The sequence below is a fragment of the Streptomyces sp. NPDC088766 genome, assembly GCF_044750845.1.
Classification (GTDB): Bacteria; Actinomycetota; Actinomycetes; order Streptomycetales; family Streptomycetaceae; genus Streptomyces.
Map to the genome: position 1 here is coordinate 201991 of NZ_JBIVKQ010000005.1, position 92907 is coordinate 294897.

At 71.8% G+C, this 92907-nt stretch carries 75 protein-coding genes, 2 tRNA genes and 1 pseudogene; 16 read left to right on the plus strand and 62 right to left on the minus strand.

Annotated features, from left to right (window positions below; genetic code table 11):
• The first annotated feature begins 207 nt into the window (after positions 1-207).
• Positions 208-1098 carry a class A beta-lactamase gene (gene bla, locus ACIP5W_RS09940; RefSeq protein ID WP_401469763.1) on the plus strand — a complete coding sequence of 297 codons (891 nt, stop codon included), beginning with the start codon at positions 208-210 and terminating at the stop codon, positions 1096-1098.
• Between the two features lie 32 nt (positions 1099-1130).
• On the opposite strand, the gene ACIP5W_RS09945 is transcribed toward bla, so the two are convergent.
• The 6 genes from ACIP5W_RS09945 to ACIP5W_RS09970 all read right to left on the minus strand — a co-directional run bounded on the left by ACIP5W_RS09945 (position 1131) and on the right by ACIP5W_RS09970 (position 7823).
• A complete protein-coding gene (locus tag ACIP5W_RS09945) occupies positions 1131-2114 on the minus strand; it encodes a DUF6879 family protein (RefSeq protein ID WP_401469474.1) in 984 nt (327 codons plus the stop codon).
• Between the two features lie 99 nt (positions 2115-2213).
• Positions 2214-3185 (minus strand): SCO2521 family protein, encoded by a 972-nt coding sequence (locus ACIP5W_RS09950; RefSeq protein ID WP_401469477.1) that lies wholly within the window; start codon positions 3183-3185, stop codon positions 2214-2216.
• 1 nt (position 3186) lies between these two features.
• Positions 3187-4173, minus strand: coding sequence for an SCO2522 family protein (locus ACIP5W_RS09955; RefSeq protein WP_401469480.1), 987 nt, complete (start codon positions 4171-4173; stop codon positions 3187-3189).
• Positions 4170-5090 (minus strand): SCO2523 family variant P-loop protein, encoded by a 921-nt coding sequence (locus ACIP5W_RS09960; RefSeq protein ID WP_382784915.1) that lies wholly within the window; start codon positions 5088-5090, stop codon positions 4170-4172. Before ACIP5W_RS09960 ends, ACIP5W_RS09955 begins: the two co-directional genes overlap by 4 nt.
• A gap of 2 nt (positions 5091-5092) precedes the next feature.
• Positions 5093-6955, minus strand: a complete 1863-nt coding sequence (locus ACIP5W_RS09965; protein ID WP_401469483.1) for an SCO2524 family protein — start codon at positions 6953-6955, stop codon at positions 5093-5095.
• 70 nt (positions 6956-7025) lie between these two features.
• Positions 7026-7823 (minus strand): SCO2525 family SAM-dependent methyltransferase, encoded by a 798-nt coding sequence (locus tag ACIP5W_RS09970; protein ID WP_401469486.1) that lies wholly within the window; start codon positions 7821-7823, stop codon positions 7026-7028.
• A gap of 254 nt (positions 7824-8077) precedes the next feature.
• On the opposite strand from ACIP5W_RS09970, the gene ACIP5W_RS09975 reads away from it, so the two are divergent.
• Entirely contained in the window at positions 8078-8548 is a 471-nt protein-coding gene (locus tag ACIP5W_RS09975) for a GNAT family N-acetyltransferase (RefSeq protein WP_401469489.1), read from the plus strand.
• On the opposite strand, the gene ACIP5W_RS09980 is transcribed toward ACIP5W_RS09975, so the two are convergent.
• The 3 genes from ACIP5W_RS09980 to leuA form a co-directional block, all read right to left on the minus strand.
• Positions 8529-8999: a protein phosphatase gene (locus ACIP5W_RS09980; protein ID WP_401469492.1), complete on the minus strand. Its 471-nt coding sequence runs from the start codon at positions 8997-8999 to the stop codon at positions 8529-8531. The two genes, ACIP5W_RS09975 and ACIP5W_RS09980, sit on opposite strands and share 20 nt — an antisense overlap.
• 185 nt (positions 9000-9184) lie before the next feature.
• Positions 9185-9880 carry a TerB family tellurite resistance protein gene (locus ACIP5W_RS09985; protein WP_401469495.1) on the minus strand — a complete coding sequence of 232 codons (696 nt, stop codon included), beginning with the start codon at positions 9878-9880 and terminating at the stop codon, positions 9185-9187.
• 186 nt (positions 9881-10066) lie between these two features.
• On the minus strand, positions 10067-11788 hold the full coding sequence (leuA, locus tag ACIP5W_RS09990; RefSeq protein WP_401469498.1) for a 2-isopropylmalate synthase: 1722 nt from the start codon (positions 11786-11788) through the stop codon (positions 10067-10069).
• A 319-nt stretch (positions 11789-12107) separates the two neighbouring features.
• Here leuA and ACIP5W_RS09995 point away from each other — a divergent pair, with 319 nt between their 5' ends.
• The 3 genes from ACIP5W_RS09995 to ACIP5W_RS10005 are packed head-to-tail and all read left to right on the plus strand — an operon-like array spanning position 12108 to position 14856.
• Positions 12108-13178: a M4 family metallopeptidase gene (locus tag ACIP5W_RS09995; protein WP_401469501.1), complete on the plus strand. Its 1071-nt coding sequence runs from the start codon at positions 12108-12110 to the stop codon at positions 13176-13178.
• Between the two features lie 21 nt (positions 13179-13199).
• A complete protein-coding gene (locus ACIP5W_RS10000; protein WP_363088175.1) occupies positions 13200-13466 on the plus strand; it encodes a protealysin inhibitor emfourin in 267 nt (88 codons plus the stop codon).
• Between the two features lie 58 nt (positions 13467-13524).
• Entirely contained in the window at positions 13525-14856 is a 1332-nt protein-coding gene (locus tag ACIP5W_RS10005; RefSeq protein ID WP_401469505.1) for a GH1 family beta-glucosidase, read from the plus strand.
• A gap of 114 nt (positions 14857-14970) precedes the next feature.
• Here ACIP5W_RS10005 and era read toward each other — a convergent pair whose 3' ends face one another.
• Complete coding sequence (gene era, locus ACIP5W_RS10010) at positions 14971-15924, minus strand: GTPase Era (RefSeq protein ID WP_401469508.1); 954 nt, start codon at positions 15922-15924, stop codon at positions 14971-14973.
• Positions 15925-16098: 174 nt separating this feature from the next.
• On the opposite strand from era, the gene ACIP5W_RS10015 reads away from it, so the two are divergent.
• Entirely contained in the window at positions 16099-17409 is a 1311-nt protein-coding gene (locus ACIP5W_RS10015) for an ammonium transporter (protein ID WP_401469511.1), read from the plus strand.
• The gene (locus ACIP5W_RS10020) at positions 17406-17744 is read left to right on the plus strand and encodes a P-II family nitrogen regulator (RefSeq protein ID WP_133911739.1); all 339 of its coding nucleotides are present in this window, start codon (positions 17406-17408) and stop codon (positions 17742-17744) included. The genes ACIP5W_RS10015 and ACIP5W_RS10020 overlap by 4 nt, the downstream gene beginning before the upstream one ends.
• Positions 17745-17828: 84 nt before the next feature.
• Here the strand turns inward: ACIP5W_RS10020 and ACIP5W_RS10025 are convergent, their stop codons facing one another.
• The 7 genes from ACIP5W_RS10025 to ACIP5W_RS10055 form a co-directional block, all read right to left on the minus strand.
• Positions 17829-18182 carry a cytidine deaminase gene (locus tag ACIP5W_RS10025; RefSeq protein WP_401469515.1) on the minus strand — a complete coding sequence of 118 codons (354 nt, stop codon included), beginning with the start codon at positions 18180-18182 and terminating at the stop codon, positions 17829-17831.
• Positions 18183-18234: 52 nt separating this feature from the next.
• Positions 18235-18594: an MmcQ/YjbR family DNA-binding protein gene (locus tag ACIP5W_RS10030; protein WP_401469518.1), complete on the minus strand. Its 360-nt coding sequence runs from the start codon at positions 18592-18594 to the stop codon at positions 18235-18237.
• Positions 18591-19886: a hemolysin family protein gene (locus ACIP5W_RS10035; protein ID WP_401469521.1), complete on the minus strand. Its 1296-nt coding sequence runs from the start codon at positions 19884-19886 to the stop codon at positions 18591-18593. The genes ACIP5W_RS10030 and ACIP5W_RS10035 overlap by 4 nt, the downstream gene beginning before the upstream one ends.
• Positions 19883-20380 (minus strand): rRNA maturation RNase YbeY, encoded by a 498-nt coding sequence (gene ybeY / locus ACIP5W_RS10040; protein ID WP_401469524.1) that lies wholly within the window; start codon positions 20378-20380, stop codon positions 19883-19885. Before ybeY ends, ACIP5W_RS10035 begins: the two co-directional genes overlap by 4 nt.
• A gap of 13 nt (positions 20381-20393) precedes the next feature.
• The gene (locus ACIP5W_RS10045; protein WP_401469527.1) at positions 20394-21464 is read right to left on the minus strand and encodes a PhoH family protein; all 1071 of its coding nucleotides are present in this window, start codon (positions 21462-21464) and stop codon (positions 20394-20396) included.
• Positions 21465-21622: 158 nt separating this feature from the next.
• Positions 21623-22744 carry a carbohydrate kinase family protein gene (locus tag ACIP5W_RS10050; protein WP_401469530.1) on the minus strand — a complete coding sequence of 374 codons (1122 nt, stop codon included), beginning with the start codon at positions 22742-22744 and terminating at the stop codon, positions 21623-21625.
• A gap of 102 nt (positions 22745-22846) precedes the next feature.
• The gene (locus ACIP5W_RS10055) at positions 22847-24136 is read right to left on the minus strand and encodes a glucarate dehydratase family protein (protein ID WP_401469533.1); all 1290 of its coding nucleotides are present in this window, start codon (positions 24134-24136) and stop codon (positions 22847-22849) included.
• A 314-nt stretch (positions 24137-24450) separates the two neighbouring features.
• Between ACIP5W_RS10055 and ACIP5W_RS10060 the strand changes: the two genes are divergently transcribed.
• A complete protein-coding gene (locus ACIP5W_RS10060) occupies positions 24451-25797 on the plus strand; it encodes an MFS transporter (RefSeq protein WP_401469766.1) in 1347 nt (448 codons plus the stop codon).
• 43 nt (positions 25798-25840) lie between these two features.
• Here the strand turns inward: ACIP5W_RS10060 and ACIP5W_RS10065 are convergent, their stop codons facing one another.
• The 9 genes from ACIP5W_RS10065 to hrcA all read right to left on the minus strand — a co-directional run bounded on the left by ACIP5W_RS10065 (position 25841) and on the right by hrcA (position 37003).
• Positions 25841-26830, minus strand: coding sequence for an adenosine deaminase (locus ACIP5W_RS10065; RefSeq protein ID WP_401469536.1), 990 nt, complete (start codon positions 26828-26830; stop codon positions 25841-25843).
• Positions 26831-26850: 20 nt separating this feature from the next.
• Positions 26851-27756, minus strand: a complete 906-nt coding sequence (locus ACIP5W_RS10070; protein ID WP_401469539.1) for a ribonuclease Z — start codon at positions 27754-27756, stop codon at positions 26851-26853.
• Positions 27757-27759: 3 nt separating this feature from the next.
• Positions 27760-28113, minus strand: coding sequence for a histidine triad nucleotide-binding protein (locus ACIP5W_RS10075; protein ID WP_401469542.1), 354 nt, complete (start codon positions 28111-28113; stop codon positions 27760-27762).
• Between the two features lie 175 nt (positions 28114-28288).
• Complete coding sequence (locus ACIP5W_RS10080; RefSeq protein WP_401469545.1) at positions 28289-31492, minus strand: S41 family peptidase; 3204 nt, start codon at positions 31490-31492, stop codon at positions 28289-28291.
• A 62-nt stretch (positions 31493-31554) separates the two neighbouring features.
• On the minus strand, positions 31555-32082 hold the full coding sequence (locus ACIP5W_RS10085) for a hypothetical protein (RefSeq protein WP_401469548.1): 528 nt from the start codon (positions 32080-32082) through the stop codon (positions 31555-31557).
• A 704-nt stretch (positions 32083-32786) separates the two neighbouring features.
• Entirely contained in the window at positions 32787-33533 is a 747-nt protein-coding gene (locus ACIP5W_RS10090) for a 16S rRNA (uracil(1498)-N(3))-methyltransferase (RefSeq protein WP_401469551.1), read from the minus strand.
• Complete coding sequence (locus ACIP5W_RS10095; RefSeq protein WP_401469554.1) at positions 33530-34621, minus strand: nitronate monooxygenase; 1092 nt, start codon at positions 34619-34621, stop codon at positions 33530-33532. The genes ACIP5W_RS10090 and ACIP5W_RS10095 overlap by 4 nt, the downstream gene beginning before the upstream one ends.
• A gap of 231 nt (positions 34622-34852) precedes the next feature.
• On the minus strand, positions 34853-35986 hold the full coding sequence (dnaJ, locus tag ACIP5W_RS10100) for a molecular chaperone DnaJ (RefSeq protein WP_401469557.1): 1134 nt from the start codon (positions 35984-35986) through the stop codon (positions 34853-34855).
• Positions 35987-37003, minus strand: coding sequence for a heat-inducible transcriptional repressor HrcA (gene hrcA / locus ACIP5W_RS10105; protein ID WP_401469560.1), 1017 nt, complete (start codon positions 37001-37003; stop codon positions 35987-35989).
• Between the two features lie 158 nt (positions 37004-37161).
• Between hrcA and ACIP5W_RS10110 the strand changes: the two genes are divergently transcribed.
• Positions 37162-37887 (plus strand): MBL fold metallo-hydrolase, encoded by a 726-nt coding sequence (locus ACIP5W_RS10110; RefSeq protein ID WP_401469563.1) that lies wholly within the window; start codon positions 37162-37164, stop codon positions 37885-37887.
• 31 nt (positions 37888-37918) lie between these two features.
• Positions 37919-38791, plus strand: a complete 873-nt coding sequence (locus ACIP5W_RS10115; RefSeq protein WP_401469566.1) for a DUF3097 domain-containing protein — start codon at positions 37919-37921, stop codon at positions 38789-38791.
• A 45-nt stretch (positions 38792-38836) separates the two neighbouring features.
• Here ACIP5W_RS10115 and hemW read toward each other — a convergent pair whose 3' ends face one another.
• From hemW to lepA, 4 genes are all read right to left on the minus strand, one after another.
• Positions 38837-40069: a radical SAM family heme chaperone HemW gene (hemW, locus tag ACIP5W_RS10120; protein WP_401469569.1), complete on the minus strand. Its 1233-nt coding sequence runs from the start codon at positions 40067-40069 to the stop codon at positions 38837-38839.
• A 103-nt stretch (positions 40070-40172) separates the two neighbouring features.
• Positions 40173-42074 (minus strand): SpoIIE family protein phosphatase, encoded by a 1902-nt coding sequence (locus tag ACIP5W_RS10125; protein WP_401469572.1) that lies wholly within the window; start codon positions 42072-42074, stop codon positions 40173-40175.
• A 302-nt stretch (positions 42075-42376) separates the two neighbouring features.
• Positions 42377-44251 carry an AMP-dependent synthetase/ligase gene (locus ACIP5W_RS10130; RefSeq protein WP_401469575.1) on the minus strand — a complete coding sequence of 625 codons (1875 nt, stop codon included), beginning with the start codon at positions 44249-44251 and terminating at the stop codon, positions 42377-42379.
• A 240-nt stretch (positions 44252-44491) separates the two neighbouring features.
• Positions 44492-46360, minus strand: coding sequence for a translation elongation factor 4 (gene lepA / locus ACIP5W_RS10135; protein ID WP_401469578.1), 1869 nt, complete (start codon positions 46358-46360; stop codon positions 44492-44494).
• A 220-nt stretch (positions 46361-46580) separates the two neighbouring features.
• Here lepA and rpsT point away from each other — a divergent pair, with 220 nt between their 5' ends.
• On the plus strand, positions 46581-46847 hold the full coding sequence (rpsT, locus tag ACIP5W_RS10140; RefSeq protein WP_015660447.1) for a 30S ribosomal protein S20: 267 nt from the start codon (positions 46581-46583) through the stop codon (positions 46845-46847).
• Between the two features lie 238 nt (positions 46848-47085).
• Here rpsT and ACIP5W_RS10145 read toward each other — a convergent pair whose 3' ends face one another.
• The 9 genes from ACIP5W_RS10145 to leuS form a co-directional block, all read right to left on the minus strand.
• The gene (locus ACIP5W_RS10145) at positions 47086-47313 is read right to left on the minus strand and encodes a nuclear transport factor 2 family protein (protein ID WP_401469582.1); all 228 of its coding nucleotides are present in this window, start codon (positions 47311-47313) and stop codon (positions 47086-47088) included.
• 308 nt (positions 47314-47621) lie between these two features.
• On the minus strand, positions 47622-48611 hold the full coding sequence (gene holA / locus ACIP5W_RS10150) for a DNA polymerase III subunit delta (RefSeq protein WP_401469585.1): 990 nt from the start codon (positions 48609-48611) through the stop codon (positions 47622-47624).
• Between the two features lie 106 nt (positions 48612-48717).
• Entirely contained in the window at positions 48718-48963 is a 246-nt protein-coding gene (locus ACIP5W_RS10155; protein ID WP_401469588.1) for a hypothetical protein, read from the minus strand.
• A gap of 142 nt (positions 48964-49105) precedes the next feature.
• On the minus strand, positions 49106-50002 hold the full coding sequence (locus ACIP5W_RS10160; protein ID WP_401469591.1) for an arylamine N-acetyltransferase: 897 nt from the start codon (positions 50000-50002) through the stop codon (positions 49106-49108).
• A gap of 4 nt (positions 50003-50006) precedes the next feature.
• Positions 50007-52793: a ComEC/Rec2 family competence protein gene (locus ACIP5W_RS10165; RefSeq protein WP_401469594.1), complete on the minus strand. Its 2787-nt coding sequence runs from the start codon at positions 52791-52793 to the stop codon at positions 50007-50009.
• A gap of 188 nt (positions 52794-52981) precedes the next feature.
• The gene (locus tag ACIP5W_RS10170) at positions 52982-54007 is read right to left on the minus strand and encodes a helix-hairpin-helix domain-containing protein (protein WP_401469597.1); all 1026 of its coding nucleotides are present in this window, start codon (positions 54005-54007) and stop codon (positions 52982-52984) included.
• Between the two features lie 170 nt (positions 54008-54177).
• Positions 54178-55023: a DegV family protein gene (locus ACIP5W_RS10175; RefSeq protein ID WP_401469600.1), complete on the minus strand. Its 846-nt coding sequence runs from the start codon at positions 55021-55023 to the stop codon at positions 54178-54180.
• A gap of 93 nt (positions 55024-55116) precedes the next feature.
• Positions 55117-55860: a hypothetical protein gene (locus ACIP5W_RS10180; RefSeq protein ID WP_401469603.1), complete on the minus strand. Its 744-nt coding sequence runs from the start codon at positions 55858-55860 to the stop codon at positions 55117-55119.
• Positions 55861-56088: 228 nt separating this feature from the next.
• Complete coding sequence (leuS, locus tag ACIP5W_RS10185) at positions 56089-58965, minus strand: leucine--tRNA ligase (RefSeq protein ID WP_401469606.1); 2877 nt, start codon at positions 58963-58965, stop codon at positions 56089-56091.
• Between the two features lie 412 nt (positions 58966-59377).
• Between leuS and ACIP5W_RS10190 the strand changes: the two genes are divergently transcribed.
• Entirely contained in the window at positions 59378-60670 is a 1293-nt protein-coding gene (locus ACIP5W_RS10190) for a cytochrome b/b6 domain-containing protein (protein WP_401469609.1), read from the plus strand.
• Entirely contained in the window at positions 60667-62277 is a 1611-nt protein-coding gene (locus ACIP5W_RS10195; protein WP_401469612.1) for an NADH-ubiquinone oxidoreductase-F iron-sulfur binding region domain-containing protein, read from the plus strand. The genes ACIP5W_RS10190 and ACIP5W_RS10195 overlap by 4 nt, the downstream gene beginning before the upstream one ends.
• A 142-nt stretch (positions 62278-62419) precedes the next feature.
• Here the strand turns inward: ACIP5W_RS10195 and ACIP5W_RS10200 are convergent.
• The 4 genes and pseudogenes from ACIP5W_RS10200 to ACIP5W_RS10215 form a co-directional block, all read right to left on the minus strand.
• Positions 62420-62492 (minus strand) — tRNA-Ala (locus tag ACIP5W_RS10200).
• A 106-nt stretch (positions 62493-62598) separates the two neighbouring features.
• Positions 62599-62832 (minus strand): hypothetical protein, encoded by a 234-nt coding sequence (locus tag ACIP5W_RS10205; RefSeq protein ID WP_003976229.1) that lies wholly within the window; start codon positions 62830-62832, stop codon positions 62599-62601.
• A 3-nt stretch (positions 62833-62835) separates the two neighbouring features.
• Positions 62836-63009: a hypothetical protein gene (locus ACIP5W_RS10210; protein WP_366057480.1), complete on the minus strand. Its 174-nt coding sequence runs from the start codon at positions 63007-63009 to the stop codon at positions 62836-62838.
• A gap of 69 nt (positions 63010-63078) precedes the next feature.
• Positions 63079-64411: pseudogene (locus ACIP5W_RS10215) on the minus strand (MFS transporter); the annotation flags it as partial.
• 18 nt (positions 64412-64429) lie between these two features.
• Between ACIP5W_RS10215 and ACIP5W_RS10220 the strand changes: the two are divergent.
• Positions 64430-64642, plus strand: coding sequence for a hypothetical protein (locus tag ACIP5W_RS10220; protein ID WP_401469615.1), 213 nt, complete (start codon positions 64430-64432; stop codon positions 64640-64642).
• 71 nt (positions 64643-64713) lie between these two features.
• Here ACIP5W_RS10220 and ACIP5W_RS10225 read toward each other — a convergent pair.
• The 7 genes from ACIP5W_RS10225 to ACIP5W_RS10255 all read right to left on the minus strand — a co-directional run bounded on the left by ACIP5W_RS10225 (position 64714) and on the right by ACIP5W_RS10255 (position 69109).
• A tRNA-Ala gene (locus ACIP5W_RS10225) sits at positions 64714-64786 on the minus strand.
• A 93-nt stretch (positions 64787-64879) separates the two neighbouring features.
• Positions 64880-65560 (minus strand): histidine phosphatase family protein, encoded by a 681-nt coding sequence (locus tag ACIP5W_RS10230; protein ID WP_401469618.1) that lies wholly within the window; start codon positions 65558-65560, stop codon positions 64880-64882.
• Positions 65557-66000, minus strand: coding sequence for a ribosome silencing factor (gene rsfS / locus ACIP5W_RS10235; protein ID WP_401469621.1), 444 nt, complete (start codon positions 65998-66000; stop codon positions 65557-65559). The genes ACIP5W_RS10230 and rsfS overlap by 4 nt, the downstream gene beginning before the upstream one ends.
• Before the next feature lie 127 nt (positions 66001-66127).
• The gene (locus ACIP5W_RS10240) at positions 66128-67855 is read right to left on the minus strand and encodes a LytR C-terminal domain-containing protein (protein ID WP_401469624.1); all 1728 of its coding nucleotides are present in this window, start codon (positions 67853-67855) and stop codon (positions 66128-66130) included.
• A gap of 16 nt (positions 67856-67871) precedes the next feature.
• A complete protein-coding gene (nadD, locus tag ACIP5W_RS10245; protein ID WP_401469627.1) occupies positions 67872-68510 on the minus strand; it encodes a nicotinate-nucleotide adenylyltransferase in 639 nt (212 codons plus the stop codon).
• A gap of 78 nt (positions 68511-68588) precedes the next feature.
• The gene (locus ACIP5W_RS10250) at positions 68589-68753 is read right to left on the minus strand and encodes a hypothetical protein (protein WP_401469630.1); all 165 of its coding nucleotides are present in this window, start codon (positions 68751-68753) and stop codon (positions 68589-68591) included.
• A 194-nt stretch (positions 68754-68947) separates the two neighbouring features.
• The gene (locus ACIP5W_RS10255; protein WP_401469633.1) at positions 68948-69109 is read right to left on the minus strand and encodes a hypothetical protein; all 162 of its coding nucleotides are present in this window, start codon (positions 69107-69109) and stop codon (positions 68948-68950) included.
• Positions 69110-69249: 140 nt separating this feature from the next.
• Between ACIP5W_RS10255 and ACIP5W_RS10260 the strand changes: the two genes are divergently transcribed.
• Positions 69250-70344 carry a M48 family metallopeptidase gene (locus ACIP5W_RS10260; protein WP_401469636.1) on the plus strand — a complete coding sequence of 365 codons (1095 nt, stop codon included), beginning with the start codon at positions 69250-69252 and terminating at the stop codon, positions 70342-70344.
• Positions 70345-70486: 142 nt separating this feature from the next.
• On the opposite strand, the gene ACIP5W_RS10265 is transcribed toward ACIP5W_RS10260, so the two are convergent.
• The 5 genes from ACIP5W_RS10265 to proB all read right to left on the minus strand — a co-directional run bounded on the left by ACIP5W_RS10265 (position 70487) and on the right by proB (position 75565).
• The gene (locus tag ACIP5W_RS10265; RefSeq protein WP_401469639.1) at positions 70487-71560 is read right to left on the minus strand and encodes a hypothetical protein; all 1074 of its coding nucleotides are present in this window, start codon (positions 71558-71560) and stop codon (positions 70487-70489) included.
• A gap of 88 nt (positions 71561-71648) precedes the next feature.
• Positions 71649-72266, minus strand: a complete 618-nt coding sequence (locus ACIP5W_RS10270; RefSeq protein ID WP_401469642.1) for a hypothetical protein — start codon at positions 72264-72266, stop codon at positions 71649-71651.
• A gap of 78 nt (positions 72267-72344) precedes the next feature.
• Positions 72345-73631, minus strand: a complete 1287-nt coding sequence (locus ACIP5W_RS10275) for a glutamate-5-semialdehyde dehydrogenase (RefSeq protein WP_401469645.1) — start codon at positions 73629-73631, stop codon at positions 72345-72347.
• Between the two features lie 139 nt (positions 73632-73770).
• On the minus strand, positions 73771-74283 hold the full coding sequence (locus tag ACIP5W_RS10280) for a hypothetical protein (protein WP_401469648.1): 513 nt from the start codon (positions 74281-74283) through the stop codon (positions 73771-73773).
• A gap of 175 nt (positions 74284-74458) precedes the next feature.
• The gene (proB, locus tag ACIP5W_RS10285; protein WP_401469769.1) at positions 74459-75565 is read right to left on the minus strand and encodes a glutamate 5-kinase; all 1107 of its coding nucleotides are present in this window, start codon (positions 75563-75565) and stop codon (positions 74459-74461) included.
• 239 nt (positions 75566-75804) lie between these two features.
• On the opposite strand from proB, the gene ACIP5W_RS10290 reads away from it, so the two are divergent.
• The gene (locus tag ACIP5W_RS10290) at positions 75805-77199 is read left to right on the plus strand and encodes a polysaccharide pyruvyl transferase family protein (protein WP_401469651.1); all 1395 of its coding nucleotides are present in this window, start codon (positions 75805-75807) and stop codon (positions 77197-77199) included.
• An 80-nt stretch (positions 77200-77279) separates the two neighbouring features.
• On the opposite strand, the gene ACIP5W_RS10295 is transcribed toward ACIP5W_RS10290, so the two are convergent.
• The 7 genes from ACIP5W_RS10295 to ACIP5W_RS10325 all read right to left on the minus strand — a co-directional run bounded on the left by ACIP5W_RS10295 (position 77280) and on the right by ACIP5W_RS10325 (position 92694).
• Positions 77280-78494, minus strand: a complete 1215-nt coding sequence (locus ACIP5W_RS10295) for a glycosyltransferase family 2 protein (RefSeq protein ID WP_401469654.1) — start codon at positions 78492-78494, stop codon at positions 77280-77282.
• Positions 78495-78738: 244 nt separating this feature from the next.
• Complete coding sequence (locus tag ACIP5W_RS10300; RefSeq protein WP_401469657.1) at positions 78739-80808, minus strand: hypothetical protein; 2070 nt, start codon at positions 80806-80808, stop codon at positions 78739-78741.
• A 156-nt stretch (positions 80809-80964) separates the two neighbouring features.
• The gene (locus ACIP5W_RS10305; protein WP_401469660.1) at positions 80965-82464 is read right to left on the minus strand and encodes an SDR family NAD(P)-dependent oxidoreductase; all 1500 of its coding nucleotides are present in this window, start codon (positions 82462-82464) and stop codon (positions 80965-80967) included.
• A 687-nt stretch (positions 82465-83151) separates the two neighbouring features.
• Positions 83152-84597, minus strand: coding sequence for a GTPase ObgE (obgE, locus tag ACIP5W_RS10310; protein ID WP_401469663.1), 1446 nt, complete (start codon positions 84595-84597; stop codon positions 83152-83154).
• 125 nt (positions 84598-84722) lie between these two features.
• A complete protein-coding gene (gene rpmA / locus ACIP5W_RS10315) occupies positions 84723-84977 on the minus strand; it encodes a 50S ribosomal protein L27 (RefSeq protein ID WP_040253648.1) in 255 nt (84 codons plus the stop codon).
• A gap of 14 nt (positions 84978-84991) precedes the next feature.
• A complete protein-coding gene (rplU, locus tag ACIP5W_RS10320; protein WP_007381993.1) occupies positions 84992-85312 on the minus strand; it encodes a 50S ribosomal protein L21 in 321 nt (106 codons plus the stop codon).
• 455 nt (positions 85313-85767) lie between these two features.
• The gene (locus tag ACIP5W_RS10325; protein WP_401469668.1) at positions 85768-92694 is read right to left on the minus strand and encodes a polymorphic toxin-type HINT domain-containing protein; all 6927 of its coding nucleotides are present in this window, start codon (positions 92692-92694) and stop codon (positions 85768-85770) included.
• Between the last annotated feature and the right edge of the window lie 213 nt (positions 92695-92907).

The window sequence follows — 92907 nt, forward strand, 5'->3', positions numbered from 1 at the left end:
CGCCTCACCCAGCCTCTGGGTGCGCAGCACGATGCCGTCGTCGCGGAACAGACTCATGCCGCCATTCTCGCCCATGCCGCGGGAGCGGTGTGCCGCCGGCGGCCCATCGCTCCCGCAACCTTGTGGCGGGAGGAGGCGTCTGATGTGAAGGGGGCTCCAAAGACCACCGGGGTCACCCAGACCAGTCACCGACGGACGGAGAGAACGATCTCAGGCTCGACGAACCGCCGTACTCTGCTCACCACCGCGGGCGCCCTCACCGCGGCCTCCCTGCTGGGCGCCGGTCCGGCGCAGGCCGCCGACGGCGCCGGACCCGTCACCGCCCGCCTGCGCGCCCTGGAGGAGGCGCACGGCGCCCGCCTCGGCGTCTTCGCGTACAACGTGCGCACCCGGCGTTCCGTGCGCCACCGCGCCGGCGAACGCTTCCCCGTCTGTTCCCTGTTCAAGGTCCTCGCGGTGGCCGCCGTGCTCCGCGACCTGGACCGGGACGGCGAGGTACTGGCCCGCCGCATCCACTTCACCGACGACGACGTGGTGGACAACTCGCCCGTCACCGAGGGCCACGTGGCCGACGGCATGACCGTGGCCGAGCTGTGCGACGCGGCGATCCGCCGCAGCGACAACACGGCCGCCAACCTGCTGCTGCGCGAGCTGGGCGGTCCGGCCGCCGTCACCCGCTTCGCCCGGTCGATCGGGGACCGGGCGACCCGGCTCGACCGGTGGGAGCCGGAGCTGAACTCGGCCGAGCCGTGGCGGGTGACGGACACCACGACCCCGTACGCGATCGGCTGCTCCTACGCCCGGCTGGTGCTGGGCGACGCGCTGGCGACCGGCGACCGGCAGCGGCTGACGGACTGGATGCTCGCCAACCGCACCAGCGACAACCGCTTCCGCGCCGGCCTGCCGCCCACCTGGACGCTCGCGGACAAGACCGGCGGCGGCTGGTACGGCGCCAACAACGACGCCGGGATCGCCTGGACGCCCGACGGCGTACCCGTGGTGCTGGTCGTGCAGGTCACCATGGCGGACCGGGAGGCCGCCTACGACCACGACCTGATCGTCGAGACGGCGAGGCTGCTGGCGGCGACGCTCGGCTGAGGCACCGCCCCGGGGCGGGCCCGGACGGCACGTCAGTCACCGTCCGGGTCGGCCCCCGGGGTCAGCACGGGCACGGTGTCGGGGGTGCCGTTCGGGGAGATCTCCGCGGAGGCGTCCCACAGCTGGTCGAAGCGCCGGATCAGCGGCTGCACCTCGTCCGCGCGGGCGTTCACCGTGGTCGAGGAGTTCACGCTGAGCTGGTCGGCGTGGATCTCGTACGACAGCGCCCCGTCGAAGACGATCCAGTCGATCATCTTGCCGCGCCGCAGATGGGCCGGGAGCTGGTCCAGGACCACGACCCGGACCTGGATGCCGATCTGGCGCTGTTCCTCGCAGATGGGGGCCAGCGCGGAGCGCTCCTGGGGTTCCTTGACGATGAACAGCCGCCGCACGGTGACGCCCCGCTCGGTGATCGCCTCGCGCTGGGCGGTGAGATAGCGGTTCGCGGGTTCGCTGGACCAGAAGCCGTCGTCGACGACGCTGGTGCTGATGGCGTCGATACTGCTTCTGGTGCACTTGGTCAGCGTCATCAGCCAGTCGTGGTTCTCGCCCGGTGTCTCGGCGGTGAGGTTGGTGAGGTCCTCCATCTGCGCGGCGAGGCGGTTGATCTCCTCGTGTGCGAACTCGTGCAGGATGTCGGGCCCCATGGAGACGACCTTGGTGGCGTGTTCGGCGAGCCGGGGCACCCCGTCGCCGCGCAGTTTCTCCACCTCGTTGAAGAGTTTGGTGGCCTCGCCTATGTCGGCGAAGCGCTTCTCCACGACGTCCTTCAGCTCGGTGAGCTGGTTCACGAAGGACGCCATGAACTGCACGATCAGGACCGTGCCGCCGCACAGCACGGACAGGACGAGCTGCCAGGGACCCTCGTCCTGCGGCAGCAGGACGTTGGTGAGTACATAGACCACTCCGCCCACCACTACGGTGACCAGGAGTTTCAGCGTGAGCTGACGTGCGCTGTCGTTGTCGGACCGCCGCTGCTGGCCGCTTCGGACGTGCGAGTTCGTCGGTGCGCTCATCTCTCTTTCTCCCCCCGTTGGGATCATGCGTCGAGTCGTGCTTCGGATGCTGCTCGGACAGTCGTCGGGTCTTCGAGGCGGTGCCGTGCGGTGGCGCCGTCAGGACGGGGTCAGCGCGTCGCTCCGGGTGAGGAGACGTACGGCGAGCTGGTCCCGGATGCGCTGGGTCAGGCTCGTCCACTGCCTGCTGAACCCCGGTGTCTCCTCCAGTTCCCGCCACAGGGTGTGCAGGCTGCGGTCGACGCGGGCCTGCGGCATCCACAGGTGCAGCAGGTGGTCGACGAGCGGACGCAGCACCTTCAGCGCGGCCCGGCCGTCGTCGGAGCCGAGCCGCAGGCCGTCGAGCTTGTCGGCGACCGTGGTGAGCAGCCAGTCGTGCAGGGCGAGGTCCTCGCAGAGCGCGGCCGCCGCCGCGGGTGCGGTCCCGCGGGGCAGCCGCAGTTCGACGACGCGTCGGCCGTCGTCGGCGACGGTGAAGTGCGCAACGGCCGCCTCACCGTCGACGGCCGGTAACGCCGCCCAGCGCAGGCTGGTGTCGGTGGTGTTGAGCGGGGTGTCGTAGTCGAGCAGCCGGTGCTGGCGGGAGATCCGGGCGAGGAGGCTCTCGGCGACCGACCCGACGTCCAGCTCGTCCTGCTGGTGTCCGGTCAGGAAGCCCTTGACCACGGCCGGCGCGGAGAACTTGCCGACGGGTACGAGGACGCCGGGGCGGACCAGGTAGTAGCCCCAGGGCTGCCGCCGGTCGGGGCCGGCGGCGGGGACGGAGAAGTGGGCGGTGGCCTGGAGGACGCGGCCCTCGACGAGGGCGGCGCGGGCGGTCACCGTGCCGACGGCCCGGATCCTGGCGCCGCCGGCGGTGGGCAGCCGGCAGTCGACGCCGGTGAGGACGTCCGGGGAGACGGCGTGCCGGTTGGGGCGGCGGGAGAGCCGGACGCGTTCGTCGGCGCGCAGCCGCAGCAGCCGTTCGGCGACCTGCTCGTCGACCGCGTCCCGGGTGGGCAGCAGACAGGTGCGGACCTCCCCGCAGGCGAGGACCGGCTCCGTTTCCGTGGGCTCCTGCGGGCCGCTCATGTCACAGCCCCGGCGGGAAGACGTAGGAGGTGCGCTCCACGACGCCCGCGGGGACGGGCCGGCCCTCCGCGGCGGACCGCTCGGCGACCTGCCGTAACGCCTCGGACTCGACGTGGACCTGGTCGAGGACGACGCGGACGGCGTGTTCGACGGGCAGGAAGCGGGCCGGGAGGATGCTGCAGGTGGCGTACGCGGTGAAGGGCGCGGCCAGGGGGTTGAGGCGTACCACCGGCGGCAGGGCGTCCCAGTCGGCGGGGAACTCCTTGTCGTCCCAGGGCGTGGGGGTCAGCACGGCCCGGCCGTCGTGGCGCAGCAGGCCGAGCCGGACGAGTTGCCAGACGGAGGCGAGGAAGGCGCAGGACCAGAGTCGTTCGTCCTCGGGTCCGCTCCACAGTTCGACGTCGACGAAGACGGAGTGGCCGCGGGCTCCTGTCTCGCTGGGCGGCTCCCAGACGGTGCCGGTGGCGTCCAGGGCGGCGGAGGTGCGGTGCGAGGGGGTGCGCCGGCCGTTGGTGAGCCAGCCGGAGCGGCTGACGGGCGGGCGGAAGCCGTTGCTGCCGGGCGGCGGGGACTCCACCAGCCGGTGCAGGACGGACTCGGCGAGTCCGGCGCGGTCGCGGTGGCCGGGTTCGGCGACGGCGCAGCCGGACTCGCGGGCCAGGTAGTCGATGCTCAGGCCGGCCTCTGCGGCCGCCGCCAGCAGGGGCGGTACGAGTTCGGCGGGGGTGGACAGCCGGCTGAAGTAGTCGTCGATGAGGAAGCAGGTGCTGATCCGCGGCCGCGCGCCGGCCGGCAGGGGGCCGACGCAGGCGCGGGCGGCGTCCACCCAGGGCCGTACGGCGGCGAAGTGGCGGCGCAGCCGGGCGGGGCCCTCGGCGAAGTCCTCCATGTACAGGTGGCCGAGTTCGAGGGAGAGGTGGGAGAACGGCACGGATTCGGTGCGCGGCTGTGCGCTGGTCTCCCGGAAGACGGTTCCCGGTCCGGTCACAGTTGCCCCCAGTGCTTGTCCTCGGTCAGGCGCTGGGCGAGCTCGCCCATCTTCTGCCAGGTCTCCACGTTGGCGATGCGCCGGTCGTGCACGTCCTCGTCGGTGATGAGCCGCTCCTGCCACTGGAGGACGGGTTCCAGCGGAATGGACGACAGGACGCGGGTCCTGCCGATACCGAGGCCGGCCGCGGTTTCCTCCAGTCGGGTGTCGCACTGCCGCATCCACGCGTACTGCGCGGGCGAGGCCTGCGACCACATCGGCGAGTCGAGATCGGGTACGGCGGCGCGAACGAAGCGGATCGAGGCGGAAAGCGCGTCGGTGTCGTGGCCCATGGCGACGCCGGCCTTCACAATGCCCTGTTTTCCGTACACGAGTTCGGCGGCGGCCATGACGTGCTGGCGGGTCCAGCGGTGATAGACGAGCCAGCGCGTTTTCAGGCGGCCGAGTCCGCCGCGGGGCGAGGTGGCGGCGAGGGCGAGGTCCATCGCATAACTGCGTCCGGCGCTCAAGTCCACGATGATGACGTCGAATTCGCGTTTCAGCCGCAGGACGAGATCGACGCAGCGGTGCAGGTTCTCCTCGTCGGTGACGAATTCGCCGCCGGTGCGGTCGCCGGGCAGCAGGACGAGCCGTCCCGAGCCGCCGGGCCGGCTGCGCAGCACGGGGTGCTCGGTGCGCGACCAGACGTCGACGCGCAGGGGTTCGGCGGTCCTGCCCTTGAGGTAGGAGTGCAGGCCGCGGTCCTCGGCCTCGGAGAGGACGTCGGGCAGGTCGAACACGGCGGCCGCGGTGGGCGAGCCGAAGTCGAAGTCCAGGTAGCAGACGTCGTCCCCGTCCAGCGCGCGGTGGTAGGCGAGGTTGGCGCTGGTCACGGACCGGCCGGTGCCCCCCTTGTCGGAGGCGGCGAACACGAGCACGCTCACACCCCCTGGTGGCCGGAGCCGCCGCGGGCCCGGGAGAGGGTGTCCAGCCGGCCGAGGACGCCGAGGGCCAGCGCGTAGGCGGTGCCGGGCTGTTCGTCGACGAGCAGGCGGGCCCGGCGCAGGTCGGCCTCGATGCCCTTGATCTCCTCGCCCTGGGGGCTCTTGGGGGCGGGCGCGGGCTGTTCCATCTGCTCCTTGCCGAGGAGATGCGCCGACTCACTGATCAACGCCCTTGCCAGCAGGGAGAGTTCGGCGCTGCGGATGGGCGGCTGGTCGTAGAGGCCGTGCGCGGCGACCATGCACTCGGTGACCCGCTCGGTCATGCTCCAGGAGACCGGGCCCTGGCGTTCGGGGGATTCGGGGTAGACGGCGTGCACGTTGTCCCAGAGGCCGACGCCCCGTCCCTCGCTGATGCGGCGCTGCCAGAGGTGGTCGAGGATGTCCTCGGCGAGCCGCAGCAGGCGGTCCTGGGAGGCGATGTTCCGCGACAGCGAGCAGAGTTGGACGGTCCGTTTGAGCAGCTGGGCGGAGAAGTCGGTCATCGTCCACTTCATGGGCGGGCCGACGGCCGCGCTGCCCAGCAGGGGCAGGGTGACACCGGGGTTGTGCAGGCCGACCGCGGGGTCGTCGCGGGTCATGCCGCTGGTGATCCGGCCGCGTTCGGCGAGGCGTTCCATGACGGCGACGGTGCGGGTGAGGTCGTCGTCGGTGGCGCGGCGGCGTACCAGGTCGTGGACGAGGATGGAGGCGACGGAGAGGGAGAAGTACTCCGACTCCAGTTGCTGGAGCGTGGTGCGCCAGGGGATCTGCTCCAGCGGCCAGGTGCCGTCGCCGAAGCGGGCGACGGCGGACCAGTACTGCTGGGTGATCTCCCAGCGCAGTCGCAGCGCGTCGGCGAGCTTCTGCTGTTCGGCGGTGAGCAGACCGAGGACGAGGGTGCGCTCGGAGAACAGGTCGGGGATGCCGTCGAGGGCGACGACGGTGAAGTACAGGTAGGGCGTGGGGTGGGCGACACCGGCGGGCTGTTTGCCGATCGCCTCGGCGGTCGCCGGTTCCACCTCGACGTCGGGCGCGCCCTTCACCAGGCTCCATGCCCAGCCGCACTCGAAGAAACGGTTCTCGTTGCGCAGCGAGTCGGTGACGTCGGTGTCGAGACCGAGGGTGACGCTCTCGCTGATGACGGCGCGCAGGGCCTTGAAGCGCTCCTGGAAGCGCTGGAGGACCTGCCGTTCGGAGAGCCGGCCCTGGCCGAGGAGGCGGGTGAGGGACTGCCCCTGGTCGGAGGCGACGTCGACGACGTTGACGGTGAAGGAGCGCAGCAGGCTCACCATGGCGGCGGTGAGCCGGGCGCTGGTGGCGTCCCAGAGCCGGTCGATCTGCTTCAGGGTGCTCGCCCGCTGGGTCTTGCCCCGGTAGACCTTGAGGAAGCCGAGGGTGGCGAGACAGAGGGTGACGGACATGGAGTAGCTGTCGACCACCCCCAGGGCCCGCTGCTCCTTGGTGAGTTCCTGCTGCGGGTCCTCGGCGGCGAAGTAGTGGCCGCCGGAGAAGGTGGGGCTCTCCTCGCCGCGGTGCTTGTCCATGAAGTCGGCGAGGACCTTGACCAGGTTCCCGGGGATCTCGCTGGAGTCGCCCGCGGTCCTCAGCGACCGCTCCACGTCACGCTGGGTGGTGTCGGGGTCGTCGAGGCGGAAGGCGGTGATCTCGGTGGCCGGGTACAGCAGGCAGAGCAGCCGCTCGGCGTCGGCGACGCTGCTCAGGCCGCCCGACTCCCCCCACTCCCACTCACCGTCGTCGAAGGAGTGGCGGGCGACGGCCTGCCACACCTCGAGCAGGTTCTGCCTCGGCTTGATCTGCATGCCCATTCCCCTCGCACAGGCCCGTCACCGCACGATCCACATATCCACCCCGTCGTGGAACCGCGGGACGTCACTTTTTCCTTCGCCGGCCGCAGGCCAGAATCATTCCGGTGTATCCGTGGCGCACCAGTTGTTTCGGGTTGTCCAGGCAGAAGATATTCATGTCCGCTTCGGCGAACGGGGCGAGAACGGTGCGCACTTCCATCTCGTCGATATCGCGGGCGGGAAACTCCTGCACGCCCACGCGATACCCCTCGGAATGTTCCATGAAAGCGGCGGCGAAAGGCGCGCCGGGTTTCAGGGACTTCATGAAACAGCCCACACCCCGCCGGAATTCTTCGAGCGAGGTGGTGATGGATTCCGCGACGAAGAACATGGTGCCGATGTCCCAGGCGGGCTTTTCGCCGCAGAGGTCGAAGAGACTGCCGGGCCTGGGGGCGCGGACGGCTTCGGCGAAGCGCGCCCTGGGGTCGGCGCCGAGGCCCGCGTAGGCCGCGCCCTCGCCGTGCGCGCCGCTCGTGAGGACCTCCCAGAACTGGTCCCAGTTGGCGTCGTAGCCGGAGAGTTGGCCGCGGAGGTATTCGAGGTTCCGCTCGGACCGCTCGAGGAGCGTGATCCGGCCGCACCAGGGGAGCATCGCCAGGGCCGGGTAGAGATTGGGCCCCGCGCCCACGTCGATACCGGCGCCGCCGCGACCGCCGTGCTTCTGGAAGTGACCGGTGAAGTGATCTCGGACCCGGGTGAGGATCGCCCTGTCCACGGGCTGGATCTCCAGGTAATTGCGCTTGATGTACTCGTCGGGATCGAAGGCGTCCCAGGGCACATCGGCATTCAGTTTTTCGGTGGCGGTGGGCGGTCCCGAGGTCATTGGTCCAGCCTAGCAGGACGACGCGCTCTTGAAGGAGTGCATGCATCAGGCAATGATGGACGGTCGGGTATGCATATCGGACAAGAGCGAGCACGTGCGCCATTCATTTTGTCGATCCTTCACAAGGGGACTGCATGACTCCTCTTCCCCGAGTTCCCCGACTTCCCCAAGATCCCGGAGATCCCGGCGGTCCCGGAGATCCCGGCGGTCCCGAAGAGCCCCGAGATCGCTCTCTGCCGGTCGCCGGTTCGACGGTGAGCCGGGCGTCCCAGGAAAGGCGCCTGCGGATCAGAGCGGCCACGGAGGAGGATCTCCCCCGTGTCGTCCGGCTCGACGAGGAGGCCTTCCCGACCGCCCCGTACCCCTACTTCGTGCTGCGCCAGCTGCTGGCCTCGTTCCCGGACTTCGTGTTCGTCGTGGACATGGGCGAGGAGCTGGGCGGATACGTGCTGTCGACGCCGCCGGACGCGGCGCGGAGCTGGATCCTCAGCCTCGGCATCTCCCCGCCGCTGCAACGCCAGGGGCTCGGGAGGCAGTTGATGACGCGGATCCTCGGCCATCTCCGCACCCGGGGTGTGCACCGCGTCACGCTCTCGGTGGAGCCGCGCAACGACACGGCGATCGCGCTGTACCGGTCCCTGGGCTTCGCCCCGGACCCCGGCGGACCCCGGCCGGACTACTTCGGCCCCGGCGAGGACCGCCTCCTCATGACGCTCGCCCTCTGAGCGCCGTGAGCCCGGCGAACCGCCGCACGTAGCGACGCTGCCAGGGCGTCTCCACGGCGTGCCGGTCGTAGTGCCGGCGCACGAACTCCACCGCCCCGGCGGCCGGTACGCCGTCCAGCACCGCCAGACAGGCCAGTGCCGTCCCCGTACGGCCGCGCCCGCCGCCGCAGGCGACCTCCAGCCTCCCGTCGGCCGCCCGCCGCCACGCCTCGGCGAGCGCCGTACGGGCGTCGGCGCGGTCTGCGGGCAGCCGGAAGTCGGGCCAGCGGATCCAGCGCGCCTCCCACGGCACCGCCGGCGGCGCGCCGCCGAGCAGATAGAGGCCGTACGTCGGGACCGGCACCGTCGGGTCGAGGGGGCGGCGCAGTCCGCGGCCGCGCACCAGCCGGCCGGACGGCAGCCGGAGCACCCCGGGCAGCTCCGCTGGCCAGGGCTCCTGTCTCGTCTCCATGGCCCCATTCGACCCCGGTCCCCGCCGGCCGGGCAACCGGTTCGGTTGCCGTTCGCCCCGCGGCACCGGCGCCGCCCCGTACGCCCCGGTGCCCAGTGGTGCCGGATCACCCGGCACGGCGCGTCCGGGCCCGCCCTTCGAACCGGGCGGGCCGACGGCGGGGCCGCGCCGTTCCCGCGGGAGCGTCAGGACGGCGTCCGGGCCGCGGCCAGCAGCCGGGTGACGTCGTCCGCGCGGAGGGCGAGGGCCGTGCCGACGGTGGCGAGGACCTCGCGTTCGGCGGGGGTGTAGGGGCCGTCGGCGAGGGCGATGCGGGCGCCCTGGAGCAGGATGGACTCACGGCCGACGGGGGCGAGGTGCGGGGCGAGCGGGTCGAGGGCCTCGTGCAGCTCTATGGCCAGACCGGGCGTGCAGGGTTCGCCGTGGACGCGGCCGGTGTCGGCGGCGAGGGCGTCGACGAGGGCGGCGAGCTGCTCGCGGGTGCAGTCCGGGAAGCCGGCCGCGCGCACCGCGACCGCCGCCGTCTCCAGGGACGTACGGGCGCAGGGGCCGCTCGCCGAGAGGACCGCGAGGGCGACGGTGTGGACAGCGTCGCGGAGCATCGCGGAGAAGCGGGTGGTGGTGGGGTGGTCGAGGGCCTCGGTGCCGAAGTGGCGGCGGCAGGCGGCGCATTCCACGACGGGGCCGGTCTCGCCGCGCGGCAGCACGGGTACGCCCAGCAGGGTGAAGCGGCGCCGGCCGGTGAGCCGCTGGTAGTTGCGGTCGCCGCCGCAGCCGGGGCAGAAGAACTCGCCGTCCCCGACGGGGGTCCAGGCGGTGCGATGGCCCAGCACGCGGGCAAACCCGGTGGCACGGCCGTCTCGTCCCCGTTCTGGCAGCACGTCGCACCTCCGTAACCGCGTGGCAACATCGCCACGCGCTTTCGTGATGTTAGCCACATCGTCGAGGCGGAGTCAGCACCCGGGACGAGACCTTTCCGTGACCTCCACGGACGGATGGCCGATATACGACGGAGCCCCGGCCGCCGTTTCCGGCGGCCGGGGCTGTGAAACTCCCCGTCCGAATGATCAGCGCGTGGCGCGGTTGACGGCGGAGACGACCGCCTTCAGCGAGGCACGCGTGGTGTTGGCGTCGATGCCGATGCCCCACAGGACCTTGTCGCCGATCGCGCACTCGATGTACGAGGCGGCCTGCGCGGAGGCGCCCTCGCTCATCGTGTGCTCCTGGTAGTCCAGCAGGCGTACGTCGATGCCGATGGATTCCAGGGCGTCGAAGAAGGCCGAGATCGGACCGTTGCCCGAGCCGGACAGGACGGTCTCCGCGCCGTCGACGACCGCGTCCACGGTGAGGGTGTCCACGCCGTCGGTGTCGGTGGTCGACTGGCCGTTGCGCACCTGGATGCGGCCCCACGGGTTCTCGGGGTTGGGCAGGTACTCGTCCTGGAAGGTGGCCCAGATGTCGCCGCCGGTGACCTCGCCGCCCTCGGCGTCCGTCTTGGCCTGGATGATCTTCGAGAACTCGATCTGCATCCGGCGCGGCAGGTCCAGCTTGTGGTCGTTCTTCAGGACGTAGGCGATGCCGCCCTTGCCGGACTGCGAGTTGACGCGGATGACGGCCTCGTAGGAGCGGCCGACGTCCTTCGGGTCGATCGGCAGGTAGGGGACCGCCCACTCGATGTCGTCCACGGTGACGCCCCTGGCGGCCGCGTCGGCCTCCATGGCGTCGAAGCCCTTCTTGATGGCGTCCTGGTGGGAGCCGGAGAAGGACGTGTAGACCAGGTCGCCCACGTACGGGTGGCGCGGGTGGACCTCCATCTGGTTGCAGTACTCCCACGTACGGCGGATCTCGTCGATGTCGGAGAAGTCGATCTGCGGGTCGACGCCCTGCGAGAACAGGTTCATGCCCAGGGTGACCAGGTCGACGTTGCCGGTGCGCTCGCCCTGGCCGAACAGGCAGCCCTCGACGCGGTCGGCGCCGGCCATCAGCGCCAGCTCGGCGGCGGCGACGGCGGTGCCGCGGTCGTTGTGCGGGTGGACCGAGATGCAGACGTGCTCGCGGCGGGAGAGGTTGCGGCTCATCCACTCGAAGCGGTCGGCGTGCGTGGAGGGGGTCGAACGCTCCACGGTGGCGGGCAGGTTGAGGATGATCTCGCGGCCGGGGCCGGGCTGGTAGACGTCCATCACCGCCTCGCAGACCTCCAGCGCGAAGTCCAGCTCGGTGTCGGTGAAGATCTCGGGGCTGTACTGGTATCCGAACTCGGTCTCGGGGCCCAGCAGTTTCTCCGCGTACTCCATCACCAGGCGGGTGCCGTCGACGGCGATCTGCTTGATGTCGTCCCTGGAGCCGCGGAACACGACGCGGCGGAAGACCGGCGCGGTCGCGTTGTACAGGTGGACGGTGGCGCGCCGGGCGCCCTTCAGGGACTCCACGGTCCGCTCGATCAGGTCCTCGCGGGCCTGGGTCAGTACGGAGATCGTGACGTCGTCCGGGATCGCGCCCTCTTCCTCGATGATCGAGCGCACGAAGTCGAAGTCGGTCTGGCCGGAGGCGGGGAAGCCGACCTCGATCTCCTTGTAGCCCATCTTGACCAGCTGGTCGAACATCCGGCGCTTGCGCTCGGGCGACATCGGGTCGATCAGGGCCTGGTTGCCGTCGCGCAGGTCCGTGGAGAGCCAGCGGGGGGCGACGGTGATCCGCTTGTCGGGCCAGGTGCGGTCGGGGATGTCGACCTGCTCGTACTGCCCGTACTTGTGGATCGGCATGGTGCTGGGCTGCTGGCGGTTCGCCATCTCTGCGGGGCTCCTCAGGATGTCCGGAAGGACGGCCGACGACGCAACGCGAAGCTCCGCGGGGAGGGAGTCGGCCTCGACTACAGGCCCTCGCCGCGGCAGCTAAGGAGAAGCAGCCCGAAACGCATAGTGCTCCGCACTTTAGCCGAGCCCCACGGGACGCGCGGGGCCGTTCCAGTATGCGGGACCGGGCGGACCAATCCGACAAAAAGTGCCGTATACCACTCGCGGGAGTGGATCGAGGTCGTTTGTCACCGTATTTCACCAATCATGGTTGCAGGTGGTGACAGCCCGGTCACACGGTGCGAAGGTGCCGGACATGACGACTCACGGGGGCTTCGAGCCCGTCTTCTGCACCGTCGTACCGCCCCACGTCCTCGACCGCCTGGCGCGCAGCGACGACCCCGCACGGTCCGGACCCGCGCGGCGCACCCTGCTGCGCGACAGCGAACTGCGCTCGCGGCGCCGCGTGACCAGCGAGTTCCGCCTCGCGGCCGCCCCGGCCGCCAAGGCGCCCTCCGACCAGCCGCTGCGCACGGTATACGACGCCGGGCACGGCACCGCGCTGCCCGGCACCAAGGTCCGCGGCGAGGGCGAGGAACCGGGCCGGGACGCCACGGTGAACCGCGCCTACGCCGGTCTCGGCGCCACCTTCGAGCACTTCCTCACGGTCTACGGCCGCCACTCGATCGACGGCGACGGCCTGCCCCTGGACGCCACCGTCCACTACGACGAGGACTACAACAACGCCTTCTGGAACGGCGAGCAGATGGTGTTCGGCGACGGCGACGGCGAGATCTTCGTCGACTTCACCAGCTCCCTCGACGTGATCGGCCACGAACTCACCCACGGCGTCACCCAGTACACGGCGAACCTCACCTACTACGGCCAGCCGGGCGCCCTCAACGAGTCGATGTCCGACGTCTTCGGCGTGCTCGTCAAGCAGTACGCGCTGGGCCAGACCGCCGCCGAGGCCGACTGGCTGATCGGCGCCGAGCTGCTCGCCCCGGGCGTGAGCGGTCAGGCCCTGCGCTCCATGAAGGCGCCCGGCACCGCGTACGACGACGACGTGCTCGGCAAGGACCCGCAGCCCGCGACCATGGACGACTACGTCCGCACCGGCCGGGACAACGGCGGCGTCCACATCAACTCGGGCATCCCCAACCACGCGTTCTACCTGGCCGCCACCACCCTCGGCGGCTTCGCCTGGGAGAAGGCCGGCCAGATCTGGTACGACGTGCTGACCGGCGGCGAGCTGACGGAGCGGGCGTTCTTCACCGACTTCGCGAAGCTCACCGTGAAGGCCGCGCGCGAGCGCTTCGGCGACGGCGGCGAGGAGTTCCAGGCCGTGGAGAAGGCCTGGGAGCGGGTGGGGGTGCGGATCCCGTAGATCCGTACTAGACACGCTCCCATGCGCATTCACGTACGACGCACGGGCGGCTTCGCGGGCATCGAGCGCGCCGCCGGGGTGGACACCTCGGGGCGGCCCGATGCCCGCGCCTGGGAGGCCCTGGCAGGGCAGGCACTGGCGGACGGCCACCGGTCCCGCCCGGCCGGGGTCCCCGACGGGTTCGGCTACGAGATCACGGTGGACGGCGTGACGGTGTACGCGGCCGACCCCCGGCTCACCCCGGAGCAGCGCGAGCTGATCTCGCGCGTACTGAAAGAAGGTGCGTGACACCCCTTTCACGCACGGGCGTTGACTTCCCTTACCGGCGGTACGGATGATCGCGCCCATGGCGACTGACGCGCGCGGGGCGACGAACCCGATCCCCCGGTTCCCGGCCGGCTTCCTGTGGGGTGTCTCGACCTCCGCCCACCAGATCGAGGGCGCGGCGGACACCCGCGAGGCGTCCGTCTGGGACGTCTTCACGGCCGAACCCGGGCGGGTCGCGGACGGCTCCACCGCCGCGGTGGCCTGCGACCACTACCACCGCCACGCCGAGGACGTGGAGCTCCTGTCCGGCCTCGGCGTGGACTCGTACCGCTTCTCGATCTCCTGGCCGCGGGTGAACTCACCCGGCGGCCTCGACTTCTACGACCGGCTGGTGGACGAACTGCTGGCGGCCGGCGTGCGCCCGGTGCCGACCCTCTTCCACTGGGACCTGCCGGCCCGGCTGGACTGGCTGGAGCGGGACACCGCGCACCGCTTCGCCGCCCACGTGTCCGTGGTCGCGGACCGCCTCGGCGACCGCGTCCACCGGTGGATCACCCTCAACGAACCCGCCGAACACACCCTGCTGGGACACGCCCTGGGCACCCACGCCCCCGGCCGCCGGCTGATGTTCGACGCGCTGCCGGTCGCCCACCACCAGCTCCTCGCCCACGGTCTGGCCGTCCGGGCACTGCGGGCGGCGGGCGCCCGGGACATCGGCATCGCCAACTCCCACGGCCCCACCTGGCCCGCCTCCCCGGAACCCGCCGACCTGGAGGCCGCCGCCTTCTACGACGTCCTGCTCAACCGGCTCTTCGCGGACCCCCTCCTGCTCGGCGAATACCCCGAGGGCCTGGGCGAGTTGATGCCCGGTGACGTGGCGGCCGACCTGAAGGCCATCGCCGAACCCCTCGACTTCTACGGCGTCAACTACTACGCCCCCACCCGCGTCGGCGCCCCGCAGGGCACCGAGATCGAGTTCGGCGGCGTCCGCATCCCGGCCGAACTCCCCTTCACCGTGCGGCAGATCGAGGGCGTGCCGGTCACCGACTTCGGCTGGCCCGTGGTGCCCGAGGGCCTGACCGAACTCCTGACCGGCTTCGCCGAACGCTACGGCGACCGCCTCCCGCCGGTCGTCATCACCGAGAACGGGTGCAGCTGTCCCGGCATCGACGACCAGGACCGCATCGCCTACCTCGACGGGCACCTGCGCGCCCTGCACCGGGCGATGGAGGCGGGCGTGGACGTGCGCGGCTACTTCGTGTGGTCGCTGCTGGACAACTTCGAGTGGGCGCAGGGCTACGAACGCCGCTTCGGCCTGGTCCACGTGGACTTCTCCGACCCCGGCACGCTGAAGCGCACCCCCAAGGCCTCCTACACCTGGCTGCGGGACGTCCTGCGGGCCCAGAGATGACGACGGTCCGCCCGTCGGGCCGCCCCCGCCGACGGGCGCGGCCCGACGGGCGGGGTGCGACGGGCGCGGCCCGACGGGCGGGGTGCGCCCGAACGCCGACGCCCCCGGTGACCCCTAGAAGCCCAGCTTCCGCAGCTGCTTCGGATCCCGCTGCCAGTCCTTGGCGACCTTGACGTGCAGGTCCAGGAAGACGGCCGTCCCGAGGAGCGCCTCGATCTGCTTGCGGGACTTGATGCCGACGTCCTTCAGGCGCTTGCCCTTCGGGCCGATGATGATGCCCTTCTGGCTGGGGCGCTCGATGTAGATGTTCGCGTGGATGTCGAGGAGCGGCTTGTCCGCGGGGCGGTCCTCGCGCGGGAGCATCTCCTCCACGACCACCGCGATGGAGTGCGGCAGCTCGTCGCGGACGCCCTCCAGGGCCGCCTCACGGATCAGCTCGGCGACCATCACCTGCTCGGGCTCGTCCGTCAGGTCGCCCTCGGGGTAGAGCGGCGGGCTCTCGGGCAGCATCGGGATCAACAGGTCGGCGAGCAGCTCGACCTGCTGGTCGCCGACGGCGGAGACGGGCACGATCTCGGCCCACTCGATGCCCAGCTCCTTGCCGAGCTGGTCGATCGCGATCAGCTGCTCGGCGAGCGCCTTGGAGTCGACGAGGTCGGTCTTCGTGACGACCGCGACCTTCGGCGTCCGCTTGATCCCGGCCAGCTCCTTGGCGATGAACCGGTCTCCGGGGCCCAGCTTCTCGTTGGCAGGCAGGCAGAAACCGATGACGTCGACCTCGGCCCAGGTGGTGCGCACGACGTCGTTGAGCCGCTCGCCCAGCAGGGTGCGCGGCTTGTGGAGCCCCGGGGTGTCCACGAGGATCAGCTGCGCGTCCGGCCGGTGCACGATGCCCCGCACCGTGTGCCGGGTGGTCTGCGGACGGTTGGAGGTGATCGCCACCTTCTTCCCGACCAGAGCGTTCGTGAGGGTGGACTTGCCCGCGTTGGGGCGGCCGACGAAACAGGCGAAACCGGCCCGGTGGGCGGCCTCGGCCGGCTGTTCGGATGACTGGGTACGAACGCTCATGCCGCCCATTCTCCCTGATCCACGAAGCCCTGCCGTACAACCGCCCGAGAGCGCCCTCGGACGTGAGCGTCAGGAAACCCGCAGGCAATGAAACCTCGCGGAAACACACCCGTACGCGCCCGGAAACGCGTGCCCGTGACCCTCTGACGAGCCCCCGCACCGTTGGAGACGACCGTGACCCTAGCCACCGCTCGGATCGACACCGGCGACACCGCCTGGCTGCTCGCCGCCACCGCCCTCGTCCTGCTGATGACACCGGGCCTCGCCCTGTTCTACGGCGGCATGGTCCGCACGAAGAGCGTCCTCAACATGCTGATGATGAGCTTCGTGTCGATCGCGCTGGTCACCGTGGTGTGGCTGGCCGCCGGATACTCCCTCGCCTTCGGACCCGACGCCGGCGGCGGCCTCATCGGCACGCTGGAGCACGCCGGGATGGCCGGTCTCGGCCCGGACAGCGTGCAGGGCACCGTGCCGACCCTGCTGTTCGCCACCTTCCAGCTCACGTTCGCGGTCATCACGGCGGCCCTGATCAGCGGCGCGATCGCGGACCGCGCCAAGTTCGGGGCCTGGCTGGTCTTCGTGCCCGTCTGGGCACTCCTCGTATACGTTCCCGTCGCGCACTGGGTGTGGGGTCCGGACGGCTGGATCCTGAGCCGCCTCGGGGCGCTCGACTTCGCCGGCGGACTCCCCGTGGAGATCACCTCGGGGGCCTCCGGGCTGGCCCTGTGCCTGGTCCTCGGCCCGCGCCTCGGCTTCAAGAAGGACGCCATGCGTCCGCACAACCTGCCCATGGTCGTGCTGGGCGCGGGCCTGCTCTGGTTCGGCTGGTTCGGCTTCAACGCGGGCTCGGCCCTCGGCGCGAACGGCCTCGCGGCCGCCGCCTTCCTCAACACCCTCGCCGCCGGCTGCACCGGCCTGCTGGGCTGGCTCTTCGTCGAGCAGAAGCGCGACGGGCACCCCACGACCCTGGGCGCGGCCTCCGGCGCCGTCGCCGGCCTGGTCGCCATCACCCCGTCCTGCGGCTCGGTCTCCCTGCTCGGCGCCCTGGCCGTCGGCCTCGCCGCCGGCGTCGTCTGCTCCTACGCCGTGAGCTGGAAGTTCCGGTTCGGCTACGACGACTCCCTCGACGTGGTCGGCGTCCACCTGGTCGGCGGGATCATCGGCACCCTCCTCATCGGCGTCTTCGCCGTCGAGTCGATGACCGGCGGCACGCAGGGCCTGCTCCACGGCGGCGGCCTCGCCCAGCTCGGCAAGCAGCTCGTGGCCGTCCTCGCCGTCGGCGGGTACGCCTTCCTCATGACGTACGGCATCGCCCGGGTGCTCCACCGGACGCTGGGGCTGCGGGCCGACGAGGAGCACGAGCACACCGGCCTGGACCTTACGGTGCACGCCGAGACCGCATACGATCACGGCGTCCTCGGCCACGGCGCCCCGGTCGGCGCGTCCTCCGTCCCCTCCGCTCAGAAGGTCAAGCCCCAGGCATGAAGCTCATCACCGCGATCGTGAAGCCGTACCGCCTCGACGAGGTCAAGACCGCCCTCCAGGAACTGGGCGTGCACGGCCTGACCGTCACCGAGGCCAGCGGCTACGGCCGACAGCGCGGCCACACCGAGGTGTACCGCGGGGCCGAGTACCAGGTCGACCTCGTCCCGAAGGTCCGGATCGAGGTCGTCGTCGAGGACGCGGACTCCGAGGCCGTCATCGACGCGGTCGTCAGGGCCGCGCAGACGGGGAAGATCGGCGACGGAAAGGTGTGGGCCGTGCCGGTCGAGACGGTCGTGCGGGTCCGGACCGGCGAGCGCGGCCCCGACGCGCTCTGACCGGCGCGGCCCCGCCCGCGGGCCGGGGCCGCGCGGGGAACGGCTCGCCCGCCGGCTCGCGCGTGCCCGCAGCGGCAGCGTGCCTCAGCCGGCCGAGACGCTGAGCCGCACCGTCCCGTCGGGCGCGGCCACCAGCAGCGGCGTCCCCGGCCCGCCCAGGTCCCCCACCGCGGCCAGATCCGCCTCGGCGGCGCCCTCCGCGGACGTCACCACCGCCGCCGCCTCCAGCGACTGCGCCCCCGACGCCACCGCCATCGCCACCGCCGTCTGCACCGCGCTCAGCTTCAGCGACGGCAGGTCCACCGTCCCGGCGACATAGGTGCGTCCCGTCTCGTCCCGTACGGCAGCCCCCTCGGGCACACCGTTGCGGGCCCGCGCCGAACGGGCCAGGGTGACGATCTTGCGGTCCTCGGGACCAAGCGCGTTGATGTCGGTCATGCCCCGAGCATACGAAGGGGCCGGCGCGGCGGACGCCCAGGGGCGGGGTGTCTCAGGGCCGGTCGAGGCGGAGCCGCTGCGCGCGCGGCAGACCGGCCACCACCAGGTCGTAGGAGTCCTCGACCAGCTCCCGGACCAGCCGGTCCGGGAGGCCGCCGTCGACGGTCACCGTGTTCCAGTGCCGCTTGTTCATGTGGTAGCCCGGAGCGACCAGGCCGGGGTACTCCCCGCGCAGCCGGGCCGCGTCCTCCGGGTCGCACTTGAGGTTCACCGTCAGGGGCTTCGCGTCCAGGCTCGTCAGCGCGAAGAGCCTGCCCCCGACCTTGAAGACCGAGATCTCCGGACGGAACGGGAAGTCCTCCACCACCGCGTCGAACGACAGGCAGAGGCCGCGCAGCTCCTGCGGGGTCACTGCGCCTCCTCGTCCTCCGGCGGTTCCACCGGCTCCACCAGCACCGTCACGATCTTGTTCCGGCGGCCGGCGGCGGCCTCCGCGGTCAGCCGCAGGGCACGGCCGTCGGGCAGGTCGACGGTCGAGGAGGCACCGGCGATCGGCACCCGGCCCAGCGCCTTGGCGAGCAGTCCGCCGACGGTCTCCACGTCCTCGTCGTCGTACTCCTCCAGGCCGTACAGCTCGCCGAGGTCGGTGATGTCGAGGCGTGCGGTGACCCGGTAGCGGTCCTCGCCCAGTTCTTCGACGGGCGGGAGTTCCCGGTCGTACTCGTCGGTGATCTCCCCGACGATCTCCTCGAGGATGTCCTCGATGGTGACGATGCCCGCGGTACCGCCGTACTCGTCGATGACCACGGCGACGTGGTTGCGCTCCTGCTGCATCTCGCGCAGCAGGTCGCCGGCGTTCTTGGTGTCGGGGACGAACGCGGCGGGCCGCATCGCCGTCGACACCAGGTCGCTCTCCGAGTCCCGGCTGATGTGCGTCCTGCGGACCAGGTCCTTGAGATACACGATCCCGACGATGTCGTCCTCGCTCTCCCCGGTGACGGGTATCCGCGAGAAACCGGAGCGCAGCGCCAGGGTGAGGGCCTGGCGGATCGTCTTGTACCGCTCGATGACGACCAGGTCGGTCCTGGGCACCATGACCTCGCGCACGAGCGTGTCGCCCAGCTCGAAGACCGAGTGCACCATCCGGCGCTCCTCGTCCTCGATCAGCGACTCCTTCTCCGCGAGGTCGACCAGCGCGCGCAGCTCCGCCTCGGAGGCGAACGGGCCGCGCCTGAAGCCCTTGCCCGGCGTGAGCGCGTTGCCGATGAGGATCAGCAGCGACGGGATCGGGCCCATGATCCGCGCCAGCGGCAGCAGCACGTACGCCGCCGCCGTCGCCGTGTTCAGCGGGTGCTGGCGGCCGATGGTGCGCGGGGAGACGCCCACCGCGACGTACGACACGAGGACCATCACGCCGATCGCGGCCAGCAGCGCGGGCGTCGTGCCGTCGATCGCCTTCAGACAGGCGTAGGTGACCAGCGCGGCCGCCGCCATCTCGCAGACCACGCGGACCAGCAGCGCCACGTTGAGGTAGCGGGTCGGGTCGGCCGCGACCTGCGCGAGTTTCGCGCTGCCGCGCCGGCCGGAGCGGACGGCCTCCTCGGCGCGGAAACTGGAGACGCGCGCGAGGCCCGCCTCCGCGCAGGCGGCGAGCCACGCCACGACGACCAGGGCGACGGCACCGAGAACGAGGGGAAGGCTCATGACACGGTCGGGGCCGGGGACGGGCCGGTGTGGCCCTTCTCCGCACGCCAGCCGTCCACGATGGCCGCCTGGAGGCCGAACATCTCGGCCTTCTCGTCGGGCTCCTCGTGGTCGTAGCCCAGCAGGTGCAGCACGCCGTGGACGGTGAGCAGCTGGAGCTCCTCGTCCATGGAGTGCCGCGTCGGGGCTTCCTCCCCCTGCTTCTTCGCGACCTCGGGACACAGCACGATGTCGCCGAGCAGTCCCTGCGGGGGCTCGCCGTCGTCCTTCGACGGCGGACGCAGCTCGTCCATCGGGAAGGACATGACGTCCGTCGGCCCCGGCAGGTCCATCCACTGGATGTGCAGCTGCTCCATGGCGTCGGCGTCCACGACGATCACCGACAGCTCGGAGAGCGGGTGGATGCGCATCCGCGCGAGCGCGTAGCGGGCGATGTCGAGGATCGCCTGCTCGTCGACCTCGGTTCCGGACTCGTTGTTGACGTCGATCGACATGGTGGTGCTCGGTCTACTTCCCCTTGTGCCCGGACTTGCCCCGGCCGCCCTTGTGCGTGCCGTTCTCCGTGCCGTGCGTGTCGTCGTACTTCTCGTACGCGTCGACGATACGGCCCACCAGCTTGTGCCGTACGACGTCCTGGGACGACAGCCGGGAGAAGTGGACGTCGTCCACGCCCTCCAGGATCTCCTGGACCTGACGCAGCCCGGACTTGGTGCCGCTCGGCAGGTCGACCTGCGTCACGTCACCGGTGATCACGATCTTCGAGTCGAAGCCGAGCCGGGTGAGGAACATCTTCATCTGCTCGGGGCTCGTGTTCTGGGCCTCGTCCAGGATGATGAAAGCATCATTGAGGGTCCGGCCCCTCATGTACGCCAGCGGCGCCACCTCGATCGTCCCCGCGGCCATCAGCTTCGGGATCGAGTCCGGGTCGAGCATGTCGTGGAGGGCGTCGTACAGCGGACGCAGGTAGGGGTCGATCTTCTCGTAGAGGGTGCCGGGGAGGAAACCGAGGCGTTCGCCGGCCTCGACCGCCGGGCGGGTCAGGATGATGCGGTTGACCTGCTTGGACTGGAGCGCCTGGACCGCCTTGGCCATCGCCAGGTACGTCTTGCCGGTGCCGGCGGGGCCGATGCCGAAGACGACCGTGTGCTTGTCGATCGCGTCGACGTACCGCTTCTGGTTGAGGGTCTTGGGTCTGATCGTGCGACCGCGCGAGGACAGGATGTTCTGCGTCAGAACCTCGGCCGGGGTCTCCTGGCCGTCGTTCGTCCCGTTCTCACTCGCCCGCAGCATGGCGATCGAGCGTTCCACTGCGTCCTCCGTCATCGGCTGCCCGGTGCGGAGCACCAGCATCATCTCGTCGAACAGGCGCTGGACCATGGCGACTTCCCGCGGGTCGCCGACCGCGCTGATCTCATTGCCCCGGACATGGATGTCGGCCGCCGGGAAGGCCGTCTCGATCACGCGCAGAAGGGAATCTCCGGACCCCAGCACCGTCACCATGGGGTGCTGGGCGGGAACGGTGAACTGTGCTCTCGCCTCGCCCTGCGCGGGCGTGTGAGCTGTCGGTGTCTGAGTCATAGGCCGGCCCGAAGGCCTCTACGTCCTCCCGGATACGACTCGCCTGCCACGAGGGCGGCCTGGCGATTTCCAGGGTACGCCAGGGGGCTGACAACGCCGTAAGGCTTTTCGAACAGGAGGCGGCCCCGGGCCGGGCCTGGGGCGGGCGGTGTCCCGGCTCAGGCCGAGCGGCCGAACCCGATGGTGGGGACCGCCCGGCGGCGGGGCCACGGGGTGGCCTGACGGGTGGGCAGCAGGTCCTCCAGGAAGGCGTACCGCCGCAGTGCCTCCGGGCTCTGGGTCTCCACCGACTGCACGCGGCGCCACCAGGCGGCGACCTCGGACCAGCCGGGCGCGGACAGCGAGCCGCCGAACTCCTGGACGGACAGGGCGGCGGTCAGGCCGGCGAAGGCCAGGCGGTCCGCGAGCGGCCATTCGGCGAGCGTGCCCGTGACGAAACCGGCCACGAAGACGTCCCCCGCACCGGTGGGGTCGAGGGCCTCGACGGCGATCGCGGGGACCTCCGCGGTCTCGCCCGTGCGGCCGTCGACGGCGTAGGCGCCCTCGGCGCCGAGGGTGACGACCGCGAGCGGTACGTGCTCGGTGAGGGCGTGGGCCGCGGCGCGCGGGCAGGTGGCGCCCGTGTAGCGCATGGCTTCCTGGGCGTTGGGCAGGAAGGCCTCGCAGTGCTCCAGGTCGGCCAGGCCGGCCAGGTCCCAGGCGCCCGTGTCGTCCCAGCCGACGTCCGCGAAGACGCGGGTGCCGCGGCTCGCCGCCTGCGCGATCCAGGGGTCGCGCCTGCCGGGGACGAGGGAGGCCACGGCAGCTCTGGCGTGCGGCGGGGAAGCCGGGGCGGGCTCCTCCGGGGGCGGTTCGTGGCCGTGGGAGACCATCGTGCGTTCGCCCTCGTACGCCATCGAGACGGTGACCGGGGAGTGCCAGCCGGGGACCGTGCGGGACGTGGCCAGGTCGATGCCCTCGCCCTGCTCGAGGGTGTCCCAGCAGTACTCGCCGTAGTGGTCGTCGCCGAAGGCGGCGGCGAGGGCGGTCCGCAGGCCCAGGCGGGCCAGGGCGGTGGCCATGTTGGCCACGCCGCCGGGGCTGGAGCCCATGCCGCGGGCCCAGGACTCGGTGCCGCGGACGGGGGCGGAGTCCAGGCCGGTGAAGATGATGTCGAGGAAGACGGTGCCGGTGAGGTAGACGTCCCAGGGCGGGTCCGTGGGGGCGCGCCGGCCGGCCAGGGGGTCCACCTGGGCCTGGCGGGGGTGTCGGTGGTGTCCCTCTCCGGTGGACGCGGTCACGGTGCGCTCCCTGACGTGGTGCCGATCCGGCCAGTGTGCACCACGTCGGGGCGGACGCGTCTGCGTCGGGGGCGGGGTGTCGCCGGGGCGGCCGGCGGGCCGTCACCAGCGGGGGACGGTGGGCGTCGTCCAGGCCGGGGTCGCCGCGCGCATCGCCGCCTCGTCGTCCCGGTCGCGGTAGGTGCCCTTGTCGTCGAGCCAGCGCCGGTGGAGGTGGTGGAGGCGGTCGCGGTCGAGTTCGACGCCCAGGCCCGGGGCGTCGGGGACGGTGACCTTGCCGTCGGTGAAGGTGAGGCGGTCGGTGAGGACGTCCTCGGACTGCCAGGGGTAGTGGGAGTCGCAGGCGTGGTGGAGGCCGGGGACGGTGGCGGCGACGTGGGTCATGGCGGCGAGGCTGATGCCGAGGTGGGTGTTGGAGTGCATGGACACGCCGACGCCGAAGGTGCGGCAGATCGCGGCCAGGTGCTGGGTGTTGCGCAGGCCGCCCCAGTAGTGGTGGTCGGAGAGGACGACCTGGACGGCGTCGCGGGCGAAGGCCTCCCGGATCTCGGCGAACGTCGTCACGCACATGTTGGTGGCGAGCGGCACGCGGGTTCCGGCCGCCACTTCGGCCATGGCGGGGGTGCCGAGCGCGGGGTCCTCCAGGTATTCGAGGACGTCCTCGAGTTCCCGGGCCACGCGCAGCGAGGTCGCGACGCTCCAGGCGCCGTTGGGGTCCAGGCGCAGGGGGTGGCCGGGGAAGGCCTCGGCGAGGGCGCGTACGGCGGCGATCTCCTCGTCGGGCGGGAAGACGCCGCCCTTGAGCTTGAAGGAGGTGAAGCCGTACCGCTCCTTGAACGTGCGGGCCTGCTCGACGATGCCGGCCGGGTCGACCGCCGCGCCCCAGTCGTCCTTCTCGTGGGGCACCGCCTCGGGGTGGTCGGCCCACTTGTAGAAGAGGTAGGCGCTGTACTCGACGGCGTCGCGCACCTTGCCGCCGAGCAGGCGGTGCACCGGCAGGCCGAGGGTCTTGCCGAGGGCGTCCAGGCAGGCGACCTCGAAGGCGGAGATCACCGACAGGCGCAGTTTGTCGGCCGTCTGGACGCCCCGCAGGCCGCCGACGTCCACCTGGTCGGAGATGCGGGAGCGGTCCACGTCCACCTCGTCCCCGAGGGTGAACAGGGCGTTCAGGTCACTGACCGGCCGGCCGACGAGTTTCTTCGCGTAGGGGCGGGCCAGGTCGAGGTACCTGGTGTCGCCGTAGGTCTCGCCCAGGCCCGTGACGCCGTCCGCCGTGACGATCTCCACGATGAGGCGCGGGGTGTACGGCTGGTGCACGCCCTGGGTGTTGAGGAGGGGCGGGTCGGCGATCAGGATCGGCGTCAGCCGTACGTCCGTGACGGTGAGGTCCACCCGGCCATCTCCCTATGTGAAAGTCGTCCACGTATGAAGATGGAGGCTAGATACATGGACCGCCGGGCGTCAACGGAGCCGTCGGCGTGCAGGGTCGGCCGGGGCAATGGGGAAGCGGTGAGGGGCAGTCGCTTTTACCCGGTGAACCACCGGCCAAACAGATGGTGACCCACATCACTCACGTCCCGCTTCTGCTCACAACTACGTGCTTGATACAAATTGGCCGCGCGTTCCTGTCCCTCGACGGTCGTCGCTCCTCCCCTCTTCTCGAGCCGCTCGCCCTGAGCCGCTCCTTCGCCTGCCCTGGAACGCCCGTGTTCGCGCCCCGCACCACTGCCCGGCCCCTCGTCGCCCTTTTCACGGCCGGGTATCTCGCCCCCTATCTGCTGCCGACCGTCGTGGGACGGCTGGACTCGGGGCTCCCCCTGTCGGCCACTCAGGCCGGTGCCGTCGGCAGTGCACTGCTGCTGAGTTCGGCCTCGGCCGGGTTCGCGCTGGCCTCGCGCGTCGAGCGGATCGGGGCCCGCACCCTGGCCCGCGTCGGCCTGGTGCTCGCCGTCGTCGGGTACGGCGGGGCCGCTCTCGCCGGGAGCGTGCCGGCGGTCGTCGCGGGCGCGGTGCTGGGCGGTTTCGGGTCCGGTACGGCCACGACGGTCGCCGCCACCCGGATCGCCGCCGAGCCCGACCCGCACCGCGCCTCCACGCTCGGCCTGCTCGGGGTGTCCGCGCTCGCGGGTGCCGTCTACCTGACGGTGCCGCACCTGGGGCCCGGACACGGGCAGCCGCTGGCCGCGATCGCCCTCACCGCCGTCGCCGTGTGGCCGCTGACCGGGCGGCTTCCGGGGCGGGCGGCCCCTGCTCCGGCCCGGCTCGAGGGCGGTTCCGCGCGGCTGCCGCACCTGCGGTCCGGGCTGTTGCTGGCCGCCGCCATGCCGTGCTGGTCACTGGTGCAGAACTCGCTGTGGGGGGTCAGCGGGCGCATCGGCCTGACCCAGGCGGGGCTGAGCGAGGCCGGCGTCGGAGCCGTCTTCGCCGTGGCGCTCGGCGCCGGACTGCTGGGGGTGCTGGGCGCGGGGGCGTTGGGCGCGCGGCTGGGCCGGGCGCTGCCCGTCGGCGGCGGAACCGTGCTGATCGCCGGGTGCGTCGTGGTCAGCGCGTCGGCGACCGGTCCGGGGAGTTTCGCGGCGGGCGAGATCGCCTGGAACGTCCTCTACCCGGTCGTGCTGTCGTACCTGATCGGGCTGGCCGCCTCGCTCGACCCGCGCGGGCGCTGGGCGGTGCTGGTCGGCTCGGCGTCCTCGCTGGGGACCGCGGCGGGGCCGCTGACCGGGAGCCTGCTGTCGGCGCGGGCCGGTTTCCCGGTGATGGGGCTGGTGCTGGGCGCCGGGCTGCTGGTGGTGGCGGTGCCGATGACCGTCGTCGCGCTGCACGCGGGCGGACGTCCGCTGCTGCCGGGTGCGGTCCGGCGGCGCGGCGGAACCCCGGCGGCCGTCCTCGCCGCGTCCACCGGCACGCCCGGCGCCGCGGTGCCGCCGGTGGGTGCGGTGGAGCAGGAGGTCGTGGAGATCGCGGTGGAGGTCCCGGCGGGGGTCTTTGCGCAGGGGGCCTACGACACCGCCGGGCCCCGGCGGGCGGGTGCCGCGCCGGGGGCCGGGCGGTAGGTCTGCCGATCGGGTGTCCCGGCAGTGCCGGTGACCGGCCGGCTCAGAACCGGTGGGCGTCGACCTCGGCCAGGTAGCGGGCGCGCAGCTCCTCGTCGTCCTCCAGGAAGGAGGCGAGGAAGGAGTTGCGGGCCAGTTCGCGCAGCCGCTCCTCGTCCAGGCCCAGCTCCGAGCGCACGGCGTCGAAGTTGTCGCCCGCGTAGCCGCCGAAGTAGGCCGGGTCGTCGGAGTTGACCGTGCAGAGCAGCCCGGCGTCGAGCATGGCGGGCAGTGGGTGGTCGGCGAGGACGTCGACCGTCCGCAGCCGGACGTTGGACAGGGGGCACAGCGTCAGCGGGATCCGCTCCCGCACCAGCCGCTCCACCAGAGCCGGGTCCTCCATGCAGCGCAGGCCGTGGTCGACGCGCTCGATCCCGAGGACGTCGAGGGCCTCGGTGATGTACTCCGGCGGCCCCTCCTCACCGGCGTGCGCCACCCGCCGCAGGCCGAGGGCGGCGGCGGCCTCGTAGACCTCGCGGAACTTGACGGGCGGATGCCCGACCTCCGCCGAGTCCAGCCCGACGCCGGTGATCCGGTCGAGGTAGGGCTTCGCGGCGTCGAGGGTCTCCAGCGCGGACTCGGCGGACTCGTCGCGCAGGAAGCACAGGATCAGCCGGGTGGAGACGCCGTGCCGCGCCGCGCTGTCACCGAGCGCCCGCCACAGCCCCTCGACGACCGTGCCCATCCCGACGCCCCGGGCGAGGTGGGCCTGCGGGTCGAAGAAGATCTCCGCGTGCCGCACGCCCTGGGCGGCGGCACGGGCGAGGTAGGCGTTCGCCAGGTCCTCGAAGTCCCGCTCGGTGCGCAGGACGGCCATCAGCTCGTAGTACAGGTTCAGGAAGGACTGGAGGTCCTCGAACCGGTACGCCTCGCGGAGCGCCTCGGTGTCGGCGTACGGCAGCGCGACACCGTTGCGGGCGGCCAGTTCGAAGGCCAGCTCCGGCTCCAGGGTGCCTTCGATGTGCAGGTGCAGTTCAGCTTTGGGGAGGGGCATCAAAGCATCGTACGGGTGTTTTACCGCCGTTTCGGAACCGGCACCCGCAGCAGGTCGTACGCGACCGTCAGCTCCCCCGCGAACCCGGCCGCCCGTGCCTGCCGCTCGAATTCGGCGGGTTCGCCGTAGCGCTGGCTGAAGTGGGTGAGCACGAGGTGGCGGACACCGGCGTCCCGCGCGACCCGTCCGGCCTGACCGGCGGTCAGATGGCCGTGGTCGTCGGCGAGCCGCTCGTCCTCGTCGAGGAACGTCGACTCGATGACCAGCAGGTCGCAGCCCTCGGCGAGCTCCCCCACACCGTCGCACAGGCGGGTGTCCATGACGAACGCGAAGCGCTGCCCGCGCCGCACCTCGCTGACCTCCTCCAGCGACACCCCACCGATCGAGCCCTCCCGCTGGATGCGGCCGACGTCGGGTCCCCGCACGCCGTGCGCCGCGAGCCGCTCGGGCAGCATCCGGCGGCCGTCGGGCTCGGTCAGACGGTAGCCGTAGGACTCGACCGGGTGGGAGAGCCTGCGGGCCTGAAGCGTGTACGACGCAGTGACGGCGAGGGGTCCGTCGCCGTCGACCGGGACCTCGGTGACGCCGACGGTCTCGCGGTAGGCGGTGGCGTACCGGAGCCGGTCGAAGAAGCGCTGCCCGGACCGCGGGAAGTGGGCGGTCACCGGGTGCGGGACCCGGTCGAGGTTGACGCGCTGGATCACCCCGGCGACGCCGAGGCAGTGGTCGCCGTGGAAGTGCGTGACGCAGATCCGGTGCAGGTCGTGCGCGGCGACCCCGGCCCGCAGCATCTGGCGCTGGGTGCCCTCACCGGGATCGAAGAGGATGCCCTCGCCGTCCCAGCGCAGGAGGTAGCCGTTGTGGTTGCGGTGCCGGGTCGGGACCTGGCTGGCGGTGCCCAGGACCACCAGTTCACGTACGGACACGGCTCAGCCGGGGGGCCACTGGAGGCCACGGCCGCCGAGGACGTGCGCGTGGGCGTGCCAGACGGTCTGGCCGGCGCCGCTGCCGGTGTTGAAGACGATGCGGTAGCTCTCCAGCTTCTCGTCGTCGGCGACCGCCTGCGTCTCGCGCAGGACGTCCGCGGCGAGCTGCGGCGCCTCGGCGGCGAGGGCGGCGGCGTCCACGTGGTGCGCCTTGGGGATCACCAGGACGTGGGTGGGCGCCTGGGGGTTTATGTCCCGGAAGGCGATGGTGGTCGCGGTCTCCCGCACGATCGTCGCGGGGATCGTCCCTGCCACGATCTTGCAGAACAGACAGTCGTCCTGCGGCTCGCCTGGCACAGTGGTGCCTCCTCACGCCGGTTCGATCAGTACGCAGGCATGGTAGCGAGCGCCGGCCCGATCCAGCCCGTCCGGGGGCGCCCCCTCCGGGGGAGTTCGAGGACGAGGCCGTTCAGGCCGAAGCGGGGCCTGGGGCCGGCAGCCCCCGGGGACGGTCGCACCGGCACCGGGCGGGCTACGGCTCGGGCAGCGGCGGAGCCGACTTCGCCGGCGTCTCCTCCAGTGCGAGCAGCGCCAGCCGTACCGCCTCCTCCAACTGCACGTCCCGGCCCGCCACGTGGTCCTGGGGACGCGCCACCACCTCCACGTCCGGGTCGACGCCGCGGTTCTCCACGCCCCAGCCGTAACCCTCCAGCCAGATCGCGTACTTGGGCTGGGTGACCAGCGTCCCGTCGACCAGCCGATACCGGCTGTCGATGCCGATCGTCCCGCCCCAGGTGCGGGTCCCGACCACCGGCCCGATGCCCAGCGCCTTGACCGCCGCGTTGACGATGTCCCCGTCGGAGCCGGAGAACTCGTCGGCGACCGCGACGACGGGCCCGCGCGGCGCGTCCTCCGGATAGCTGTACGGCCGCATCCCGCGCGGCACGTCCCAGCCGACGATCCGCCGCGCGAGCTTCTCCACTACGAGCTGGGAGGTGTGCCCGCCCCGGTTCTCGCGGACGTCCACGACGAGGCCCTCGCGGGCCACCTCCACCCGCAGGTCGCGGTGGATCTGGGCCCAGCCGGGGGCCTGCATGTCGGGCACGTGGAGGTAGCCGAGCCGGCCGCCGGACGTCTCGTGCACGTACGCCCGCCGGTCCGCGACCCAGGCGTGGTAGCGCAGCGGCTCCTCGTCGCCGACGGGGACGACGACGGCGTGCCGGGGTTCGCCCCCGCCGGCCGGCGACACGGTCAGCTCGACGGCCCTGCCCGCCGTGCCGACGAGGAGCGGTCCGGGTCCGGTGACCGGGTCCACGGGGTGCCCGGCGACGGCGAGGATCGCGTCGCCCGCGCGCACCGCGACGCCGGGCGCGGCGAGCGGGGAGCGGGCGTCGGGATCGGAGGTCTCCGACGGCAGGATCCGGTCGATGCGCCAACCGCCGTCCTCGTGACGGGAGATGTCGGCGCCGAGCAGACCCTGACGGGGGCCGCCGCCGTGGCCGCGGGGGACGACGTAGGCGTGCGAGGTGCCGAGTTCGCCGTGCACCTCCCACAGGAGGTCGACGAGGTCGTCGCGGGTGGCGACCCGGTCGAGGAGCGGCCGGTAGCGGTCGAGGACGCCGTCCCAGTCGGTTCCGCCGAGGTCGGGCAGCCAGAAGTTGTCCCGCATGAGGCGGCCGGTCTCGTCGTACATCTGGCGCCACTCGGCGGCCGGGTCGACGGTCTGGCGGACCCGGCCGAGATCGACGGTGAGGTTGGTGTCGCTGTCCTCGTCGCCGGAGGCGCGCCGGTCGCTGGGGACGACCTTGAGCTTGCCGTCGGAGCGCAGCAGCAGCCGCTTGCCGTCGCCGCTGACCTCGAAGGCGTCGGCGTCGGGGGCGAGGTGTTCGAGGCGCTGGTGGACGAGGTCGTAGCGCTCCAGCTCGGTGGCCGGACCGGGGTCGTCGGGGGTGGCGCGGGAGGCGCCGAGGACACCGCGCACGGGGTGCCGCAGCCACAGCACGCCGTCCTTGGCGGCGCGCAGCCCCGAGTAGCGGCCGGCCTCGACGGGGAAGGGCACGATCCGGTCGGCGAGGCCCTCCAGGTCGATCCGGGTGGCCGGGATGCCCTCGCTGTCGGGGGTCTCGTCCTTGTCGGGGGCGTCGAAGGGGCGGCCGTGCCGCTGCGGACCGAACGGCGAGGGGGTGGTCGCGGCCAGCGGGATGAGGTACGGGCGGGCGCCTTCGACGAAGGAGAGGTCGAAGGCGTGCTCGTCGTAGACCGGGTCGAAGGCGCGCGTCGACAGGAACGCGAGGTGCTTGCCGTCGAGGGTGAAGGCGGGCGCGTAGTCGTGGAAGCGCAGCGGGGTCGCCTCGGTGACCGACAGGTCCGCGGTGCCTGCGAGCTTGAGGCTGCTGAGCGGGCGCGGGCCGGGGTGCGACCAGGCCAGCCAGGCCGAGTCGGGTGAGAAGACGAGGTCGCGGACGTCGCCGTCCTCACTGCGGTCGACCTCGCGGACCTCGCCGGTCTCCCGCTCGACGAGCAGCAGCCGTCCGTCGTGCGCGGCGACGGCGGCCCGGCTGCCGTCGGGGGCCATGGCCAGTTCCACCACCCGGCCGAGGCGTCCGGCGGCCAGCCGGCGCGGGGTGGCGCCCGGTGCCGGACCGGTGGCGGGGGCGAACTCCAGGGCGTCCTCGCCCTCGGCGTCGGTCACCCACACCACCCACTCCTCGCCCTCCGCGCGGAAGGTGCGCGGCAGCCGGGCCCGCACGCCGGGTTCGGCGGCCAGGGCGCGGGCGGGGCCGTGGCGGTGGGTGACCCAGTGGACGGCGCCGCGCACCTCGACGGCGCTGCCGCGCGCGGTGTGGTCGGGGGTGGCGGAGCCCAGCCAGCGGGCGGCGGGCACCGGGTGCGGCCGCCGGTCGGTGCGCTGCCCGCCGAGCCGGACGTCGAGGCGGCGCGGCTCGGCGCCGTCGAGGTCGTCCAGGATCCACAGTTCACCGGCGGAGCAGTACACGACGCGGTCGCCGTCCCCGGCCGCGTGCCGGGCGTAGAACGCGTCGAGGGGCGTGTGGCGCCGCAGGCCGGAGCCGTCGGCGAGGGAGGAGTACAGCGCGCCGGTGCCCTCGTGGTCCGAGAGGAAGGCGATGCGGTCGCCCGCCCACACCGGGTACTCGATGTTGCCGTGGAGGTCCTCGTGCAGGCGCGTGAACTCGCCGTCGCCGTCCCGGTCGATCCACAGCTTGCCGGCCGTGCCGCCCCGGTAGCGCTTCCAGTGGGCGGCCTCGCGCCCCATGGACGCGGACACCAGCACGGTGTGCGGGCCGAAGGCGACCCCGCCGACGGGCCCGTACGGCAGGGTGGTGGCCGGTCCGCCGTCGAGCGGGACCGCGCGGGCCCAGCTGCGGCGCCCGCTCGCCTGGTCGTGGGTGCTCAGCACGAGCACCAGGCCGTCGGGGGTCCAGCCGCGCACCCTGGTCAGGGGACTGCCCCAGTACGTGAGCCGGGTGGCGGGGCCGCCGTCGACCGGGGCGACGTGCACCTCGGGGGCGCCGTCGCGGGTGGAGGTCCAGGCGACGGTGGTGCCGTCGGGTGAGATGCGGGGCAGGGTGACCGGCATGTTGTCGGCGCTGACCCGCCAGGCGCGCCCGCCGTCGAGGGGCGCGAGCCACACGTCGTCCTCGGCGGTGAAGGCCACCAACTCGCCCTGCAGGTGCGGGAATCGGAAGTACGCGGCAGGCGTCACGGGCTGTGTCACCCGATCACTCTAGGCAAGGGCGGCAGTGACCGGCAGGGGTTCTGGCCGGTTGGCCGCCCGGGTCACTTGGTGCCGGCGGACCCGCAGCGCGTGTCGTCCCCGCACCAGACCGTCCGGGTGACGGTCACGGTGACCGTGGGCCGCCCGGGTTCGGCGGGCTGCGCGGAGCGGGGCGGGGCGAGCGGCGAGGGGGTGGCGGACCCGCAGTCGCCGAGCCCGCTCACCTGGAACAACTGCTTGCCGCCGACGTCCGCGCGAAGGTCGCCGCGCACGCAGGAGCCGTCGACGGCGCGCGTGACGTGGCCGGTGACGGTGATGTCCCGCCCGTCGCCGGTCTCCCCCTCGCAGCCGACGGAGGCGACGCTCTCCCGGCCCCCGGAGCCGCCGTCGTCGCCGTAGTCGGCGGTGCAGGTCAGCCACCGCACGTCGACGTCCCGGCGCTCGATCTCGGCCGTCGCCGCCTCGTCGGTGGTGTAGGCGACGGCCGCCGAGCCGATCCCGCCGGGCTCGCACGCCACCGCTCCGGCCACGGCCAGGACCGCCAGCCCCGCCACCGCCGCCGCACGTGTCCCGCGCGCCCGGCCCCGCATCCTTCTCCTCCACGCCCCCATGGAGGGCAGCCTGCCACCGCCCACGGGAGCGCGGTAGAGCACTTACCGCCATGCGCCGCACCGCCGCACCGCCGCACCGCCGCACCGCCGCACCGCCGCACCGCCGCACCGCCGCACCGCCGCACCGCCGCACCGCCGCACCGCCGCACCGGTCCACGGTGGCCGCATGCGCGACCGCCGCCCCCGAGGAAACCGGTCGTCGACGACACGACCGCCTGCCTGTGGACGGTCCGCCACCGGCACCGGGACGGCCGGGGCTGCCGGGGCTGCCGGGGCGTCCTCACCCTGATCCGGGACGGCGCGCGCCAGGATCGTCTTTTGCGATGTCGAGGGCGAGGGCCGTTACGTCGGCGGTGGCACGTACACGCACACGGGCGGCGTCGGCGACCGCGCCCGCCACCTCGACCTGCACGGGCCCGGCACGGTGCGCGCGCTCGTCGACGAGGCCGTCCGCCGCCGGCTGCTGCCGCACGAGGGGGGAGCGGGAGCTGGACGGCTGGATCCTGTTCCGGGCCGTCACCCGCGCGGCAGCGGCCAGCCCCGGAGTTCCGCCGGAGGCGGAGCCGGAGCCGGGACCGGAGCCGGGACCGGAGCCGGATCGCTCGCCGGGTCCTTGAAGCGGGCCCGTGCATCCGGTCCGTGAGCGGGGCCGGTCCTTCTCCTGCGCCCCGAGGGCGGGCGGGTCAGGACCAGCGGCCGGTGCGGCCCAGGATCAGGGCGGCGGCGGCCGTCCCGGCGGTCGAGGTCCGCAGCACGCTGCGCCCCAAGCGGTACGCCTTGGCACCGGCCTCCTCGAAGAGCGCCAACTCCTCCGGGGAAACGCCCCCTTCGGGTCCGACGACGAGCACGATCTGCCCGTCCGCGGGAAGTTGCGCGGTCGCCAGCGGCTCGCTGCCGTAGTCACGGTCCTCGTGGAGCACGGCCGCGAAGTCGGCCCGGGCCAGCAGTGCCGCCACCTGCTTGGTGGTGGCGGCGTCGGCGACCTCGGGGAAGCGGACCCGGCGGGACTGCTTGCCGGCCTCGCGGGCGGTCGCCCGCCACTTGGCGAGCGCCTTCAGCCCGCGGTCGCCCTTCCACTGGGTGATGCAGCGGGACGCGGACCAGGGCACGATCGCGTCGACGCCGGTCTCGGTCATCGTCTCGACGGCCAGTTCGCCCCGGTCACCCTTGGGCAGCGCCTGGACGACGGTGATCCGCGGCGCCTCGGCGGGCTCCTCCGCCACCTGGGTCAGGCGGACGACGAGCCGGTCCTTGCCCTCGGCGGCGACGACCTCGCCCCGCGCCCAGCGGCCGGTGCCGTCGGTGAGAACGACCTCCTCACCGGCCCGCAGCCGCTTCACGGAGACGGCGTGCCGCCCCTCGGGCCCGTCCAGTACGAACTCGGCGGGACCGTCCGGCAGTTCCTCGACGACGAAGACGGGGGCGGTCATCGGACACCGCCCGCGTCGGCCGCGTCGCCGTCCGCCAACGCCGTTCTCGCCGCGTCGAGTTCGGCCGTCAGCACCTCCACCAGTCGCCCGGCGGGCAGGGTGCGGGCCAGCCGGTGCCCCTGGCCGGCCCACAGCGCCATGCCCTGCGCGTCGCCCGCCTTCGCGGCGGCCTTGCGCAGCGGCGAGGTGAGGTGGTGGACCTCGGGGTAGGCGGCGGGCGCGTACGGGCCGTGCTCGCGCAGGAAGCGGTTGACGAGGCCGCGGGCCGGACGTCCGGAGAAGGCGCGGGTCAGTTCCGTACGGACGAAGAGCGGGTCGGTGAGCGCCTCCTTGTGCACGGCGGCCGCGCCGGACTCGGGCGTCGCGAGGAAGGCGGTGCCGAGCTGGGCGGCGCTCGCCCCGGCGGCGAGGACGGCGGCGATCTGGCTGCCCCGCATGAGACCGCCCGCGGCGATCAGCGGCAGGCCGACGGCCTCCCTGACCTGTGCGATCAGCGACAGCAGGCCGATTCCGGAGCCGTCGTTCTCGGAGATGTCGCGGTGGGTGCCCTGGTGTCCGCCGGCTTCCACGCCCTGCACGATCACCGCGTCCGCGCCGGCCCGCTCGACCGCGACGGCCTCCTCGGCGGTGGTCGCGGTGACCAGGGTGAACGTGCCGGCCCGGCGCAGCGCGGCCAGCGCGTCCGGGCTGGGCACGCCGAAGTGGAACGAGGCCACCGGCACCGGGTTGTCCAGCAGTACCGCCAGCTTGGCGTCGTAGCCGTCGTCGCGGCCGCTGTCCGGATCGCCCAGTTCGGTCCCGTACCAGGCGGCCTCACCGGCCAGCTGGTGGGCGTAGACCTCGACGGCGCCGGTCTCGGCATGCTCGGGCTGCGGCATGAAGAGGTTCACGCCGAAGGGCCGGGAGGTGAGGCTCCGCAGCTGCTTGATCTCCTGGTACATGCCGTCGGCGGTCTTGTACCCGGCGGCCAGGAAGCCCAGCCCGCCGGCCTCGGACACGGCGGCGGCGAGCTGCGGGAGGGAGACGCCGCCCGCCATGGGGGCCTGCACGATCGGGAGAGGGAGGAGATCGGTCAGTGCGGAGGACATGACGGCATGTTGTCACGTCGCCCGGGCGAGTCCGAACCCAGCCCGTCCGGCGCCCGGGGAGAGGCCGTCCGGACCGAAAGCGGAGGTCCGGGGAGGCGCGGCCCCCGGGGACGGGACGGAGAAGGGGCGGGGAAGGGGCGGGGAAGGGACGGGGAGGGGGCTGGGAAGGGGCGGGGAGGGAGCAGGGAAGAGGCGGCGGGGCGAGAAGGCCCCACCGCCCGCCCGCCACCGTCACCGTCCGTTGAACGCGTCCTTCAGCCGGGAGAACAGGCCCTGCTGACCGGGCTGGAACTGCCCGAGGGGCCGCTCCTCCCCGCGCAGCTTCGCCAGCTCCCGCAGCAGCCGCTCCTGCTCGGGGTCCAGCTTGTTGGGCGTCTGCACCTCGACGTGCACGATGAGGTCACCGCGTCCGCCGCCCCGCAGGTGCGTGACACCGCGCCCGTGCAGCGGGATCGACTGCCCCGACTGCGTACCGGGCCGGATGTCGACCTCCTCGAGCCCGTCGAGCGTCTCCAGCGGCACCTTGGTGCCGAGGGCCGCCGCGGTCATCGGCAGGGTCACCGTGCAGTGCAGGTCGTCGCCGCGCCGCTGGAACTGCGCGTGCGGCAGCTCGTGGATCTCCACGTACAGGTCACCGGCGGGACCGCCGCCGGGCCCGACCTCGCCCTCGCCGGCGAGCTGGATGCGGGTGCCGTTGTCGACGCCGGCCGGGATCTTCACGGTCAGCGTGCGACGCGAGCGCACCCGGCCGTCGCCCGCGCACTCCGGGCACGGCGTCGGCACGACGGTGCCGAAGCCCTGGCACTGCGGGCAGGGCCGCGAGGTCATGACCTGGCCGAGGAAGGACCGCGTCACCTGCGACACCTCACCGCGGCCGCGGCACATGTCACAGGTCTGCGCGCTGGTCCCCGGCGCCGCGCCCTCGCCGCTGCAGGTGCCGCAGACGATCGCCGTGTCGACCTGGATGTCCTTGGTCGTGCCGAAGGCCGCCTCGTCGAGGTCGATCTCCAGCCGGATCATCGCGTCCTGGCCCCGGCGGGTGCGCGAGCGCGGCCCGCGCTGCGACGCCGTGCCGAAGAAGGCGTCCATGATGTCGGAGAAGTTGCCGAAGCCGCCGGCCCCGAAGCCGCCCGCGCCGCCGCCCGCCTGGGACAGGGGGTCACCGCCGAGGTCGTAGACCTGCTTCTTCTGCGGGTCCGACAGCACCTCGTAGGCGGCGTTGATCTCCTTGAACCGCTCCTGGGTCTTCGGATCGGGGTTGACGTCCGGGTGCAGCTCGCGTGCGAGCCGCCGGAAGGCCTTCTTGATCTCTTCCTGCGACGCGTCGCGGCGCACGCCGAGAACGGCGTAGTAGTCCGTGGCCACTTACGACTCCGCCAGGATCTGTCCGACGTACCGTGCCACTGCGCGTACCGCTCCCATCGTTCCCGGGTAATCCATGCGGGTCGGTCCGACCACGCCGAGCTTGGCGACTGCCTCGCCGCCCGAACCGTAGCCGACCGACACCACCGAAGTGGAGTTGAGTCCCTCGTAGGCGTTCTCGTGACCGATACGCACGATCATGCCCGAATCCCCCGCCTCGCCAAGGAGCTTGAGGAGCACGACCTGCTCCTCAAGGGCTTCCAGGACGGGTCGGATCGTGAGGGGAAAGTCATGTCCGAAGCGGGTCAGATTGGCGGTGCCGCCGATCATCAGCCGCTCCTCGTTCTCCTCGACGAGCGTCTCCAGCAGCGTGGAGAGCACCGTCGTGACCGTGCCGCGGTCCTCGACCTCGAAGGCGTCGGCAAGGTCCTCGACCAGCCGCGGCACGTCGCTGAAGCGGCGGCCCGCGACCCGGCTGTTCAGCCGTGCCCGCAGATCCGCCAGCGGGGTCTCCCCGAAGGGCGCCGGGCAGTCCACCATCCGCTGCTCGACCCGCCCGGTGTCGGTGATCAGCACCAGCATCAGCCGGGCCGGCGCCAGCGACAGCAGCTCGACGTGCCGCACCGTGGAGCGCGTCAGCGACGGGTACTGCACGACGGCGACCTGCCGGGTGAGCTGCGCGAGCAGCCGTACGGTCCGGGCCACGACGTCGTCGAGGTCGACGGCGCCGTCGAGGAAGTTCTGGATGGCCCGCCGCTCGGGGGCCGTCATCGGTTTGACGCCGGCGAGCTTGTCGACGAACAGCCGGTAGCCCTTGTCGGTGGGGATGCGCCCGGCGCTGGTGTGCGGCTGCGCGATGTACCCCTCGTCCTCCAGGGCGGCCATGTCGTTGCGGACCGTGGCCGGGGAGACGCCGAGGTTGTGCCGCTCGGTGAGCGCCTTGGAACCCACGGGTTCCTCGGTGCCGACGTAGTCCTGGACGATGGCGCGCAGCACCTGGAGCCTGCGTTCACTCAGCATCCGCGCTCACCTCCAGCAGTCGTCCCCGGTCCCCCGGGCTCCTCGCCTGGCACTCTTCACATTCGAGTGCCAGCGTTCCCCGGCCCAGTGTACGGCTGTGGGGTACACCCTGGGCAAGGTCGGTCGCCCTGCCGGGCCGCCGGGGCTAGCGTCGCGGTATGACGGTGACTTGGGAAGAGCTGGGATGGGAGCGGGTCGCCACCGGGGTCGGCCGGTGCCGGCTTCCCGGCTGGGACTGCACGGTGGGGCTGGTCGTCGGGGAGGGGCGGGCCCTGCTGGTGGACGCGGGGTCGAGTCTCGCCGAGGGCGCCCGGCTGCGGATGCGCGCCGAGGAACTCGCCGGCCTGCGTGTGACGGATCTCGCGCTCACGCACCCCCATTTCGACCACGTGCTCGGGGCGGCGGCCTTCGCGGGCGCGGAGGTCTACGCGGCGGTGGGGGCGGACACGGTAACGGCGGACGAGCTGCGCGCGGACGCGATCCGGTGCGGCCTGGACGAGACCACGGCCACGGAGGCCGCGGAGACCCTGGTACGGCCCCGCCACCCGGTCTCCGGCGAGTGGACGCTCGACCTGGGCGGCGGACGGCAGGTCCTGCTGGCCAACGTCGGTCCGGGCCACACCGCGCACGACCTCGCCGTCCTCGTCCCGGCGGGCCCCGGCTCGCCCGAGGTCGTCTTCTGCGGCGACCTCGTCGAGGAGTCCGGCGAACCGCAGGCCGGACCCGACGCCGTACCGTCGCACTGGCCGGCCGCCCTCGACCGGCTGCTGGACCTCGGCGGCGAGGACGCGCTGTACGTGCCCGGTCACGGCGCGGTGGTCGACGCGACGTTCGTCCGGGCCCAACGGGACGCGCTGGCAGCGCGTTTCGGCGTGTCGCTGTGACCGTGCCGGGGCTTCTCCTATCGTCATCCGAATGCGCCCACCCGTCTCCCGCCACCGCCCTTCCAGCGAGGGCCCCTCGGGCCCGCGCCCCCGTGCATACGCCGCCGACCTGACCCCGCCGTGGAAGAAGCAGCGGCCCGCCCCCGAGGTCCCCGCGGACCCCGGTCTGGTGGTGGAGGAGCCCGGCACCGGTTTCTGCGGCGCGGTGATCCGCTGCGAGGCGGGCACGGTCACCCTGGAGGACCGCTTCGGCAAGCACCGGGTCTTCCCGCTGGAGCCGCGCGGCTTCCTCCTGGAGGGACAGGTGGTGACGCTGGTCCGCCCGGCGCCGGCGGCTCCGGTACGGCCCGCCCGTACCGCCTCCGGTTCGGTCGCCGTGCCCGGCGCCCGCGCCCGGGTGGCCCGCGCCGGCCGCATCTACGTCGAGGGCCGGCACGACGCCGAGCTGGTGGAGAAGGTGTGGGGCGACGACCTGCGCGTCGAGGGCGTGGTCGTGGAGTACCTGGAGGGCGTGGACGACCTGCCGTCGATCGTCGCCGAGTTCGCCCCCGGCCCCGACGCCCGGCTGGGCGTACTGGTGGACCACCTCGTCCCCGGCACCAAGGAGTGGCGCATCGCACAGTCCGTGACCGGCGAGCACGCGCTGGTGGTGGGCCACCCGTACATCGACATCTGGGAGGCGGTGAAGCCGTCGGCGGTGGGCATCGCGGCCTGGCCCCGCGTCCCGCACGGGCAGGACTGGAAGACGGGGGTGTGCCGGGCCCTGGGATGGCCGTCGGAGAACACCGGCGCGGTGTGGCAGGCCGTCCTGAAGCGGGTGGAGTCCTACAAGGACCTGGAGCCGGAGCTGCTGAGAGCGGTCGAGGAACTGATCGACTTCGTCACGGCACCGGCCGAAACCTGACCCGGGGTACGGGACACCGGGTTCGGGGTCCCTCGGTCGAGACCCTCAGTCCACCAGGTCCCGCACCACCGCGTCCGCCAGCAGCCGGCCCCGCAGGGTGAGGACGGCCCGCCCCGTCTCGTAGGGGCCGCCCTCCAGCAGCCCCTCCGACAGCGCCCGCCGCGACGCCGCCAGCCCCGCCTCCTTCAGCAGGTCCAGCGGAACCCCTTCCCGCAGCCGCAGTTCCAGCAGGATCCGCTCGACCCGGCGGTCCTCATCCGACAGGACCTCGCGTCCGGCACCCGGTGAACGGCCGCTCGCCAGCGCCGCCGCGTACGCCCCCGGATGCTTCACGTTCCACCAGCGCACGCCGCCGACGTGGCTGTGGGCTCCCGGGCCCGCGCCCCACCAGTCGGCGCCCCGCCAGTACAGCTCGTTGTGCAGGCAGCGGCCCGCCTCGGAGGTGGCCCAGTTGGACACCTCGTACCAGTCGAAACCCGCCGCGGACATCGTCTCCTCCGCGATCAGGTACCGGTCCGCGTGGACGTCGTCGTCGGTCATCGGGACCTCGCCGCGGCGGATCCGGCGGGCGAGCCGGGTGCCCTCCTCGACGATCAGGGCGTACGCACTGACGTGGTCGGGTCCGGCGCCGAGGGCGGCGTCCAGGGAGGCCCGCCAGTCGTCGTCCGACTCGCCGGGGGTGCCGTAGATCAGGTCGAGGTTGACGTGCTCGAAGCCGACGCCGCGGGCCTCCGCCACGCAGGCCTCGGGGCGGCCGGGCGTGTGGGTGCGGTCGAGGATCCTCAGCACGTGCTGCCGGGCACTCTGCATCCCGAAGGAGATCCGGTTGAAGCCGCCCTGGCGGAGCGTGGCGAGGTACGCCGGGTCCACCGACTCCGGGTTGGCCTCGGTGGTGACCTCCGCGTCCGCGGCAAGCCCGAACTCCTCGCGGATGGCCGTGAGCATCCGGACCAGGTCACCGGCCGCGAGCAGGGTGGGCGTACCGCCGCCGACGAAGACCGTGCGCACCTTGCGCGGGTCGTCGCCGAGGACCTTGCGGGCCAGCCGGATCTCGTCGATCAGGGTGTCGGCGTAGTTCTCGCGGGAGGCGAGGACACCGCCGGTGCCGCGCAGCTCGGTGGCGGTGTAGGTGTTGAAGTCGCAGTAGCCGCAGCGGCTCGCGCAGTAGGGCACGTGGAGGTAGAACCCGAGGGGGCGGTCGGCGGCCCCGGCGAGCGCGGAGGCGGGCAGCGCGCCGTCGGTGGGGACGGGCTCGCCGTCGGGGAGTGCGGAAGGCATGTCCTCCATTGTCCCGTACGCGGCTCGCAGGTCCCGTGGGTCCCGTGGGTCGGCTCTCCGGCTCCTCCGCGGCGCCGTGCCGCACCGCGCTTGCGCTGCTCGGCTACTCGGCCTGGAGCACCAGCAGGGCGAGATCGTCCTGAGGGGGCCGGCCGCCGAACTCGTGGACCAGGCGGCGGATCCGCTCGGCGATCAGTTCCGCTTCCAGCCCCGCGCACCCGGACAGGGCGTGGGCGAGACCGTCGCCGTCGTCGAACTGGCGGGAGCCCGAGCGGCGCTCGGTGACGCCGTCGGTGACGCAGAGCAGGGTGTCGCCGGGCCACAGGTCCAGGGTCTCGCTGACGTACGTGGCGTCCTCGACGACGCCGAGGAGGGTCTGCGGCTGGGCGACCGTGGTCACGCAGCCGTCGGGCCCGAGGAGCAGGGGCAGGGGGTGGCCGGCCGAGGCGAGGGTGCAGCGGACGCCGCCGTCGAAGGGCACGAGTTCGCCGTAGAGGAGCGAGAGGAAGCGGGTCTGCGGCCCGTCGCCGGGGCCCGCCGGGCCGACGAAGGCGCGGGCGGCCGCGTCGGCGGCCTCGGTGGCGTCGTCGAGGAGGAGCTGGTTGAGGCGGTCGAGGACGTCGGCGACGCCGTACCCCTCGCGGGCCAGCAGCCGCAGCCAGGGCCGGGCCAGTCCGATGACCACGGCCGCCTCGGGGCCCTTGCCCTGGACGTCGCCGACCGCGAAGCACCAGCGGCCGTCGCCCACCGGGAACAGGTCGTAGAAGTCGCCGCTCGGCCCGCCCTGCTCGCGCGGCTCGTGGACGAGGGCGCTGCGCAGGCCGGGGATCTCGGCGACCGCGCCGGGCAGCAGACCGCGCTGGAGGACGGCGCTGATGGTGGCCTGGCGGGCGTACTGGCGGGCGGCGCCGATGGCGAGCGCCACACGTCGGCCGAGGTCCTCGACGAGTCCGGTGACCTCGTCGGGGAAGCGCGGCAGCCCGGCCCGTCCGATGACGAGGGTGCCGAGCGGGCGGCCGCCGGCGACCAGGCGGTAGGCGAGGGCGGTGCCGTGCGGGCCGAGCGCGCCGCCGGGCCAGGGGTGGGCCGCGGGCCCGGAGTCGGGGCCGTCGGGCGGGCGCGGCGGGTCCTTCTCCAGGGCGCGGCGCAGTTCCTCGACGTGGTTCTCGCTGACGTGCCAGACGCGGGTCAGCCGTGCCTGCGGGCCGTCGTCCCAGCCGGCGCGCGGGCCGAGTTCGTCCTCCAGCCGGACCGCACACCAGTCCGCGAGGCGCGGCACGATCAGCTGGCCGGTGAGCGCGGCGACCAGCTCCTCGTCGAGCTGCCCGGCGAGCAGGTCGGAGGCCTCGGCGAGGAAGGACAGGGCGCCGCGGCCGAGCCAGTCGCGGTCGTGGGCGGCGGACCGGCCGCCGGGGGCGAGCGCCTCGGCGAAGGCGAGGGAGGTGGCGGGCGCGGGGGCGGTGCGGGCCCGGGGTTCGTCGGGGTCCCCGTCGTCGTCCGCCGGACGGGCCGGGAGCCGCGCCCACACGGTCTTCGCTCCCCGGCGGTACGTCACGCCCCACGCGTCGGCCAGCGTGGCCACCAGGCGCAGGCCGCGGCCGTACTCGGGGGTGTCGTACGGCATGTCGGGGCCGCCGTCGCGGGGGGCGCGCGAAGGGTGGTGGTCGGTGACCTCCACGACGACGGCGCAGGTGTCGGGCTGCTCCGGCTCCGTCTCCAGCCGGCACAGCAGGTCGACGTCGGTACCGGCGTGCACGACGGCGTTGGTGACCAGTTCACTGACGACGAGTAGCGCCTCCTCGCCGAGCCGTCCCGCCAGTTCCCGGGCACCGGGCAGGCCGCGGCCGGTCCACTCGGCGAACGCGGCGCGGACGACGCCACGGGCGGCGCCGGGCGCGAGGGGGCTGCCGGCGAGGGTCGCGCGCGCGTGCGGGTGCCCGTCCGCGTGCGCCGGCGCACCACTGGCACGGGACACGGTCTCCCGTTGGGTGGGAATGGCCCCCATGGACAGCTCCCGGGCGATCGACGAATCGGGCCTCGGTCCGCGGGCGGCACACCCCGGCCGATGCCGACAGGGTGACAGAACGGCCGCACCCATACGCGCCGAGTCACCGAAGTGGGCCGCGTCGAGGGGGAACCGGGTTCCGCATGTGTCCGGAAAGGGTCGCTTCCTGGGCGGGATGCGAGCATCCCGCTGTTCGTCCCGGCGCCCGTACCCGCACCCGCACCCGCACCGGTGCCGGTGCCGGCCTCGGCCGGAGGTGGCGTGTCCGCGGCCGCCCCGGCATCGAGGTCCCCTGCCGGCGCCTACGCCTCGCGCGCCCCGGCGTACATCTCGTCGATCAGGTGCTTGTACTCGCGCTCGACGACCGGCCGCTTCAGCTTCAGGCTCGGCGTGATCTCGCCGTGCTCCACGTCGAGGTCACGCGGCAGCAGCCGGAACTTCTTGATCGTCTGCCACTTCTGCAGCCCCTGGTTGAGGTGCTTCACGTAGCCGTCGATCAGCGCCACCGTCTCCGGCGCGGCCACGATCTCGGCGTACGACTTCCCGCCCAGGCCGTTCTCCTCGGCCCAGCTGCGCAGGGACACCTCGTCCAGGGCGATCAGGGCCGTGCAGAAGTTCCGGTCGGCGCCGTGCACCAGGATGTTGGAGACGTACGGGCAGACCGCCTTGAACTGTCCCTCGACCTCGGCGGGCGCGATGTACTTGCCGCCGGACGTCTTGATGAGGTCCTTCTTGCGGTCGGTGATCCGCAGGTACCCGTCGGGGGACAGCTCGCCGATGTCGCCGGTGTGGAACCAGCCGTCGGCCTCCAGGACCTCCGCGGTCTTCTCGGGCAGCCCGTGGTAGCCCTCCATGATGCCGGGACCGCGCAGCAGGATCTCGCCGTCGTCGGCGATGCGCACCTCGGTGCCGGGCAGCGGCTTGCCGACCGTACCGGTGCGGTAGGCCTCGCCGGGGTTCACGAAGGAGGCCGCGGAGGACTCCGTCAGGCCGTACCCCTCGAGGATGTGGATGCCGGCGCCGGAGAAGAAGTAGCCGATGTCCGGCGCGAGGGCCGCGCTGCCGGAGACGCACGCGCGCAGGTTGCCGCCGAACGCCTCGCGGATCTTCGCGTAGACGAGCGCGTCGGCGACCTTGTGCTTGGCACCGAGCCCGAAGGGCACGGAGGCCGTGCCGGTGCGCCGGAAGTTGTCCTGCGCGGCCTTGGCGTACTCGCGGGCGACCTCGGCGGCCCACTGGAAGATCTTGTACTTGGCGGCGCCGCCCGCACGGGCCTTCGCGGCCACCCCGTTGTAGACCTTCTCGAAGATGCGGGGGACGGCCGCCATGTACGTCGGCCGCACGACCGGCAGGTTCTCGATGATCTTGTCGACGCGGCCGTCCACGGCGGTGACGTGCCCGGCCTCGATCTGGCCCGAGGTCAGCACCTTGCCGAACACGTGGGCGAGCGGCAGCCACAGGTACTGCACGTCGTCGGGGCCGACCAGGCCGGTCGCGGCGATCGCCTTCGCCATGTACGACCAGTTGTCGTGCGGGAGACGCACGCCCTTGGGGCGGCCGGTGGTGCCCGACGTGTAGATGACGGTGGCGAGCTGCTCCCTGGTGATCGCGCCGACCCGCTCCTTGATCAGCTGCGGGTCCTGCTCCAGGCGGGCGGCGCCGCGCTTCTCCAGCTCGTCGAGCGTGAGGATCCAGTCGGCGGTCTCCACCCCGGCCGGGTCGATCACCACCACATGGGTCAGCTCGGGCAGCTCCTGGCGCTTCTCCACCGCCTTGGCGACCTGGGCCGCGTCCTCCGCGATCAGCACCCGGCTCCCGGAGTCGGAGAGGATGAACGCCGACTCCCCGGCGTTGGTCTGCGGATAGATGGTGGTCGTCGCCGCGCCCGCGCACATGATGCCGAGGTCGGCGAGGATCCACTCGAGGCGGGTGGAGGAGGCGAGCGCCACGCGCTGCTCGGGCTGCACGCCCAGCTCGATCAGGCCGGCCGCGATGGCGTGGACCCGCTCGGCGGCCTGCGCCCAGCTCAGCGACTTCCAGTCGTCCGGGCCCTCGCCCGACGGTGCCGGCACGGGGTAGCGGTAGGCCTCCGCGTCCGGCGTGGCGGCCACCCGCTCCAGGAAGAGGCCCGCGACGGACGGCGGACGGTTCTCGATCAGTGTCTGTGTGTCGCTCACGACATCCTCCGGGACCCGCGACGGTGCGGCTGGCTCGGTGCGGCTGTTGACAATGCGGCCGGCTCGGTGCGGCTGTTGTTTAACTCGCGAGTAACTATCGAGCAGGGATCAGAGTAGAGGGCGACTGGCCTGCACGTAAGGGGCCACGGACTGTCACTTTTTACACAACGACTACCCGATGACGGGGCGGGGCCCGCCGCGCTACAGCGCGGCGGGCCCCGGAACCGGCGTGTCGGCGGGCTACTTCTTGCCCTTGCCCGAACCCGCGTTCTCGTCGCTGCTCAGGACGGCGATGAAGGCGTCCTGCGGAACCTCCACCGAACCCACCATCTTCATCCGCTTCTTGCCCTCCTTCTGCTTCTCCAGCAGCTTGCGCTTGCGGGAGATGTCGCCGCCGTAGCACTTGGCGAGGACGTCCTTGCGGATGGCGCGGATGGTCTCGCGGGCGATGACCCGCGAGCCGACGGCGGCCTGGATGGGCACCTCGAAGGCCTGCCGCGGGATCAGCTCGCGCAGCTTGGCGACGAGCCGCACACCGTAGGCGTACGCGGCGTCCTTGTGGGTGATCGCCGAGAAGGCGTCGACCTTGTCGCCGTGCAGCAGGATGTCGACCTTGACCAGGCTGGAGGTCTGCTCGCCGGTGGGCTCGTAGTCCAGCGACGCGTAGCCGCGCGTCTTCGACTTCAGCTGGTCGAAGAAGTCGAAGACGATCTCCGCGAGGGGGAGCGTGTAGCGGATCTCGACCCGGTCCTCGGAGAGATAGTCCATGCCGAGCAGAGTGCCGCGCCGGGTCTGGCACAGCTCCATGATCGAGCCGATGAACTCGGTGGGCGACAGGATCGTGGCGCGCACGACCGGCTCGTACACCTCGTTGATCTTGCCCTCGGGGAACTCGCTCGGGTTGGTGACGGTGTGCTCGCTGCCGTCCTCCATGACCACGCGGTACACCACGTTCGGCGCGGTGGCGATGAGGTCGAGACCGAACTCGCGCTCCAGCCGCTCCCGGATCACGTCGAGGTGCAGCAGGCCCAGGAAGCCCACGCGGAAACCGAAGCCGAGGGCGGCGGAGGTCTCCGGCTCGTAGACCAGCGCGGCGTCGTTGAGCTGGAGCTTGTCCAGGGCGTCGCGCAGCTCCGGGTAGTCGGAGCCGTCCAGCGGGTACAGGCCCGAGAAGACCATCGGCTTGGGGTCCTTGTAGCCGCCGAGCGCCTCGGTCGCACCCTTGTGCTGGCTGGTGATGGTGTCACCGACCTTGGACTGGCGGACGTCCTTCACCCCGGTGATCAGGTAGCCCACCTCGCCGACGCCGAGGCCGTCGGCCGACAGCATCTCGGGCGAGTTGGTGCCGATCTCCAGCAGCTCGTGCGTGGCGTTCGTCGACATCATCCGGATCCGCTCACGCCTGTTGAGCTGCCCGTCGATGACACGGACGTACGTGACCACGCCCCGGTAGGAGTCGTACACCGAGTCGAAGATCATCGCGCGGGCGGGCGCGTCCTTGACCCCGACCGGCGCCGGGACCTCCCGCACGACCTTGTCGAGCAGCGCGTCGACGCCGACACCGGTCTTGGCGGAGACCCGCAGCACGTCGTCCGGATCGCACCCCACGAGGTTCGCCAGTTCCTCGGCGAACTTCTCCGGCTGCGCGGCCGGCAGGTCGATCTTGTTGAGTACGGGGATGATCGCGAGGTCGTTCTCCATCGCCAGGTAGAGGTTGGCGAGGGTCTGGGCCTCGATGCCCTGGGCGGCGTCCACGAGGAGGATGGTGCCCTCGCACGCGGCGAGCGACCGCGAGACCTCGTAGGTGAAGTCGACGTGCCCCGGGGTGTCGATCATGTTGAGGATGTGCGTGTTTCCGGGGTCCTGGCTCGGAGCCCACGGCAGACGCACCGCCTGGGACTTGATCGTGATTCCGCGCTCACGCTCGATGTCCATGCGGTCGAGGTACTGAGCACGCATCTGCCGCTGCTCGACCACACCGGTCAGCTGAAGCATCCGGTCGGCGAGGGTGGACTTGCCGTGGTCGATGTGCGCGATGATGCAGAAGTTGCGGATCAGTGCCGGGTCGGTACGGCTCGGCTCGGGCACATTGTTAGGGGTCGCGGGCACGCAGGGTCCTGTCTCTTGAGGCGCCTTATGCCTCGGGTCGGATCGATACGTAGGTTCCATGGTCCCACGCGCGGCGACCGGGGACCGGTTTGGGCCGCTCTCGGACCCGCTGGTACTCTGGGTGGCTGTGTCTCATGCCCTCTCAGCACGAGGCACACTCAAGAAATCACCTGGCACGGGACCCGAGCGGCCCCATGCCTGAACCTGCAAAGGCTCTTTCGTGGCGAACATCAAGTCCCAGATCAAGCGGATCAAGACCAACGAGAAGGCTCGGCTGCGCAACAAGGCCGTCAAGTCCTCCCTGAAGACCGCGATCCGCAAGGCCCGCGAGGCCGCTGCCGCGGGTGACGTCGAGAAGGCCACCGAGTACCAGCGCGCTGCCGCGCGTCAGCTCGACAAGGCCGTCTCCAAGGGCGTCATCCACAAGAACCAGGCCGCCAACAAGAAGTCGGCGCTCGCTTCGAAGGTCGCGTCCCTCAAGGGCTGAACTCCCTTCTTGATCTGATCGCCGGGGAGACTCAGAGCGGGCCCTCTCTCATCCGCTCCCGACCGGCACCCACGGATCCACGCGCGGCCTGCGTTCGCCACGCGGGCGTGGATCCAGCATCGCGAACCGAAGGCCCCGGCGCCTCGCCCTTCCCCAGGGCGGGCACCGGGGCCTTCGGCATTCCCGGTCGGGGTGTTTCCCGGCGGGTGTTTCCAGCGGGTGCTCCCGGCGGGTGTCCTCACGACCAGAAGTCGTCGCTCCTGTCGATGTCCTCGACGCACTCACCGAACCGCCGGCACATGTCGCTGATCGCGCCCTGGCCCTCGAAGTCACCCGGGAGCGGGTGAACACCGGGCACGTGGTGCGTGGCGTCCTTCGCCGCCAGTTCCCGCAGGGTGTCCGTGTCACGCCGGGAGAAAACCTCGAAGCCCCTGCGAACGAGCGCCGAGTGCGGGTGTTCGGCCATGGTCGATCGCCACCTTTCCGACGCCCCGGGCGATGCGTCGGCTGCTGCTCCGATTCCCCTCCGTCCACCGGGGACTCTCCTCCGTCCGCCGGGGACGGCGACTGGACCCAGGGGTGCCGATGCGATCCGAGGCGCGGGTTCCAGGGGTGGGGTTCGAGAGGTGGGATTCGAGGGGGTGGAGTTCGAGGTGTGCTGATCGGTTCCAGGTGTGCTGATCGGTTCCAGGTGTGCTGGTCGGACAGGTCGGGTCCGGTACCGGCGGCAGCCGAAGCGGCGACCGGCTCGGCGTCCGGCCCCGGCGACCGGCCCTACGCGCGGCCCCCGGAACGGGCCGCCCGTGCCACCGCCACCACGGCCTTCTCCAGCGCGTACTCCGGGTCGTCGCCACCGCCCTTCACACCCGCGTCGGCCTCGGCGACCGCCCGCAGGGCCAGGGAGACGCCGTCGGGAGTCCAGCCCCGCATCTGCTGGCGGACCCGGTCGATCTTCCAGGGCGGCATGCCCAGCTCCCGCGCGAGGTCCGCGGGTCTGCCGCCGCGCGCGGAGGACAGCTTGCCGATGGCCCGTACACCCTGCGCGAGGGCACTGGTGATCAGCACGGGTGCGACGCCGGTGGCCAGCGACCAGCGCAGCGCCTCCAGTGCCTCCGCCGCCCTGCCCTCCACGGCCCGGTCCGCGACGGTGAAGCTCGACGCCTCGGCCCGGCCCGTGTAGTACCGTCCGACGATCGCCTCGTCGATGGTCCCCTCGATGTCGGCGGCGAGCTGCGACACCGCCGCCGCCAGCTCCCGCAGATCGCTGCCGATGGAGTCGACGAGCGCCTGACAGGCCTCCGGGGTGGCCGACCGGCCGGTGGCCCGGAACTCCTGCCGTACGAAGGCCAGCCGGTCAGCCGCCTTGGTCATCTTCGGGCAGGCCACCTCCCGCGCCCCCGCCTTGCGCGCGGCGTCCAGCAGCCCCTTGCCCTTGGCCCCGCCAGCGTGCAGCAGCACGAGCGTGATCTCCTCGGCGGGCGCCGCGAGATACCCCTTCACGTCCTTGACCGTGTCGGCGGACAGGTCCTGCGCATTGCGTACGACCACGACCTTGCGCTCCGCGAAGAGCGACGGACTGGTCAGCTCGGCGAGCGTGCCGGGCTGGAGCTGGTCCGACGTCAGGTCACGCACGTCCGTGTCGGCGTCGGCGGCCCGGGCGGCGGCCACCACCTCCTGCACGGCACGGTCGAGGAGCAGGTCCTCCTGGCCCACGGCGAGCGTCACCGGGGCGAGAGGGTCGTCATTCGCAGTCTTCCTGGCCATTGGGTCAAGGATGGCACGAGGCGGTGACAGCGAGGACCGGCCGGGGACCCGGCAGCGGGGACCCGGCAGCGGCTCCGCCTACGGCGTCGCCCTCACCGCGTCGCCCCTACGGTTCCTCCCGCCACCCGTCCCACTCGGCCGCGAAGGCGTGCAGTTCCTCCGCGTCGAGCCGTCCCTCCTCGTCCCGCAGCACCACCAGCCACTGCGCGTCCTCCGCGTCGTCCTCACCGGCCAACGCGTCCCGGACGACCTGCGGTTCCTCGCGCACCCCGAACCGCTCCCCGAGTGCTTCCACGACCTCTTCGGCGGCGTCGCGGTCGGGCAGCACCAGCACATGTCTCACATCGCTCACCCGCCCATTTTCCGGCACGTCCAGGGAGGCCGGAGAGCAGGTCGGCCGTGGGAGACGAGCCGTACGTCCGGCTCGCTCCCGTTGCCGGGCCCCAGCACGCCGCACCGGCTCTCCGGGCTTGCGGGCCGGCCGGTCGGTCTCCTCAGGCCGCGCCACCGCCCCGCGCCACCGGCACCCGCTCCAACCGGATCCCGAACCGCTCCCGGTACACGTCCAGCACCTCCTCGTCCCCCGCCAACTCCTCCTCCCTGCTGTGTCCTTGTGGGTCCGTCACCTTCAACCGGCGGCCGCTGAGCGTGATCCGCCCGCCGTCCTCGGTGATCCGCGAGCAGACCGGCGACCGTGTGAAGTGCGACGCGGGCGAGGTGCTGTGCCACCACGCCCCGGCCACGAAGTCACCCAGCACCCGGGGCCGCACCTCCAGCCGGTACACCCGCCTGTCGTCCCGTACGACGTCCAGGTCGGCCGCCCCCGCCACGCCGTCGCCCTCACGCGCCGGCCGGCCCGCCCCGCCCTTCACCCCGGCCGCGTCCGCACGGGCCTCCATGATCCGGAACAGGCCGCCGGGGTCCTCCTGCTGCCCCCGGTGCTCGAAACGGAGCGGGTGGTGGCTGTGCGCCCCGAAGCCGACGTCGGCCAGCCACTCCCCCGCGTCCACCGTGCGCACCAGCAACGCGAGGTGGTCGTACGGGATCCCGAGCCGCCCCTCGTCGCCGTAGACCCGGCCGGCGAGCAGCGTCACATCGAAGCCCAGCGCCGTGAGCAGCGAACCGAACGCGCCGTTCAGCTCGTAACAGAACCCTCCCCTTCCCGACGTGGCGACCTTCTCGACCAGCCGTCTCTCCTCCAGCACGATCTCCTCTCCCAGATGCACCGACAGGTTCTCGAAGGGCACGGTCCGCAGGTGCCGCAGGTGCAGCTCCCGCAGGACGTCGGCGGTGGGCCACGCCGGGTACTCGACGCCGAGCCGACGCAGATACGCATCGACCAGACGCGCGTCGAGCGGGGACGTGGCGCTGGCGGCCTGTACGGAATCCATGCCCTCAGTCTCGCGCCACCCGCAGTCGGCCGCCCGTACCCACGACGGCCAACGCCCCGTCCCTGTCGGTCCGCAGCACCACGGCGCCCGTGGCCCGCAGAGCGGCGACGGTGCCGGGTGCAGGATGGCCGTACGGGTTGTCCGCCCCCGCGGAGATCAACGCCAGCCGGGGCGCCACCGCGCGTATGAGATCCGGGTCCTGGTAGGCCGAGCCGTGATGGGCGACCTTCAGCACGTCCACCCCTCCCCACCGGGCCGCCGCGGGCGATCGTGCCAGCGCCTGCTGGCCCAAAGGCTCGAGGTCGCCTAGCAGCAGCATCCGTATCCCGGCCGACCGAACGAGCAGCGTCACGCTCGCGTCGTTCGGCCCCTCCGGTTCCGGCACCTGCCGGGCCGGCGGCCACAGCACCTCCCAGTCGAGGGATCCGAGCCGCCGCCGCTCTCCCGCCACCGCCCGCACCAGGGGAACCCTGCGGGCCTCGGCCTCCCTCCGGACGAACGCCACCTGGTCCACCGGCTCCGCGAACCCCGTCGTCTCGATCGCCCCCACCGCCCGGCCCCGCAGCACTCCGGGCAGTCCCGCCACGTGATCTGCGTGGAAGTGGGTCAGCACGACGAGCGGAATCCGGGTGATGCCCAGCCGGTCGAGACACCGGTCGACCAGTGCCGGGTCCGGGCCGGCGTCCACCACCACGCCGGTACCCTCGCCCGCCGCCAGCACCGTCGCGTCGCCCTGGCCCACATCGCACATCGCCAGCCGCCATCCCGGCGGTGGCCAGCCCGTGAGCACCCGGGTCAGCGGAGACGGCCGCACCACCGCGAGCAGGAGCAGCGCCGCGCAGAGCGCGCACAGCCACGGCCGCCGCAGCAGCCGCCTCCCCAGCGGCAGCGCCACCGCGGTGGCGAGGGCGAGCAGCAGCGCCCCGCCCCAGCCGCCGGGCCAGTCCACTCCCGCGCCGGGCAGCGCCGCCCCGGTCCGCGCGACACCCGCGATCCATTCGGCCGGCCAACTCGCGCACCAGGCCGACGCCTTCGCCGCCGGCATCGCCCACGGCGCCGTCGCCAGGGTGGTGAACCCCAGCACGGTGGCCGGTGCCACCGCGAATTCCACGAGGAGGTTGCACGGCACCGCCACCATGCTGACCCGGGCCGACAGCACCGCCACGACCGGCGCGCACAGGGCCTGTGCGGCTCCCGCCGCCGCCAGCGCCTCCGCGAGTCTCGGCGGAAGCCCGCGACGTCGCAGAGCGGTGCTCCAGCGCGGCGCCAGCGTCAGCAGGGCCCCCGTGGCCAGCACCGACAGCAGGAAGCCGTAACTCCGGGCCAGCCAGGGGTCGTACAGGACCAGGAGCAGGACCGCCGTCGCCAGCGCCGGGATCAGGGACCGGCGGCGACCGGTCGCCAGGGCGAGCAGTACGACGGCGCCACAGGCCGCCGCCCGCAGCACACTCGGGTCGGGCCGGCACACGACGACGAACCCGAGCGTGAGCGCCCCGCCGAGCAGCGCGGTCGTCCGGAGCGGGATGCCCAGACGGGGTGCCAGGCCGCGACGCTCGACGTGCTGGGCCAGACCGGGCGGCCCCAGGAGGAGGGCGAGCATGATCGTGAGGTTGCTCCCGGACACGGCCAGGGTGTGGGCGAGGTCCGTCTCCTTGAAGGCCTCGTCCAGCTCGGGCGTGATCCGCGAGGTGTCCCCGACGACCAGCCCCGGCAGCAGCGCCCGCGCGTCCGCCGGCAACCCGTCGGTGGCTTCCCGCAGACCCGCCCGTAACCGGCCCGCGGCGCGTTGCGGTGCCGACGGCTTCCGCACGACCACCGGAACCGCGCGCGCACCGCGGTCCCGCACCCGCAGCACGGCAGCGATCCGGTCTCCACCCGTCAGCGCGGGAGCCAGCCGTCCGGTCACCCGCACCCGGGTGGACGGCAGCAATCCGAGCCATGCCTGTCGTACGCCCCGGCGGACGACCGCCGGTCGTCCGCCGTCCGGTCCCGCACGGTCCCGGACGTCCACCACCAGGAGCACCGGCGCCCTGGTCGTCACCCCCGCCGCCCCGTCCGCCGCGACCGAACGCACCTGCCCGTCGACCAGCACGGAGTCCGGGGTCACGTGGTCCCCCCGCACCCTCGGCCGGACCAGCCGCGGGTCCGAGGTCAGTTCCACCTCCGCGGTGACGGTGGCGTACTCCCGCGCCAGCACCGGCACCGGTCCGCGACGCAGGTCGGCCCCGTGCAGCCCGGCGGACACGCCGGCCGCGGCCACACAGAGCAGCACCGCGGCCCCGCTCATCCGCGACCACTCGTACCGAGGAGCGTCCGCCGGCCACCCCGCCGGCCTGTACGGCGACCGGCTCCTCGGCCCTTCCGGCGACCGCAGCCTCGTGCCGGTGGACGAGTCGTCCCCCATCCCGTCTCGGGACCGGTCCCTCGCCCCTTCGGCGGACCGGTCCCTCGCCCCTTCGGGGGACCGGTCCGCCGGACCATCCAGCGACCGGTTCGCCGGACCGCCCGACGGTCGCGCACCGCTGACCGGCGTCGCCTCTCCCCTTCCGCCCGGCACACCACCGCCGGCCGACAGCGGTGCTCCCCGAGCTCCTCTCCCCCACCCGCCCAGGAGAACCCCCGCCACGATCACGCAGAGGAGCACGACACAACCCACCAGCCGGGGCGGGGCGTCCAGCGTCCATGCCGCTGTGGCCCAGGCCGCGAGCGCGGGCGGTACGAGCCGCAGATCCACCGGTCCTTCCTGTCGCGGGTGCGAAGCCCCCAGTCGGCTCCCGGAAGCGGCGTGCACCGCTCGACGCGAACGCGGTGGAGCATCCGCCCCGGCCCCGGCCGCCGTCCCTGCACCGGCCCCCGCACCCGCCGCAGTCCCCGTCCCAGTCGACGTCCGAGCCAACGTCCCGGCCCCTGCCGAGGCCACCCACCCGTCCCCCGCCGGATCCACTCGTCGGGCCCCGCCGTCCGTCGTCTCCTCCTCCCTCATGGCCGCACCAGGTTCCGCAGGTCGGAGAAGCGGCGCTCGCCGATGCCGTTGACCTCGCGCAGTTCGTCAACCGATCGGAAACCGCCGTGCTGCGTCCGGTAGTCCACGATGTGCTGCGCCAGCACAGGCCCCACTCCCGGCAGCGTGTCGAGCTGGTCCGCGGTGGCCGTGCTGAGGGAGACGGGGGCCGGCGGTCCCGATCCCACCGCGCCACCTCCGGACCCTGCTCCAGCCGCCTGGCCTCCGGTCCCCGGCGGTCCACCGACGACGACCTGCTCCCCGTCCACGAGGAAGCGCGCCCGGTTCAGACCGTCGGTGTTCGTGCCCGGCCGCACCCCACCGGCCGCGGCCAGTGCGTCGACCACGCGCGAGCCGGCCGGAAGGCGATGGATACCGGGATCGCGGACCTTGCCGCTGACGTCCACCACGATCTGCGCTCCCGCCGTGCCCGCGCCACCGGGCGCCGGGGCCGAAGCGGAGGGCTCGGCCGGCCCGCTCCGCTCGTCCTCTCCGTAGGGAGCGGCCGCCTGCACCACCTCGGGAGCACGCACGGGCTGCGCACGGCCGGTCCAGAAGTGCTGGACGGCGAACACGGCGACGGCGACCACCACGACGGCCAGCGCGAACACGCTCCTGCGTTCCAGTCCGCACCGCGCCTGTGCCCACACCGGCAGCCGCTCCCGCAGAGCCAGCCCGGCCCGCGCCCGCCAGTCCCCCGGCCCACGAGTGACCACCGCAGGGCCGTCGCCCCCGGCCCCGGCAGCGTCCTCCCCCACCACACCGGGCAGGCTTCCCGGGCCGCCGCCGTCCCGCGGCGGTCCCATCCCCAACTCCCCCCGCTCACCGTCCCGTTCCCCGAACAGCAGCTCTGCTCGTCGGCGCAGCTCCTCAGCCGAGGCATGGCGGTTTCCCACCCGGCTGCGTGCCGGTGACCGTCGGTGCCGGACGCGTCCGTCGGAGCCGGGCCGGCGCCCGGGCCCACTGGTCGCAGTGGTCGTCCGTGTGCGTGATCGAAGTGCCATGCCACGAGAATGGGACACTTCACGAAACCGCGATGATCTTGCTCAATTCCCGTGGAGAGCCACCCCATTGTGGACAACTCCGCCACCCGCAGGAGTGAGGCGACGGCTCCTCGCCGAGCCGAACCCCTAGCCGGACGAGCCGAACCACCGAGCCGAACCACCGACCCGCGTCACCGGGCCGAAACCACGACTCCCAGCAAGCCGGGCCCGGTGTGCGCCCCGATCACGGCACCGACCTCGCTCACATGCAGTTCCCCGAGACCGGGCACCCGCGCCCGCAGCCGGTCCGCCAGGGCTGACGCCCGGTCGGGGGCCGCGAGGTGGTGGACGGCGATGTCCACACGTGCGCCGCCCGCACGGTCGGCCGCCAGTTCCTCGAGGCGGGCGATCGCCCTCGACGCCGTCCGCACCTTCTCCAGGGGCTCGATGCGCCCCCCGTCCAGCTGGAGCAGCGGTTTCACCGCGAGCGCGGAGCCGAAGAGGGCCTGGGCGGCGCCGATGCGGCCGCCACGGCGCAGATAGTCGAGGGTGTCGACGTAGAAGAAGGCGGAGGTGCCGGAGGCGCGTTTCTCCGCGGCGGCGACCGCCTCGTCCACCGTGCCGCCCGCTTCCGCCGTCTCTGCCGCCGAGAGCGCGCAGAATCCGAGCGCCATCGCGATCATGCCGGTGTCCACCACCCGCACCGGGACCGGAGCCTCACGTGCCGCGAGGACCGCCGCGTCGTGGGTGCCCGACAGTTCGGCGGACAGGTGGAGGGAGACGATGCCGGTGGCGCCGGACTCGGCGACCCTGCGGTAGGTCTCCGCGAAGACCTGGGGGCTGGGGCGCGAGGTGGTGACGGAGCGTCGCTTCTGCAGTGCCAGGGCCAGGGAGCGGGTCGAGATCTCGGTGCCCTCTTCGAGTGCCCGGTCGCCGAGAACCACGGTCAGGGGCACCGCGGTGATGCCATGGCGCTCCATCGTCCGCTGCGGCAGGTAGGCCGTTGAATCCGTGACGATAGCGACATGGCGGGACATGAGCTGGAGGTTACCTGCCGTATCCGCGGGACGGGAGTCCGGGCCCTCCCGGCCGGTCGGCCGTTGACCGGATCGGGTACCGGGCCGGACGGCTCAGGTGGTGCTCTCGGGCCGGGGCTTCTTCTGCCAGGGGTAACTGGGACGCGGCCCCGGCGGGGTGATGGCGGGCCGGGCGGGAGTCTCCGCCGGACGCGCGGCGGGCGTGTCCGACCAGGTCTGGTCTCCGGACGCGTGGTCGGCCGCAGGTGCCTGGGGCCAGGAGGAGGACGCCTGTGCCGGTGCCGGGTCGTCCGCGGTGGTCCAGTGCCGCAGGGCACCGGCCTCGACGTCGATCTGTGCGTGGAGGGTGTCCAGGTCGTCGTCGGCGAAGCGGTGGGCCCGGTCGCGAGCGGCCCAGCGCAGCGAGTCGGCCGACGACGTGATCCGCCCGGTGCGCTCGCGCAGCGACGGCAGCCGCTGGGCGAGGGTGGTCCGGTCGGGCTCGGACTCCAGTCGCTTGAGTTCGCCGTCCAGCTCGCGCCCGTGCTCGCTGAGGCGTGCGAAGAGGGCGAGGGACTCCTTGAGGGACTCGTCCTCGCAGACGCCGGCCTGAAGCGCCTCCTGGGTGGCCCGCATGGAGGTCCGCAGCTTGAGGCGGAGCTGGGCGATCTCGCCGGCCGGGCCGGGCTGGGCGAAGGACTTGGCCCGCAGGGTGTGGTCCTCGACGGTGCGGCGGGCCTGGGTGATGGTGCGGTCGACGCCGCGCTTGGCGGCACCGACGACCTTCACCGTCGCGTAGGCCCCCGCCGCCAGGAAGAGCACGAAGAGCAGGGCAAAGATCGCGATCACTGCTTCCACGAGCTCCTCCTCCGGTCCGACACGGCACACCGCGCGCCGCTCTTCAACGGTAAACGCAACGGGCAGGCTCGGAGTTCCGCCAGAACCCCGAACCTGCCCGTAGGGGACTACCCCGAGCCAAGCGCCGACCGGAGCCGCACGCACGGGGTGCCCCCGCACACCGGCCCCGGCCGCACGCCCCCCGCGACGCTCGGGCACCGGCCCCGGCCGCACTCACCCGTGTGTGTGTCAGGCCGGCACGATGTTGACGAGCTTCGGCGCCCGCACGATCACCTTGCGGATCCCGGCGCCGCCCAGCGCGTTGACGACGTTCTCGTCGGCCAGCGCCACCTTCTCCAGCTCCTCGTCGGAGATGGCCGGCGACACCTCCAGGCGCGCCTTGACCTTGCCCTTGATCTGCACCACGCAGGTCACGGTCTCGTCCACGACGTACGCCGGGTCGGCCACGGGGAAGTCCTGGTGGACGACGGAGTCGGTGTGGCCCAGTTTGCGCCACAGCTCCTCGGCGATGTGCGGGGCCAGCGGCGCGACCAGCAGCACCAGGGCCTCGGCGACGCTGCGCGACAGCGGGCCGCCCGCCTTGGTCAGATGGTTGTTCAGCTCGGTGACCTTGGCGATGGCGGTGTTGAAGCGCATGCCCTCCAGGTCCTGGCGCACACCGTCGATGGCCTTGTGCAGGGCACGCAGGGTGTCCTCGTCCGGCTCGGTGTCGACGACGGTGATCTCACCGGTCGCCTCGTCCACGACATTGCGCCACAGCCGCTGGAGCAGCCGGAACTGGCCCACCACCGCGCGCGTGTCCCACGGCCGCGAGACGTCCAGCGGGCCCATCGCCATCTCGTACAGGCGCAGGGTGTCGGCGCCGTACTCGGCGCAGATCTCGTCCGGAGTGACCGCGTTCTTCAGGGACTTGCCCATCTTGCCCAGCAGCCGGGAGACCTTCTCTCCCTGGTGGTAGTACGCCCCGTCGCGCTCCTCCACCTCGGCGGCCGGTACGGCGATGCCGCGGCTGTCACGGTAGACGTAGGCCTGGATCATGCCCTGGTTGAACAGCTTGTGGAACGGCTCCGCGGACGAGACGTGCCCCAGGTCGAACAGGACCTTGGACCAGAAGCGGGCGTACAGCAGGTGCAGCACGGCGTGCTCGGCACCGCCGACGTACAGGTCGACCCCGCCGTGCGGCTGCCCCGCGCGCGGGCCCATCCAGTACTGCTCGATCTCGGGGTCGACCAGCTTCTCGGAGTTGTGCGGATCCAGGTAGCGCAGTTCGTACCAGCAGGAACCGGCCCAGTTGGGCATGGTGTTGGTCTCACGGCGGTACTTGCGCGGGCCGCGGCCGTCGCCCAGGTCCAGGGTGACGTCGACCCAGTCCTCGTTGCGCGACAGCGGCGTCTCGGGCTGGGTGTCGGCGTCGTCCGGGTCGAAGGTGCGGGGCGAGTAGTCCTCGACCTCGGGCAGCTCCAGCGGCAGCATCGACTCGGGCAGCGCGTGGGCGATGCCGTCCTCGTCGTAGACGATCGGGAAGGGCTCGCCCCAGTAGCGCTGACGGCTGAACAGCCAGTCGCGCAGGCGGAAGTTGACCGTGCCCGCGCCGACGCCGGACCGCTCCAGCCACTCGGTGATGCGCTCCTTGGCCTCGGCGACGCCCAGGCCGTCCAGGGAGATCCGGTCGTTCGACGAGTTGACGATCCTCGCGTCGTAGGAGGCGAAGGCGTCCTCCCACGTCGAGGTGTCGGTGCCGCGCCCGTCGGTGGGCTCGACGATGCACCGGATCGGCAGCTCGAAGGCGCGCGCGAACTCGAAGTCACGCTGGTCGCCGGCCGGGACGGCCATGATCGCGCCGGTGCCGTAGCCCATCAGGACGTAGTCGGCGATGAAGACGGGGATCCGCTCGCCGTTGACCGGGTTGGTCGCGTACGCGCCGATGAAGACGCCGGTCTTGTCCTTGGCCTCGGCCTGACGCTCGACGTCGGACTTGGAGGCGGCCTGCGCGCGGTACGCGGCGACGGCGTCGGTCGGGGTCGCGTGGCCTGCGGTCCACACGTCGTGCGTGCCCTCGGGCCAGGTGTCCGGGGTGAACTTCTCGACCAGCGGGTGCTCGGGGGCCAGCACCATGTAGGTCGCGCCGAACAGGGTGTCGGGGCGCGTGGTGAAGACGGTGATGCGCTCGCCGTCGATCGGGAAGTCGACGCGGGCGCCCTCGGAGCGGCCGATCCAGTTGCGCTGCTGGAGCTTGATGGCCTCGGGCCAGTCCAGCGCGTCCAGGTCGTCGAGCAGCCGGTCGGCGTAGGCGGTGATGCGCATGTTCCACTGGCGCAGCTTGGCCTTGAAGACCGGGTAGTTGCCGCGCTCGGAGCGGCCGTCGGCGGTGACTTCCTCGTTGGCCAGCACGGTGCCCAGGCCCGGGCACCAGTTGACGGGCGCGTCGGAGGCGTAGGCCAGGCGGTACTCGCTCAGGACGTCCGCGCGCTCCACCTCGCTCAGCTCGTCCCAGGAGCGGCCGCCGGGCACGCCTCGCTCACCGGACTCGAACCGGGCGACCAGCTCGGCGATCGGGCGGGCCTTCTTCGCCTCGTCGTCGTACCAGGAGTTGAAGATCTGCAGGAAGATCCACTGGGTCCACTTGTAGTAGTCCGGGTCGATCGTGGCGAACGACCGGCGCTTGTCGTGGCCCAGGCCCAGCCTGCGCAGCTGGGACTTCATGTTGCCGATGGCGGCTTCGGTGGTGATCCGGGGGTGCTCGCCGGTCTGCACGGCGTGCTGCTCGGCGGGCAGGCCGAAGGCGTCGAAGCCGAGGGTGTGCAGGACGTTGTGGCCGGTCATCCGCTGGTAGCGGGCGAAGACGTCGGTCGCGATGTAGCCCAGGGGGTGGCCGACGTGCAGGCCCGCACCCGAGGGGTACGGGAACATGTCCATGATGAACTTCTTGGGCCGGGCGACGACCGCGGGGTCGCCCGCCAGGTCACCCTTCGGGTTCGGTGCCGCGTACGTGCCGTCGGCGTCCCAGACGTCCTGCCAGCGTGCCTCGATGTCGGCTGCCATGGCGGCCGTGTACCGGTGCGGCGCGGCCACCTCGGCGGTGGCAGCGGGGTTCGTCTCGCTCATGTCCTCAAAGCTCCATCGATCGTCTCTGCCAGCGGCTGCCACTCGGGAAACGAAAAATCCCCTCGCACAGGAGGGGACGCCGCGCCGATTCCGAACCGTCCGGTTCTCCGGCGTTCGGGACTGATCAGCGCGGCTCGCTAAGCAGAAGGCGTACGGCACGCATGGCATCAGAGTACCGCAGGGCTTGAGCAAGCCGCGACGCGCTTGCGTATGCCTGGTCGACACGTACGCACCACGCCGCAACTGAACCAAGGTCAGGGATTACTTCGCGTAACAGCCACTAAGGGACATCGTCGTGGCCACATTGTCCTTTGATAACAACGCAACAACCCAAACCTCGTACCCATCGGTATGGCGCCCACTTAGAGTTCGGCATCGGGACCGCTTTCCCGAACTGCTCGGAGTTGCCCCCATGAACCCTCTTCGTAGTAACAGCTCGCTCCCCCAGCCGGGCCGGTCGGCCTACGGGGTGGCGTCCGCCGTCGTCCTGATCCTCATACCCGTGGTCGTGCTGGTCGGAGGCGACCAGTTCCGCGCGTTCCTGAACTTCGGCGCGGGCGTGCTGTCCCTCGTCTCGCTCAGCTGCTCGGTGATCTGGGGCCTGGTCGCCCAGGACCGGATCTTCCTCAACACGCGCCAGCGACTCATCGGCCAGGCCGTGCACCGGACGACGGCGGTCGCCTCGATCGCGTTCCTGCTGCTGCACATCACCACGAAGATCGCGCTGGACCACACCCAGTTCATCGCCGCGATCATCCCGTTCTCGCTCGGCGTCACCGGAGCCGCCGGCCTGATCGGCCTCGGCTCGCTGGCCGGACTGCTGATGATCTTCGTGGGCATCACCGGCGCGCTGCGCAGCCGGTTCGCCTCGCCCGCCCCGGTGGCCGCCCGCTGGCGGGCCATGCACATGCTGGCCTACCCGGCCTGGTGCGCCGCGCTGATCCACGGACTCTACGCGGGTCGCGCGGCCAAGCCGATCTTCACCATCCTCTACAGCCTGTGCCTGCTGGGCGTCATGGCCGCCCTCGCCCTGCGCTCCGCACCGCGCCCCGTCAAGCGACAGGTCGCCGACCGCATCGCCGCGGTCCTGGGCACCGACGAGCCGGCCGGCCGCGACGCCCTGGACGCGAGCCGGGCCCGGATGGCCGAGTCCCAGTCGCTGCCGGGCTACGAGGGCCGCCCCGGCCGGGGAGCGGACACGGCGGGCTCCGGACGCAGGACGCCACCGTCGTCGCCCCTGTTCGACACCCCCGCGCCCGAGCCGGCGAACGGCTTCGCGGCCGCCTACCGCGCCGTCTCCACGCCCCCGCGCGCGGAGCAGTCGTTCGCGTCCGGCCAGACCGCGCGCATGGACCTGCCGTTCGACCTGCAGGCCACCGAGGCCGTCCCGCGCGTGGACAGCGGCGGCAGCACCTCCGGCAGCTGGCCGATCCCGTCCCCCCCGCCGGTCGGCGAGGCCCCGCAGTCGGTCTACGACCCCCTCCAGGACACGGGATTCACCATCCCGGTCTATGGCAATCCGGGCACCGGCGGGTACGGCGGGAGTGACATGTACGACACCGGTGAGACAAACACCCGGTATGACGCGTACAACCCGAACGACACGTACAACAGCGGTCCCGCCGATGAACCATCCCCCGGGGCGTCCTTCGACGCACCGGGTTCGGGCGAACCTTGGAACACGCCTTCCGGAGGCTATAGGTGAACGAGGCCCTGCCCGACGTCCCGGAAGTCCGCGTGGTCGGCCTTCCGCAGCTCACGTCGGGCTTCGACCTTGTCGAGAGACTCGACCTGCCCATGCACCTGAAGGTGCACGGGCCGCTCGAACCCATGGGCGGAGAGAAGCTCGCGCAGCTCTCGGAGCGCATCAACCTCAAGGGCCGCGGCGGCGCGGGCTTCCCCTTCCACAAGAAGCTGCGTTCCGTCGCCGACGCGGCGATCAAACGGGGCGTCCGGCCGGTCGTCGTCGTCAACGGCAGCGAGGACGAACCGGCCTGCCGCAAGGACACGGTCCTGATCAACCGTGCCCCGCACCTCATTCTGGACGGCGCGCTGCTGGTCGCGGAGGCACTGGGCGCCCGCACGCTCGTGGTGGCGGTCACCCGCGAATCGACCCAGCGCTCCATGGAGGCCGCACTGGCCGAGCGCGGCCTCAGCAACGGCCGCCGCTCGGCGCTGAAGGCGTTCGTCCAGCGCAACCCGATCCGCATGGTCACCGGTGCGGCCGCGTCCGTGATCCGCTCCATCGACGGCGGCCCGGCGATCCCGCCCGGCCGCAAGGTCAGCGCCTCGCAGAACGGCGTCGGCGGCGCCCCGACCCTGCTGTCCAACGCCGAGACGTTCGCCCAGCTGGCCATCGGCGCCCGCATCGGCCCCGAGCGCTACGGCAACACCGGCCTGTACGACGAGCCGGGCACCGTCATGCTGACGGTCTCCGGCGCGGTCGCCCGCCCGATGGTGATCGAGGTCCCCACGGGCGTCCCGCTGCGCTACGTCCTGCAGCTGGCCGGCGCACCGCCGGTCCCGCAGGGTGTGCTGACCGGCGGTTACCACGGCAAGTGGATCGATGCGGCGACGGTCAACGAGGCGGTCGTCTCCCGCAACTCCCTGGACGCGGTGGGCGGCGCGCTCGGCGCCGGGGCGATCCTGCCGATCAGCCAGGAGACCTGCCCGCTCGGCGAGTCGCTGCGCGTCGCCCAGTGGCTGGCCGAGGAGAGCGCGGGACAGTGCGGCCCCTGCTACCTCGGCCTGCCGGCCGCCGCCCGCGGCTTGGAGGACATCATCAACGGCGGCGGCCCTGCCGCCCTGGAGGCGCTCAAGCAGGTCGCCAAGAACGTCAAGCGGCGCGGCGCCTGCTCGCACCCGGACGGCTCCGCGATGTTCCTGGAGTCGACCATCAAGGCGTTCACGGACGACCTCGCGGCCCATGTCCTCGGCAACGGCTGCGGACGGCCCGTGGAGGGCGTTCTGCCGCTCTTCGAGGGCGGCATGGCCCCCGCGGGCATCTCGGCCGGCGGAGCGCCCGAGGACGCCGGCGACAGCCGTCAGAAGATCTTCGTGGACTGGACCCTGTGCCGCGGTCACGGCCTGTGCGCGGACATCCTCCCGGAGGTCTTCCAGCTCGGCGCCGACGGCTTCCCGACGGTCGCGCAGGCCAAGGTGCCGCGTTACGCGGAGGCGAAGGCGCTGCGCGCGGTGCGCCGCTGCCCGGCGCTCGCCCTGCGCATCGAGGAGGACACACGCGCGAAGGAGCCTTCCCGCAATCTTCCGGTCCTCTCGCAGGGCCGCGGCCGCCGCGCCCTGGGCCGCTGATCGGCACTGCGCGCCCGTCGCCGCGGCGACACCGAGAGGGGCCGCCGGGCGGAGCGCGGCCCCTCGGCCCGTTTCCCGCCGCACGCGCGCGTGAGAACACAAAAAGATCCCGCCGGTTCTTTCGATCCGGCGGGATCCGCTGTGGAGCTAAGGAGAATTGAACTCCTGACCTCCTGCATGCCATGCAGGCGCTCTACCAACTGAGCTATAGCCCCTTGCTTTGTCCGCCGGGCTTCCCTGGCGGCGACGCCAACATTACACGGTCCGGGGGGTGCACCACCAAATCGTTTCCGCTCTGCCCGGTTCGCCCGGAATGACGCTTCAGGCGGTGACGAACGAGTAGAACCGCTTGAGCGTGCAGTGCTCTTCGAGGAGCCGCCCGTAGATCGGCTCGCCCTCCAGCTCCCGATAGGTCTCGATCGGGTCGCCCTTTATGATCAGCGCCCGCGCGCATTCCTCGCACCAGTACTGGTAGTCGGGATTGACCGGTTCCATGTCGCGGACGATCGGGGTGCCACTGCCGCACCAGTCGCACTTTCGCCTGTGTGCACCCATCGATCAGCTCCAGCTGTGGCCGCAGGCCGTGCACACGTAGGAGATCCCGCCGTTGTCACCGAGGACCTGGGCCACGAAGGCGGAACCGCAGGAAGGGCAGCTGAGCCGGGTGGCCGTGTCCCGTGTCACCGCCGCTCCGGAGAGGTGGCCGCCCTCTCCGAGGATGCTCGCAGGCATCGCAACTCCCTCCCGTCGGGCCGCGCCCCCTTCCGGCCGTTTGATTCTGCCACGGCCGGGCCGATACGGTCAGCGACGCCTCAGTACCAGTCCGGACACGGCACCCAGCGCGGCCGTCGCGGCAAGCGCGAACGTGCACGTGAGCAGCGCTTGCGAAGAGGTATACGCCGCCAGGCCCCCGAGTGACTCAAGCCGGTCGAAGAAGAGTGCGCCGAAGGCCGCGACCCCGGCCAGCTGCCCGAGCTGCGTGACCGTGGCCGGCAGCCCGCCGGCGTCCGCCGCGTCCTCGGGGCGTACGGCGGCCAGGGCCAGGGTGAGCGTGGGACTGAACGCCGGCGCGAGTCCCGCTCCCACTCCGGCGTACGCCGGATACAGCCACGCGCCCCCGTGGCCACCGCCCCTGAGGGCGAGGCCCACCGCGGTCATGGAGACGGCGATGAGCGTGAACCCGGCCGGGGTGAGCGCCCGTTGCCAGGCTGCGGGCCACCTGCGCCAGGTCAGACCGGCCACGCCGAAGACCACCGCGGTCGGTGCGAACGTCAGACCGGCGCGCAGCGCGCTGTATCCCGGGCCCGCCTGGACGTGCAGGGTGAGGACGAACAGGAAGCCGCAGTTGACCGCCATGACGGCCGCAATGCGCAGCACGGCGAGCCCCATGCCGGGGTGGCGCAGCACGCGGGGCGCGATCAGCGGGGCACCGCCGCGCCGGGCGAGCCGGGACCCGTAGCCGCGGAAGACGGCGAACAGGAGCGCGCCGACGGCCGGCGAGAGCACGGACCACGACGGCCAGCCCTCCTCCTGGCCGAGCACGAGCGGCACGGTGACCAGGGAGACGGCCGTGCCGAGCAGCACCAGGCCGGGCAGGTCCAGGCCGCGGGCCCGCTCCGGCCCCGGCCCGGTGCCGCGCGGCAGGACCCGCCCGCCGACGGCCAGCAGGAAGAGGCCCACCGGCACGTTCACCAGGAACACCGGCCGCCGGCCGGTGCCCAGCAGGTCGGCGCCGACCAGCACACCGCCGACGACCTGGCCGGCCGCCGACGACCTGGCCGGCCGCCGCGCCGACGGCGAGGACCGCCGCGTACGCGCCGAGCGCCCGGACCCGGGCCTCGCCGCCGAAGGTGCGCTGGATCAGGCTCAGTACCTGAGGGATCATCACCGCCGACCCGACGCCCTGCACCAGCCGGAACACGATGAGTTCGGTGCTGCCCCGCGCCGGTCCGCAGGCCGGCGAGGCGGCGGTGAACAGGGCCAGCCCGGCGAGGTGGACCCGCCCGTGACCGAACCGGTCGCCGAGCCGTGCGCCGGTGATCAGCAGCACGGAGTGGGTGATGGCGTAGCCGGCCCCGACCAGTTGGAGGCCGGCCCCCGAGGCGTTCGGGTCGGAACCGATCGCGGGGGCCGCGGCATACGCGCCCTGTCGGTGGCGAGCCCGCTGTTCGCGCGGCTGTGGGGGTCCGGTGACGTGGCGGAGCCGGGCCGCCGCGTGAAGGTGTTCCGGCACCCCGTGGCGGGCGAGCTGCGGATGACGTCCATGTCGCTGTCGATCGACGGGATGCCGGAGTGCCGCATCGTGGTCTGCACGCCGGAGGACGAGGAGACGGCGCGGCGGGCGGAGGCGCTGCGCGGGCAATGAAAAATCCCGCCCCCTGAGGGACGGGATCTTCCCGAAACCGATCTTTGACAACTCCACAGAGTGTCGATCAGTGGAGCTAAGGAGAATTGAACTCCTGACCTCCTGCATGCCATGCAGGCGCTCTACCAACTGAGCTATAGCCCCTTGCGTTCTTCCCGCTCGGCGGGGCGAACAAGAAGAACTTTAGCCTGCGACCTGCCGGAAAGTGAAATCCGGGTCCGGTCCGCCCCGAGGCGCTCAGTCGTCGTCGCCGAGGACCGGCTCCGGCAGGGTGCCGGCGTTGTGCTCGAGGAGCCGCCAGCCGCGGGCGCCCTCGCCGAGGACGGACCAGCAGCAGTTGGAGAGGCCGCCGAGGCTCTCCCAGTCGTGCGCCTCCAGGCCGAGCAGGCGGCCGATGGTGGTGCGGATCGTGCCGCCGTGGCTGACGACGACGAGCGTGCCGTCCTCGGGCAGCTTCTCGGCGTGCCGCAGCACGACGGGGGCGGAGCGGTCGGCCACCTCCGTCTCGAGTTCGCCGCCGCCGCGGCGGACGGGCTCGCCGCGCTTCCACGCGGTGTACTCGTCACCGAACCGGGAGACGATCTCCTCGTGCGTCAGTCCCTGCCAGACGCCCGCGTACGTCTCCCGCAGGGCCTCGTCGTGGGTCACCTCGAGGCCGGTGAGCGCGGCCAGCTCGGCGGCCGTGTTCGCGGCCCGCCGGAGGTCCGAGGCGATGATCGCGTCGGGTTTGAGCGAGGCCAGCAGCCTGGCGGACCGGCGGGCCTGGGCCACGCCGGTCTCGGTCAGCGGGACGTCCGTGGTGCCCTGGAAGCGGCGTTCCACGTTCCACAGGGTCTGGCCGTGCCGCCAGAGGATGACGCGCCGGCCGCGGCCCGGCGTCCGGCCGGCCGCGGCCTCGGCACCAGGTGGGGTCGTCACCAGTCACCCCCCGGCTCGGCGGCGTCCCGGGCAGCCTGCAGCTCGGCGTGTTCCTGGGCCTTGCCCCGGGTGGCCCGGGCGTCGGCGGGCAGGTCCAGCTCGGGGCAGTCCTTCCACAGCCGCTCCAGGGCGTAGAAGACGCGCTCCTCGCTGTGCTGGACGTGCACGACGATGTCGACGTAGTCGAGCAGGACCCAGCGGGCCTCGCGGTCGCCCTCGCGGCGGACCGGCTTGGCGCCGAGTTCCTTCTGCAGGCGCTCCTCGATCTCGTCGACGATCGACTTGACCTGGCGGTCGTTGGGAGCGGAGGCCAGCAGGAAGGCGTCCGTGATCGACAGCACGTCGCTGACGTCGTAGGCGATGATGTCGTGCGCGAGCTTGTCGGCGGCCGCCTGGGCGGCGGTTTGGATGAGCTCGATGGAGCGGTCTGTGGCGGTCACTGCGTGGCTTTCCGTCGGCGGTCGTTTGACCTCAAGGGTCTCACGGCCGCCGACGACACCCCACGTGAATACACCGGGCCCGGCGTGACCGGGGGCCGCCTCTGTGGCGGGCCCCGGTTCCGCCCGGCTACGACGACGAGGGCTCGTAGTCCTTGCCGAGGACGACCGTGACGTCCGCGTTCGCGGGGACCGTGCCCTTCGCGACGACGGTGCCGGGCAGGCCCAGGGTCTTGGCGACCTCGGTGGCGTTGTCCTTGTCGGCGGCGTCCGCGTAGAGCACCTTGGACGTGGACGCGGTGCCGCCCGGGGCCGTGCCGCCGTCCAGGAAGGTGAAGCCGCCGTTGAGGAGGGCCACGCGCGCGTCCTCCGTGGTGGCCTTGGACCCGTCGGCGTTCTGCACGGAGACGCTGACCGCCGCGTCCTTGTCGGGGCTCTTCGCGGTTCCGCCGAGGACGTCCTTGACCACGCCGGCACTGGCCTCGGCACTGAGCGTGCCGTCGGCCTGCACGGGCAGCAGGGCGGTCTTGTAGTCGCCGCCCTTGGCGAGGTCGGCGAGGGCGGCGAGGAAGGCGCCGAGGTCCTTGTCGGTCAGCGAGGGGTCGAGGATCTGCGCCAGGGTCTGCACGGTGACGGTGGCGCCCTGCGGGTCGGAGGACACCTTGCGCAGTACGGCCTGCATGACCTGGCCGAACCGCTCCAGCTGGGCGTTCTGGGCCTCGCCCTCGGCGCGGTAGGTGGCGTAGGCGACGGCCATCTTGCCGCTGAGGGTCTGGCCCTCGCCCTTGCTGACGAGCGGGGCCTGGCCCTTGTTCTTGGCGGCCGGGTCCGGCACTGCTGTGTCGGTGTCCACCTCGATGTTGCCGACGAGGTCGACGAGGTTCTGCAGGTAGGGGGTGTCCAGCCGCCAGGTGCCCTGGATCTCGGTGCCGAGGACGGTGTCCAGCGACTCGCGCGTCCCTGCGGAGCCGTCGCCGTCGACGGACTTCGCGAGGGTCGTCGTGGTGCCGTCGTCGGTGGTGACGACGAGGGAGTTGGGCAGCAGGACGGTGGTGCCCTGCTCGGTGGTGGTGTTGTCGACCAGCAGGACCGTGGAGGTGCCGCCCCGGGCGGTGTCGTGCAGGTGGACCACGATCACGTCGCGCTTCTGGGCGGCGGGGGCGGTCGTGGTGCCGGCCTTGGAGCCGTCGGACGACGACAGGCCGGGCAGTTTCCCGGCGTACCAGAGGTAGCCCACTCCGCCGACCGCGGTCAGCGCCAGGACGACGGCCAGGGCGACCAGGCGGCTGCGGGCGCGGCGCTTGGCCTCCTCGCGGCGCTCGGTGCGGTTCTCGGTGAAGTTCAGCCAGTCGATGACGTCCTCGGAGTCCCCGTCGGGATCTTCGACGAACGCGAACTGCTCCGTGTGGTAGTCCCGTTGGGGCTGTTCGGAGGCGTCCTGCTCCTCCTCGGCCTCCGCCGGTCCGGCCTGCTGGGGGATGTAGGCGGTCTGCTCGGCGGCCCGCGGCTGCTGCCCGCCGGCGGCCGTCTGCCCGTAGGGGTCGTACGGGGCCGCGGTCCCGCCTGCCTGCTGCGTGCGCGTGCCGCTGCCGTAGGGGTCGTGGACGGGGGCCTGCCGGCCGGTGTCGTACGGGTCGTAGGCGGGCCCGGTCGGCTGCTGACCGGTGTCGTACGGGTCGTAGGCCGGTTGCCGTCCCTCGCCCTGGGCGTACGGGTCGTAGCCGTAGCCCTGCTGCTGTCCGTACGGGTCGTAGGTCTGCTGCGGCGGGACCTGCCGGTACACCGGCCGGCCGTACTCGTCATAGCCGACGAGTTCGTACGGGGTCTCCCCGTAGCCCGCGTCGTTTCGGTCGTTCACCGGTGCCCCTCTCGGCTCACTCGCCGCGGTACAGCTCGCGCTTGTCGATGTAGCGCACGACTCCGTCCGGCACCAGATACCAGACGGGGTCGCCCTTGGCGACTCTCGCGCGGCAGTCCGTGGAGGAGATGGCCAGTGCGGGGACCTCGACGAGGGAGACGCCGCCCTCGGGGAGGCCGGGGTCGGCCAGGTTGTGGCCGGGCCGGGTGACACCGATGAAGTGGGCGAGGGAGAACAGTTCCTCGCTGTCCCGCCAGGTCAGGATCTGCCCCAGGGCGTCCGCACCCGTGATGAAGAAGAGGTCCGTGTCGGGATTGAGGGACCGCAGATCGCGCAGGGTGTCCACGGTGTAGGTGGGACCGCCGCGGTCGATGTCGATGCGGCTGACGGAGAACTGCGGGTTCTCGGCGGTCGCGATGACCGTCATCAGATAGCGGTCCTCGGCCAGGGAGACCCTGCGGTGGCTCTTCTGCCACGGCTCGCCGGTCGGGACGAACACGACCTCGTCCAGGTGGAACTGCGCGGCGACCTCACTGGCCGCCACGAGGTGCCCGTGGTGGATCGGGTCGAAGGTCCCGCCCATGACGCCGAGGCGGCGCTTGCCGGGCTTCGACGGCCTGCTCGACGGACCGGTAGGCATGTCCTGCTCTCCCATGCGTGCAGACCCTACCGGCCCGTCCCGAGGACACGGTTCGACCGATGCCCGAAGTGCCCTGCTATGAACACGCTGGTCTCAGCGGTCGCGGTTGAAACGGGTGGTGATCCACAGCAGGAGCACCAGGATCAGGAACGCGGCACCACCGGTGACCAGGGGGCTCAGGCTCTCGTGGTTGCCACCGTGCTCCTCGCCCTCGGCGGCGAGAGTGACCAACTGGGCGGCTGCGCTGTGGAAGCTCATCTTCGGCAGGACCTATCCGATGGAGGGCGGGATAAAGATGTCGGCCCATCGTAAGCGGGCGCCTCGGCACGCCACACGCCGACTCCGCCGTTGAGGAGGCCGGTCGCCCGCGGGCACCGACGGCGGCGGCTCGGGGGGCGGTTCCGGAGGAGGCGGGCGCCGGGTGGGAAGCGAGGGGGAACCTTCCCGGGGGCTCAGTCGTCTTTCCGCTTGTAGCCCCGCAACAGGAACCAGGCCGTCAGCACACAACCCAGCACCATCACGATCAGTACGACCCGGAGCAGATACCCCGAACCCTGCTGCTGCGCGGCGCCGACGGCCTGCGCGATCCAGGCGGCGGTGGGGGTGTGCTCCATGTCGCGGGACTCCTTCGGTGTGGTGCCCGTCCACCGTAACTCCGCCTGGGACGGGCCCTGCTTCGGGGGCGCAAAGGGCTGCACAAAGGTCCGCAAAGGACCACACGTACCAGGGCCATACACACGCACTTGGGGGATGGATGTCCGACGACGGCCACGAGCACAACGGTCACGAGAACGTGCCGAGCAGGCAGCGCAGGCGCTTCCCCGGGATCTCGTCGCGTGCGTACGAGCACCCGGCCGACCGCTCCGCCCTGGTGGCGCTGCGCAAGCTGAGCGGTTTCGACACGGTCTTCAAGGCGCTCAGCGGGCTGCTGCCCGAGCGGAGTCTGCGTCTGCTGTTCCTGTCCGACTCGGTCCGTGTCTCGGACCAGCAGTTCACCCACCTGAACGACATGCTGCGGGACGCCTGCTACATCCTGGACCTGGAGAAGGTCCCGGCGATGTACGTCACCCAGGACCCGCAGCCCAACGCGATGTGCATCGGTCTGGACGAGCCGATCATCGTGGTGACCACCGGCCTCGTCGAGCTGCTCGACGAGGAGGAGATGCGGGCCGTCATCGGTCACGAGGTGGGCCACGCCCTGTCCGGGCACGCCGTGTACCGCACGATCCTGCTGTTCCTGACGACCCTCGCCCTCAAGGTCGCCTGGATCCCGCTGGGCAACCTCGCGATCATGGCGATCGTGACCGCGCTGCGTGAGTGGTTCCGCAAGTCGGAGCTGTCCGCGGACCGGGCAGGCCTGCTGGTCGGACAGGACCTGAAGGCCTCGATGCGCGGCCTGATGAAGATCGCGGGCGGCAACCACCTGCACGAGATGAACGTGGACGCGTTCCTCAAGCAGGCCGAGGAGTACGAGGCCGGCGGTGACCTGCGTGACTCCGTGCTGAAGATCCTCAACGTACTGCCCCGCTCCCACCCCTTCACCACCGTGCGCGCGGCCGAGCTGAAGAAGTGGGCCGAGTCCCGAGACCACCAGCGGATCCTGGACGGTCACTACCCGCGTCGCACCGAGGACAAGGAGACCTCGGTCACCGACTCCTTGCGCGAGTCCGCGTCGCACTACTCCGACCACATGAAGAACTCGAAGGACCCGCTGATGAAGCTGGTCACCGACATCGCGGGCGGGGCGGGCAGCCTGGGTGGCCGGGTGCGCCGCGGCTTCGACGGCTTCACCGGCACCGCGCCCCCGCGGGACCGTCCGACGGACGCGCCCCCGCGCGACGAAGCCTGACGGGCCCCGGTCGCCCGGCGGGGCGCGGCCGGCCCCACCGCTGACGCCTCCGACGGTCCACGCCCCGCCGGCACGCCCCGTTCCCCGGACTCGCCCCTCAGGCTCCCGCCCCTCAGGCTCCCGCCCTTCCGGCTCCCGCCGCTCACACGCTCGGCTGTGCGCTCGCCGCCAGCGATCCGCAGAGCGCCGTCGCCCCGCCCGTCGCGTAGGGGTCGGTACCGGCCGGGCCGTCCGCCGCGGCGGTGCGGCCGGCGAGCAGGGGCCGCAGGTGGTTCGTGGAGTCCTCGCCGCAGGACAGCGGGCCGGCCTGCACGTAGGAGACGATCAGCTGGGTCTGGCGCAGCCGCAGGTCGTCGCGGTCGAAGCGGAACTGGAGCTCACGGCGGACGGTGAACAGCGAGACCGGGGCCCCGGCGTCGGCTCCGGCCGGGCGCAGGGCGTAGACGAAGGTGTGGTCGGCGTTGACCTCGAGGGTGGCGGCGTCGGCCTCGGCGGCCTGGAGGGTGCCCTGGACGCGGATCCCGCGGTCGGCGAGTTCGGCTCGGGCGGGATCGAAGCGCACGAGCCATCCGGTGGGCGCGTGCCGTCCGTCGGCGGCCGGGTGGGTGAAGCTCTCGTCGAACTGGTCGAGCTGATCGGGGTCGAGCAGCATGCGTACGGGCCTGACCTGCTGCCCGGTGAGGACCTCCGGATAGAGCGAGGAACGCACGATGTAGTCCTTGGCGGTGCTCAGGGCGGTGACGACCTGGCTGTCGGAGAAGTGCGCGGTGCGCCGGGAGGGCGGCAGCGGGATGCCCTCGGCGCCGACGCGGTACCGGGCGGCGGGGCTGTGCGCGAACAGGCGGGCGAGGTCGGCGGTGCCGGGCACGGCGCCCTGCGGGGCGAGGGGGATGACGGTCATCCGCAGCGGCTCGACGGCACGGCGGGCGGCCGGGTTCTGGTAGGGGTGCCGGACGCCCATGTAGACCGCGGTGCTGAAGGCGAGAGCGATCAGCAGGACCAGGGCGAAAGCCTGCCGGGGCAGGCCGGTCCGCCGCGCGGGCGGGCGGCGGCGTACGGCGGGGGCGTGGTCGGCGATGCGTTCCTCGGCGGAGTACTCCTGGAGGCGGGCAGCGCGGACGAACGATTCGTCGAAGACGACGGATCGGTACTCGTCCTCGCCGCCACCGGGAGTTCCCTCGGGTGCCCCCTCCGGTGGCTCTCCGGGCCCGCCCATACCTTCAGAGTAGGTCGCCGGGAGCCCGGGTAAACGCCCCGCTGCGCCACAAGTTCTGACAGGTTCTCACCCGGTCGGCGGTACTCCCTCAGGGCGTGCGCGGGACGGCCGCGACGGGTGGCCGCACCTGCTCGGCGGAGGCGGACGGGACCGGCCCGGCACCGGTTTCGAGTCCGGTCGACGCGGGCGACGGCGCGTGGTCGCGGTTGTCGGAGGAGGAGGCTCCCCGGTAGACCGCGGCGAAGGCCAGCGCGACCATGCCCACGCCCATCACCACGGCGAGCATCCAGGCGACCGGCCGATGCCAGCGGACCTGTTTGCCGTACGGCCCGAAACCGCCGTGCCGGCGGCCCCAGGTGTCCGGGTCGTCGGGGTCGTCGGAGTCCTCGAGGTCGTCCGGGTCGTCGTAGTCCGGATCATGGCCGAAGACGCCGGGCCCGTACAGGTCGTCGTAGCGGTCGCCGCGGGCGCGGCGGGCTTCGGCCTCCGAGGCCTCGGCTCTCGCCTGCGCGGCGGCCAGGAGGCGTTCGACGGCGGTCGGCTCGTGCACCGGTGCCGCCCGTACGAAGGCCTCGTCGAAGACCACGGAGGCGAACTCTTCGTCCGACACCCCGCGGTCGTGGTCGTCGTCGGGCTTCCAGCCGTCCGGGAACGGCGTGCCCCCCACGTCCTCCGGCACGGATCCAGAGTAGACCTGGGGGGTCAATTTGGGCAGACGGTACGGAAATTCATCCGCCTGCTGAGACGCCTCTCACGCCCCTGGCGGGCGCCGCGTGCCTCCCCGTCAGCGCCGTACGTGACCGTCGCCGGTGACGATGTACTTGGTGCTGGTCAGCTCCGGCAGGCCCATGGGGCCGCGGGCGTGCAGCTTCTGGGTGGAGATGCCGATCTCCGCGCCGAAGCCGAACTGGCCGCCGTCGGTGAAGCGGGTGGAGGCGTTCACGGCGACCGTGGTGGAGTCGACCAACTGGGTGAAGCGGCGGGCGGCCTGCTGGGAGGTGGTCACGATGGCCTCGGTGTGGCCGGAGGTCCACAGCCGGATGTGCTCGACGGCCTTGTCGAGCGAGTCGACGACGGCGGCGGCGATGTCGTAGGAGAGGTACTCGGTCTCCCAGTCCTCCGGGGTGGCCTCGACGACGGTCGCCCGGGAGTCCTTGGCGTAGGCCAGGACGCGCTCGTCGGCGTGGACGGTGACCCCGGCGTCCGCGAGGGCGTCGAGGGCGCGGGGCAGGAACTCGGGGGCGATGTCCTGGTGCACCAGGAGGGTCTCTGCGGCGTTGCAGACGCTGACCCGGTGGGCCTTGGAGTTGATGAGGATGTCGACCGCCATGTCGAGGTCGGCCTGGGCGTCGACGTACACGTGGCAGTTTCCGGTGCCGGTCTCGATCACCGGAACGGTGGACTCCGATACGACCGTCCGGATCAGCGAGGCGCCGCCGCGCGGGATCAGCACGTCGACGAGACCGCGGGCGCGCATCAGCTCGCGCACGCTCTCCCGGCCCTCCCCCGGCACGAGCTGGACGGCGTCGGCGGGCAGCCCGGCACCGCCGACGGCGTCGCGGATCACCCGCACCAGAGCGCTGTTCGACTCGTAGGCGGAGCCGGAGCCGCGCAGCAGGACCGCGTTGCCGGACTTCAGGCACAGGGCGGCGGCATCGACGGTGACGTTCGGGCGGGCCTCGTAGATGATGCCGACCACACCGAGCGGGACGCGGACCTGGCGCAGGTCGATGCCGTTCGGGAGGGTGGAGCCGCGCACGACCTCGCCGACGGGGTCGGGCAGGGCGACGACGTCGCGCACGTCGGAGGCGATGGCCCGCACCCGCTCCGGGGTGAGGGTGAGCCGGTCGACGATCGCCTCGCTGGTGCCGGCCTCGCGGGCCTTGGCGATGTCCCTGGCGTTGGCCTCGACGATCTCGCTCGTACGGACCTCCAGCGCGTCCGCGATGGCGAGCAGCGCGTCGTCCTTGGCGGCCCGCGGCAGCGGCGCGAGGTCGGCGGCGGCCGCCTTGGCGCGGTAGGCGGCCTGGATCACCGGGGAGAGGGCGTCGTACGGCGAGAGCGTGGTCATGGGGAAAGGGTAGTGCGCGGCGCGGACCCGCTCATGGCTCGTTCCACACCCCGAGACACACCACGGGACACCGGCCGAGACGCCTGTGGCGACACCGGCCGAGACGCCTGTGGCGGCTCGTACCCGGGGCCGGACGGGGTCAGTAGGGGTGGACCCCGACGGGGGTCGCCGGGGCCGGGCCGTAGCCCTCGGCGATGCGCTGGTGGTAGGTCTGGCGGTCGATGACCTCCAGGCCGACGATCTCCCACGGCGGGAGCCCGGCCGTCTGACGGTGCTCGCCCCACAGGCGCAGGGCGACGGCGGCCGCGTCGTGCAGGTCGCGGGCCTCCTCCCAGTAGCGGATCTCCGCGTGGTCGGCGGCGTAGCGGCTGGTCAGGAGGAAGGGGTGGTCGTGGGCGAGCTGCTCCAGGGCGCGCCGCACCTCCTTGAGGTCGGCCTCCTCGCCGGAGACGCTGAGGGTGACGTGCCACAGGCGGGGCAGGTCCGCGGGGCGGGTCTGCCCCGGGCCGGCGTCCTCCTGCCGCCCCCGGTAGTTCTCCCCGGTGGCCACGCTCGTCAGGGCGCGTTCCTCGCCCGCCGGGCGCGAGGCCGCCGGACTCGCCCCGCCGGCACCCCCACGGGCCGCTGCCACCCCAGGGCGTACTCGTCTCACGACGGCCTCCTTTACGCAGCGCTCGTGCGGAACATGTCCCAGAGACAAAGTGGAGCAGGCCGCACGGCTCCGTGGGGCCGTTTCACGGAACGTCCCCCACCGGTACGGACCGTTCGAGCGTCGCCGGGAGCGGCCGTTCGACCACGGGCACGGGGACGGACGCGGGACGGGGTCCTCAGGGGTGCAGGATCACCAGGTCGTCCCGGTGGACGACCTCCCGCTCGTACTCGGCGCCGAGTTCGCGCGCCAGTTCGCGGGTGGAGCGGCCGAGCAGCTGGGGGATCTCCTTGGCGTCGAAGTTGACGAGGCCGCGGGCCACGGCGTGCCCGGAGCCGTCGCGCAGTTCGACCGGGTCGCCCGCGCTGAAGTCGCCCTCGACGGCGGCGATCCCGGCGGGCAGCAGCGAGGTGCGGCGTTCGACGACCGCCCGTACGGCTCCGTCGTCCAGGGTCAGCGAGCCCTGCGGGGTGGACGCGTGCTGGAGCCACAGCAGCCGGTCGGCGGAGCGTTTGCCGGTGGCGTGGAAGTAGGTGCCGGTGTCCCCGCCCGAGAGGGCGTCGGCCGCGTGGACGGCGTTGGTGAGGACGACGGGGATGCCCGCGGCGGCGGCGATCCGGGCGGCCTCGACCTTGGTGACCATGCCGCCGGTCCCGACGCCCGCCCGGCCGGCGCTGCCGATCTCGACGCCGTCCAGGTCGGCGGGTTCGCGCACCTCGGCGATCCGTGAGGTGCCGGGTTTGCTGGGGTTGCCGTCGTACACGCCGTCGATGTCGGAGAGGAGCACGAGGAGGTCGGCGTGGACGAGGTGGGCGACGAGGGCGGCGAGCCGGTCGTTGTCGCCGAAGCGGATCTCGTCGGTGGCGACGGTGTCGTTCTCGTTGACGATCGGGAAGGCGCCCATCGCCAGCAGCTTGTCGAGGGTGCGGGAGGCGTTGCGGTGGTGGGCGCGGCGGCTCATGTCGTCGGAGGTGAGCAGGACCTGGCCGACGCGGACGCCGTAGCGGGCGAAGGAGGCGGTGTAGCGGGCCACGAGGAGGCCCTGGCCGACACTGGCCGCGGCCTGCTGCCGGGCGAGGTCCTTCGGCCGGCGGCGCAGGCCCAGCGGTGCGAGTCCGGCGGCGATGGCACCGGAGGAGACCAGCACGATCTCGCGCTCTCCCCCACTGCGGATCTTGGCGAGGACGTCGACGAGCGCGTCCACCCGGTCGGCGTCCAGGCCGCCGGAGGCGGTGGTCAGCGACGAGGAGCCCACCTTGACGACGATCCTGCGGGCCTCGCGCACGGCCTGCCTTGCCCCTGCCACCTTGTTCTTCGTCCCCTCGTGTAGGTCCACGGCTGCCCGCCAGGCAATCTACGCGAAGGGGGGCGGAGGGCGCGCCGGGGTTTCACGTGCCGGGACGGTCACGCTGCGCCCGCGGGCGTTCGCCGTTTGCGTAGGGCAAAGAGCTCGTGCAGGTTCCACAGGAAATTTGAAGAGATCCAAAATTTCCTTCGAAGTCCGCGTGACCTAAAGTTCGCCCTGTGAAGCGCATACTCCTGAGGTCGGGGAAGAGTCCCTTCGACGTGGTCCCCGTCGAGGAGGCCCTCCACCGCGATGTGATCGCCACCAACTCCGGCAACCTGATCTTCAGCGATGCCGCCCACAAGATCCTCACCGTGCCGGGCACCGAGGTCGTCTCGAACAGCATGCGGACCGACCTGGCCGCGGCGGGCCGGATCAACGAGGAGTACGACGCGTTCGTCGTGCCCCTCGCCAACGCCTTCCGGCCGTCCTTCGAGGGTTCCCTGAAGCGACTGACCCGGCTCATCGGCAGGCTGAAGATCCCGGTCGTGGTGCTGGGCGTCGGCGCGCAGGCCGGCCTCGACCAGGACCCCGCGCGGCTGAGGGCCATGGAGCCGACCGTGCGGGCGTTCTGCTCGGCGGTGCTGGAGCGCAGCGCGTCGATCGGCGTGCGCGGCGAGTTCACCGAGAAGTACCTGACCGACATGGGGTTCCGGGACGTGGAGGTCATCGGCTGCCCGTCGATGTTCCTGCACGGCGACCGGCTGACCGTGGAGAAGCGGGCCGAGTCGCTCACCCCGGAGTCGCGGATAGCCGTCAACGGCTCGCACACCGCGGTGCGCAGCGGAGGTCTGCACCGGATCATCACGCGGACCCACGCGCACTACCCGAACCTGCGGTACATAGGCCAGAACCTCACCGACGCCAAGCAGCTCCACTGGCGTGACGTGGACTCCCCGGCCGGCCGCGTGACGCAGATGCCGACCCACCCCGACCACCCGATGTACCGGGAGGACAAGGTCCGGGTGTACGTCGACCCGGTGACGTGGATGGACGACCTCCGCGGCTTCGACTACTCGTTCGGTTCGCGGATCCACGGCAACATCGCGGCGCTGCTGGCGGGTACGCCCGCGACGGTGCTGGCCTTCGACTCGCGCACGCTGGAGCTGTGCCGCTACTTCGAGATCCCGCACCGCCTCCTCAGCGAGGTGCCCGCGGACCTCGACCCGGCCACCCTCTACGAGGAGGCCGACTTCGGGCCGCTGACCGGCAACCACCGGGAGCGTTTCGAGCGGTTCACGGGCTTCCTCGACAAGAACGGCCTGGAGAACACCTTCACGCACGGCGACGGCGGCGCGGCCTTCGACGAGAAGCTGCGGTCGCTGTCCTTCCCGGCCGGGGTGCGGCCCTGGAACGACACGGACCTCGCCTCGCTGACGAGCCGGTTCGGGTGGCTGCAGCAGCGGATCAGCCAACTGGACGCGCACAACACCGAGTTGAAGCGGGAGCTGGCGAAGAGCCGGGCGGGGGCACGGGGCACGACCAAGGCCGCGCTGGTCACTCCGTCGATCTACCGGCGTGCCCGACGGGCGGTCGGAGGGCCGCTGCGGAGGGCGCTGAAGCCGCCGAAGTAGCCCCGGGGCTCTCCCCCGCGCCCGCACACCACCGTGGCCGCCCCCGTCACGCAGCCACCCGTCTCACGCCGCCACCCGCGTCACGCCGCCGCCGTCGTCCGGGCCCTCAGCCGGCGCAGCGTGCGCCGTACCTTGCGGGTCGCCCTGCGCAGGAAGGACTCGGTCGGGCCCTGGCGCCAGCCCGGGAACTCCCTGGCCTCCCGGGGCTCTGCGAGATAGACGCGGTCGGGGATGCCGGCCGCGCGGTCCCGGAAGTGCGGGTAGGCGAGGTAGAGCCGGGTGCCGCGCTTCTCCAGTACGGGGTCGGGCTCGCGCTTGTCCTTGATGAACTCGACGACCTCCGCGAGGAGGTCGGGGCGCCCCTCGGCGACCAGGTGCAGGCGCAGCCGTTCGTGGACCCGGAGGCGGTGGGAGACGCCTTCGTTCCAGTAGGCGTCCATCAGCGGCTTGGCCAGTTCGAGCTTGGTTCGCCGGATCTCCTCGTCGTTCCTGAGGAAGACCGGTCCGAACTGCGGCAGGACGGTCACCAGGAACGGGCGGACCATGAGCACGTCCCGCTTGGGGCCGGGCGGCAGCATCCGGGCGATCAGCTCCATCAGGGCGCGCGCGGAGTCGAAGCGCAGGGTGTAGCTGCCGCTCTTGGTCACGTGCTTGCCGTCGCTGCGGCCCACCAGGTAGTAGCAGGTGTGGTCGGCGACCACGGAGACGCCGTCGGCCCGCAGGTAGGCCTCCATGGTGAACACCGCGTCCTCGCCGGTCCACAGGGACTCGTCGAAGCGGATGCCGTGCCGCTCCAGCAGCGCGCGCCGGAACAGTTTCTGCGCGCTGAGCGTGAACTTGATGTTGGACGAGAAGACGTCGGTCCGTTCCAAGGTCTTGCCCCACATGGACCGGGGTGCCTTGCGGTTGACGCCCTCGACGCGGCCGAGGACCACGTCCGTGCCGTTGCGGTCGGCCATGGCGACCATGCGTTCCAGGGCCTCGGGCCCGAGCCGGTCGTCGGCGTCGAGGAAGAAGACGTAACGGCCGGTGGCCCTGGCCAGGCCGACGTTGCGCGGGCCGCTGGGGCCGCCGGAGTTCGCCTGGCGGATCACGGTGACCGCCATGGGCGCGCGGGCGGCGAACTCCTCCAGGCAGTCGCCGCTGCCGTCCGTGGAGCCGTCGTCGACCGCGATCACCTCGATGCGCGCCGGATCCAGGGACTGTGCCTCCACCGATGCCAGGCATTCGACCAGATACGGCATCGCTTCGTACGCCCCGATGATGACACTGACATCGGGCTCCGCCACGGTCACTTCTCCCCCTCGTCACGCACGGTTTTCCCCCTGGTCAAAGATCCGGCAACCCGATAGACGGGTGATTGCAGAAAGGGGTTGCCCGTGTTACCCGCGCCCCGATGTGCGCCGCGTCACAGTTTAGGGAAACGGCTCGGCCCCCGGAGATTCCCTCTCCGGGGGCCGAGCCGATGTCACACAGGTGCCTCGCACCGGGCGCCTCGCACCGGGCGCCTCGCACCGCGGGCTTCACACGCGGGGTGCCTCAGACCGCGGTCACGCCGCCCTCCGCCAGTTCCGCCTCCCCGGCCGCCGCGACGACATGGGACTCCTGGCCGACGTTGCGGGCCTCGGCCTTCAGCGCGAGGTCGGCAATGGCGGTGTCGAACCGCTCGATGGAGGTCGGCTCGTCGGGGCCGAGCAGGTACTCCTTCAGTTCCTTGCGGTCCTCGGCCAGCGTGTCGGCGGCCGGGTCCCGGACGGCGTCCAGCAGCTGCTGCACCCCGGCGGCGTCGTTGGTGAGGATCACGGCCGCGCGCACCGCGGTGTTCTGCCGCCGGAACTCCTCCGCGCCCAGCTCGGCCGAGTCGGTGACGGCGTACGGCTTGCCGCTGGCGATGAAGTCGGAGACGACGCTGGAGATGTCCGAGACCATCGCCTCGGAGGCGTTGAAGCAGTCGTACAGCCGCGGCTCGCCGCCGGTGATGACGCGGTGCTCGTACGACGGGAAGGAGCGCCAGTAGGCGTCGTTCCAGTCGGCGCGCAGCCGGGCGGCCTCCTGGTGCCTGCGCATGTCGACGAGGCCGTCGCGGCTCGTCACCGCCTCGTCCGCCTTCTCGTCGAAGGTGAGGGAGAGCTCGTCGAGGCGGGCCTTGAGGCGGGTCAGCTCGGCCCTGGCCTTCGCCAGGGCGGCCGGGTCCGCGGTGAACCGGGGATCGGCGGCACGCTCGGCGGCGGCCTTCTCGACCAGGGCGGTGATCCGGCGGTGCGCGGCACGGGCCTTGGCGCTGCGGGTGCCGGTGAAGGGGTGGGGCTTGTACAGGACCCGGACCGGGGGCTCGGCCGCGACCAGCTTCTTCACGATGTTCTCGCCGGCCAGCAGGATCGAGGTGTTGCCCGGGTCGTCGTCCCAGCCCTCCCAGGTGGGCGCGTACAGCACGGTCGGGATCCGGTCCGCCGGCGCGCCCTGCCAGGGCGCGATGGGCGCGAGCTGCGGGCGGCCGACCTCGACGATGTCCTCGTCGCGGATGCCGACGTCGGCGATGGCGTAGCGGTCGCGGCCCGCGCGGCCGGCGGTCCACACCTCGTCGTACACCTTGCTGAAGGGATTGACGCTGGCGAGCTTGTCGCTGTCACCGTGGCCGATGAAGACGTGCTTCATGGTGGGCACGCGCAGCAGGTGGATGTTCTTGCCGACGTTCGCCGCGTACAACGCGACCCGCACCATGGAGAGGTCCATGTTCATCAGGTGCACCCCCCCGGGCACGCAGACGACCGGGACCGTGGTGGGCGCCATCTTCTCCAGGATGACGCGCTCACGCAGGATGATCAGCGGGCGGGACTCGATCTGCTCCATCGTCTCCAGCCACATGTTGAGCTGGTAGGCGGAGTCGGCGGAACCGGAGAAGTACAGCACCGTCTCCGGGCGGTACTCGCGCAGCCAGGCGCTGACGGTCTTGAGGACCTTGTCGGCCTTCGGCGGGATCCGCTTGGCGCGCAGGTACGGCGCCAGCGCGAGGACGTACAGGGTGCCGAGGCCGAGGGTGACGCCGACTCCGGCGAAGCCGGCGGTCTCGCTGTCGGTGACGGCGTACGCGAGCAGGCCCCCGACGGCCGCGAGGTCGAGGTGGAGCATCTTCACGCCGGCCCGGCGCAGCAGGAGGCGCGGCGGGGCGTCGGGGACGGTGAGGCGCGAGACCAGGTCGACGTTGCGGGTCACGACCGGCATCTGACGGCGTTTGTCGATCAGGGTGACGAGGGCGCCGTGCGGGGCCTGGAGGCCGAAGAAGAGGGTGAAGCAGGCGATCGCCGCGTAGAAGACCGGCTCCTCGGACAGTTCGAGCCGGGCCAGGAGCAGGATCAGCAGCAGCTCCCTGACCAGGAACCGGGTCGACAGTCCGGCTCTCACCTTGCCGAGGAGGCTGATGAGGTAGCTGCCCCTGCGGTGGAGGTAGAGGTCCGCAAGGTAGGTCACGGCTGCCGCGACGGCGAAGGCGGGGACGTTCGGGACGAGCGCGGCCAGCATGAGGCAGGGGAAGCCCAGCGTCATGAGGGCCACCGCGGCCAGCTCGGCCACGCTGCCCACCCGGGCGACGCGAATGGCGGTCGTTATCACGGAGAAACCTGCTCTGGGAGGGGGCCGGTCAGTGAATCCGAAAAGTCCGGAAAATACGTTGTGAAGGTTTCCGGAGTTTTACGGATTCAGGCCTCTGTGAATATCCCGTAAACAGGGAGCCACAGAGGCCTGAATTTTAAGGCTGATAGCGGTTGATTATGCCACGCCGTCCTGTCGGTCGAGCACGCCGGCCAGGGCCTGCTCGAAGCCGGAGGCGCGGGAGGCGTCGGCGGTGGGGTCCTGCTGGCGGACGTCGATCACGTGTCCGGTCAGCTCGGAGAGGAGCACGTCGAGGGAGGTGCGGGCCACGGTCTCCGAGGAGAGCAGGCTGCCCGCCGGCTCCTGGCCGAACGCCTTGGTGCGCATGGGGGTCGCCGTGCGCTCCGGGTTGACGCAGTTGACGCGGACACCGTCGGCCGCCCACTCGTCGGACAGGGCCTGGGTGAGGTTCACCATGGCGGCCTTGGTCGAGGAGTAGAGGCTGTACTCGGCGCGGCCTCGGGTGTAGCTGCTGGAGGTGTAGAGCAGCAGCTGGCCCTTGGTCTCGGAGAGGTACTTGTAGGCGGAACGGGCGATCTGGACCGGGGCCAGGTAGTTGACCTTCAGCGCTTCCTCGATGGTCGCGTTGTCGGTCTCGGCGAGCTTGCCGATGCGCAGCACGCCCGCGGTGTTGACGACGTAGTCGATGCGGCCGGTCTCGGCGTAGGCCTTGGACAGCGCGTCGTCGACCTCCTCCGGGTTCTCCACGTGGGTGTTGGTGGTGGAGCGGCCGAGCGCGTAGACGTGGGCGCCGTAGGACCGGGCGAGTTCGGCGATGTCCTTGCCGATGCCGTACGAGCCGCCGAAGACGACGAGCGTCCTGCCGGTGAGCAGTTCGCGGTAGGCCTCCTCGCTCATCTGCTCGGGCGCGGCGGTGGAGCCGAGCTGGAACAGCTTGTCGGCGATGAAGACGTCGACGGGCTGCGTCACCTTCATGTTGTACTCGTCGCCCGCCACGACGTGGATCGGCACGTCCGGCAGGTAGCGCAGGACGACGGTGCAGTCGTCGGTGGCCTGGAAGTTGGGGTCGCCCGCCGCGACCTCGTAGGCCCGCCGGATGGTGGAGAGCTTGAAGGCCTGCGGGGTCTGGCCGCGGCGCAGCCGGGAGCGGTCCGGGATCTCGGTGATGAACTCCCCGTCCTCGCCGTGGGTGCGGGTGACGATGATGGTGTCGGCGGACGGGATGGCCACGTCGACGGCCTGGTAGCGCTCCAGCGCGGCGACGCAGTCGTCGATGACGCGCTGCGAGAGCAGGGGGCGCACGGCGTCGTGGAAGAGGACGTTGAGGTCCTCGCCCTCGGCCAGGCCCTCGCCGAGGGCGGAGATGGCCCGCTCGGTGGTCTCGTTGCGGGTGGAGCCGCCCTCGATGACGCGGGAGACCTTGGTGAACCCGGCCTTGGCGACGATCTTCTCGACGTCCGGCACGTAGCCCGGCGCCATCAGCACGATGACGTCGTCGACGGAGTCGGCGTGCTCGAAGGTGGTCAGGGTGTGCTCGATGACGGCCTTGCCGGCGATCTTCAGCAACTGCTTCGGGATCGACAGACCCACCCGCTGGCCGGTGCCACCGGCCAGGATCACTGCGGTGGTACGGGGCTTGGCTATGCGCTGGGACACGGGTGACCTACCTCGGGGCGACAGGGAACGGGGAAATGCTCCCACTTTCGGTAACCACGATGCAAGGTGAGCGCCGTTCAGTGCATATGTGCGCGCCACCCGCCATTCACCTTGCGACGCGACTGCGCCTTACGGCTGCGGGTGATTGGCCTGACTCGGGCGAACCTTCCTCGCATCGTCTCGTGAAATCCTGTGAGTAACGGAACAGACGGTATCGGATTGCCGAGAGTGACGGGATTGCGGCTCACCGGAGTTGCCGCCGTTTCGGGCGGCGACGACCGAGTGCTTTCACGAGTTCCCTCGACGGCTTCCGGTGCACCGGCCGCTCGCGACGCGCCCACCGGACGCCGCGGCCGCCACCGCGGGCGTCACCACGGACGTCCCGTACGACGCCCGGGCCGGCGTGGAGATCCTCACGTCACGCGGCGCGGGGCCGCACGTGTCCTCCACCGCGCGAACGCGCGGTGGAGGACCGGTCGGGAACAAGGATCTTCGGGAGGACGGGCGGCGGAATTCCTTATCGGGATTCCGCGGCGTCCCGATCCCGGCGGACTCCCGATCTCGGCGGGAATGAGGAATCCACGGCCGCGACGAGGCCCCGGTGCCTTGACGTCCTGGAAGCCGAAGACGGCCCCGCCGCGGCGCGAGCCGCGACGGGGCCGTGTGGAGCCGTGTGGAGCCGGTGGCTCAGAAGGGCTCGAAGCCCTCGAACTCCTGGGTCGCCTCGTCGCGTTCGGCCTGGCGGTCGCGGCGGCGCTGCGCGGCCGGGCGCGGGGCCTCGAAGCGGTGGTCCTCGCCGCGGCGGCCGAGCATCTCGGCACCGGCCGTGACGGTCGGCTCCCAGTCGAAGACGACCGCGTTGTCCTCGGGGCCGATGGCGACGCCGTCGCCGGAACGGGCGCCCGCCTTCATCAACTCGTCCTCGACACCGAGCCGGTTGAGACGGTCGGCGAGGTAGCCGACGGCCTCGTCGTTGCTGAAGTCGGTCTGGCGCACCCAGCGTTCGGGCTTCTCGCCGCGGACGCGGAACACCAGCTCCCCGTCCACCTCCTCGCGCGTGACGGTGAAGCCGGCGTCGTCCACGGCCTTGGGCCGGATGACGATGCGGGTGGCCTCCTCCTTCGGCTTCGCGGCGCGCGCCGTGCCGACGATGTCGGCCAGCGCGAACGACAGCTCCTTGAGGCCCAGGTGCGCCACCGCCGACACCTCGAAGACGCGGTACCCGCGCGCCTCCAGGTCCGGCCGCACCATCTCCGCCAGGTCCTTGCCGTCCGGTACGTCGATCTTGTTCAGGACGACGACGCGCGGGCGGTTGCCGAGCCCGCCGTACTGGCGCAGCTCCTCCTCGATGATGTCGAGGTCGGAGACCGGGTCGCGCTCGGACTCCAGGGTCGCGGTGTCCAGGACGTGCACGAGCACGCTGCACCGCTCGACGTGGCGCAGGAACTCCAGGCCCAGGCCCTTGCCCTGGCTGGCGCCGGGGATGAGACCGGGGACGTCGGCGATGGTGTAGACGGTCGAACCCGCGGTGACGACACCGAGGTTGGGCACGAGTGTGGTGAACGGGTAGTCGGCGATCTTCGGCTTGGCGGCGCTCAGCACCGAGATCAGGGACGACTTGCCGGCGCTCGGGTAGCCGACCAGCGCCACGTCGGCGACGGTCTTCAGCTCCAGCACGATGTCGTGCAGGTCGCCGGGCTCGCCGAGCAGCGCGAAGCCGGGCGCCTTGCGGCGGGCCGAGGCCAGCGCCGCGTTGCCGAGACCGCCGCGGCCGCCCTGGGCGGCGACGTAGGAGGTGCCGTGGCCGACGAGGTCGGCGAGGACGTTGCCCGCCTTGTCCAGGACGACGGTGCCGTCCGGCACGGGCAGGACCAGGTCCTGGCCGTCCTTGCCGGAGCGGTTGCCGCCCTCGCCGGGCTTGCCGTTGGTGGCCTTGCGGTGCGGGGAGTGGTGGTACTCGAGCAGGGTGGTCACCGACTGGTCCACGGTGAGGATGACATCCCCGCCGCGGCCGCCGTTGCCGCCGTCCGGGCCGCCGAGCGGCTTGAACTTCTCACGGTGGACGGAGGCACAGCCGTGACCTCCGTTACCCGCGGCGACGTGCAGCTCGACGCGGTCCACGAAGGTGGTCATGGTGGGTGCCTCCAGTGATGTACGTGATGTACGGGTGTTACCTGTGCTAACACGCGAAAGGCGGACCCGCCTTCCCGGAAGGGAAGTGAGGTCCGCCTCGCGAAGCGTTCCCGGAAAGCCTGAGGTCAGGCGACCGGAACGATGTTCACGACCTTGCGGCCACGGAACGTACCGAACTCCACCGCACCGGGCTGGAGCGCGAACAGCGTGTCGTCGCCGCCGCGGCCGACGCCGGAGCCGGGGTGGAAGTGGGTGCCGCGCTGGCGGACCAGGATCTCACCCGCGTTGACGACCTGACCGCCGAAGCGCTTCACGCCGAGCCGCTGGGCATTGGAGTCGCGACCGTTCCGGGTGGACGATGCGCCCTTCTTGTGTGCCATGTCTCCTCAGTCCCTTACTTCGCAGCCGCGGGGATCTCAGTGACCTTGATCGCCGTGTACTGCTGGCGGTGGCCCTGACGACGGCGGTAACCGGTCTTGTTCTTGTAGCGAAGGATGTCGATCTTGACGCCCTTGTGGTGGTCCACGACCTCGGCCTGGACCTTGATGCCGGCCAGCACCCACGGGTCGCTGGTCACAGCGTCGCCGTCGACAACGAGCAGGGTCGAGAGCTCGACCGTGTCGCCAACCTTGGCGGTGGAAATCTTGTCAACCTCAACGATGTCGCCGACAGCAACCTTGTGCTGGCGACCACCGCTGCGCACGATGGCGTACACGCGGGTCTCTCTTTCGCTCGGAGAACGGCACCCCCGCAGGCCAGCCGCCCGGGCGGGAAACACGGGCGACCTCTCCCGGCCACCGGCAGACCGGCGTCCGGAAGGAAGAGGTTTACGGGGATGTGGCGTGCCGATCGACACGCCGACGGTCAAGGTTACGGGGCCCGGCTTGAGGGGTCAAACCGGGCCCCGTGACACACTCGCCCGACGATGTGCGGATCAGCTCGGCGAGCGCCGGAACCGTGCCGCTTCCTGCCGGTGCCTGGCGGCGGAGTCCCTCGCCTGCACCTGGTCCGTCTCATGGATCAGGTGTCCCGCGAGGAACTGCAGTGCGACTGCCATCCTCTCGTGCCAGTCAGCGAACTCCGCCGCCTCAGCGGACTCGAGCGGCTTTCGAGCACGTACCGCTCGAAAGTCACGCAGAGCGCTTCGAAGCTCGTCCGGAATGGTCATCGCTATCCCTTGCCTCCGATCAACGGGAGGAAGCGGGTGCAGGCGGGGCAGGGCCCCAGCAGCTCACCGTGTTCGTCCAGGGGGAAGGCATTGCCTCTCGCGCCTCCCCCGATTTTCACCGACTGAAACGTTGCGCCCTCCAGCGCCTGGAAGTTCTCCAGCTGGACGGCGCAGCCGACCTCACCGCAGCCGCCGTGGTGCCCGGACTGGGCCACGGCCCTGGCCGTCTTCTCCGGCATGCCACCGGTCCGCGAGTCCTGCGCGTAGGAGTAGACCGTGTGCTTCCCGTCCGCCGAGGTCGCCTTGGTGGCCACATTCGGACGGACCGACGAGTCCATGCTCAGCGCCTCGTCGGCGAAGTCCAGGAGGTCGTCGTCGGCCTCCCCGCAGTTGTGGACGAGAAGTGACGTGCCACCCGCCGTCACGTAGTAGGTGTGGACGTCCTCGACCGTCAGGTCGTGCGTGCGTCGACGCTCGTCGAACGCACGGATCGCGGTGAGTTCGACCACCTCGCCGTTCGCCGTGTGCAGGCGCATGCCCGGCTTCAGGTCCCCGGCCTCGATCCACGCCTGCTCGGAGTCCGACCAGAAGGGGTGGGTCGTGGTGGAGACCAGGGTCTCGGACTCACCCGAGGTCCCCTTGATCGTCAGGTCGACGAAGTGCTTGTCGTCCTCGGTGACGATGGTGCCGACGACCTCACGGACCGTCGTGCCGCCGGTGGCGGGGTCGGTGACGGTGATCTTGTCACCGAGCCTCACCTTCTCGATCGGCTTGGTCTTGCCGCCCGCGAGCAGCACCTTCGTGCCCGGCAGGAAGCTGTGCTTCCCGCCGACCGGGCAGGAACCGCCCTCCTCGTTCTTCTTCCGTTTCTTGAGGGCCTCGGCCGCCTTCTTCTTGGCGGCCGCGAGTTTCTCCCCGGCCTTGGCGAGCCCGGCCTGGGCCTTGCCGACGGCCTTGTTGGCCTTCCACAGGTCCTTGGCCCCGCCGATCAGGTCCCCCACCAGGTTGGTGACCCGCTTGGCGAGTTTGAGGCCCTTGGCCCACTTCCAGGGCGCGCCGTACTTGGCGAGGATCTTGCCCGCCAGACCGCCCGCGAAGCTGCCGGCGATGTTGAGCAGGGTCTCGCCGCAGGCGCCGACGTCACCGCTGGAGATGCAGTCCAGTGCGGCGTCGACACCGAGGATGTCGCGCGCGATCTTGACCAGGGCCTTGCCTGCGGACTTGATGCGCTGCTTGGCCGCGGACTGCTGCCCCTGTGCCTGCGTGACGTTCCAGGCCGCCTTGTCCTTCTCCGACTCCGCCTTGTCGACGTCGGTCTTCGGGAAGTACGGCACACCGCCGCGGCACTCGATCAGACCCTCCCGGCACTCCGGGATGATCATGCCGCTGGGGTCGGCGTGCGTGACCGGCGAGTTGTTCGCGTACGCGTAGCCGTTGATCTGCTGCGGCTGCGTGTAGTCGATGACCGGGTCGACCGATATGAACTTGCCGATCACCGCGTCGTACTCGCGTGCCCCCAGGTGGGTCAGGCCGGTCGAGGCGTCGATCGTGCCTCCGACATAGCCTCTCTCCCCGGGCCAGACGCCGGTCTTCTCACCGCGGTCGACGCCGAAGGGGTCGAAGCGGCGCTGGCTGATCGCGCCGGTCGCGGCGTCGATCGCCACCTCGCCCGTGCCGTGGTGGTCGGAGGCGATGAAGGACACCTTGCCCGCGGTCCGTACGGCGACCGTCTGGCCGGCGTACTCGTAGTAGCGGGTGGCCTCCTTCTTGGTGCCGTCCGCCGACAGCTTCAGCTCGGTGCCGGGCAGGTAGACCGTCGTCCCCGACGGGTCCTTGCGCACCAGGCGGTTGCCGGAGCCGTCGTAGAGGTAGCTGGTCTTCGAGCCGTTCGCCTCGGTGGCCTCGCTCAGCTTGCCCTGGTCGTTCCAGAGCAGGGACTGCGCGTTGCCGCCGATGGTGCGCTTGGTGGTGTTGCCGGCGTCGTCGTACTCGTACGTCGACTGCCGGTCACCGGTCGGGGTCTTCTCGACGATCTTGGTGACCTGGTGCGGTCCGTCGCCCAGCGTGCCCGCGGTGCCGTACTCGTAGCTGCGGGTGATGTTCTTCGCGGCGTCGAGCCCGGTGTCGTGGACCGTCTCCGAGACGCGGTTGCCGATGGCGTCGGTCTCGTACGACTTCCAGTACGGGGCCGGACCGCCGAGGGCGCTCGTGCCGGCGGCGGAGTCACAGGCCGTCGGGCCGGATCCCTCCACCGGGACGGAGGAGCCGCGGGTGCCCATGCCGGCCGCTGTCGTCGCGGTGGCCGTCGGCGTCCAGGCGTCCTTCAGCCGCTGACGGTCGTCGTAGGCGAAGCACTGCATGTCCGGCGCGGCGGTGTTCGCGGTGTCCGCGATGGACAGGACGTTGCCGGCCTGGTCGTAGGAGTACCGGGAGTCCTTGGCCGGGGCCGTCGCGCCGTAGACGTCGACGATCGACCGGGTGAGCCGGTCGGTGCCCTTCTCGTAGTCGTAGGTCTGCCAGACCTTCTTGCCGCTGCCGGTATTCAGCTCCAGCTGCTGGATGAGGCTCTTGCCGGAGTAGACGGTGTTGGTGACGTACGGGGTGGTACCCGTCATGGTCGTCGGACGCTGCAGGCTGTCGTACGTGTAGGTAAGCGCCTCCGCCGGCAGGTCGCCGACGGCCGGCATGCCGGTCGTCTGGAGCGTCCCGTCCCGGTTGTAGGTGGACGTGTAGACGTAGGTGCCGGCCAGGTCGCCCTGTGAGGCGGGTACCTGGTAGGCGGTCTTCAGCGGGCGGTAGAACTCGTCCATCGACTGGATCGCCGTGGCGAAGTACTCCGTGGCCGACGTGTAGTTGAGGAAGCCGTAGGCCTGGCCCAGCCAGCCCGCCTTGTCGTACCTCGTCTCGGTGAGCTTGGTGCCGGTGTTGACGTCGCCCTGCCAGGTGGTCAGGACACGGCCGAGGCTGTCGTAGACCGTGGAGGTCTTCTTGTTCCGGGCGTCGTACGTGGCAACCGGCCGGTCCAGCTCGTCGTACTCCACGCGCGAGGTGCCCGCGTCCGGGTCGATCGACCTGGTCTTACGGCCGAGCTGGTCGTACTCGTACCGCCACACGTTGCCCTTGGCGTCGGTGACGGTCTCCAGCTGACCCAGGGCGGTGTAGGTGTACTTCGTCGAGTCGTACGGCACGCCCGGGGCCGGTGAGGCGCCGCGGTAGTGGCGGATCTCCGAGACATTGCCCTGGCCGTCGGTGACCGTCGTGGTGGGAACGCCGCCGATCGGCGGGTCGACGCTGGTCAGCTCGCCGTTGTAGGTGGTCGTGGTGCGCCACTGCTCACCGCCGCCGACGGCGAGGATCTGCGCGGTCGGGCGGCCCAGGCCGTCGTACTCCATGAGGCTCTGCTGGCCGACCTGGCCGTTGGCGACGATCAGCAGTTCGTCCGAGGCGGCGCCGGCCGCGTTGTACGTGGCGTTGGTCTTCCTGACGTTGCCCGTGCCGTCGTACCAGGTGTCGGCGACCATGCGGGTGCCGTCCGGGCCCTCGGTCTGGATCTGGCGGGGACGCAGCAGGCTGTCGTAGAGCTGGTACTCGGCGCCGTAGGACCCGTCGTTCTCGATCTTCTCGGTCCTGATCGAGGTGACCTTGTCCTTGCGGACGTTGTACGAGTACTTGATGCTCGGCGTCTGCGCCGTCGTGCGGTCCGCCAGCCAGACGGAGGTCAGCCGGCCCATGGCGTCGTACGCGAGGTCCGTCCGCTTGCCGTTCGGGTCGGTCTGCCCCTTCGACATGCCCCAGGCGGGTGCGTAGTCGGTGATGGTGGCGTGGCCGAGCGCGTTGGTGACGGTCGTCTTCGTCAGCAGGCCGTTGGTCTCGGAGTAGACGGTCTTCGTCTCCTCCGTCGTGCCCTGCTGCTTGGCGTCCTTCTGGGACAGCGGGCGGCCGAAGGCGTCGTAGGTCGTGGTGCCGGTGACCTGGTACGTCGCCGTGGTGCCGTTGTGCGACGTCATCCGCTCGGTCTTGGTCGCGTCACCCTTGGTGGGTTCCGCGCCGAACGCGCCGCCGTCGTAGGAGGTCCGCTCGTCGGCCAGGACCTGCGTCTTGCGGTCGGGCGTGGTCGCGCACTTCACGGACACCGACTCGCTGCGTGCGGGCAGCGACAGGATGTTCTTCGCCGTGTTGTCCGCGTACGTGGTGCGGGTGCAGGTGTCGTCCTTGGCGGTGGAGACGTCGCCCTGGTCGTCGACCGTCAGCACCCGGCCGGTGCCGTTGGAGGTGTCGTACGTCGTGGTGGACTTCGTCTCCAGCCAGGTGCCGTCGGACTGGAGGTTGAAACCGCGGCCGGTCTGGGAGCGCACGATCACCGCGCGGGTGGTGCCCCAGCTCTGGGCCTGGGTGGCGGTGTAGTGCTTCCACGGGGTCTGGATGGACTTGGAGATCAGCTTGGCGCCGTCGTAGGTGGCGACCTCGAGCTGGTGGCCCGTGAACTCCTCGTCGTCGGAGTACGACGCGCCCGTGGAGTCCTTCACCGTCACCGAGCGGGCGTTGCCGGAGGCGTCCTTGTCGCCGTCCATGCCCTGCATGAACGTGTAGTCGACGCGCGTCTTCTGCACGTCGGCGGTGCCGGAGGTGACCTTGACCTTGCCGTAGCCCTGCCAGCCGCCCCAGGTCAGGTACTTGGCGTCGGTGATGCCGTCCGGCTTCGCCTTCCGCCAGGCCGCGTCGCCCTGGTACTCGTAGCGGGTGACCATGCCGTCGCTGCCGCCGGTGCGGTCGGTCTCGATGACCGCGGAGACGACGTACTTGTGGAACCAGTCGGTGATCGGCTCCAGGTAGCCCGGCGGGGCCCACTTCACGGGGTAGCAGCGCTTGGTGGACTCGCCCGGCGCCGGCAGCGTGGCCTTGGTGCAGTCGGTGGGCGCGTAGTTGACGTCGAGCTGGGCGCCGGTCTCGCTGAGGACCATGGAGAGCCGGAAGCGGTGGAACGGCGCGATGTTGTCGCCGATCGCGTCGACGCGGTTGGCGAGCTGCTCGCCGAACAGGTCGACGGAGGGCAGCTTGATCGCGGTCGTGCCGGCGCGGCCCTCGTGCTCGATCTTCGACAGCCACAGCGTCTTGGAGTCGTCACCGTTGTCGGTGAACAGGTGCGTCAGGATCCAGGCGTCCACGTCCTGGTAGGTCGTGGCGTCCTTGCGCATCTGGGTGACGACCGAGGTCAGCCGCTTGGTGGTGAAGAAGGTCTGCACCGGCGAGGTGCACTTCGTGCTCGCCTTGCACTCCTGGTCGACCGGGACGTCCGGCCAGTTGGCCGCGTTCGCCTTGGTGCGCTTGCTCTCCGCGCAGTCGAAGTCGGCGGTGGGCAGGCAGCGCTCGGCGGTGTTGAACACGATCCGGGCCGGGGCCTTGGCCGCGTAGACCTGGCCGTCGCGCTGGCCGTAGTCGATGCGCTTGAGGTAGCCGCCGCGGTGGTACGCGGTGCCGTTGACGTCCGTCTTGCCGTTCAGCGCGTAGTAGTTGGTCTCGCGGTCGTAGAAGTAGGACATCACGTTGCCGTGGGTGTCCTTGACGTAGTCCAGGCTCCAGCGCCAGGCCTGCTGGCAGTACGCGCTGGTGAACGTGGCGTTGTAGCAGGGCTCGCCGGAGTCGTCGCCGAAGACCGGCGCGGTCCAGGTGGAGTTGGTCTCCTCGTTGCCCGTGGCCCAGCCCGGCAGGCGGTTCTGGCCGAAGTAGTACTCGGTGCCGTCCGAGGTGGTGATGCGCCAGTACTCGCCGTCGTTGTCGCCGTTGGTGGCGCCGGTCAGCTTCTCGACCTTGCTGCCGTCGTCGGACGACATGTGCCACTTGCCGGTGGTGTCGTCCTTGACCAGCTCACCGGCGGAGCCGTTGAGCATGACCGTGGCGTTCTCGAACGCCCAGCACTGCTCGCCGGAGTTGTCGTGGCCGTCGTCGGAGCACGGCTTGTAGCGGCGCTCGATGTAGCCGGGGTCGTAGGAGAAGCCCTCGCCGATCCACGAGCCCTGGTTGTTGGTGGCCGAGGTGCGGCCGTCCGCCGACTGGGAGGAGTAGCCGAGGCCGACGGTCGGCGTCAGGCCGCCCGGGGTCGGCACGGACCTGAAGGGATAGTTCCAGTTGAAGGAGCCGGAGGAGGTGGCGACGCTCCAGCTGGCGGACGGCGCGAGGGCCGTGGCCTTGTAGGTGCCCTGGGCGCTGGAGGGGCCCGCCGCGACGGCGACCAGCGAGGTCGCCTCGGCGGCCATGGTGGAGACGCCCTCGGCCGGGGCCGGAGCCGCGGTCACGTCGGCGGAGACGGTGCCCGCCTCCACGTCGTTGACCGTGGGCAGCACCCTGGGCTGCTCCGGGCACTCCTTGCTGCCGGGCACGGCGACCGTGGCGCAGGAGGGGAGCTGCACGAGCTGGAGGCGCGAGCCGTAGGAGCCGCCGAAGCCCTCGGCGAACTCCGAGTAGTCGACGGTCAGGCGGACCTTGGCCGCCTTGGCCGCGCCGTCGGCACGCTCGACACCGAGGAGGACACCGGCGCCTAGCTGCCCGGCCCGCTTCGGGTCGAGGACGTCGACGCGGACCTTGCCGGCCGCCGTCGCCGCCTTGGCCTGCGCCGGCGCCTTCGCCCTGCCGACCTTGACCGGCAGCCCGCCGGCCTCGGTCGCGGCGGCCGCGCCGACGGCCATCTCGGCGCCGCCCTGCTTCGGCCACACCGCCTTGTCGAGACCCTTGACCGCGGCCTTGCGCGCCGGATCGGAGGGACGCTTCTTCGCTTTGGCGTCGGATCCCTCGGCGGGATCGCCGTCGTCCTGGACACCGGGGCGGCTGGTGCGGCCCCGGTCCCCGTTGTCGAGCACCACTGCCTGGACCGAGGAGGCGGACAACGCGAGGGAGAGTCCCATCACTGTCGCCACCAGCGTCTGTCTGGGCATGCGGCGGCTCAGTGAGCGGCCACGGAAGAACATCTGCCAACTTCCTGATCGTAGGAACGAGAGAAGGAGAAGTGGTGCGCAGGACAGGTGTGGCGGGGCGCGGGGGGGCCCGCCCACCACACTTATGTTTTTCCCGCACAAGTAGGGGTACGCCGGCAGCGCGGCCCACATCTGCGCCCCCCCCCCGGCCGCCGCGCCCCGGGGGAACCCCCC

Bases quoted from the DNA above. Each gene is read 5' to 3' on its own strand.
- ACIP5W_RS10175 (WP_401469600.1), bottom strand. From the start codon at position 55,023: ATGTCCCGCCATGTCGCTATCGTCACGGATTCAACGGCCTACCTGCCG.
- obgE (WP_401469663.1), bottom strand. From the start codon at position 84,597: ATGACCACCTTCGTGGACCGCGTCGAGCTGCACGTCGCCGCGGGTAAC.
- ACIP5W_RS10250 (WP_401469630.1), bottom strand. From the start codon at position 68,753: ATGAGCTTCCACAGCGCAGCCGCCCAGTTGGTCACTCTCGCCGCCGAG.
- leuA (WP_401469498.1), bottom strand. From the start codon at position 11,788: ATGGCGAACCGCCAGCAGCCCAGCACCATGCCGATCCACAAGTACGGG.
- rpmA (WP_040253648.1), bottom strand. From the start codon at position 84,977: ATGGCACACAAGAAGGGCGCATCGTCCACCCGGAACGGTCGCGACTCC.
- nadD (WP_401469627.1), bottom strand. From the start codon at position 68,510: ATGGGAGAGCAGGACATGCCTACCGGTCCGTCGAGCAGGCCGTCGAAG.
- ACIP5W_RS10265 (WP_401469639.1), bottom strand. From the start codon at position 71,560: ATGGGCGGGCCCGGAGAGCCACCGGAGGGGGCACCCGAGGGAACTCCC.
- leuS (WP_401469606.1), bottom strand. From the start codon at position 58,965: ATGAGCGAGACGAACCCCGCTGCCACCGCCGAGGTGGCCGCGCCGCAC.
- ACIP5W_RS10065 (WP_401469536.1), bottom strand. From the start codon at position 26,830: ATGCCCCTCCCCAAAGCTGAACTGCACCTGCACATCGAAGGCACCCTG.
- era (WP_401469508.1), bottom strand. From the start codon at position 15,924: ATGAGCGTTCGTACCCAGTCATCCGAACAGCCGGCCGAGGCCGCCCAC.
- ACIP5W_RS10110 (WP_401469563.1), top strand. From the start codon at position 37,162: ATGACGGTGACTTGGGAAGAGCTGGGATGGGAGCGGGTCGCCACCGGG.
- ACIP5W_RS09965 (WP_401469483.1), bottom strand. From the start codon at position 6,955: ATGCAGATCAAGCCGAGGCAGAACCTGCTCGAGGTGTGGCAGGCCGTC.
- ACIP5W_RS10260 (WP_401469636.1), top strand. From the start codon at position 69,250: ATGTCCGACGACGGCCACGAGCACAACGGTCACGAGAACGTGCCGAGC.
- ACIP5W_RS10085 (WP_401469548.1), bottom strand. From the start codon at position 32,082: ATGCGGGGCCGGGCGCGCGGGACACGTGCGGCGGCGGTGGCGGGGCTG.
- ACIP5W_RS10205 (WP_003976229.1), bottom strand. From the start codon at position 62,832: ATGGGTGCACACAGGCGAAAGTGCGACTGGTGCGGCAGTGGCACCCCG.
- ACIP5W_RS10190 (WP_401469609.1), top strand. From the start codon at position 59,378: ATGAACCCTCTTCGTAGTAACAGCTCGCTCCCCCAGCCGGGCCGGTCG.
- ACIP5W_RS10035 (WP_401469521.1), bottom strand. From the start codon at position 19,886: ATGAGCCTTCCCCTCGTTCTCGGTGCCGTCGCCCTGGTCGTCGTGGCG.
- ACIP5W_RS09995 (WP_401469501.1), top strand. From the start codon at position 12,108: ATGACGACTCACGGGGGCTTCGAGCCCGTCTTCTGCACCGTCGTACCG.
- ACIP5W_RS09970 (WP_401469486.1), bottom strand. From the start codon at position 7,823: ATGACCTCGGGACCGCCCACCGCCACCGAAAAACTGAATGCCGATGTG.
- ACIP5W_RS09980 (WP_401469492.1), bottom strand. From the start codon at position 8,999: ATGGAGACGAGACAGGAGCCCTGGCCAGCGGAGCTGCCCGGGGTGCTC.
- hemW (WP_401469569.1), bottom strand. From the start codon at position 40,069: ATGCCTTCCGCACTCCCCGACGGCGAGCCCGTCCCCACCGACGGCGCG.
- ACIP5W_RS10095 (WP_401469554.1), bottom strand. From the start codon at position 34,621: ATGTCCTCCGCACTGACCGATCTCCTCCCTCTCCCGATCGTGCAGGCC.
- ACIP5W_RS10000 (WP_363088175.1), top strand. From the start codon at position 13,200: ATGCGCATTCACGTACGACGCACGGGCGGCTTCGCGGGCATCGAGCGC.
- ACIP5W_RS10145 (WP_401469582.1), bottom strand. From the start codon at position 47,313: ATGGCCGAACACCCGCACTCGGCGCTCGTTCGCAGGGGCTTCGAGGTT.
- ybeY (WP_401469524.1), bottom strand. From the start codon at position 20,380: ATGTCGATCGACGTCAACAACGAGTCCGGAACCGAGGTCGACGAGCAG.
- ACIP5W_RS09950 (WP_401469477.1), bottom strand. From the start codon at position 3,185: ATGAGCGGCCCGCAGGAGCCCACGGAAACGGAGCCGGTCCTCGCCTGC.
- ACIP5W_RS10025 (WP_401469515.1), bottom strand. From the start codon at position 18,182: ATGACCGACATCAACGCGCTTGGTCCCGAGGACCGCAAGATCGTCACC.
- ACIP5W_RS10090 (WP_401469551.1), bottom strand. From the start codon at position 33,533: ATGACCGCCCCCGTCTTCGTCGTCGAGGAACTGCCGGACGGTCCCGCC.
- ACIP5W_RS10125 (WP_401469572.1), bottom strand. From the start codon at position 42,074: ATGGGGGCCATTCCCACCCAACGGGAGACCGTGTCCCGTGCCAGTGGT.
- ACIP5W_RS09945 (WP_401469474.1), bottom strand. From the start codon at position 2,114: ATGAGCGCACCGACGAACTCGCACGTCCGAAGCGGCCAGCAGCGGCGG.
- ACIP5W_RS10160 (WP_401469591.1), bottom strand. From the start codon at position 50,002: ATGGATTCCGTACAGGCCGCCAGCGCCACGTCCCCGCTCGACGCGCGT.
- ACIP5W_RS10170 (WP_401469597.1), bottom strand. From the start codon at position 54,007: ATGGCACTTCGATCACGCACACGGACGACCACTGCGACCAGTGGGCCC.
- ACIP5W_RS10325 (WP_401469668.1), bottom strand. From the start codon at position 92,694: ATGCCCAGACAGACGCTGGTGGCGACAGTGATGGGACTCTCCCTCGCG.
- hrcA (WP_401469560.1), bottom strand. From the start codon at position 37,003: ATGCTGAGTGAACGCAGGCTCCAGGTGCTGCGCGCCATCGTCCAGGAC.
- ACIP5W_RS10020 (WP_133911739.1), top strand. From the start codon at position 17,406: ATGAAGCTCATCACCGCGATCGTGAAGCCGTACCGCCTCGACGAGGTC.
- ACIP5W_RS10275 (WP_401469645.1), bottom strand. From the start codon at position 73,631: ATGACCACGCTCTCGCCGTACGACGCCCTCTCCCCGGTGATCCAGGCC.
- ACIP5W_RS10210 (WP_366057480.1), bottom strand. From the start codon at position 63,009: ATGCCTGCGAGCATCCTCGGAGAGGGCGGCCACCTCTCCGGAGCGGCG.
- holA (WP_401469585.1), bottom strand. From the start codon at position 48,611: ATGGCCAGGAAGACTGCGAATGACGACCCTCTCGCCCCGGTGACGCTC.
- ACIP5W_RS10005 (WP_401469505.1), top strand. From the start codon at position 13,525: ATGGCGACTGACGCGCGCGGGGCGACGAACCCGATCCCCCGGTTCCCG.
- ACIP5W_RS10115 (WP_401469566.1), top strand. From the start codon at position 37,919: ATGCGCCCACCCGTCTCCCGCCACCGCCCTTCCAGCGAGGGCCCCTCG.
- ACIP5W_RS10255 (WP_401469633.1), bottom strand. From the start codon at position 69,109: ATGGAGCACACCCCCACCGCCGCCTGGATCGCGCAGGCCGTCGGCGCC.
- ACIP5W_RS10045 (WP_401469527.1), bottom strand. From the start codon at position 21,464: ATGACTCAGACACCGACAGCTCACACGCCCGCGCAGGGCGAGGCGAGA.